This is a genomic window from Streptomyces sp. NPDC028298, from assembly GCF_055565895.1.
This window is the reverse complement of the sequence record NZ_JBVHTL010000001.1, coordinates 1,061,441-1,174,033: the sequence shown is the minus strand read 5'-3', so window position 1 is coordinate 1,174,033 and position 112,593 is coordinate 1,061,441. Positions and strand designations below refer to the sequence as shown.

The window sequence follows — 112,593 nt, the reverse complement described above, 5'->3', positions numbered from 1 at the left end:
TCACCTCGTACGCCGAGACGTACGGCATGGCCGTCACCGAGGCGCTGGCCCGCGGCATCCCCGTGCTCGCCACGGACGTCGGCGGAGTGCCCGAGGCCGTCGGACGCGCCCCCGACGGCGGAGTGCCCGGCATCCTCGTGCCCCCGGAGGACCCGGCGGCGCTCGCCGCCGAGCTGCGCGGCTGGTTCGGCGAGGCCGACGTGCGCCGCCGGCTCAAGGCCGCGGCGCGCGGACGGCGCGCCGCGCTCGACGGCTGGGCGACCACCGCGCGCAGCCTGGCCGGAGTGCTCGGCCGGCTGCCCCAGGAACCCCGGAGGGCGGCATGAGCACCGCCACGACGCCCGCGAGCGGGCCGGACTCCGGCATCCCCGAGCAGAAGGTGAGGACGGGCGTGCCCGGTCAGCGAGTCGGGGACCCTGACGCCGAAGAGGTGCGCTACGCACCGCAGTGGCTCCAGTTGCGCGAGCCCGCCGACGCGGCCGCGCGGGCGGTCGACCTGCTCGACCCGCTGCGCATCCGGCTGGCCAACCGGCCGGTCCGCGGCGGAGACCTGGCCATCCACGACCTCGGCTGCGGCACCGGCTCCATGGGCCGCTGGCTCGCGCCCCGGCTCGACGGCGCCCAGCACTGGATCCTGCACGACCGCGACCCGTACCTGCTGCACTTCGCCACGGTCGGGGCGCCCAAGGCGGCGGCCGACGGCAGCCACGTCGCCGTCACCACCCAGCGCGGCGACATCGGACGGCTGACGGCGGACGCCCTCGCCGGCGCCTCCCTGGTGACCGCGTCGGCGCTGCTCGACGTGCTCACCGCCGAGGAGATCGACCGGCTCGCCGCCGCCTGCGCCGGAGCGGGCGTGCCCGCCCTGCTGACGCTGTCCGTGGCCGGCCGGGTCGAGCTCACCCCCGCCGACCCGCTGGACGCCGAGATCACCGAGGCGTTCAACGCCCACCAGCGGCGCGGCGAACTGCTCGGCCCGGACGCCGTCACCGCCGCCTGCGACGCGTTCGCCCGCTACGGCGCGACCGTACGGGTGCACCCGAGCCCCTGGCGGCTCGGCCCCGACGAGGCCGCCCTCACCGCGGAGTGGCTGCGCGGCTGGGTCGGCGCGGCCGTCGAGGAACGCCCTGAGCTGGCCGAACGGGCCGAGGCCTATCTGGAGTCCCGGCTCGACGCCTGCGCCGCGGGCGAGCTGCGCGTGGTCGTGCACCACAGCGACGTGCTGGCGCTGCCCCACCCGGCCGGGGGTGCGGCGTGAGCGCGGGCCTGGAGACGCTGGGACCGGTCGCCGCCCGGGTGGCCGCGGCCCCGGAGCTCGACGGCCCGCACCTGAACCTCCCCGCGGAGTCCGGCGCCTCGCGGGCGCCCGGCCCGACGGACGCCGAGCCGGGACCCGTCCCGGCCGGCGGCTCCGGGAGCCCGGCGGCCGGCGCGGTCTCCCCCGCCCGGCGGGTGTGGGGCCGGGTGCGCGGGCACGTCGGCACCGCCGCCGGTGTCCTCATCCTCGGAGTGCTCCTGTGGCGGCTGGGTACCGGGGTGTTCGTGGACGGGCTGCGCAGGATCGACGCGACCACCCTGACGGTGGCCGTCGCCATCGGGCTGCTCACCACGGTGTTCAGCGCCTGGCGCTGGTGCCTCGTCGCACGCGAGCTGCGCATCGAACTCCCGCTGGGCGCGGCCGTCGCCGACTACTACCGCGCGCTGTTCCTGAACGCCGCGCTGCCCGGCGGGGTCCTCGGCGACGTGCACCGGGCCGTGCGGCACGGGCAGAGCGCCGGTGACATCGGCCGGGGGGTGCGCTCGGTGGTGCTCGAACGCACCGCGGGCCAGGCCGTGCTGGTGGCCGTCGGCGCGGTGGTGCTGCTCACCCAGCCCTCACCCGTCCTCGCGCAGGCCCGGGAGACCGCGCTGGTCCTCGTGATCGCCGCGGTGTGCGGCGCGGCGGCCTTCGCCGTCGTCCGCGGGCGGCGGACCACGTCCGGCACCGGACGGCGCTACGGAGCCGTCCGCGGCGCGCTCGTGGAGGCCCGGGGCGCCCTGCTGGCCCGGCGGAGCTGGCCCGGCGTGACGCTCTCGTCGGTCCTGGTGCTCGCCGGCCATCTGGCGATGTTCGTGCTCGCCGCCCGGGCCGCCGGATCCGGCGCGTCGGTCCTCCGGCTGATGCCGCTGGCGCTGCTGGCGCTGCTGGCCATGGGACTGCCGCTGAACGTCGGCGGCTGGGGCCCCCGCGAGGGAGCCACCGCCTGGGCGTTCGGCGCCGCCGGGCTCGGCGCCGGGACGGGCCTGACCGTCGCGGTGATCTACGGCGTCCTCAGCCTCGCGGCGAGCCTGCCCGGCGCCGTGGTCCTGGTCGTCCGCTGGGGTGCCTCGCTCCGGCGCTCCCGCGAGGAGAGCGCGGGAGGGCCCGGTCAGTGCAGCGTCTCGGACGTCACCAAGGAGAAGTACGCCCCGAAGGCCTCGGTCAGCCCGGCGAGGAGTTCCTTCCCCTTCTCGGCGCCGGCCATCGAGGGACGGCCGATGACCCCGGACTCGGTATAGCCCGCCATGCCGAGAGTGAGCAGATGCCGACGGTCGTCGGCCACGAAATCGGAGGTCTCATAACCGTCTTTGACGCATTCCGGATGGGCATGCAGGAGAATGGACGTCTCGATTTCTCCCGCGTGCATATCAGTGAGCAACGACGTCTGCACACCGGCCCGTTCACACGCGCCCTCCCAGTCCTCCATGGCAGGGAAAAGCGCCATGCGCGTACCGGTGCCCGCGGATTCCTGAACCACATTGCCCAGTACGTAATTTCCGCCGTGCCCGTTGACCACGACCAGCGTGTCGACGCCGGAGCGCCGCAACGAGGCGGCGATGTCCCGGACGACGGCGTACAGCGTGACGGCGGAAATGCTGACGGTGCCCGGCCAGGCCGCGTGCTCGTGCGAGCAGGAGATCGTCACCGGAGGAAGAAGATGCACCGGATAGGCGGCCGCGATCTCCCGCGCGATGGCGCACGCCACCAGTGTGTCGGTCGTCAGGGGAAGGTACGCGCCGTGCTGTTCGAGGCTGCCTACGGGAAGGACGGCGACCTGGCGGGCGACACCGGCCCCCCGCTCGCGGACATCCTCCGTGGTGTCCAGTGACAGCACACCGGACTCCATCACGCGTGTTCCCGAACTACTCATCTTTCACGGCCCTTTCGACTCTGCTTAGGAACCAGATCATGACAGATAACTTTGGCGTACTCGGCGGGAATGCCCACCTCACAGGTGTCGAACGAGTCGTGATTGCCCCGCTCCCCACCGAGTACGGCTTTTTCCACGCCGTCGGCTTCCTCGACCACGACCGCGGTGAGGAACAAGTCGTCCTCGTGCACGGCGACTTGGACACGCTCGGAAAGGGCGACGTCCTGACCCGGCTGCATTCCGAATGCCTGACGGGCGACTCCTTCGCGTCCCAGCACTGCGAGTGCGGCCCCCAGCTCACCGCCTCGCTGCGCGCCATCGTGGCCGAGGGCCGCGGCATCCTCGTCTACCTGCGCGGCCACGAGGGCCGGGGCATCGGCCTGCTCGCCAAGCTCAAGGCGATGAAGCTCCAGGCGGAAGGCCTCGACACCGTCGAGGCGAACGAGGCCCTCGGGCTGCCCGTGGACGCCCGCGACTACCGGGTGGCCGCGGAGATGCTGCACGACCTGGGCGTACGGTCCGTGCGGCTGCTGTCGAACAACCCGCGCAAGCGCGAGTCGCTGCTGCGCCACGGCATCAAGGTGGCCGAGCAGGTGCCGCTCCTCATACCGCCGTGCGAGGACAACCTCACCTACCTGCTGACCAAGCGGGAGCGCCTCGACCACTACCTGCCGCACCTGGACGGCGAGGAGTGGGCGAAGGCGATCTTCGCCGGAGAGGCCAAGACGGTCGTCACCGAGGAATGACGGACGCCGACGACCACAGCGGCACGACGGGGACGAAGGCGGCGGCGCGGGGGCCGAGGATCCGGACGGCACCCCTGCGCAGCGCCGGCTTCCGGCGGTTCGCGCTGGCGAGTCTGATCTCGGCCACGGGATCGGCGATGGCGCCGCTCGCACTGGCCTACGCGGTGATCGGCCAGGGCGGCGGAGCCGGATCGCTCGGCGTGGTGCTCGCCGTGAACACCGTTCCGACCGTCGCCTTCCTGCTGGTGGGCGGGGTGCTCGCGGACCGGATGTCCCGCAGCCGGATCCTGCTGGGCGGCAATCTGACCGCGGCCCTGGCCCAGGGGGCGCTCGCCGTCATCGTGCTGACCGGCGCGGCCTCGACGACGTCCATCGCCGCCTGCGGCTTCCTCTCGGGAGTCGCCGTGGCGTTCACCGTGCCCGCGGGCCAGGGCGTGGTGAACCAGTTGGTCGGACCCGAGCATCTCCAGCAGGCGAACGCGCTGGTCCGGCTGCCGACCAACGCCGTACGGGTGCTCGGGCCCGTGGCCGGCGGGCTGGTCGTCGCCCTCTGCGGACCGGGCTGGGCGCTGGCCTGGGACGCGCTCTCGTTCCTGATCGCGGCCCTGCTGCTGCACGGACTGCGGCTGGACGCGCCCGTCACCGCGGGCGGTGTCCTCGGTGATCTGCGGGCGGGCTGGTCCGGCTTCCGCTCCCGCACCTGGCTGTGGACGTACACGGTGGCCGGGACGGTCGTGGTCGCCGCCTGGCTGGCCGGATTCCAGATGCTCGGCCCGGTCCTCGCCGTGCGGCTCTACTCCGGAGCGGGCTCCTGGGGCCTGGTGCAGGGCGCGTTCGCGCTCGGGCTGCTGACGGGCGCGCTGGTGTGCCTGTGGTGGAGGCCGTACCGGCTGCTCGCCGTCGCCGTCTGCACCGCCTCCCTGCTCTTTCTGCCGCTGACGGCGATGGGGCTCGCGCTGCCGCTGCCCGCCGTCCTCGGCGCCGCGCTCCTCGCGGGCATCGGCCTCGACATCGCCATCGTCGCCTGGACCACCGCCTTCCAACTGCACGTTCCCGAGCACGAACTGGGCCGAGCAGCCGCGTTCAACAGCGTCGGGGAGCGCTGCGCGATCCCGCTGGGCTATCTGCTCGCCGGGTCGGCCACCGGTGCCTGGTCGGACCGGCAGGTGCTGCTGGTCTGCGCGGGAGTGATCGTGGCGACGACGCTGCTCAACCTGTGCGTACGGGACGTGTACCGCGTCAACCGGACCACTCCGCGGTGATCAGGACCGTACCGCCCGGTGCACCAGGCGCTTGAGATCCGGGAACACCGAGTGCGCGCCTTTCGGGCGCAGTTGGCTCAGGAACTGCACGGTCAGATCGCGCCGCGGGTCGACCCAGAAGGTCGTGGTGGCCACCCCGCTCCAGCCGAACGCGCCCTCGACGGACGGGGACCGGGTGATCGCCGGGTCCACCACGACGGACACGCCCAGGCCGAAACCGAGGCCGGCGTTGCCCGGTTCCTGGTGGACGGGGCTGCCGAAGGAACGCCGGTCCGCGTTGCCGGGCAGGTGGTTGGCCGCCATCAGGTCCACGGTCCCGGGGCGCAGCAGACGGGTTCCGTCGAGTTCGCCGCGCCGCCGGAGCATCTCCATGAAGCGGTGGTAGTCGTGGGCCGTGGCGACCATGCCCCCGCTGCCCGAGAGGAAGCGGGGCCTGCCGTGCAGCGGGAGACCGGCGATCGGGACGAGCCGTCCGTCGTCGTCCTGCCCGTACAACTCGGCCAGTCTGCCCGCCTGTTCGTCGCTCACCTGGAAGCCGGCGTCCGTCATCCCGAGCGGACCGAGGACGCGCCGCCGCAGGAAGACGTCGAGGTCCTCGCCGGACACCACCTCGATGACGCGGCCGAGGACGTTGGTGGCCACCGAGTAGTTCCACCGGGTGCCCGGCTCGAACTGGAGCGGCAGCCGCGCGTACACCTCGCAGGTCTCGGCCAGGTCGGCGCCCGGTGCCACGGACGACTCCACACCGGCGTCGCGGTAGAGCCCGTCGACGGGATGCGCGTGGTAGAAGCCGAAGGTCAGACCCGCCGTGTGGGTCAGCAAGTGGCGGATCAGGACGGGCTGTTCGGCCGGCCGGGTCGTCGTGTCCGGCCCCGCCCCCGCGACGTACACCCGTGGTTCGGCGAAGGCGGGAAGGAAGTCGGCCACCCGGTCGTCGAGTCCGAGGCGGCCCTCCTCGACCAGCATGAGCGCGGCGACCGAGGTGACCGGCTTGGTCATGGAGTAGATCCGCCACATCGTGTCGCTCTCCACCGGAAGCCCCGCCGCACGGTCGCGCCGCCCGTACGTGGTGAGGTGGGCGACCCGTCCGTGCCGGGCGACGGCGACCAGGAAGCCGGGGAGCCGGCCCTCGTCGACCAGGGCGGCGAAGTGCCGGTCGAGCCGGTCCAGTGCCCCGGGGTCGAGGCCGACGGATCCCGGCTCGACTTCCTGTCGCAGATCTCCCATGGTTCTCCTCCGGACCGCGGCTCGTGTCCCTCATCGTCCCAAACGGGCTGGTGACGCGTCGGCCGGGCGTCCCCCGGCGGTGCTCACGGACTGCTTGTGCCCCGGAAGCCTCAGGGCGAGCGGTGTTCCCGTCGCCGCGAACACCGCGAGCACGGCGAGCGGGGGACCGATGGCGGCGCCGGGTGTCAGCGACATCAGCGTGGCCGCCACCGCGATCCCCAGCGTGGGTCCGATGTTCATCGCCGTCTGCTGCAGGCCGCCCGCCACACCGGCCGAGGCCGCGGGGGCGTGCCGTACCGCGACCGCCGTCGTCGTCACCATCACCGTCACGAAACCGGCGCCCAACAACAGGAAACCGCAGGCGACGGGCACGGCCGTCGACGCCGGCCCCAGCCGGGCCAGGAGCAGGACACCGAGCGTGAGGACGAGCGTTCCGGCCACGGCGGTGCGGCGCGGGCCGAACCTGCGCATCAGGACGGCGGCGAGCGGAGCGCCGAGCACCATCGTCACCCCGGCGGGCAGCGCCCGCAGGCCGGTCTCCTGCGGGTCGAGGCCCAGGGTGCGCTGGAGGAAGTAGCTGGCGGCGAACAGGGTGCCGAGCATCGCGGCGGACACGGCCACCAGGATGCCGAGCGCGGCGCCGATGGTCGCCGAGCCGAGGATCTCGGCCGGCACCAGGGGGCTCGCGGCCCGGCGCTGGCGGCGGACGAACGCGGTGCCGGCGACGGCCACCACGGCAAGCCCGGCCGTGGTCCGCGCCGTCCAGCCGGTCCCGGGCACGGCGACCAGGGTGTGCACCAGGGCGACCAGGGCGAGAGTGAGCAGGCAGGCGCCCGGCACGTCCAGACGGTCGGCCGCCGCGCGACGGCCGGTCCGGGGCTCAGGGACGGTCGCGGGCCGCACGGCCAGGGCCGCCACGCCCATCGCCAGCGCGGGCGGCACGTTCAGGAGGAAGACCGACCGCCATCCGAAGTGGGCCACCAGCGCGCCGCCCAGCAGCGGACCCGCGGCCGCGGCGATCCCGATGGCGCTCGCCCGCAGCGCGATGGGCGTGCCGAGCCGGTCGGGCGGGTACGCGGCGCGCAGCATGCCGAGCGTGGCCGGCTGGAGCAGCGCGCCGAAGACGCCCTGCGCGACCCGCAGCGCGATCACCCAGCCGATGCCGGGCGCGAGGGCGATGCCCGCGGACGCCGCCCCGAAGCCCAGGATGCCGAGCGCGAAGATCCTTTGATGCCCGTGCCGGTCCCCGAGGCCTCCCGCGAACACCAGCAGGCCCGCCACCGCGATGAGATACCCGGTGCTGGTCCACTGCACCTGGGCGAACGAGGCGCCCAGGTCGTGCTGGAGGGTGGGCTGCGCGACGGTGAGGACCGTGCCGTCGAGGGCGACGATCACGGCGCCGACGACGCTGCTCGCGAGGGTGATCCGGCGGTGGGCGGTCATCCTTCCTCCGGTCCGAGGTGTGCGTCGAGCGCGGCCTTCAGCAGGGGGGTGACGTCCTCGGCGTCCGTGGCGAGCTGCAGGCTTCCCCAGCCCCACAGTTGGGCGATGCCGTGCAGGTTCGCCCAGAGGGCGCCGGCGAGGATCCGCGCGTCGGCCTCGGGACGCACCCGTCCGACGAGCTCCACCAGCGTCCCGAACAACGGCAGACTGGTCTCACGGAGGCCCAACCGGTTGCTCTCCAGCAGATCGTGACGGAACATCAGCTCGTACATGCCGCGCTGGGACAGCGCGAAGTCCAGGTACGCCGTCGCGAGGGCGCTGAGCCGGGCCCGGGGGTCGGCCCCCGTGCCGCCGACCGCCTTCGCCGCCCGGTCCTGGAGGTCGGTGAAGCCGCGGCGCGCGATGGCGGACAGCAGTTCCCCGTGCGTCGGGAACCAGCGGCGCGGAGCGCCGTGCGAGACCCCCGCCCGTCGGGCGATCTCCCGCAGCGTCAGCGCCTGAGCGCCCTCCGCCGTCACGAGTTCGACCCCGACGTCGATCAGCCGCGTCCGCAGGCCGGTGGCTTCCAGCTCGTTCATGGACACTGTCTACCAGCCGGGCGTAGACAGTGTCTACGGGATGACGTGACGCATCCGGAGCGTTGACGCGGATATGACCGATGAAGAGACCCAGGACGCACTGCTGAAGCTGCTCTCCGAGTACAAGGGCGGAGTGCTCGTCACCCTCAAGAAGGACGGCCGGCCCCAGCTCTCGAACGTCAGTCACGTGTACTACCCCGACGAGGGCGTCGTCCGCGTGTCGCTCACCGACGACCGCGCCAAGACCCGCAACCTGCGCCGGGACCCACGTGCCTCGTACCACGTGACCAGCGCGGACCGGTGGGCGTACACGGTCGTCGAGGGCACGGCCGAGCTGACGCCGGTCGCGGCGGACCCGCACGACGAGACCGTCGAGGAGCTCATCCGGCTCTACCGGGACGTCCTCGGCGAACATCCCGACTGGGACGACTACCGCGCGGCGATGGTCCGCGACCGCCGGCTGGTGCTCAGGCTCCACGTGGAGCGGGCGTACGGCATCCCGTCACGCTGAACCGCGGGGGGCCGCCGACTCGGCGGCGCGGTCCGCGGTCAGATAGGCGATGACCATGTCGCCGAGCATCGCGCGATAGTGCTCCCGCTGGTCCGGGGCGGTCAGATCGCGGCCGAACAGGGCGCCGAACGTATGCCGGTTGGAGACCCGGAAGAAGCAGAAGGCGCTGATCATCGCGTGCAGGTCCACCGGGTCGACGTCCGCGGTGAACAGCCCCGACGCGCGGCCGGCCGCCAGGATCCGGCCGATCACGTCGAGCGCGGGCGAGCCGATCCTGCCCAGCGCCGCGGAGTCCGTGATGTGTTCGGCCTCGTGGATGTTCTCGATGCTCACCAGACGGATGAAGTCGGGGTGCGCCTCGTGATGGTCGAAGGTCAGCTCGGCGAGCCGGCGGATCGCCGCGACCGGGTCCAGGCCCTCGACGTCCAGCTCCTGCTCGGCCTCCCGGATCGCCGAGTAGGCACGCTCCAGGACCGCCGTGAAGAGCCGCTCCTTGCCACCGAAGTAGTAGTAGATCATCCGTTTGGTGGTGCTGGTGCGGGCGGCGATCTCGTCGACCCGGGCACCCGCGAACCCGGCGCGGGAGAACTCCTGGGTCGCCACGTCGAGGATCTCGGCCCTGGTACGGGCGGCGTCGCGGATGCGCCCGCCAGGTCGTGCCGGTTCTTCGACGCTGGTCATCGGGTTCCTTCGGGCGAGACGGTCGGTGCCCGCGATTCTAGAAGCGCCGAACCGCGGGCTCGGCACGCTCCACCGTACGAACGCGCGACGCCCCGGTGCGTCCCGCCGCGCGGCGGGACGCACCGGGGCGCCGAACGACGGCGGCCCGGAGGGGGCGTCCTTACAGGTCGAACTCGTGCGGCGGCAGGTCGAGCGTGAAGCACGCCTCGCGCACGACGGCCTGCTCGGTCTTGTCGAAGTCGCCGTCGGCACCGCCGATGACGATGCCGATCTGGATGACGGCGCGCGCCTCGGCGGGCTTCTTCTTCGCCTTGGCGATCTCCTGGAGAACGCCGACCTTGCCGAGGGCGAAGTCGGCGGTCAGCTTGTTCAGGTTGTCGTCGAAACGGCGCTGGAGGTCCACGGCGTCGAAGTTCTGCAGGACCTCGTTCGTCGCGATGAGCTGCGCCACACGCTGCCGCTCGGACGGGTCGATCGAGCCGTCCGCCGCCGCGACCAGGGCGCACATGGCCATGCTCGCGTCGCGGAAGGCGCCGCTCTTGAGATCGTTCTTCTTCGCCACGAGCTGGGTCTGCATCGTCGACGCGGACTCCTTGATGCGGTCCCACAGGGCCATGAGAACTCCAGAGGTAGTCAAGAGCCCGGTCCGCCCGGGCGGGCGGACCGGAAAGCTCCTCGGTTGTACAGCGGCACGGTGGAAACTAGTGGACCGTGACGGAAGTTCCCGGTTGATTCCACGCGGCGATCACGGGCTCGCCGTGTTCGGTGGAGAGCCGGCTGACGGTCCCGGTCGAGAGCTGGAACAGCCGTCCCGACTCGGGCGGCAGCCCCAGCCGGCGGGCCGTGAGCACCCGCAGGAAGTGCGCGTGCGCCACCAGCACCACGTCACCGGGCCGGTCGCAGAGCGCGGCGTCCACCCGGGAGAGCACCCGGTCGGCGCGCACGCCCACCTCACGGGGTGATTCGCCGGGGTGGCCGTCCGGGCCGGGCGGCACCCCGTCGTCCCACAGCACCCAGCCGGGCCGGGCCCGGTGGATGGCGCGGGTGGTGACCCCCTCGTAGCCGCCGTAGTCCCACTCGTGCAGATCGGGGTCGATCCGCGGACCGGACAGCCCCGCGAGCTCGGCCGTGCGCACCGCGCGGCCGAGGGGACTGGTGAGGACCTGGGCGAAGGAGCGCCCGGCGAAGAACGGCGCGATGGACTTGGCCTGCTCCTCGCCGTGCCGGGTGAGCGGAAGATCGGTCCAGCTCGTGTGCTGTCCCGTCAGCGTCCACTCGGTCTCTCCGTGGCGGACCAGGATGAGATCGCCCATGGTCCTTCCCTACTTCGCCGACTCGACGGCGTGACCGCCGAACTGGTTGCGCAGCGCCGCGATCATCTTCATCTGCGGCGAGTCGTCCTGCCGCGAGGCGAAGCGGGCGAAGAGCGAGGCCGTGATGGCGGGCAGCGGAACCGCGTTGTCGATGGCCGCCTCGACGGTCCAGCGGCCCTCGCCGGAGTCCTCCGCGTAGCCGCGCAGCTTGTCCAGGTGCTCGTCGTCGTCCAGGGCGTTGACCGCGAGGTCGAGCAGCCAGGAACGGATGACCGTGCCCTCCTGCCAGGAGCGGAACACCTCACGCACGTCGGTGACCGAGTCGACCTTCTCCAGGAGCTCCCAGCCCTCGGCGTACGCCTGCATCATGGCGTACTCGATGCCGTTGTGGACCATCTTGGAGAAGTGGCCCGCGCCCACCTTGCCGGCGTGCACGAAGCCGAAGTCGCCCTCCGGCTTGAGCGCGTCGAACACCGGGCGCACCTTCTCGATGTTCTCGGCGTCTCCGCCGACCATCAGCGCGTAACCGTTCTCCAGGCCCCACACACCGCCCGAGACACCGGCGTCGACGAAGCCGATGCCCTTGGCCGCCAGCTCCGCGGCGTGCTTCTCGTCGTCCGTCCAGCGGGAGTTGCCGCCGTCCACGACCGTGTCGCCGGCCTCCAGCAGGTCACCGAGTTCGTCGATGACGGTCTGGGTGGGGGCACCGGCCGGCACCATCACCCAGACCACACGCGGGCCTTCGAGGCTGCTCACGAGTTCGGCGAGGCTGTGCACGTCGGCGAGGTCCGGATTACGGTCGTAGCCGACGACGGTGTGGCCGGCGCGGCGTATGCGCTCGCGCATGTTGCCGCCCATCTTGCCGAGACCGATGAGTCCGAGCTGCATTGTCAGTTCACTTCTTCCGGAGAGTGCGGTAAGCGGCCACGAGAGCGGCCGTGGAGGGATCGAGACCGGGGACGTCGGCGCCCTCGGTCAGGGCGGGTTCGACGCGCTTGGCGAGCACCTTGCCGAGCTCGACGCCCCACTGGTCGAAGGAGTCGATGTTCCAGACCGCGCCCTGGACGAACACCTTGTGCTCGTAGAGGGCGATCAACTGGCCCAGGACCGAGGGGGTCAGCTCGGCGGCGAGGATGGTGGTGGTGGGGTGGTTGCCCTGGAACGTCTTGTGCGGCACCAGCTCTTCCGGCACGCCCTCGGCGCGGACCTCGTCCGGGGTCGTGCCGAAGGCCAGCGCCTGCGTCTGCGCGAAGAAGTTCGCCATCAGCAGGTCGTGCTGCGCCGCGAGTTCGTCGCTCAGCTCACCGACCGGGTTGACGAAGCCGATGAAGTCGGCGGGGATCAGCTTGGTGCCCTGGTGGATCAACTGGTAGTAGGCGTGCTGGCCGTTGGTGCCGGGCGTGCCCCACACCACCGGTCCGGTCTGCCACTCCACCGGGTTGCCGTCACGGTCCACGGACTTGCCGTTGGACTCCATGTCGAGCTGCTGGAGATAGGCCGTGAACCTCGACAGGTAGTGCGAGTACGGCAGCACGGCGTGCGACTGGGCGTCGTGGAAGTTGCCGTACCAGATACCCAGCAGGCCCATCAGCAGCGGGGCGTTGGCCTCGGCGGGCGCGGTGCGGAAGTGCTCGTCGACGAGGTGGAACCCGTCCAGCATCTCGCGGAAGCGGTCCGGGCCGATCGCGATCATCAGCGACAGGCCGATGGCCGAGTCGAACGAGTAGCGGCCGCCGACCCAGTCCCAGAACTCGAACATGTTCGCCGTGTCGATGCCGAAGTCCGACACCTTCTCCGCGTTCGTCGACAGCGCCACGAAGTGCTTGGCGACCGCCTTCTCCTCACCGAGCCCGGCGAGCAGCCAGGAGCGCGCGGAGGTGGCGTTGGTGATCGTCTCGATCGTGGTGAAGGTCTTGGAGGCGATGATGAACAGCGTCTCGGCCGGGTCCAGGTCCCGCACGGCCTCGTGGAGGTCGGCGCCGTCCACGTTCGACACGAACCGCACCGTCAGCGAGCGGTCGGTGAACGGGCGCAGCACCTCGTAGGCCATCGCGGGGCCGAGGTCGGAGCCGCCGATGCCGACGTTCACGACGTTCTTGATGCGCTTGCCGGTGTGCCCGGTCCACTCGCCCGAGCGGACCCGGCCGGCGAAGTCCGCCATCTTGTCCAGGACCGCGTGTACGGCCGGCACGACGTTCTCCCCGTCGACCTCGACCACCGCGTCCCGCGGCGCCCGCAGCGCGGTGTGCAGCACCGCGCGGTCCTCGGTCGTGTTGATCCGATCGCCCCGGAACATCGCGTCCCGCAGCCCGGACACGTCCGTGGCGGCGGCGAGTTCCTGGAGCAGGGCCAGGGTCTCGTCGGTGATCAGGTGCTTGGAGTAGTCGATCCGCAGGTCGCCGACCTGGACGACGTAGCGCTCGGCGCGCGCCGGGTCGGCGGCGAACAGGTCACGCAGCCGGGGGTGCAGCAGCGTGGTCGCGCGGTGGTCCTCCAGGGCCACCCACTCCGGACGCCGGGTGGGCTTGGGGTAGTCAGACACGGGGGGTCTCCTTGGGGGCCTCGCCGCGCAGGGCGACGGCGTACATCTCGTCCGCGTCGAGGCGGCGCAGTTCCTCGGCGATGAGCTGGGAGGTGGAGCGCACCTTCAGCGCGAGCGTGCGGGAGGGCTGACCGGGCAGGGACAGCGTCGCCAGCGGGCCCTCGGGGCGGTCGATGACGATCTCGCCGTTCTCGGTGCCGAGCCGGACGGCGGTCACCACGGGGCCCGCCGTCTCGACCCGCTCGGTCCTGACCTGGAGGCGGGCCTCCAGCCAGCGGGCCAGCAGTTCGGCGCTCGGGTTCTGCGCCTCGCTCTCGACGGTCGCCGAGATCACCTTCGTACGGGCCTGGTCGAGGGCCGCCGCCAGCATGGAGCGCCAGGGGGTGAGCCGGGTCCAGGCCAGGTCGGTGTCGCCCGGCGCGTACGAGGCGGCGCGGGCGTCGAGCGCCCGGAGCGGTGCCTCGACGGCGTACATGTCGGTGATCCGGCGCTGGGCCAGGGCGCCCAGCGGGTCCTTGACCGGGTTCTCGGGCGCGTCCACCGGCCACCAGACGACGACGGGCGCGTCCGGAAGCAGCAGCGGCAGGACCACCGAGTCGGCGTGGTCCGAGACCTCGCCGTAGGTCCGCAGGACGACCGTCTCGCCGGTGCCCGCGTCCGAGCCGACGCGCACCTCGGCGTCGAGACGGGAGTTGGTGCGGTCGCGCGGGGTGCGGGCGACGCGCTTGATGACCACGAGGGTGCGCGAGGGGTGCTCCCGGGAGGCCTCCTCGGCCGCCTTGATGGAGTCGTACGCGTTCTCCTCGTCGGTGACGATGACCATCGTCAGGACCATGCCCACGGCCGGGGTGCCGATGGCACGGCGCCCCCGTACGAGCGCCTTGTTGATCTTGCTTGCCGTGGTGTCGGTCAGGTCGATCTTCATGGCCTGCGCCAGCTCCGTCCGTCTCGTGCGAGCATCTCGTCGGCTTCCTTCGGGCCCCAACTGCCCGAGGGGTACTGCGCGGGCGTGCCGTGGCTCTCCCAGTACCCCTCGATCGGGTCGAGGATCTTCCAGGACTCTTCCACCTCCTGGTGACGGGGGAAGAGATTGGCGTCGCCGAGCAGGACATCCAGGATCAGCCGTTCGTACGCCTCCGGGCTGGACTCGGTGAACGACTCGCCGTACGCGAAGTCCATGGTGACGTCCCGGATCTCCATGGAGGTACCCGGCACCTTGGATCCGAAGCGCACGGTCATGCCCTCGTCCGGCTGGACGCGGATGACGATGGCGTTCGCGCCGAGCTCCTCGGTGGCCGTGGAGTCGAACGGGGAGTGCGGGGCGCGCTGGAAGACCACCGCGATCTCGGTGACGCGGCGGCCGAGCCGCTTGCCGGTGCGCAGGTAGAACGGGACGCCCGCCCAACGGCGGTTGTCCACCTGGAGCTTGACGGCCGCGTAGGTGTCGGTCGTCGACGCGGGGTCGATGCCGTCCTCCTGGAGGTAGCCGCGCACCCTCGCGCCGCCCTGCCAGCTCGCCGCGTACTGGCCGCGCACGGTGTGCTCGCCCAGGTTCTCCGGCAGCTTCACGGCCCGGAGGACCTTGAGCTTCTCGGCGAGCAGCGACTCGGCGTCGAACGCGGCGGGTTCCTCCATGGCGGTCAGCGCCATGAGCTGGAGGAGGTGGTTCTGGATGACGTCCCGGGCGGAGCCGATGCCGTCGTAGTAGCCGGCCCGGCCGCCGATGCCGATGTCCTCGGCCATCGTGATCTGGACGTGGTCGACGTACGACCGGTTCCAGACGGGCTCGTACATCTGGTTGGCGAAGCGGAGCGCCAGGATGTTCTGGACGGTCTCCTTGCCGAGGTAGTGGTCGATCCGGAACACCTGGTCCGGGTCGAACACGTCGTGCACGATCCGGTTCAGCTCGCGGGCGCTCGCCAGGTCGTGACCGAACGGCTTCTCGATGACCGCGCGCCGCCAGGACCCCTCGGGGGCGTTCGCCAGCCCGTGCCTCTTGAGCTGTCGCACCACCTTCGGGAAGAACTTCGGCGGTACGGAGAGATAGAAGGCGTAGTTGCCGCTGGTACCCCGGGACGCGTCCAACTCGTCGACTGCGGAGCGCAGTTGCTTGAACGCCGTGTCGTCGTCGAAGTCGCCCGGGATGAACCGCATGCCCTCCGCGAGCTGCTGCCAGACCTCCTCGCGGAACTCGGTGCGGGAGTGCTCGCGCACCGAGTCGTGGACCACCTGCGCGAAGTCCTGGTCCTCCCACTCGCGGCGGGCGAACCCGAGGAGCGAGAAGCCCGGCGGCAGCAGACCCCGGTTGGCGAGGTCGTACACGGCCGGCATCAGCTTCTTGCGGGACAGGTCGCCCGTGACACCGAAGATGACCAGGCCGGAGGGGCCCGCGATCCGGGGGAGCCGGCGGTCGCGCGGGTCGCGCAGCGGGTTGTCCCAGTCCGCGGCCACGCCGAGCGCGGCGGCGAGTGCGCCGGAGGCGGGGTCGCCGAGGACTTCGGCGAGGCCGGCCGCCGGAGCGCCGGGGGCTTCGGTGAGATCCCCGGCCGCCGGGGCGCCGGGCGTCCCGGCCGGGCCCCCCGGCGTCAGGCCGTCCTGTTCCACGGCCGGGTCACCGGATCCCTGCGGCGCGGCGGCCGCATCCTTCGGGTCGCCGTCGGAAAGCGCCTCACCCTTGGTCATTCCCCTTCAACTCCCTTGCCCCGCAGCGATGTCGCCACGGCTTCGAGCAGGTCCTCCCAGGCCGCCTCGAACTTCGCGACGCCCTCGTCCTCCAGTTGCCCGACGACCTCGTCGTAGGAGATCCCGAGCGCCTCGATCGCGGCCAGGTCGGCCCGGGCGCGCTCGTAGCCGCCGGTCACCGTGTCGCCCTGGATGTCGCCGTGGTCGGCGGTGGCGTTCAGCGTCCCCTCCGGCATGGTGTTGACCGTGCCCGGCGCGACCAGCTCGTCGACGTAGAGGGTGTCCTTGTACGCGGGGTCCTTGACGCCGGTGGAGGCCCACAGGGGGCGCTGCGCGCGGGCGCCGTGCGCGGCGAGGGCGGTCCAGCGGGCGTCGCCCTCCGCCGTGCCGTCGGCGGTGCCGAACACGCTCTCGTACGCCTCGTAGGCCAGCCGGGCGTTGGCGAGCGCCGCCCTGCCCTTGAGCGCGAGGGCGTCCTCCGTGCCGTCCTTCGTCAGCCGCTTGTCGATCTCGCTGTCGACGCGGGAGACGAAGAAGGAGGCGACGGAGTGGATGCCGGCGAGGTCGATGCCCGCGGCCTTCGCCCGCTCCAGGCCGGCGAGGTAGGCGTCCACGACCTCGCGGTAGCGCTCCAGCGAGAAGATCAGCGTGACGTTGACGCTGATGCCGAGGCCGATGACCTCGGTGATCGCCGGGAGACCGGCCTTCGTCGCCGGGATCTTGATCATCACGTTCGGGCGGTCGACCAGCCAGGCGAGCTGGCGGGCCTCGGCCACGGTCGCGGCGGTGTCGTGCGCGAGGCGCGGGTCGACCTCGATGGAGACCCGGCCGTCACGGCCCTCGGTCGCCTCGAACACCGGGCGCAGGATGTCCGCGGCGGCGCGCACGTCCGCGGTCGTCATCATGCGGACGGCCTCGTCGACCGTCACCTTGCGCACGGCGAGGTCGGCGAGCTGCTGCTCGTAGCCCTCGCCGGAGCCGATGGCGGCCTGGAAGATGGACGGGTTGGTGGTCACGCCCACCACGTGTCGCGTCGCGACGAGTTCGGCCAGGTTGCCGGACTCGATGCGCTTGCGGGAGAGGTCGTCGAGCCAGATGGAGACGCCCTCGCCGGAGAGGCGCTCAAGGGGTACCGCGGTCGCGGTTGCTTCGGTCACAGTGATCATCTTCCTTCGTGCGAACGGATCAACCGCGCAGGGCGGCGACGGATTCCCGCGCGGCGGCGGCGACGTTGTCGGCGGTGAAGCCGAACTCGGCGAACAGCGTCCCGGCGTCGGCCGAGGCGCCGAAGTGCTCCAGCGAGACGACGCGTCCGGCGTCACCGACGTACCGGTACCAGGTCAGGGCGATCCCGGCCTCGACCGCCACGCGGGCCTTCACGGACGGCGGAAGGACCCGGGCCCGGTACTCGGGGCTCTGCTCCTCGAACCACTCGACGGACGGCATCGACACCACACGGGTGCCCACGCCCTCGGCCTCCAGCAGCTCACGCGCCGCGACGGCGAGCTGCACCTCGGATCCGGTCGCGATGAGGAGGACGTCCGGGGTCTCGGTGGAGGAGTCCCGCAGGACGTAACCGCCGCGCGCGGCGTCGGGGTTGACGGGGAGGGTCGGTACGCCCTGACGGGTGAGGGCCAGACCGTGCGGGGCCGGGTTCGTGGCGTGCCGCCGGAGGATCTCGGCCCACGCGACGGCCGTCTCGTTGGCGTCGGCCGGACGGACGACGTTCAGGCCGGGGATGGCGCGCAGCGAGGCCAGGTGCTCGACCGGCTGGTGGGTCGGGCCGTCCTCGCCGAGGCCGATGGAGTCGTGGGTCCACACGTACGTCACCGGGAGCTGCATCAGCGCGGAGAGGCGGAGGGCGTTGCGCATGTAGTCGGAGAACACCAGGAAGGTGCCTCCGTAGATGCGCGTGTTGCCGTGCAGCGCGATGCCGTTCATCTCCGCGGCCATGGAGTGCTCGCGGATGCCGAAGTGGATCGTGCGGCCGTACGGGTTCGCCTCGGGGAGCGGGTTGCCCTCGGGGAGGAAGGACGACGTCTTGTCGATCGTGGTGTTGTTCGAGCCGGCGAGGTCGGCGGAGCCGCCCCACAGCTCGGGCAGCACACCGCCGAGCGCCTTCAGGACCGTGCCGGACGCGGCGCGGGTGGCCACGGAGCCGCCCTCCTCGAACACCGGCAGCGCGCTCTCCCAGCCCTCGGGGAGCTGCCCGGCGACGATCCGGTCGAAGAGCTTCGCGTTCTCGGGCCGCTCGGTGCGCCAGGCGCCGATCCGCTTGTCCCAGTCGGCATGCGCCTCGGCGCCCCGGTCCAGGGCCTGGCGGGCGTGGGCCAGCACGTCGGTGTCGACCTGGAAGGTCTGCTCCGGGTCGAAGCCCAGGAGCCGCTTGGTGGCGGCGATCTCCTCGGCGCCCAGCGCCGAGCCGTGCGAGGCCTCGGTGTTCTGCGCGTTGGGGGCGGGCCAGGCGATGATCGTGCGCATCGCGATGATGGACGGGCGGCCGGTCTCGGCCTGCGCGGTCCTGAGCGCGGTGTACAGCGCGTGGACGTCGATGTCGCCGTCGGGCGAGGGCTCGACGCGCTGCACGTGCCAGCCGTAGGACTCGTAGCGCCCCAGCACGTCCTCGGAGAAGGCGGTCGCCGTGTCGCCCTCGATGGAGATGTGGTTGTCGTCGTAGACGAAGACGAGGTTGCCGAGCTTCTGGTGGCCGGCGAGCGAGGAGGCCTCCGCCGAGATGCCCTCCTCCAGGTCGCCGTCGGAGACGATCGCCCAGATGGTGTGGTCGAACGGGGACTCGCCCTCGGGGGCCTCGGGGTCGAAGAGGCCGCGCTCGTAGCGGGCGGCCATCGCCATGCCCACGGCGTTGGCGGCACCCTGGCCGAGCGGGCCGGTCGTGGTCTCCACGCCCGCGGTGTGCCCGTACTCGGGGTGGCCGGGCGTCTTGGATCCGTGGGTGCGGAACGCCTTCAGATCGTCGAGGCCGAGTTCATAACCTGACAGGAAGAGCTGGGTGTAGAGGGTCAGCGAGGTGTGGCCGGGGGAGAGGACGAAGCGGTCGCGGCCGGTCCACTCCGGATCGGCGGGGTCGTGCCGCATCACCTTCTGGAAGAGCGTGTACGCCGCCGGGGCCAGGCTCATCGCGGTCCCGGGGTGACCGTTGCCGACCTTCTGCACGGCGTCGGCGGCCAGGAGGCGGGCGGTGTCGACGGCGCGGCGGTCGAGCTCGGTCCAGGTGAAGCCGTCGGAGCTCTGCGTACTCATCTTCAAGAAGTCCTCACGGGGTGCGCTGAAACATGGTCTGTGCCTTCAAACCTAAAAGTCAGACTTTTGCTGGGGAAGGTGCCCGTGTGTCAGCCTTCGGTGAAAGTGGGACACATGGAGCCGTGGCGAGCCGACGCGAGAAGGACATGAACGACAGAACCACCCAAGGCGGCACCGGCGACGCGGACGGCGTGGAGGGGATCAGGACCTTTCCGTTTCCGGCCGATCTGAGCCTGTCCGGCGTGGGCATGCAGGTCGGCGCGATGGGAACCGGACGCACCTGGCACGCCGACGCCCCGCTGGAACGCGTGCACCGCATCGACTTCCACGTCGTGATGCTCTTCCACGAGGGGCCCGTACGGCACATGGTCGACTTCGCCGAGTACGAGGCCCACGCGGGCGACCTCCTGTGGATCCGGCCCGGGCAGGTGCACCGCTTCTCCAGCACCGACCCCTACCGCGGCACCGTCCTGACCATGCAGCCCGGCTTCCTGCCCCGCGCGACCGTCGAGGCGACCGGCCTCTACCGCTACGACCTGCCCCCGCTGCTGCGCCCGGACGCGGACCGGCTGGCCGCGCTGGAACACGCGCTGACCCAACTGGAGCGCGAGTACGTCGACACCACCACCCTGCCGCTCAGTCTGCACACGGCGGTGCTGCGGCACTCGCTCACCGCGTTCCTGCTGCGTCTGGCCCACCTCGCGGCGAGTTCCGCCGAGGCGACCCACCAGCACACGGACACCACGTTCACGCGGTTCCGGGACGCGGTCGAGAAGGACTTCGCCGTCAACCACAGCGTCAGCGCCTATGCCGACGCCCTCGGATACTCGCGCCGCACCCTGGTGCGCGCCGTGCGGGCCGCCACCGGCCAGACACCCAAGGGGTTCATCGACAAGCGGGTCGTCCTGGAGGCCAAACGGCTCCTCGCCCACACGGACATGCCGATCGGGCGCGTCGGGGCCGCCGTCGGCTTCCCCGACTCGGCCAACTTCTCCAAGTTCTTCCACCAGCACACGGGGGCGACCCCGGTGGCCTTCCGGACCGAACTGCGCTGAGCGGGACGGACCGCGTACGTCCGTCCCGCCCGGCCCTGCGACGGGGCGGCCCGTCGCCTCTCCTGCCGGTGACCGGCAGGGGAGCGAGTGACCGCCCCGTCACCTCACCCGTCAGTGACCGAAGTCGAACCAGTTGACGTTCACGAAGTCCGCGGGCTGGCCGCTGGTGAAGGTGAGATACACGTCATGGGTTCCGGTCACGGAGCTCATGTTCGCCGGCACGGTCCGCCAGGACTGCCAGCCACCGGTGTTGGCCAGCGCGAAGCTGGCGACCGGTGTGCTCGTACGGCTGTCGAGGCGCACCTCGACCAGGCCGCTGACCCCGCCGGCCGCGCCGCTCGCGACCCGGCCGTGGAACTGGGTCGCCGCCGAGGAGCCGAAGTTGACGCCCTTGTAGAGCGCGTAGTCGCCGTTCGCGATGGTGCCGATGTCCTGGCCGCCGCCGCTGTCCGTCGTGGTCTCGGTGACGACACCGCTCTGGCCGTCGTAGGACTCGGCCTGGATGGCGCTGTAGGCGTCACGGTTGCCGGTGGGCGGCGGAGTGGTGCCGCCGCCACCGCTGCCGGCCGCCTGGAGTACCTGGACGTAGTCGACGACGAGCGGGTGACCGGGTTCCGTGCCGCTGTCGGGGCCGCCGCCGAAGGCGCCCGGGAAGCCGCCGCCCATCGCGACGTTCAGGATGACGAAGTAGCCGTGGTTGGTGGCGTTCGCCCAGGTGGTCGCGTCGACCTGGTTCGCCTTCACCGTGTGGAAGTTGACGCCGTCCAGGTAGAAGCGGACCTCCTCGGGGCTCGTCGACCTGTCCCACTCCATCGCGTAGGTGTGGAAGCCCGCCTGGCAGGTCGTGCCGGCGCAGGGCGTGTTGTTGCCGATGCCGCTGGTCTCGTTGCACGGGCCGCCGGGGCTGGTGCCGCAGTGCATCGTGGCCCACTCGGTGTTGAGGCCCTGGACGTTCTCCATGATGTCCAGCTCGCCGACCCCGGGCCAGTTCTGGTAGTTGCCGCGATAGGGCGCGCCGAGCGCCCAGAAGGCGGGCCAGTAGCCCTTGGCCGCGGCGCCGGTCACGTTCGGCATCTGCAGCCGCGACTCGATGCGCAGCTTGCCCCCGGCGGGGGGCTCGAAGTCGGTGCGCTTGGTCTCGATGCGGCCCGAGGTCCAGTTGCCCGAGGCGTCACGGCGCGGGGTGATCAGCAGGTTGCCGTTGCCGTCCAGGGCCACGTTGTTGGTGCTGGAGGTCATCGTCTCGACCTCGCCGGTACCGAAGTTGGCCGGCCCGCCCGGGTAGCTCGTACCCGTCGTGTACTGCCAGTTGGCGGTGTTGACGCCGCTTCCGGCCGCCCCGGTGAAGTCGTCGACGAAGACCTGGGACCAGCCGGAGGGGGGTGTGGGCGCCGACGCGTCGGCCGGGAAGGTGGCCGCGGTCGCGGCGGCCGCCGCCAGGCTCACGGTACTGAGCACGGCGATGAGGACGCGCCGGACCGAGCCGCGTCCTGGTGTGCGGGAAGTTCCACTCATGGGTGCCTCTTCGCGTACGGAGTGTGGGGTGCGCGGGTGGGGAGGGAGCGCTCCCACGGATCCTTGAGAGCGCTCTCAAAAAAGGTGCGCGGCCAATGTGCTCTCTGTCACTCCGGTCGTCAAGAGGTGAAGCCGAGAAAGTCCTTACGGCGAAAGGGAGTTCACGCCGTGAAGGAAGGGAGAAGACCCGATGAGCGTGCCACGGAGGGTAGTTGAAGTCCGCTCATCGGGCTCGACCCTCAAAGGGCGCTGCCGGCCTTCCAGTCGGCCCACGACAGGTTCCAGCCGTTCAGGCCGTTCGACGCTTCGACGGTCCGCTCGCCGGAGTTCCGGACGACGACCACGTCACCGAGCATCGAACTCTCGTAGAACCGGTAGCCCGCCACGGAACCGTCGTCCGCGCCCTTCGTGTCGTGCAGGCCGACGCAGCCGTGGCTGGTGTTGCTGCTGCCGAACACCGAGGGCGCGGCCCAGTAGTTGCCGTGGATGAAGGTGCCCGAGGTGGTCAGGCGCTGGGCGTGCGGCACGTCCGCGATGTCGTATTCGTCGCCGAGCCCGACCGTGGAGGACTCCATCCGGGTCTCCTTGAACCGCTCGCTGATCACCATGATCCCGGACCACGTGGTGTGCCCCGGGGCGCCGCCGCTCACCGGGTAGCTCGCGAGCGTCGCCCCGTCCCGCTCGACGGTCATGGTCTTCGTCGCGAGGTCGACGGTGCTCACCTGGCGGCGGCCGATGTGGAAGACGACGTCCTTGGACTGGACGCCGTAGACGCCGTCCCCGCCCTCGACGTCCCTCAGCCGCAGGCTCAGCGTGATTCTCGTCCCGGCCGCCCAGTACTCGGCGGGACGGAAGTCGAGCCGGGTGTTCCCGAACCAGTGACCGACCACCTCCACCGCGGGCTCCGCCGTCACCGTGACGGCCTTTTCCACCGCCGCCCGGTCCGTCACGGCCCGGGTGAAGTTGATCGACACGGGCATACCGACGCCGGAGGTCGAATTCGCCTCGGGCGTGAAATAGCCCGCGAACGTCTCACCCGGGGACTTCGTGACGAACGTCGAGGTGTGTTCCGCGGCCCCCGTCACTTTCGCGGTGACCGTGTATTTGGTGCCCGAGTACGGATTGCGGGCCGAGGTCCAGCGCGTACGGTGCTCGTCGAAGGATCCGGCCAGAGTGGAACCGTCGTTGCCCGACACCTCGACCGCCGACAGCGTCCCGTCCGTCACGGAGACCACCACCGGAGCGGTGAAGCCGGCCTTCCTCGTGCCGTCGGCGGGGGAGACGGTGACCGTCGGCGTCCTCACCTGCGCCTTCGCCGTCGTCCCGGCCCCGGTCGCTTCCGTGTCCTTCCCCTCGGCGGCACCCGCCGGACCGCCGCACCCGCTCAGCGCGAGGGCCGGGACGGCGGACCCGAGGGCCGCGAGGACCCCGCGCCGTGACCAGGCCGGACGTCCCGGACGCCGTCGGGCCCGCTCCGGGTCTCCCGGTGCGGACTCGGGCCGATTCGCTATCTCAGGGACACCCACGGAACGCCTTTCCTCGCGTCTTTCGCTCACCAACACTGCGAGTGCATCCTGCGGGACTTCCCTGGGTTGATTCTTTGAATCCGCCTGCCCCAGCCTGAGATTCCGGTGAGGACGACCGGAGAGACGGCCTGAATCCACGGTTGCCGGGCCGCCACGAATTGTGAACAGAGTATGAAGCGCCCAGTCCGCACCCCGAGATGTACGTGAGACCCGCGTTCCCGGGGCCCATTCCGGCCTCTCCGGCCCACCAGGGCCAAGGAGAGGTTCGTTTGTCGGATCCGCGACAACCACGCCGGAGGTATCAGTGAGTCCAGCCCGTGAGAGGCACACCGTGGCCGTCGTCGGAGCGGGCGCCGCCGGCACGCTCACCGCCGTGCAGCTCTGCGAGACGGCGACCCGCCGCCGCACCCCGCTCGACCTCTTCCTGGTGGACCCCGCCCCCGAGGCCGGGCGCGGCACCGCGTACGCCACCACCGATCCCCGGCACCGGCTGAACGTGCCCGCGGGCGGCATGAGCTGCTATCCCGACGACCCCGGCCACTTCACCCGCTGGCTGTGCCGGCACGGCGAACCCACCGTCAGGGCCACCGACTTCGCCACCCGCCACCGCTACGGCGCCTATCTCGCCGACACGTTGGCCCAGGCGATCGTCCACGCCCACGGCACTGTGACCGTGCGCCGGCTGCGCACCAGGGCGCAGGCCTGCGCCCCCGCCCCGGACGGCGGACTGGAGCTGCGGCTGGCCGACGGACGCGGCCTCGTCGCCGACGGCGTCGTCCTCGCCACCGGACCGGCCGCCACGACCGGTGCCTGGGCCCCGCCCCGACTCCGTACCTCCGCACGGTTCATCGGCTCGCCCTGGACGCCCGGCGCGCTCGACGGACCGCTCGCCGAACCCGCCGACCGCGCGGGAGCGGATACGAGCGACGACGTCCTGCTCGTGGGTACGGGACTCACGGCCGTCGACCTCGCCCTCAGCCTCGACCGGCCCGGACGCACCGTCCACGCCCTCTCCCGCACCGGACTGCTGCCCCAGCCGCACGCCCTCGACCCGGCACCCGCGATGGCCCCGCCCGAGGGACTCGACGCGCCGACCCTGCCCACGCTGCGCCGGACCGTCTACCGCCACATCGGCCGCGCCCTGCGCGCCCACGGCGACTGGCGCCCCGCCCTCGACAGCCTGCGCCCGCACACCGCGCACCTGTGGCGCAGCCTCACCCCCGAGGAACGCGCCGCCTTCCTGCGCGCCGAGGGCGCGCTCTGGAACACCCACCGGCACCGGATGGCCCCGACGACCGCCGAGTCGCTGGACCGCGCCCGCACGGCCCGCCGCCTGCGCGTCCACACCGGCCGGATCACCGACGCCGTCCCCCGGGCGGACGGCTCCGAGCTGATCACGCTCTCCGGCGGGCGGCGCATCACGGCCGGCTGGGTGATCGACTGCACCGGACCGGGTCCGCGCCCCGAAGACCCCCTGTGGGCCTCGCTGTTCGACACGGGCGCCGCTGTGCCCGGCCCGCTCGGCCTCGGTGTCGCGACCCGCGACGGCCGGCTCCTCGACGCCGAAGGCGGCACCGGGCCCGCGCTGTTCACCCTCGGCGCGCCACGCCGCGGCGAACTCTGGGAGACCACGGCGATCCCCGAGATCCGCGTCCAGGCCGCCGAACTGGCCGAGCGGCTGCTCGCGCCCCTGGCCCCCCGGCGCCGCCCCGCACGTCGCCGGCCCCTCGACGCGCACGGGCTCCCGCTGTCCACCCACGCCGAGGCGGCGGCGGCCCACCGCACCGGCCTCGACCGTGTCCTCAAGGTCAGGGCCGGCGCCGAGGACGCCTTCGCGCGCGCCGTCGCCCTCGACCCCGGCTTCGCGCTCGGGCACGCCGCCCTCGCCCTGCTCGGCCACGAGTGCGGCGCCGACGTCGACGTACCGCGTGCCCTGGCCGACGCACGGCGCTGCGCGCGGGAACGGGCCGACGCGCGCGAACGCTCCTTCGTCGACGTGGTGAGCAGGCGTGTGCACGGCGACGGCCCGGACACCGGTACCCGCGCGCTGCTCGGGCATCTGGCGGCCCACCCCGCCGACGCGCTGGCGCTCGCCGTGGCCGTGCCCACCATCGCCTTCTCCGGCGTCAACGACCTCGACACCAGCTATGCGTCGGACCTGGTCGAGCGCTCCCTGCCCGCCTACGACGGCCACTGGTTCCCGGCCTCGCTGCTCGCCTTCCTGCGCCAGGGCCAGGGCCGCCACGACGAGGCGGCCGAACTGGCCGGGCGCGCCCTGGACGCCGAGCCCGCCTCCGGGCACGCCGTGCACGCCCTCGCCCACGTCCACTACGAGTCGGGAGCCCACGCGTTCGGCCGCGACTGGCTGGACTCCTGGGTGTCCGGGCACGGCCGGGGCGCCGTCCACCGCGCCCACTTCTCCTGGCACATCGCCCTGCACGAACTGGCCCTGGACGATCCCGCCGCCGTCCGCCGACGCTGGTTCGCCCAGCTCGCCCCCGGACGGGTGACCGGTGTCCGCGCCCTGGTCGACTCGGGGTCGCTGCTGTGGCGCGCCCGGATCAGCGACAGTTGGCGTGGCCGCGTGCCGGCGGCGGACGTGCTCGACAGCGTCGCCCGCGAGATCGTGGAACGGCCCGCGACCGCCTTCACCGCGCTGCACGCCGCCGTCGCGCTCACCGCCGCCGGCGACATGGCGGGACTGCGCCGGCTGCGCGACCACGCGGCCGGCGCCGATCCGGTGCAGCGGGAGGTCGTCGTCCCGCTGTGCGAGGCCCTCGCCGCGCTCGTCGAGGAGCGCTTCCAGGAGGCCGCCCGGGGGCTCGACGCGCTGCTGCCGGTGCTCGCCCGGGTCGGCGGCAGCGCGGCCCAGCGCGAGGTCGTCGAGGAGACACTGCTGTACGCCCTCGTCGCGGCGGGCCGCTGCGAGGCCGCCCGGCGCCTCCTGGACACCCGCCTCGACCGCGGCCACGCGCCACGCGACCGACGCATGCTGGCGGCCCTGCCCGACTGAGAGTCTGTCCAGGGGCGCGACTCCCCGGGCACGTCAGGTGCCGGCCCTCGGGTGCGCATCGGGCAAGCGGCCGCGCCCACGTCAGGCGTCCGGCTCCGCGGGGGGAGCCGGGAGCCAGCCGAGGGCGCGGGAGATTCCCCGGGCCGCCAGCCGCACGGCCGGGATCAGCGCCGGTACCCGGGCCTCGGCCCGGGGCACGACGAGCGACACGGCCGCGACGACCGAGCCGTCGGAGCCCCGCACCGGCGCGGCCACCGACAGGGCGTCCTCGGTCACCTGACGACTGCTCACCGCGACGCCCGTCCGGCGTACTTCGGCCAGCACGCGGCGCAGCCGGACCGGATCGGTGATCGTGTACGGGGTGTACGCGGCCATCGGCCCGGCGCAGTAGGCCTCCTGGAAGGCGGGCTCCGCGGTGGCGAGCAGCGCCAGCCCGACGCCCGTCGCGTGCAACGGCCAGCGGGCGCCCACCTGGATGCGGACGCCGACCGAGGAACGGCCCGAGATCCACTCCGTGTAGACGACCTCCGCGCCGTCCCGGACCGCCAACTGCACGTTCTCGTGGGTCGCTTCGTACAGGTCCTCCAGATACGGCAGGGCGCTCTGGCGCAGCGCGAGGCCGCGTGGAGCGAGCGCCCCGAGCTCCCACAGGCGCAGGCCCACGTGGTAGACGCCGTTCACGTCCCGCTCCAGCGCGCCCCACCCGGCGAGCGCGCCCACGAGCCGGTGGGCCGTGGTGAGGCTGAGGTCGGCCCGGCGGCTGATGTCCGTCAGGGACAGCGCCGTGTGCTCGTGGTCGAAGGCGCCGAGCACGGCGAGGAGGCGGCCGGAGGCGGACGGGGCGGTCATGATGCCTGGATCCAACAGGCCGCGGGGGCGCGAGGGCAACGGCCGGTGACGCGGAAAGCCGTCCGAGGGGCGGCCGGTCCCCGGGAACAGGTGCGCGCGATGGCAGGCTGCTGGTCGGAAGACAGGGGTGGAACGGGTGGCGGGTGTTCTCGGATGCCGCCAGGCCCGTGGCACCGTACGGACTGCGAAGGTGGTACTTGCGTGAGGCTGACCATTCTGGGCGGCGGCGGATTCCGTGTCCCGCTCGTGTACGGGGCACTCCTCGGGGACCGGGCCGAGGGCCGCGTCACCAGGGTCGTGCTGCACGACCTGGACGCGGGACGGCTCTCCGCCGTGGCCCGCGTGCTCGCCGAGCAGGCGGCCGGGCACCCGGACGCCCCGGAGGTGACCGTCACCACCGACCTCGACGAGGCCCTGCGCGGCGCGGACTTCGTGTTCTCCGCGATCCGCGTCGGCGGTCTGGAGGGCCGGGCGGCCGACGAGCGGGTCGCCCTCGACCAGGGAGTCCTCGGCCAGGAGACGGTCGGCGCCGGCGGCATCGCGTACGGGCTGCGCACCGTGCCCGTCGCCGTGGACATCGCACGGCGGGTGGCGCGTCTCGCGCCCGACGCCTGGGTCATCAACTTCACCAACCCGGCCGGACTGGTCACCGAGGCCATGTCCCGTCACCTCGGCGACCGGGTGATCGGCATCTGCGACTCGCCGGTCGGCCTCGGCCGCCGGATCGCCAAGGTCCTGGGCGCGAACCCGCGCGAGGCGTGGATCGACTACGTCGGGCTCAACCACCTCGGCTGGGTACGCGGCCTGCGCGTCGCCGGCCGGGACGAACTCCCGCGCCTGCTCGCCGATCCCGGACTGCTCGGCTCTTTCGAGGAGGGCCGGCTCTTCGGGCCCCAGTGGCTGCGGTCCCTGGGCGCCGTCCCCAACGAATACCTGCACTACTACTACTTCAACCGCGAGACCGTCAGCGCCTACCAGCGGGCCGACAAGACGCGCGGCGCGTTCCTGCGCGACCAACAGGCCGGATTCTACGAGGAGATGAAGCAGCCGAGCGCGGCGGCTCTGGCGGCCTGGGAACGCACCAGGGCCGAGCGTGAGGCCACGTACATGGCGGAGAACCGGGACGCCGCCGGTGCCGGGGAACGCGAGGAGGACGACCTCTCCGGCGGCTACGAGAAGGTGGCCCTCGCCCTGATGCGCGCGATCGCCCGGGACGAACGGACCACCCTGATCCTCAACGTCCGCAACCGCGGCACCCTGAGCGTCCTCGACGCGGAGGCCGTCATCGAGGTGCCGTGTCTGGTGGACGCCAACGGGGCGCATCCGGTCGCCGTCGACCCGCTGCCCGGGCACGCCACCGGACTGGTGTGCTCGGTCAAGGCGGTGGAACGCGAGGTGCTCTCCGCCGCCGAGTCGGGATCCCGTACGACCGCGGTCAAGGCCTTCGCCCTGCACCCGCTCGTCGATTCGGTCGGCGTGGCACGCGCGCTCGTCGACGGCTACACGTCCGTGCACCCGGGGCTCGCCTATCTGACCTAGGGCGGCCCGTGCACCGGAGGCGGCGCACACGGGGGGTGGCCGGGTCCCTCCCGATGACGCCCGCTTTGCGCACCGGACTTGCCGACGCCTTGACGATCCGTTCCCTGCGTGTTCAACCGGCTGTCCGTGCCCGCGTTGTGTAGCGTCCCTAAGGTCCCTGAGTGCTTCGAGTGCGTCGAGTGCTTCGAAGGAAGGGACCCATGGACAGACCCCTCGCCGTCCGGGCTCGCGGGATCACCAAGTGCTTCGGCGACGTCGTCGCACTCGACGGCGTCGATCTGGATGTGGCACGCGGCCGGATCCACGGCCTGGTCGGACCGAACGGCGCCGGCAAGACGACCCTGCTCGGTCTGCTGCTGGGCCTGGCCGTCGCCGACGAAGGCCGCCTGGAGATCCTCGGCACCCCCCTCGGACGGGCGCTCGCCGCGCCCGGCGGCGTCGCCGGCTTCGTCGACGGACCCGGCCTCTACCCCTCGCTCACCGCCCGGCAGAACCTCGCCGCCCTGGCCGCACTGCGCGGCCGGAGCGCACGGTCGGCCGGAGTGGACGACGTGCTCGGCCAGGTCGGACTCACGGACGTCGCCGACGACCCGGCCCGCGGCTACTCCCTGGGGATGCGTCAGCGGCTCGGCCTGGCTGCCGCCCTGCTCACCGAACCCCGGCTGCTGGTGCTCGACGAACCCTCCAACGGCCTCGACCCGGCGGGCAAACGCCATGTGCACGGCGTGCTCGACCGGCTCGCCGCGAACGGGACCGCGGTCGTCCTCTCCAGCCACCGCATGGACGACCTCCAGGCACTGTGCTCCGAGGTCACCATCCTCGCGGCCGGACGGGTCGTCTTCAGCGGACCGCTGGGCAAACTGGCCGCCGAGAACCGTGAACTCGACTACCGGCTGCTCACCTCCGACCCGGCCGCCGCCCGCTCGCTGGCCCTGGACACGGCCGGGATCCGGGTCGTCGACGAGGCGGCGCCACGGCACTCCGCCGACGTCCTCGTCGTACGCGCGCCGGTGCCAGCCGTCGACGCACTCGTGGTGCGGCTCGTGGGCGCGGGTGTCGCGCTGCGCGAGCTGGCCCCCGTGGTGTCGCCCCTCGAAGCCGCGTTCCTCGCCCTCACCGACCAGAAGGAGACCGGCGGATGACCGCGACCGTCGCCGAGGACGCGGACCTCGAGGCAGTGGGCCCGGACGACGACGACAGCGCCGCCGCCCCGCGTGTGCCGGTCGGCCGCGTCTACCGCTTCGAGGTGGTCAAACTCGTCTCCCAGTGGCGGATCCGGCTGCTGGTCCTCGCCTGCTGGATCGTGCCCGCGCTCTTCGTCGCCGCGGTCGGACAGCAGAGCACGCTCCCCGTCGACACCCTCTTCGGCCGCTGGATGCACGCCACCGGATGGGCCGGACCGCTCGTCATGCTCGGCTTCGCGGGCACCTGGGCGCTCCCGCTGCTGACCTCGGTCGTCGCCGGTGACGTGTTCGCCTCCGAGGACCGGCTCGGCACCTGGCGCCATCTGCTCGTCGCGATCCGGTCGCCGCGCCGCATCTTCGTCGCGAAGACCCTGGCCGGCCTCACGGTCGTCCTGCTGCTCGTGGCCGGACTGGTCGCCTCCAGCTCGGCCGGCGGAGCCGTGGCGATCGGAGTCCATCCGCTCGTCGGCCTCGACGGCCATCTGCTGACCCCCGCGGACGCCGCCGGCAAGGTCCTGCTCGCCTGGCTCTGCGTCCTCGCCCCAACCCTGGCCCTCGCCGCGGTGGGACTGCTCGGCTCGATCACGCTGGGGCGCTCCCCGATGGGGCTGCTGCTGCCGGCGCTCGTCGCGCTCGCGATGCAGCTCGCCCAGATGATGCCGCTCCCCGTCGCCGTGCGCCTCGCGCTGCCCAGCTACGCCTTCATCTCCTGGAGCGGTCTGTTCACCAGCCCCGCACAGCTCGGTCCGCTCCTGATCGGCATCGCCGTCAGCCTGTCGTGGGCGGTGGCCGCGACGGTGTCGGCCTATCTGCTCTTCATGCGGAGGGACTTCACCGACGCGGCCCACGACGGCTCGGGCCGCGGCGCGGTCACCGGAGGCGTTCTGCCGCTCGTCGGGCTGGCCGCCGTGACCGCCGTGGTCGTCGGGCTCACCACCGGGGCCACGGGCTCCGGGATCGAACAGGACAAGGTGCAGCGCTCGGCCGCCACGGCCTTCGCCCACCTCTACCGGCTCCAGACCGCCGAACTCAACCGCCCGGCCGTCACCGAGGCACAGCTCAAGGCCACGGCGGCCTGCGACAAGGGCAGCGTGAAGGTCGCCGCCGAGGGGCCGGGCAACGACTGGCGCTGCGTCATCACCTGGCACCTTCCCGGCGTCGACGCCGTGGGGACGGCCGTCTACCAGCTCGACATCACCCCGGACGGCCGCTTCATGGCCGACGGCGACGGGCCGAAAGAGGTGAACGGCTACTTCCTGGTCCGCACCCCGGCCGGGGACGCACCGAATCCGCTGTGGCAGTTCGACGGCGACGTCGACCTGCTCGCCACCACGAAGGGATGACCCCATGCAGGTGACGCGTCGCCGACGGAGTGCGGAGAAGGGGCGTTCGAGCCCTCTTCGCAGATACACGGGACGACGGATACCTCTGGTGACGGCGGGCATCACCGCGCTCGCCCTCGTCGCGGCAGGGGCCGCGTTCGCCCGGACGACGGACTTCGGCACCGACCAGGTCGGCCAGGTCACCGATCGCGGCCAGGTCGTCTCCAGCGACCAGTACATCGCCCCGTACGGCGACCGGCTGGTCGTCCAGAACGGGAAGATCATGTCGTCCTCGGTCAGCCCGGACGGCACCCACCTGGCGGCCTCGGTCACCGACGGCGGCAGCGCCCTCGCGATCGTCGACCTGAAGAGCTGGAAGGTGCAGCAGCTCGTTGGCAGCTCCGCGTCCTCCGTCCCGCGCATCAGCGGCAACAGCGTGGGCCAGGAAGGCCCGACGTACTCGCCCGACGGCTCGCAGCTCTGGCTCGGCCAGACCGACGGCTACACCCGGTTCACCGTGAACGCGGACGGCGGCGTCACGAACCCGGTGTCCGTCCCGATCGCGGCGGACGGGCCCAAGCACGCGCTGGTGGGCGCGGCGGTGTTCTCCTCCGACGGCACCACCGTGTACTCCGCGGTCAACGGACAGAACCGGGTGGTCGCCATCGACGCGGCCACCGGGACCGTCCGCCAGAGCTGGAACGTGGGCAACGCCCCGCGCGGCCTGGTCGAGGCGGGCGGCAAGCTCTACGTGAGCAACGAGGGCGGGCGCCCGGCCCGGGACGGCGACACCACCATCAACTCGTACAACACCCAGGTGCCCGCGGACCCGGTCACCGCCGCGACCACGACCGGCACCGTCAGCGTCATCGACCCCGCGGACCCGGCCGCCGCCGTCACGAGCATCCCGGTGGGCCTGCACCCGACCGCGCTGTACGCCAAGGGCCGGGCGCTGTTCGTCACCAACACCGCCACCAACGACGTGTCGGTCATCGACACCACCCGGAACAAGGTCGTCCAGACCATCGCGACCCAGCCGTGGCCCGAGGCCTCGGTGGGGTACGAGCCCGACGCGGTGACGCTCACCGACGACGGGCACCTGCTGGTGACGCTCGGCCGCGCCAACGCCGTGGCCGTCTACCGGTACCGGTCGCCGCAGGACCCGGTCCGGTACATCGGTCTGCTCCCCACGGACTACTTCCCCGCCGAGATCGCCGCCGTCGGCAAGGACATCGTGGTCTCCAACACCCGTGGCGTCGACGCCCGCCGGACCACCACGGCGGCCGGGCACGGGACGCACGACACCACGTCGAGCGTGCAGCGGTTCACCCTGCCCGACGACAGCGTGGTCCGGGCCCAGACGGCCAAGGTCTTCCGGCAGAACGGCTGGACGAGAGGCTCGGTCGCCCGGTCCGCGGGCAGGAACCACGCGAAGCCGGTGCCCGTCCCGCAACGGCTCGGCGAGCCCTCGACGATCAAGCACGTCTTCCTGATCGTCAAGGAGAACCGCACGTACGACCAGGTCTTCGGGGACGTGCCGGAGGGCGACGGCGATCCGTCGCTGGCGCAGTTCGGCGAGAACGTGACGCCCAACCAGCACGCTCTGGCCCGGCAGTTCGGCCTGTACGACAACACGTACGACATCGGCACGAACTCGGCCGAGGGCCACAACTGGCTGATGCAGGCGGACGATCCGGAGTACACCGAGTCCTCGGCCGGTGAGTACGCGCGCAGTTACGACACCGAGGACGACGCCCTCGGCCACCAGCGGACCGGCTTCCTGTGGACCGGCGCGCAGGCCGCGGGCAAGTCGGCCCGGGACTTCGGCGAGTTCCAGCAGTTCCTCACCAAGCCGGCCGACGCCACCTGGCAGAACCTGTACTGCGACGCCCGCGACATGACGTCGACGGGCCAGGACACCGCGTACACACTGAACTCGTCCTCGCCGATCCCGTCGCTCAACGACGTGTCCGTGCACGGCTTCGCGAAGTTCGACACCAGCGTCCCGGACATCTACCGGGAGGAGATCTGGAAGCGTGACTTCGAGAAGAACGGTCCGGCGAACCTGAACATGTTCTGGCTCTCCAGCGACCACACCGGCGGTCCCGCGAACGCGGCCGCCCAGGTCGCGGACAACGACCTCGCGACCGGCAGGATCGTCGACGAGATCTCGCACAGCCCGTACTGGAAGGACTCGGCGGTCTTCGTGGTCGAGGACGACTCCCAGGCCGGTCTCGACCACGTCGACGGCCACCGCGCGCCGATCCAGATCATCAGCCCCTGGGCCCGGCACGGCGTCGTCGACAGCCACTACTACTCGCAGATCACGCTGATCCGGACCATCGAGCAGATCCTCGGCGTCCACCCCATGAACCAGAAGGACAGCGCGGCCACTCCGATGCGCGCCGCCTTCACCGGGCGTCCCGACTACACGCCGTTCACGGCGCTGCCCAACCGGACCTCGCTGACCGACGGCCTCAAGACCGCGCCCTCCTGCGGTCTGGACACCCCGGCGCCGCAGAATCCCGCCGCGGCGCCCGTGCCGTCGGCGAAGGTCCCGGCGGACAAGCGGGCGCTCGCGGCGACGTGGGACACCTGGAAGTCGCGTCAGCGGCTGACCGGGCCGAACGCCGTTCCGGACTTCGCCAACCCCGCGCAGATGAACCACTTCACCTGGTACCAGACGCACGGGTGGACCAAGCCGTACCCCGGCGAGCACCGGATCTTCGCGCCGAAGGACGTGCCGGGCGCCTACCTGCCGTCGTCGGAGTCCGACGGCTGACGACCGTCGCCCGGCAACCGGCAGTCGGTGACTGCCGGCCCGCCGGCTGACGTACAGGCACAAAGAGATGGGCCGCCCGGATCACGTCCCGGGCGGCCCACCGCGTTGCGCTCGTTCCCGTCGGCGTCAGCCCGTGAAGCCGGCCGTGATCGACGTGAACTGCCAGGTGCTCTGGCTGATGCCGGAGCAGTTGCTCACCACGCCGCCGCCGGGGCAGGACCGGTCGCGGTTGACCGACCAGTAGGCGAGCCGGGCGATGTGGTGGCTGTTCGCCCAGTCACGGATCGAGGTCCAGATCGCCGGGGTCGTGTTCTCCTGCTGGTCGGACAGACCGTTCATGCCGGAGATGCCGATGTGCGAGTAGGCCGTGGCGTCGTCCCAGCCGAACGTCGACTTCAGCTTGGTCTTCAGCCCCTCGGTCGCGTTGACCGTGTTGCCGTACATGTCGGAGCCGCCGCCGAAGTCGAACGGCATGATGGTGAACACGTCGATGTTCGCGTTCAGCGACTGCGCCTGCTCGATGAGCCGGTTGCCGTAGTAGGTCGGGCCGGTCGTCGAGGTGCCGAAGGTGACGATCGTCTTCAGGCCGGGGTTGTTGGCCTTGACGGTCTTCAGCGCGGTCAGGATCCTGGCCTGCACGGCCTCGTTCTCGAACTCGTCGGTGTTCTCGATGTCCATGTCGATCGCCTTGAGGCCGTAGGCGTCGATCACCTTCTGCAGCGCACCGGCGAGCGCGCTCGCCGAGGAGCAGTTGGCGCCGAGCTTGCTGCCCTGCCAGCCACCGAACGACGGGACGATGTCACCGCCCGCGGAACGGATCTGGTTGATCGCCGTCTGGTCGACACCGCCGGTCAGCGCCCGGCTTCCGTCCCAGGCGGGGTTGCAGCCGCCGGAGTCGAGCACGAACGCCATCGTGAACCACTTGATCCCGGTCGCGTTCATCACCGTGGTCGGGTTCGGGGGGTCGCCCCAGCCCTCGTACAGATAGGGAGCGGCCTGCTTGAAGCCCGTCCCGCCTCCGCCGCCCGCGGACGTGGTGACACTGACCGCGTTGGACGCGCCCGAGGTGTTCCCGGCCGCGTCACGCGCCTTGACGGTGAACGTGTAGGCGGTGCTCGCCGACAGCCCGCTGACCGTGCCGCTCGTGCCCGACACGCTGAGCACCTTGTTGGAGCCGCTGTAGATGTCGTACGCCGTGACGCCGACGTTGTCGCTCGACGCGCCCCACGACAGGGACACGCTGGACGAAGTCTTGCCGGTGGAGGTCAGGTTGGTGGGCGTGGTCGGTGCCTGGGTGTCGGTCCCGCCGCCACCGCCGCCCGGGCCGTCGAGGCTGATGTCGTCGGCGTAGTAGGTGCCCTGCGCGTACCAGCCGTGGACGTAGATCTTGGCGCTGGTCTGCGAGGCCCCGGTGGTGAAGGAGACGGTGAGCTGGCTGTACGCCGACGGGGACGTCGTCCAGGTCGAGGCACCGCCGTCCACACCGAGGTAGACGTAGCTGCCGCGCACCCAGCCGGAGAGGCTGTACGTCGTGTTCGGCTGGACCGAGACGGTCTGGGTGCACTGGGCGTTGTCACTCGAACTCACCGCCCCCGCGAGGGCTTTGGAGCCCCCGTGCACGGGGCTGGAGACGATCGACCCCAGGTTGCCGGAGCAGGACCAGGGGGAGAGGCCGCCGGTCTCGAATCCCGGGTTGGACAGGATGTTGGCGGCCTCCGCGGTACCCGGCAGGGCGACCGCGCCGGCGAGGGCCAGCGCGGCCGTGCCCAGCAGGGCGAGGAAACGGTGTCTGGAACGTCTGAGCATGGTCATGCGCACGCGATCTCCCTGGAGATATGGGGGTGTTCGGGAGTGCAGAGAGGTGCGCAACCAAGTTGGTATGGACCAATCCCGCTGTCAAGACACTGCGCGGGAATTGGTCCAGACCGGTAAAGGAGGAGCGGCGCGACCCGGCCTCCGGCCGGATTCCGGGCCGGGGTCGCCAGGCCCTAGGCCAGACCCTAGGCCGGGGCGATCGCCGCGGTGGCGGCAGCGGCGGACTGGGCCGGAACGGCGGAGGCGGTCGCGTCGGCCGGCACGGGCTGCGGGGGCTGTGCGGACGGCGCCGACTGCACGGGCTGCGGGGACGCCGGTTCCACGGTCTGCGCCGGCATGGCGGACAGGGTGGGCGCGCCCGGCTCGGTCCGCTGCGTCGGCAGCGACACCGGACGCACCGGGCGCGGCCCCGCGACCACCGTGTAGTCCGGTCCGAGGAACGGCGGGACCACCTCGCCCGTCTCCTCGCCGAGCGCCAACTGCACGGCCGCCCATGGGGCGTTGACCCCGCACTGGGCGATCTGGTGCAGCCCGCCCGCAGGACGCGTGTTCACGTCCATCAGCACCGGCTCGTCGCCGAACATACGGAACTGGATGTTGGACAGATAGTGCAGCCCGAACGCCTCGGCGAGCAGCCGGGCGGGCTCGATCCACGCCGCGTCGAGGGTGAACCCGCGTCGACGGCCGTTCTTGGTGCGGCCGATGGCCATGCGGACGCGGCCGTCCGGCCCGGTGAGACAGTCCACCGACACCTCCGGCTGTCCGAGGTGCGGCATCACCAGCCAGTCGACCGGCTCCGTGGCCGTGCGCAGCGCCTCCACCACCAGCTCCAGAGGCACGTACGGGCTCGGGAAGCCGTTCAGGTGCAGGAGCGAGAAGGGCGTGCGGGTGATGACCCGGAAGCCCACGCCGCCCGCCCCGGCCGCCGGCTTGAAGCAGGCCCGGTGACCGCCCGCCTCCAACTCCTCGACCGCCACGACGAGTTCCTCCACCGTGCGTACCCGGTACCACGGAGGGACCGGGATGCCCACGGCCTCCACGGCCTGGTAGGCGACGGCCTTGTCGTGGAAGACCGCGACCGCCTCCGCCGGCGGCGCCAGCAGCGCCGTCCCGAGCGCCGCGAACTCGGCGCGCTGCGCCACGATCGCGTCCTGGTGCAGCACCGGCACGAACACGTCGACGGAACGGCGTGCGCACATGTCGAGCGCGTACTCGACGTAGGCGCGCGGCGACAGGCCCTCGGGCTCCGGCTCGGCGGTGTCGGCGGCGGCCAGGACGGGGGAGTCGGCGTCACCGTGGGTGGCGTGGATCTCGACGGCGCGGTGCTGCGGATTATGGCGAAGCTGGTCCATCAAGAAGACGTTCTCCGCGTACGTGCGGTTGAGCCAGACGCGTACGGGAGAGCCCATGCAAGCCACCATTCGGGGTTCGCGGGCACGGCGGAGCGGGCCGGGCCCGGCCAGGGTTGGGGGAGGTACACCGAGCCGTCGCACGCGAAAGCAGATTGGAGCGGTGGTGTTGGGGCGATCATAAGGGTCCCGGGACCCTCATGCTGCTACAGGGATGTTACGGATTCGCCCGCCTGCCCGCCCGGGCCTCCTTGTCCGGTGGCGGGAGCGTGTGCTGTGGTGTCGGTATTCGCTTTCTACGGGGGTGGCGCGTGCGGCCTACAGACGGCGGCGCCGGAAATCTGCTGGCCATCAGCGACCTGCACATCGGCTACGCGGAGAACCGCGCCCTGGTCGAGGACATGCGCCCCGAGACGGACCGGGACTGGCTCTTGGTGGCGGGTGACATCGGGGAGATCGTCGAGGACATCCGGTGGACGCTCACGACGCTCGGCGAACGGTTCGAGAAGGTCGTCTGGGTGCCCGGCAACCATGAGCTGTGGACCCATCCCAAGGATCCGGTCCAGCTCCGCGGTGTGGCCCGGTACGAGCATCTGGTGGCCCTGTGCCGGGAGTTGGGCGTCGTCACCCCCGAGGACCCCTACCCCGTCTGGAACGGCCCCGGCGGTCCCGCCGTCGTGGCGCCGCTCTTCCTTCTCTACGACTACTCCTTCCTGCCGCAGGGCTGCGCCACCAAGGCCGAGGGGCTGGCGTACGCCGAGGGGACCGGCATCGTGTGCACGGACGAGTACCTGCTCCACCCCGACCCGTATCCGAGCCGCGAGGACTGGTGCCGGGCCCGGGTGGCCCTGACCGAGCGCAGACTCGCCGAGATCCCCGACGGACTGCCGGTCGTCCCGGTGAACCACTACCCCCTGGACCGCCACCCGATGGACGTCCTGTGGCACCCCGAGTTCGCCATGTGGTGCGGTACGGAGGCCACCGCCGACTGGCACCGCAGGTTCCGCGTCGAGACCATGGTCTACGGACACCTGCACATCCCCCGGACCACCTGGCACGAGGGTGTCCGGTTCGAAGAGGTGTCGGTGGGCTATCCGCGAGAATGGCGCAAGCGACCGGGACCGCCGGCCGCGCTGCGCCGCATTCTGCCGATGGAGGTCAAAGCCGGTGATGGAGGAGCTGCTTCCGGAGTCGGTGGTGGCCGTGGAGAGCCACGGTGACGAACCGGCCGGGGACGCGAGTCTGTACCCCGAGGAACTGGCGGTCCTGACCCGCGCCGTGGGCAAGCGGCGCCGCGAGTTCGCCACCGTGCGCGTCTGCGCCCGGCGTGCCATGGAGAAGCTGGGTGTGGCGCCCGGGCCCGTGCTGCCGGGCGAGCGCGGCGCCCCGCGGTGGCCGGCGGGCGTCATCGGCAGCATGACGCACTGCGAGGGCTACGCCGCCGCCGCGCTCGCCCGTGCCGGCGATCTGGCCTCCCTCGGCATCGACGCCGAACCCCATCTGGCACTCCCCGACGACGTCCTGGAGGCCGTCGCCCTGCCCGGGGAGTCGGACCGTCTGGACCGGCTCGCCGCACAGGTCCCCGCCGTCCACTGGGACCGGCTGCTGTTCAGCGCCAAGGAGTCGGTCTACAAGGCGTGGTTCCCGCTCACCGGCAAATGGCTCGACTTCTCCGGGGCCGACATCACCATCTCCGTCGACCCGACGCCCCTCGACCCGACGCCCGCAGCGGACGGCCTCTCGGGCGGGCTGAGCGCTCAACTCCTCGTTCCGGGGCCCGTGGTGGACGGGGTTCCGGTCCAGGTCTTCACCGGCCGCTGGACGGTACGGGGCGGCCTGGTCGCGAGCGCGATCACGGTCCCGCACGCCGGACCGGGCCCGGCGCCGGGCCCGGCCACCGTCTGACCGTACGACGCACGGCCAGGGCATCCGACCCGAACCCGCGATCGCCGGCCCACCCCGGCCGTACGCTCCGACCGGCCGGGCGCCGGGCCCGTACGTCTCCAGCGCCGAGCCCCGCCCCCCGCCTGCGGGCGGTCAGCCCGGATCCGGGCACCAGGCGTGCAGCAGTTCGAAGAACGCGTCCTCGTTGCCCGCGAGGCCGGCCGCCTTCAGGGCCCGTTCCGTCTCGGCGAGCACGGCGGGCGGGACCATGGGGGGCCGGCCGCCGTCCGTCGGGCCGTCGAAAGCCGCTCGTACCGTCTGGAGGAGGCGGAGGTAGGCCTGCACGGCGGCGCGTTCGTGGTCGGTCAGTACGGCTGTCGGCATCGGACGGCTCCCCTGGTCGGCTTGTCGTGACACTGGTCCTGACCCCAGCTTGCCGTCCGCCACTGACAATGCGGTTTCCGACCGGGGAGGTTCGCCCGCTTAGCGGAGGCGAAACCTCACCGAAACCCCAGGTGGAACAGGGCCCCTACGCTGGAGGGAAGAGCTCGGGGCCGTCCGCGGGACGGCCTCGCAGGCCGCCGTGTTGGCGGCTCGGGTGCCGTCATCGCGGCGGCCTGGGAACGGGAGGTCGGCCCGTGGTCGACGTACAGCCCCGGCAGTCGCGGCGCACCGCGCGGCTGCGTTCCGTCGGTGACGGAGAACTGCGTCTGCATCACCGCCTCGTGCACGGCTACCGGCGCGCCTACCGGATGGCGGGACAGGGCCCCGCGCTCGTCCTGATCCACGGCATAGGCGACTCCTCGGCGACCTGGGCGGAGCTGATCCCCGACCTCGCCCGCACCCACACGGTCATCGCACCCGACCTGCTCGGCCACGGCGCGTCCGACAAGCCGCGCGCCGACTACTCGGTGGCCGCCTACGCCAACGGCGTGCGCGATCTGCTGGCCACGCTCGACATCGAGTCCGCCACCCTGGTCGGGCACTCGCTGGGCGGGGGAGTGGCGATGCAGTTCGCCTACCAGTTCCCCGAGCGCACCGAGCGGCTGATCCTGGTCAGCGCGGGCGGAGTGGGCGGCGAGGTCAACCCCGTCCTGCGTGCCGTGTCGCTGCCGGGCGCGCATCTGATGCTGTCCCTGCTGCGACTGCCCGGCATGCGGCACAACGTGGGCCTGTTCCTGCGCCTGATGCGGCTGCTCGACGCCGATCTGGCGCAGGACGCACCGGAGTTGGTGCACCTCGTGGACGCGCTTCCCGACGCCACCTCCCGCAGCGCGTTCGTCCGGACCCTGCGGGCCGTGGTCGACTGGCGCGGCCAGGCGGTCACCATGCTCGACCGCTGCTATCTCACCGAGGGCATGCCCACCATGCTGCTCTGGGGGGACCGGGACAGCGTGGTGCCGGTGCGGCACGCCCACGGGGCGCACGCGGCCATGCCGGGCAGCCGTCTGGAGATCTTCGAGGGAGCCGGTCACTTCCCCTTCCACAGCGATCCGGCGCGTTTCCTCGCCCTGGTCGAGGAGTTCACGACCACCACCAGTCCGGCCGACTGGAGCCGCGAACGCTGGCGCGAGCTGCTGCGCGCCGGACGCCCGGGTACGGCGGCGGGGCAGCCGGACACCGCGCGGAACCGTTCGCTGGAACGGGACCTGCGCGAGGCGAGCGAACGCAGCGCGACCTGAGGACCCGGCCGGGGGACGGCGGCGCGGGGTCAGCCGGTTCGTTCGCGGGTGTCGTGCCCCGGTCCGGTCGTGGCGTCCGCCCGGCCCCGGACGGCCGCGACGACCGGCGAGTGACGCAGCGCGTCGGACATGCGGACGAGGTCGCGGCGGCCGTCGGTGTGCGCGGGAGCGGTCCCGGTCACGGGCGGCGGGTCCGCCGTCTCCGCCGAGCGGATGACACGGCCCTCCGGGTCGGCGGCCCGTGCCCGCACCGCGACCGTCACCATCGCCGCGTCGGCCTCGGCGTGCGCCTCGGCGGCGGAGGAGCCCGCCGCGACCGCGGCCCCGTACGCCCGGGAGCGCACCTCGGAGTCGAAGTAGGGGTAGAGGCTCAGCATGCCGTCGTGGATGTCGGACTCCCGCTGGGTGACCTGGAGTTCGGCGGGCGTCCACCAGGACATCCGCACCGCGCGGTCCTCCGGCACGGCGACCGGCTTCAGTTCCCGCCACAACGGTCCGAGCCGCCGGTAGGCCGACCAGGTGTTCCAGACGTCCTCGACACGGCGCCAGGCGAGGGGGAGGCAGAAGCCGACCGCGGTGATCTGGGCCCCGGCCGAGGCCAGCATGGGGGCCACGTTGGTACTGAGGCCGTCCAGGTCCGCGCCGTTCCAGCGGGCGACCACGGCGGTGAACTTGGCGGCGGAGTAAGGGATGTTGCACAGGGACCCGAAGGCGATGATCACCAGCCCGGCGCGCAGCCGGCCCTGCACCTGGATCGCCCAGCGCCAGCACATGAAGTTCATCGCGACACCGGCGACGGTCAGCGACGCGAGGTACAGGACGATCATCTCGCGGATGAAGGGCGTGTTGGCGTAGTACGTGTCGAGGTCGCGCAGCCGTTCGACGGAGGCGTCCCCGAGGGCGAACAGGACGATCAGCGCCACGCCGACCACGGTGTATCCGAGGATCCAGCGGCGGGAGAGCCGCCGCGTCACCTCGGGCGGTCCGCCGCGCCAGTTGATGATCAGCACCAGACAGGAGGCGCTGTAGGCGCTCAGCAGGCAGTAGACGAGGGGGGCCGAGATGTTGGCTATCCCGGTGGCGTCGTTGACGGCGGCGATGGTCGGCGGGGCCGCGAAGAGGAACACCAGGCCGGCGAGGGCGAGGAGCGCGCCCACGGAGCGCAGCAGCGGATCGCGCCGGCCGCGCAGCAGCGAGGGGCCTTTGAACGCGATCGCCGCGCCCATGGCGACGGCCGGGATGTAGTAGCTGGATCCGTCCATGCCCCCGGGACCTTCAGCCTCGCGGCCCGCGACAGCCCAGGGAGGCCTCGATGCGGCCGGCCAGGCCGTGTCGCTGCACCGGGCCGCGGAGCGAGGAACCGGCCAGCCAGGTACGGCACTTGCTCGCGAGCAGGAGTCCGAAGCTCTCGGCCTCCTGCTCGTCGGCGCGGTCGAAGCGGGTGCGCGCCGCCACTTTCAGGACGGTGGCCTGAAGATCGGCACCGTCGTTCAATAAGCGCGCCGCGACGGCCGCGCCCTCGACGTGATGGCTGCAGTGCCCGGCCTTCATGTGCCACAGCTCGTGACCGAGGATGACCAACTGATGGTCGGGCGCGGTGCGTTCCTCGATGACGACCAGGTCCTGTTCGGCCATGTCGAGCCACAGCCCGCTGGCGGTGCCGGGCGGGAAGGCGGCCGTACGGAACTGGACGGGACGCCCGCGGCGCCTGCTCATCGCGCCGCACAGCTCGGTGTAGAGGTCGGCGGGTGCCGCCGGTGCCGGGAGCGAGAGCTCCGAGACGAGTTCGCCGCACAGGCGGCGCATTTCCCTTCCGATGCCCACTGGTCTCCCCCGGCTCACGACTCTGGCCGCTTGACGCTCTCCAGGAGCATGTCCAGCCATTCCGCGACCTTGTCCCGGTGCTGGTCGGTGGGCAACTGCGCGGCCCGCCAGGCGATCCCGCGGACGCCGTGGTCGAGGAGCAGCCGTTCGAGCGGATCGTGGGCGACGGTGGCGGCGGCGCGTTCGCGGTCCGCGAGGCGCTGCAGGAGTTCCTGCTCCGACCGCTGGAGCGCGCCCACGAGCGCTTCGGAGTCCTCGGCCGTGAGGAACCCGGCGTGCACCCGGAAGAAGCGCTGGATGGCGTCGCAGTGCTCCATGGTGGGGCGCCGGTCGCCGTTGATGAGGGCGCCCGCCTGCTGCCGGGACATGCCGGCACCGTCCGCTATCTCCTGCTGCGTGTAGCGGCGGCCGTTGGGCTTGAGCCGGGTGCGCCGCAGCAGGTCGAGGCGTTGCAGGAACCGTGCCTGCAGGTCGGGTTCACCGGCGGGCCGGCCGCCCAGCAGGGCCTTCGCGACGGGTTCGGGGACACCGGACTCGGCCGACAGCCGCCGGACGTCGAAGACTTCCGCCTGCGGCACGCCGAGCCGGTCGGCGAGTGCGGTGACCCTGGCCACGACGGCCTGCAGCAGAACCGTCGCCGTGGCGCACGGAACCTCGAAGCCATCCGTCACCGACAGATCTCCTACGTCTCTCTCAGGTGGCTCTCACGAAGTTCGGGAACCATGTGGACACGAGGGTCAGGAACCATCCCGGCGGCAAGACCGGGGACCATCCGGAGCCTAGCCGGTCGCTCGAACTCACATCCAGGTCTCGCCACAACTGTGGCGAGATTCAGCCGTCAACAAGCGCCAAATGCCACGATAGTTGACACGCCTGTCTCCGGGGCAGCAGGATCGGGGCGCCGCGTGAAGGCCGCAGAGGCAAGAGGGGTGACCTCCCGATGGCGTACCAGGCAGGAAGGCAGCGGTCCCAGCCGCGACCTGTCCCCGAGAGTCTCGAAGCGCAGGCGTACCTCCAGGACTACGCCACGCTCCTCGAGGCCGTGCCCTTCCCCTCCTTCGTCTTCGACCGCCGCTGGGACGTCGTGCTGTCCAACGACGCGTTCGAGACACTTTTCTCCGGCGTGGGCGCGCATCCGACCGCCATGCCGGGCGACAACTTCCTGCGTTTCGTGCTGTTCCACCCGGACGCGGGGTCGGTCCTCGGCGAGCACGAGTCGAGCTGGTGCCTGCCGATGCTCGCGCACTTCGCCGCGGCGGTGGAGCGCAACGGCCAGGACCGCGGACTCCAGGCGATCCGCCGGGACATCGCGCAGGACCCGATCATGGACGCCGCCTACCGGCACGGCCTGCCGCACTGGATCGAGGCCGTCGGACCGCGCGGGGTCGAGCACGACGGGGCCGTGCGCCCGCTGGTCCACCCCGATCCGCGCTGGGGCGGCACGGACTGCCGGATCGTCGACGAGACCCCCAAGGCCCTTCAGGACATGGGGTATTCGCGGATCACCCTGGTGCTGCGCGACGCGGCCCGGCCGGTCGCGGGCGGACCGGGCAGGGCACGCAAGACGCGCAACGGCGCGGCGGAGCTTCGTGCCGTGTGACGCGCGTTGACTCCCGGCGCGGAGGGGGCCGAGGGACGCGGTCCCAGGGGGCGGATCGGCGCGTTCAGCCGCCCGGCATGACGAGGACGAGGGGCACACTGTCGCAGGGGACGAGCCGCAGGTCCTCGTGGCGGGTGCCGCGGGCCGCCGCCAGCACGGCCGCGAAGTCGGGCCCCTTGACGAGTGATCCGGCCAGATGCGCGGGATCCGCCGACGCGGCCACCCGGCCGCGGGCGTTCACCAGGAAGGCGGCTCCGGGCAGCCGTTGCAGCAGCGGGACGACCGCCTGCTCGAAGTGCCGCAGATACACGTCGGCCGCGGCGACCCCCACGAACCGGCCCTCCACCTGGACCGGAGCGGACAACGTGAGGCTGTACTCGTCGGAGCAGAGGTAGTCGACGTAGGGCCCGGCGACCGCGCGCTGCCCGGTGTCGCGGGGGAGGGCGAACCAGTCCCAGTGCGTGTAGTCCGAGTACGCGGAGTGCGCCGGGTCGAGGTCGAGCAGCAGCGGTCGTACGCTGCCGTCGGAACCCTGCTGCCACCACTCCAGCCACGCCGGTACGTCGCCGAGCAGGCCCGGTGCCGCCACGAACCCGGCGCCCGACACCAACTCCTGCCGGGTCAGCCGCAGATGCAGTCCCGGTCGCAGTGCCGCCAGGTCCACCGTCGCGGGGCGGCGGCCCTCGGCGGCGACGCGGGTGAGCAGCGCGGCCGCGTCGGCCCGGGTGTCGGCGACCGCGTCGAAGACGGCCTCCAGCGTGCAGCGGACCTGCGTGGCGACGGCCGCCTCGGCGGAGACGTCAAGCGTCGCCGTCGCGCCGGCCGGCCCGGGGCTCCTGCGCATGGGTGCCCTCCAGTGGACGCGTACCTGACACGGCACGCGGCATCTGGAGGCGCAGGGTGATGAGCCGCGCCGTCGAGTCCACCACGCACCGCTCGGCCAGTGCTCTGGCCGAATCGTGGGCCCCATCTTGCACGGCCGAGATTACGGAGCGGTGACGGTCGGCGACTTCTTCACGATATTCGTCGTCCCCCAGCACGAGGCACATCAGCGCCCCCACCTCGGTCTGGAGCACGACCTGCTCACGCGTCAGCCGCGCGGACTGCGCCGCCGCGGCGAGCTCGACGTGGAAGCGGCCGTAGACGCGGCTGCGGGCGGCGGCGTCCTCGGCGGCCGACAGGTCGTCCAGGGTGCGCCGCAGGGCCTTGAGGTCGTCCGGCTCGGTCCGCTGCGCCGCGAGCCGGGCCGCCGCTCCGGACAGCGCGGCCCAGTGGTCGCCCAGGTCGCGCAGCTCCTCGGTGCTCCACCCGGCCAGCCGGGCCAACAGCCTTTCCTCGCCGGGGACTTCGGGAAGCGACACGAAGCTGCCGCCGCCGCGCCCGCGCCGTGTGGTGACCAGTCCCTGCTGCCGCAGGGCCATGAGGGCCTCGCGCAGGGTGACCGTGGACACGCCGAGCTGGCCGGCCAGCTCCATCTCTCCCGGCAGTTGCTCGCCGTCGGCGAGCAGCCCCAGCTCGATGGCGTCACCGATCCGGTGCACGACCGTCTCGACGCGGGCGCGGTTGTCCACGGGTGTGAAGACGGCTCTGCGGACGCCGTCGCCCCTGTGTTGCTTCACGGTCACCACCTTGTGCGTTGACTCAACCTTTACTCTAAGGGGGTCTTGAGCTTTGAACTATGGCTTCATATCTTTCCGGTCAGTGTTGCAACGCACCAACGCACCAGAAAGGTTCCCCGCCCATGGAGGCAAAGGCGATCCGGCTCCAGGGCCTGCGCAAGGCGTTCGGTGAGACGACCGCCGTGGCCGGAGTCGATCTGGAGATAGCCGACGGCGAGTTCTTCTCGATGCTCGGTCCCTCGGGCTCGGGCAAGACGACCGTGCTGCGGATGATCGCCGGATTCGAGAGCCCGACGGAGGGCCGGATCGAACTGGCGGGCCAGGAGGTCACCGGTCTCGCCCCCTTCGAACGGGACGTGCACACCGTCTTCCAGGACTATGCCCTGTTCCCGCACATGACCGTCGAGGAGAACGTCGCCTACGGACTCAAGGTCCGCAAGGTGCCCAAGGCCGAACGGCTGGTCCGGGCCCGCAAGGCGCTCGCCGACGTCCGCCTGGAAGGGTTCGGCCGCCGCCGTCCGGGCCAGCTCTCCGGAGGCCAGCGCCAGCGCGTGGCTCTCGCGAGGGCCCTGGTCGGCCGCCCCAGCGTCCTGCTCCTCGACGAACCCCTCGGCGCCCTCGACCTCAAGCTGCGCGAGCAGATGCAGGTCGAACTCAAGGCGATCCAGCGCGAGGTCGGCATCACCTTCGTGTTCGTCACCCACGACCAGGAGGAGGCCCTGACGATGAGCGACCGCATCGCCGTCTTCCACCAGGGCCGCATCGAACAGGTCGGCACCCCGGCCGAGATCTACGAACGCCCCGCCACCGCCTTCGTCGCGGGCTTCGTCGGTACGTCCAATCTGCTCGACGGGCAGTCGGCGCAGCAGATCGTCGGCGCCCCGGGCACGTACAGCATCCGGCCGGAGAAGATCCGGGTCCTCGCGGAGCCCACGGATCCCGCCGGGCCCACGGATCCCGCCGACGGCGCCGGGTCCGCCGACGCCGGCGCGGCCGGCGAGCCGGAGCACTCGACCGCCACCGGCACCGTCGCCGAGGTCGTCTATCTCGGCGACGCCACCCGCTTCCTGGTCGATCTCGACGCGGGCGGCCGCCTCACCGCGCTCCAGCAGAACCTGGACACCTCCTCCGAGGACGTCGCCGCCCTGCGCGGCACCCGGGTCCGGCTCCGGTGGCACCGCCGCCACGCCTTCCAGGTCCCCGACCCCCGCTGACCCCCCCCGCTCAGTCCACCGTCACGTATGGAGTACGCCGTGCGCCTCACCCCACCCCTCAAGGCCGCCGCCGCCGTCGCGGTGCTCCTCGCCGCCACCGCCTGCGGATCGTCCGGTACGGGCTCCTCCGCGTCCACCGGCCTCAACCCACCCGACCTCAAGGCGCAGTCGAAGCTCGGCAAGACCGAGGGCCAGGTCAACCTGATCGCCTGGGCCGGCTATGTCGAGGACGGTTCCAACGACCCCAAGGTCGACTGGGTCGGCGACTTCGAGAAGCAGACCGGCTGCCAGGTCAACTCCAAGGTCGCCGCCAGCTCCGACGAGATGGTCAAGCTGATGAAGACCGGCCAGTACGACGCCGTCTCCGCCTCCGGTGACGCCTCCCTGCGCCTCATCGCCTCGGGCGACGCGGCCCCGGTCAACACCGGCCTCGTACCGAACTACAAGAACGTCTTCAGCGGCCTGAAGAAGGGCGCCTGGAACTCCGTCAAGGGCCAGATGTACGGCATCCCGCACGGCCGGGGCGCCAACCTCCTGATGTACAACACCGAGAAGGTCAGCCCGGCCCCCACGTCCTGGTCGGCGGTCTTCGACGACGCCTCGGCGAACAAGGGCCACGTCACCGCGTACGACTCGCCGATCTACATCGCCGACGCGGCGCTGTATCTGAAGGCGACCAAGCCCGAGCTGAAGATCAAGGACCCTTACGCGCTCGACCAGAAGCAGTTCGACGCGGCCGTCGCCCTGCTGAAGAAGCAGAGCGCGAACGTGGGGGAGTACTGGAGCGACTACCTCAAGGAGATCTCCGCCTTCAAGAGCGGCGACTCCGTGGTCGGCGCCACCTGGCAGGTCATCGCCAACCTGACGGCCGACGAGGGCGCCAAGGTGAAGGCCTTCGTGCCCGAGGAGGGCTCCACCGGCTGGTCCGACACCTGGATGGTCGCCGCCAAGGCCAAGCACCCCAACTGCGCCTACAAGTGGATGGACTGGATCATCTCGCCGAAGGTGAACGCCCAGGTGGCCGAGTACTTCGGTGAGGCGCCTGCCAACTCCGAGGCCTGTCAGTACACCAGCGACAAGTCCTTCTGCGACACCTACCACGCCACCGACGAGAGCTACTGGAAGAACATCGCCTTCTGGAACACGCCCATCGAGCAGTGCCTCGACGGCCGCACCGACGTCAAGTGCGTCCCGTACGCCAAGTGGGTCCAGGCCTGGACCGAGATCAAGGGCTGACCGAACGATGACCTCCATCCCGCAGGCCGCCGGACGCTCCCCCGTCCGGCGGCTCGCGGGGACACTGCACCGGCACTCCCGGCTGCGGCTGTCCCTGCTGCTGACCGCACCGCTGCTCTGGCTGACGGTGCTCTATCTCGGCTCCCTGGCCGTGCTGTTCGTCTCGGCCTTCTGGACGACGGACTCCTTCACCTCCGAGGTGGTGAAGGTCTGGTCGACCGACAACTTCCACCAGCTCCTGACCACCCCCGTCTACCGCCAGGTGATCCTGCGCAGCGTCGGGGTCGCCCTCGCCGTCACCGCCCTGTGCGCCGTGATCGCGTTCCCCGTCGCCTTCTACACGGCCCGGATCGCCCGGCCGGAGCGGCGCCCGCTGCTGGTGGTCGCCATCCTCACCCCGCTGTGGGCGAGTTATCTCGTCAAGGTGTACGCCTGGCGGCTGATCCTCTCTCAGGACGGCCTCGCCGACTGGGTGCTGAAGCCCCTGGGACTGAGCGGGCCCGGGTACGGACTCACGGCCGCGATCATCGCGCTGACCTACCTCTGGCTGCCGTACATGATCCTGCCGATCCACACCGCGCTGGAGCAGTTGCCCGCCAACCTGCTGGACGCCTCGGCGGACCTGGGGGCCCGCGCGGGCCGCACCTTCCGGTCGGTGGTGCTGCCGATGGTCCTGCCGTCCGTGGCCGCCGGCTCGGTGTTCACCTTCTCGCTCAGCCTCGGCGACTACATCACCGTGCAGATCGTCGGCGGCAAGACCCAGCTCATCGGCAACGTCGTCTACTCCAACATCGAACTGAACCTGCCCATGGCCGCCGCGCTCGGCACAGTCCCCGTCGTGGTCATCGTGGTGTACCTCCTCGCGATGCGCCGCACGGGCGCCCTGAGCAGTCTCTGAGGAGCCCGCTGTGCAACTCTCCCGTCCCGCGCGTATCGCGCTGCGCGTCGCCGCCGGGCTCGGCTTCGCGTTCATCTACGTGCCCCTCGCCCTCGTCCTGGTCAACTCCTTCAACCGGGACCGCAGCGCGAGCTGGCCGCCGTCCGGGCTCACCTTCCACTGGTGGTCGGTCGCCTGGGAGAACGAGGGGGCCCGCGCCGCGCTGTGGGTCTCGGTCAAGGCCGGCCTCGGCGCCACGGCGATCGCGCTGGTGCTGGGCACGCTCGTCGCCTTCGCCGTCGCCCGCCACCGGTTCTTCGGCCGGGACACCGTCTCCTTCGTGGTCGTCCTGCCGATCGCGCTGCCCGGCATCGTCACGGGCATCGCGCTCAACTCGGCGTTCAGCACGGTGCTCGAACCGCTCGGCGTCGGCCTCGGCATGTTCACCGTGATCGTCGGCCACGCCACCTTCTGCATCGTCGTCGTCTTCAACAACGTGGTCGCGCGACTGCGCCGTACGTCGGGAACGTACGAGGAGGCGGCGATGGACCTGGGCGCGGACACCTTCCGGGCCTTCGTCGACGTCACCTTCCCGCTGGTGCGCTCGGCGCTCCTGGCCGGCGCGCTGCTCGCCTTCGCGCTGTCCTTCGACGAGATCGTCGTGACGACGTTCACCGCCGGGCCCGGCATCGAGACCCTGCCGATCTGGATCTTCGACAACATGACCCGGCCCCGCCAGGCGCCGGTCGTGAACGTCGTGGCGGCCGTGCTCGTCCTGCTCTCGGTGATCCCGATCTACGTGGCCCAGCGCCTGTCCGCGGACACGGCCACGGAAAGCCGGATCTGAGGGGCGCCGCGCGAACGGCCTTTCACGCGAACCCCGCTCCGCGCGATCCGCCCTTCCCGCGAACCGCCCGGCACGGGACCTGCCGCGCACCTGAAGTATGTGACATAGTACTGATGTGAGTAGGCCTGTCACCTGCGATGTCGTGATCGTCGGAGCCGGAATGGTCGGCGCCGCCTGTGCCTGGTACGCGGCTCGTGAGGGCCTCGACGTCGCCGTGGTGGACCGCGGCTCCGTGGCCGGCGGGACGACCGGCGCCGGAGAGGGCAATCTGCTCGTCTCCGACAAGGAGCCCGGACCCGAACTCGACCTCGCCCTGCTCTCCGGACGCCTGTGGGCCGACCTCGCCGAGGAGCACGGGAAGGCGATCGAGTACGAGGCCAAGGGCGGCGTCGTCGTGGCGTCCACCCCCGAGGGCCTGGCCGCGCTGGAGACGTTCGCGGCGGGCCAGCGGACCGCCGGTGTGCTGGCCGAACAGGTCGACGCCGGCCAACTGCACGATCTGGAGCCGTACTTGGCCCCGGGGCTCGCGGGCGGCGTCCGCTACCCCCAGGACACCCAGGTGATGCCCGCCCTCGCGGCCGCCCGTCTTCTCCGGGCCTCGGGGGCGCGGCTGCTGACCGGGCACACCGTGACCGGGATACTGCGCGCGAGGGACGGCTCGGTCCGCGGAGTGCGCACCGACCGGGGCGACCTGCACGCGCCCGCCGTCGTCAACGCGGCCGGCACCTGGGGCGCCGACGTGGCCTCGCTCGCGGGCGTCAGGCTCCCCGTCCTGCCCCGCCGGGGATTCGTCCTCGTCACCGAGCCCCTGCCGCGCCGGGTGCACCACAAGGTGTACGCCGCGGACTACGTCGCCGACGTCGCCAGCGACTCGGCCGCCCTCCAGACGTCACCGGTGGTGGAGGGGACCGCGGCCGGTCCGATCCTGATCGGCGCGAGCCGGGAACGGGTCGGCTTCGACCGCTCGTTCTCGCTGCCCGTCGTACGGGAACTGGCCGCGGGCGCCACCCGGCTCTTCCCGTTCCTCTCGCAGGTGCGCGCCCTGCGGACGTACCTCGGATTCCGCCCCTACCTGCCCGATCATCTCCCCGCCATCGGCCCCGACCCCCGGGCGCCCGGTCTGCTGCACGCCTGCGGGCACGAGGGAGCCGGCATCGGACTGTCCACCGGCACCGGACAGGTGATCGCGCAGGTCCTCGCCGGCCGGGCACCCGGCCTCGACCTCGCGCCGTTCCGGCCCGACCGCTTCCCCGAGGAGGCCGCGTGAACCCCCTGGACCTCGTACGGGCCGCACCCGGCCCCGCCTTCACCGTCACCCTCGACGGCCGGCCCGTCGAGGTGCTGCCCGGCCGGACCGTGGCCGCCGCGCTGTGGGCCGAGGGCATCACCTCGTGGCGCAGCACCCGTGACGGGGGCCGGCCCCGCGGGGTCTTCTGCGGCATCGGCGTCTGCTTCGACTGCCTCGTCACCGTCAACGACCGCCCCAACCAACGGGCTTGTCTGGTCACGCCGGCACCCGGCGACAGGATCCGCACACAGGAGGGCACCGGCCACGATGACTGACGGACCCCACCGCCTCGCGGTGATCGGCGCCGGCCCGGCCGGTCTCGCCGCCACCCTGGCCGCGGCGGCACGCGGCATCCACGTGACGCTGATCGACTCGGCCGCGGCGGCGGGCGGACAGATCCACCGCCGTCCCGCGAGCGGACTCGGCGCCCGCCGGACCGGCGCGCTGAACCACGGCCGGCGCACCTGGGAGCGGCTGGAGCGGGGGCTCGCCGGGCACCTGGAGGCGGGCACGGTACGGCACTTGACGGAACATCATGTCTGGCTGGCCGAACGGACCGGGGCGACGGGCGCACGGAGCGGATTCACCGTCCACGCCCTCCTCGGCCCACTCCAGGAGGAGTCCGTCGCCGTGCGCGCCGACGCCGTGCTCCTCGCCACCGGCGGATACGAGAAGGTGCTGCCCTTCCCCGGCTGGACCCTTCCCGGAGTCGTGACCGCGGGCGGGGCCCAGGCCATGCTGAAGGGCGGCCTCGTCGTGCCCGGCCGCAGAGCCGTCGTCGCGGGGAGCGGGCCGCTGCTGCTCCCCGTGGCCACCGCGCTGGCCGCCGCCGGGGTCGACGTCGCCGCCCTCGTGGAGTCCCTCGACCCAAGGCGCCTGCCACGCGCCGGCGGGGCGCTGGCGGCCGAACCGGGCAAGATCGCCGAGGCGGCCTCGTACGCGGCCCGGCTCCTGCGCCACCGCGTCCCGTTCGTCCCGCGGCACACCGTCGTGGAAGCCCACGGCGAGGGCCGGGTGGAAGCCGTCACCGTCGCCGCGCTCGGCCCCGACGGGCGGGTCCGGTCCGGGACCGGGCGCCGTATCGCGTGCGACGCGCTCGCCGTCGGGCACGGGATGGTCCCGCACACCGATCTCGCCGAGGCGCTCGGCTGCCACGTCGTCGAGGGGGCGGGGGTCGACGTGGACGACGAGCAGCGCACCGGCGTGCCCGGCGTCTGGGCCGCCGGTGAGGTCACGGGGATCGGTGGCGCAGCGCTCTCCCTGGCCGAAGGGCATCTCGCAGGCCGGTCGGTGGCGGCCCGGCTGCGCGGCACCGAACCCGATCCGCGGTCGGCCGCCCGAGCCGTCAGGGCCCGCGCGCGAGCGCGCGCGTTCGCCTCCGCGCTGGAAGCCGTGTACCGGTCGCCCGCCCACTGGACGGACCAGGTCACCGACGACACCGTCGTGTGCCGCTGCGAGGAGGTCACGGCCGGCCGCGTCCGCGAGGCCGTCACCGACCTCGGCGCGGGCGACGTCAGGACGGTCAAGCTGCTCACGCGCGCCGGAATGGGATGGTGCCAGGGCCGGATCTGCGAACCCGCCGTCGCCGGACTCGCCGGTTGCGAACAGACGGCCGTACGAAGGCTGTTGGCGCGCCCCGTACCGCTCGGCGTCCTCGCCCGCGCCGGTTCGGACGAGGACCGGGCCCCGGGGGCGGACACGACGTCTTGACCGACAGTGCAATGTCACACTCCATGGAGAGGGAGGGACGCCCGATGACCGTCACCCCCGAGAGCCGGCGCCCCTGGCGCGGAGTCCTCGTCGCCACCGCGCTCCCGCTGAACCGCAACCTGTCCGTCGACCACGGCCGGTACGCCGAACACTGCTCCTGGCTCGTCGAGAACGGCTGCGACGGCGTCGTGCCCAACGGCTCGCTCGGCGAGTACCAGGTGCTCACGCCCGAGGAGCGCGCGAAGGTCGTGGAGACCGCCGTCGCCGCGGTCGGCGGGTCCCGCGTGATGCCGGGCGTCGCCGCGTACGGCTCCGCCGAGGCCCGCCGCTGGGCCGAGCAGGCCAAGGACGCGGGCTGCGGCTCCGTGATGCTGCTCCCGCCCAACGCCTATCGCGCGGACGAGCGTTCGGTCCTCGCCCACTACGAGGAGGTCTCCAGGGCAGGAGTCCCGGTCGTCGCGTACAACAACCCGATCGACACCAAGGTCGACCTGGTGCCCGAACTCCTGGCGAAGCTGCACGCCGCCGGTCTCGTCCAGGCGGTCAAGGAGTTCTCCGGTGATGTGCGCCGCGCCTACCGCATCGCCGAACTCGCCCCGGAGCTCGACCTGTTGATCGGCGCCGACGACGTCCTCCTCGAACTCGCCGTGGCCGGTGCCAAGGGCTGGGTCGCCGGATACCCGAACGCGCTGCCCCGGGCGGGCGTCGAGCTCTACCGCGCGGCCGTCGCCGGCGACCTCGACACGGCGGGCAAGCTCTACCGGCTGCTGCACCCGCTGCTGCGCTGGGACTCCCAGGTCGAGTTCGTCCAGGCCATCAAGCTGTCCATGGACATCGTCGGCCGCCACGGCGGTCCGGTCCGCCCGCCGCGCGTCCCGCTGCTGCCCGGACAGGAGGCGGCCGTGCGCCTGGCCACGGAACGGGCCGTGGCCGCCGGCCTCGCCTGAGCCCCGACGGCCCCCGCCGTCCGCCGACACCACCGAGGAGTCCCATGCGCAGCAAACTCGTCCTGCACGCCGTCGACTCGCACACGGAGGGCATGCCGACCCGGGTGATCACCGGCGGGATCGGCACCGTCCCGGGCGCGACCATGAACGAGCGGCGGCTCCACTTCCGCGAGCACCGCGACGACATCAAGCAGCTCCTGATGAACGAGCCGCGCGGACACGCGGCGATGAGCGGGGCCGTCCTCCAGCCGCCCACCCGCCCCGACTGCGACTACGGCGTGATCTACATCGAGGTGTCCGGCTATCTGCCGATGTGCGGACACGGCACGATCGGGGTCGCGACCGTGCTGGTGGAGACCGGCATGGTCGAGGTCGTCGAGCCGGTCACGACGATCCGGCTCGACACCCCCGCGGGTCTCGTCGTCGCCGAGGTCGCCGTGCGGGACGGCGCGGCCGAGGAGGTCACGCTCAGGAACGTGCCGTCGTTCGCCGTCGGCCTCGACCGCAAGGCCACGCTCGCCGACGGGCGCACGGTGACGTACGACCTGGCCTACGGCGGCAACTTCTACGCGATCCTGCCGCTGGAGCAGTTCGGCCTGCCCTTCGACCGCTCCCGCAAGGACGACATCCTCGCGGCGGGACTCGCGCTCATGGACGCGATCGACGCCGAGGGCGAGCCCGTGCACCCCGAGGACCCCTCGATCCGCGGCTGCCACCACGTCCACCTGTACGCGCCCGGGTCGAGCGCCCGGTCCTCGCGGCACGCGATGGTGATCCACCCCGGCTGGTTCGACCGCTCGCCCTGCGGTACGGGCACCAGCGCGCGCATGGCCCAGCTCCACGCCCGGGGTGAACTCCCGCTGGACACCGAGTTCGTGAACGAGTCCTTCATCGGGACGCGGTTCACCGGACGGCTGCTCGGCACGACCGAGGTCGCCGGGATGCCCGCCGTGCTGCCCAGCTTCACGGGCCGCGCCTGGATCACCGGGACCGCCCAGTACCTGCTCGACCCCTCGGACCCGTTCCCGGCCGGGTTCGTCCTGTGAGCGGCTCCGCGCCGGGGCGTGGATACTGGTGGGTCAGTACGACGTGACATGGCACAGGGCCGTACCGCGCGACGACGCGCACCGGCCCGTACGAGGAGACCTTGATGGCCGCCCGGCGCAGCAGCGAACCCCCAGCAGCTCCCGACCTGCCCACGCTGGGCGGCAGGCGGAGCAGCTACCGCGAGCGCGTGGCCGACGCGCTGCGCGCCGCGCTGATCGCGGGCGAGCTGCGGCCCGGCGAGGTCTACTCGGCGCCGACGCTGGCGGCCCGTTTCGGCGTCTCGGCGACGCCGGTCCGTGAGGCCATGCTCGACCTGGCCAAGGAGGGTCTGGTCGACACGGTCCCCAACAAGGGATTCCGGGTCACGGAGGTCTCCGAGAAGCAGCTCGACGAGTACACCCACATCCGCTCGCTCATCGAGATCCCCACCGTCGTACGGCTGGCCACCGCGGCCGACCCCGTCTCGCTGGAGGCGCTGCGTCCGGCCGCCCGGGAGATCGTGACGGCGGCGGCCGCCGGCGACCTCATCGCGTACGTTGAGGCGGACATCCGCTTCCACCTCGGCCTGCTGGCCCTCGCCGGCAACTCCCATCTGGTCGAGGTCGTCGGCGACCTGCGCAAGCGGTCACGGCTGTACGGGCTCGACGCCCTGGTCCGGGCCGGCCGGCTGGAGGCCTCGGCCCGGGAGCACCTGGAACTCCTGGACGCCCTCCTGGACCGCGACGAGCGCGCCGTGCACGCGGTGATGACGCGCCACCTGGGCCACGTCCGCGGTCTGTGGGCGGCGCCCTGAGGGTCCGCCGGTACGGGCGGGGGACCGCCGGGCCACAGGACCCGGAACCGCCGGTCCACCGGACCCGGAACCGCCGGTTCGCTCGACCTGAAACCGCCGGTCCACCGGACCCGGAAGCGCCGGTCCGCCGGACCTGGGACCGCCGTCCACCGGGCCTGGGACCGTCGGTCCACCGCCCCCCGGACCCCATCCGAGCGGTCAGGAACCGGCCGAAGTTCTACGCAAGCGATTTACATTTCTTGCGCTATTCTTGCGCTCATGACGCGACGACTTGCTCAGGTGGCGAAGAAGGTCGGGGTCAGCGAGGCCACGGTCAGCCGGGTGCTCAACGGCAAGCCGGGTGTCTCCGACTCCACTCGGCAGGCGGTCCTGTCCGCCCTGGACGTCCTCGGCTACGAACGGCCGACCCAGCTCCGCGGTGAACGCGCCCGGCTCGTCGGTCTCGTGCTGCCCGAGCTGCAGAACCCGATCTTCCCGGCGTTCGCCGAGGTGATCGGCGGAGCGCTCGCCCAGCTCGGGCTCACCCCGGTGCTGTGCACCCAGACCAAGGGCGGCGTCTCCGAGGCCGACTACGTGGAGCTCCTGCTCCAGCAGCAGGTCTCCGGGGTGGTGTTCGCCGGCGGTCTGTACGCGCAGGCGGACGCGCCCCACGACCACTACCGCGAACTCGCCGACCGCAACATCCCGGTGGTGCTGGTCAACGCGGCCATCGAGCACCTCGGCTTCCCCTGCGTCTCCTGCGACGACGCCGTCGCCGTCGAGCAGGCGTGGCGCCATCTCGACTCGCTCGGCCACGAGCGGATCGGACTCGTCCTCGGCCCCGGCGACCACATGCCCTCCGGGCGCAAGCTCGCGGCCGCGCGCGCCCTGGCCCCGGACCTGCCGGACGCGCACGTGGCACGGGCGATGTTCTCGCTGGAGGGCGGGCAGGCCGCGGCCACCAGGCTGCTCGACCAGGGGGTCACCGGCATCATCTGCGCCAGCGACCCGCTCGCGCTCGGCGCCGTACGGGCCGCCCGCCGCAAGGGGCTCAGCGTCCCCGGCGAGATCTCCGTCGTCGGCTACGACGACTCGGCGTTCATGAACTGCACCGAACCCCCGCTGACGACGGTCCGCCAGCCCATCGAGGCCATGGGGCGCGCCGCCGTGGAACTGCTCAACGCGCAGATCGGCGGCAGCAGCGTGACCCCCGAGGAGCTGCTGTTCGAACCGGAGCTGGTGGTGCGCGGGTCGACCGCGCAGGCGCCCCGCGGCTGACCTGCGGGGCGGGGCCCGGCCGGTGACGGCGACCGGGCCGTCGAGGCGCGCGGTGACCCGGACGTCGTGGCACGCTCCGGCCGCGTCGCCGTAGCGGGGTCGATGACTCCGGTACGCAACCACCTGCCACGTGGACCCCCAACCTCTGTCAAATAATTACAGATTCTGCGCGACATCTTGCGGACGGATGTCGTCGGTGCTTGAGTGTGCGGCGCCAGAACACGGCGGCACGCCCGCCGTGGGCCTTCCTCGCTCCAGCCCGAAGGGGTCCACCAATGAGAAGTACCGGGTTCCGCCGTAGTCTCGTCATGCTCATGGCGTCCTCCGTCGCGCTCACCGCCGCCGCGTGCGGCTCCGGCGGCGACGACGATGCGGCCAACGGAAAGACCCGCATCACCGTCAACTGCGAGCCGCCGAAGAGCGCCAAGGTCGACCGCTCGTTCTTCGACGCCGACACCAAGGCGTTCGAGAAGGCCAACCCGGGCATCGACGTCGTCATGCACGACGCGTTCCCGTGTCAGGACCCCAAGACCTTCGACGCCAAGCTGGCCGGCGGCCAGATGGAGGACGTGTTCTACACGTACTTCACCGACGCCAAGCACGTCGTCGACGTCAACCAGGCCGCCGACATCACGGACTACGTCAAGGACCTCAAGAGCTACAGCACCATCCAGCAGCAACTGCGCGACATCTACACCGTCGACGGCAAGATCTACGGCATCCCGCGCACCGGCTACTCGATGGGCCTCATCTACAACAAGGCCCTCTTCAAGAAGGCCGGTCTCGACCCCGACAAGCCCCCGGCCACCTGGGAGGAGCTGCGCGCGGACGCCAAGAAGATCGCCGCGCTCGGCAACGGCACGGTCGGCTACGCCGACTACAGCGCCCAGAACCAGGGCGGCTGGCACTTCACCGCCGAGCTCTACTCGCAGGGCGGGAACGTCGTCTCCGAGGACGGCAAGCAGGCGACCGTCGACACCGCCGAGGGCAAGGCGGTCCTGCAGAACCTGAAGGACATGCGCTGGAGCGACAACTCCATGGGCAGCAAGCAGCTCCTCGTCATCAACGACGTGCAGCAGATGATGGGCTCCGGCAAGCTCGGCATGTACCTCTCCGCGCCCGACAACATCCCGATCCTCGTCAAGGAGAAGGGCGGCAACTACAACGACCTCGGTCTGGCGCCCATGCCCGGCGGCAAGGGAACGCTCATCGGCGGCGACGGCTACATGTTCAACAAGAAGGACACCCCGGCCCAGATCAAGGCCGGCCTCAAGTGGCTCGACTCCATGTTCCTGACGCCCGGCGACGGTTTCCTCGGTGACTACGCCCGCGCCAAGCAGAACAACGCGCCCGTCGGCCTGCCCGAGCCGCGCCTGTTCACCGGTGCCGCCGACGACAAGGACCAGCAGGTCAAGAAGGCCAACGCCAACGTGCCCGTGGAGAACTACCAGGCCTTCCTCGACGGCAACCAGAGCCTGCAGATGAAGATCGAGCCCCCGCAGGCCCAGCAGATCTACTCCGTCCTCGACGCCGCCGTGTCCGCGGTCCTCACCAAGAAGGACGCCGACATCGACCAGCTCCTCAAGGACGCCTCCGGCAAGATCGACTCCATCCTGGCCCGAGGCTGACACCGTTCATGAAGACCGCATCGAAGCCCCCCGCAGTGCTCCCTCCGGCCGCCGTCGGCGCGCCGGAGGCGCCGCGGTCGGCCGGGCGCCGGACCGGGGAACCCTGGCGCCGGCGCCTGGCCGACCAGCTCCGCGCCTACGCCTTCCTGGCGGGCGGCCTGCTCTGCTTCGCCCTGTTCTCCTGGTACCCGGCGATCCGCGCCGTCGTGATCGCCTTCCAGAAGTACACACCGGGCAGCGGCGGCGAGTGGGTCGGCACCGCCAACTTCACCCGGGTCTTCCACGACCCGGAGTTCACGGCCGCCTGGCGCAACACGCTCACCTTCACCCTTCTCGCCCTGCTCATCGGCTTCGCCGTCCCCTTCGTGATGGCGCTCGTCCTCAATGAACTGCGGCACGCGAAGGCGTTCTTCCGGGTCGTGGTCTACCTGCCGGTGATGATCCCGCCGGTGGTCAGCGCCCTGCTGTGGAAGTGGTTCTACGATCCCGGAGCCGGCCTCGCCAACGAGACGCTGCGCGCGCTGCACCTGCCGACCTCGAACTGGTCCAACGGCGCCGACACCGCGCTCGTCTCCCTGGTCATCGTCGCCACCTGGGCCAACCTCGGCGGCACCGTCCTCATCTACCTCGCCGCCCTCCAGAGCATCCCCGGCGAGCTGTACGAGGCGGCCGAGCTGGACGGCGCGAGTCTGCTCCAGCGCATCCGCCACGTGACGATCCCTCAGACGCGCTTCATCATCCTGATGCTGATGCTGCTTCAGGTCATCGCCACCATGCAGGTGTTCACCGAACCCTTCGTGATCACCGGCGGCGGTCCCGAGGACAAGACCGTCACGGTGCTCTACCTCATCTACAAGTACGCCTTCCTCTACAACGACTTCGGCGGAGCCTGCGCCCTGAGCGTCATGCTGCTCGTCCTGCTCGGCGCCTTCTCCGCCCTCTATCTGCGGCTGACCCGCTCCGAAGGGGAGGACGCGTGAGCACCCGCACCCTCGTCTCTCCGCTCGCCCTGGCCCGCCCCCGCGGCAGAGCCGTCTACTGGACCGTGTTCGGCGGGGTCGTCCTGCTCTTCGCGCTGGCCTTCCTCTTCCCCGTCTACTGGATGGTGACCGGCGCGATGAAGTCGCCGGACGAGGTCACGCGCACGCCGCCCACCCTGCTGCCGGAACACTGGCACGTGAGCGGCTACACCGACGCGTGGGACCTGATGGACCTGCCCACCCATCTGTGGAACACCGTCGTCCAGGCCGCGGGCGCCTGGCTGCTCCAGCTCGTCTTCTGCACGGCCGCCGCCTACGCCCTGTCCAAACTGAAGCCGGCCTTCGGCAAGGTGATCCTCGGCGGCATCCTCGCCACCCTCATGGTCCCTGTGCAGGCCCTGGTGGTCCCCAAGTACCTGACCGTCGCCGACCTGCCCGTCCTGCACACCAGCCTGCTCAACTCCCCGCTCGGCATCTGGCTGCCCGCCGTCGCCAACGCCTTCAACCTCTATCTCCTCAAGCGCTTCTTCGACCAGATACCGCGCGACGTCCTGGAGGCCGCCGAGATCGACGGCGCCGGGAAGCTGCGCACCCTGTGGTCGATCGTGCTGCCGATGTCCCGGCCCGTCCTCGGAGTCGTGTCGATCTTCGCCCTGGTCGCCGTCTGGCAGGACTTCCTCTGGCCGCTGATGGTCTTCTCCGACACCGACAAGCAGCCGATCAGCGTGGCGCTCGTGCAGCTCTCGCAGAACATCCAGCTCACCGTGCTCATCGCCGCGATGGTGATCGCCAGCATCCCCATGGTCGTGATGTTCCTGGTGTTCCAGCGCCACATCATCGCCGGGATCAGCGCGGGCAGCACCAAGGGCTGACGCCCGCACCCGACCCCCTCGAACGAAAGGCAACGCACCGTGGGACAGCCCCGCCCTGCCCGAAATCAGTCCGCGTGGTGGCGTTCCGCCGTCATCTACCAGGTGTACGTCCGCAGCTTCGCGGACGGCGACGGCGACGGCACCGGCGACCTCGCGGGCGTCCGCGCCAGACTCCCGTACCTCGCCGAACTCGGCGTGGACGCACTGTGGTTCAACCCCTGGTACCTGTCACCGCTGGCCGACGGCGGCTACGACGTCGCCGACTACCGCACCATCGACCCCGCCTTCGGCACACTCGCCGAAGCCGAGAAACTCATCGCCGAGGCCCGCGAACTGGGCATCCGCACCCTGGTCGACATCGTGCCCAACCACGTCTCCGACCAGCACCCCTGGTTCCGCGCGGCGCTGGCCGGCGGCCCGGAGCGCGAGCTCTTCCACTTCCGCCCCGGACGCGGCGAGCACGGCGAACTCCCGCCCAACGACTGGCCCTCCCAGTTCGCGGGCTCCACCGAACCGGTGTGGACCCGGCTGCCCGACGGCGACTGGTACCTCCACCTCTTCACCCCCCAGCAGCCCGACCTCAACTGGGCGCACCCGGCCGTCCGCCGGGAGCACGAGGAGATCCTGCGCTTCTGGTTCGAGCGCGGGGTCGCGGGCGTCCGCATCGACTCGGCCGCGCTGCTGGCCAAGGACCCGGAACTGCCCGACTACGTCGAGGGCCGCGACCCGAACCCGTACGTCGACCGCGACGAGCTCCATGACATCTACCGCTCCTGGCGGACCGTCGCCGACGCCTACGACGGCATCTTCGTCGGCGAGGTGTGGCTCCCCGACTCCGAGCGCTTCGCCCGCTATCTGCGCCCCGACGAACTGCACACCGCCTTCAACTTCTCCTTCCTGTCCTGCCCCTGGGACGCCGGACGGCTGCGGACCTCCATCGACGAGACCCTCGCCGAACACGCCCCCGTCGGCGCGCCCGCCACCTGGGTGCTGTGCAACCACGACGTGACCCGCACGGTCACCCGCTACGGCCGCGCCGAGACCGGCTTCGACTTCGCGGCCAAGGCCTTCGGCACTCCCACCGACCTGGCGCTCGGCACCCGCCGGGCCCGGGCGGCGGCCCTGCTCTCGCTCGCCCTGCCCGGCTCCGTCTACCTCTACCAGGGAGAGGAACTCGCCCTGCCCGAGGTGGAGTTGCCGCTCGACAGCATCCAGGACCCGATGCACTCGCGCTCCGGCGGCACGGACCCGGGCCGCGACGGCTGCCGGGTCCCGCTGCCCTGGACGGCCGAGGAGCCGTACGCGGGATTCGGCGGCGAACCCTGGCTCCCGCAGCCCGAGGGATGGCCCGCGTACGCCGCAGACCGCCAGGCGGACGATCCCGCGTCCATGCTGAGCCTCTACCGTGCGGCGCTGCGCGTCCGCCGCACCGAACCCGGCTTCGGGGACGGCGCGTTCACGTGGCTGCCCGCACCGGAGGGTGTCCTCGCCTTCACCCGCACGGACGGACTGCTCTGCGTGGTCAACCTGGCCGACGGCCCGGTCGAACTCCCGGAGCACTCCCGGCTCCTCCTCCACAGCGGCCCGCTGGACGCCGACGGGTTCCTCCCGCCGGACACGGCCGCCTGGCTGCGCGCCTGACCGGGCCCGCACCGCACGGCACCACTCCCGCGGGTTCTCACCGATCGGACGGAGGCGCGTCCTCGACGACCGGCTCCCCGCGTTTCGCCGCCTGGATCTGCTCGTACACATGGGTCCGCAGCTCGGCGAACCGCGGGGCGACCCGGGTGCGCAACTGGTCCCGCTCCTCCGGGAGATCGACCTTCAGTTGCTCCTGCACGACGGTGGGAGAGGCCGAGAGGACCAGAACCCGCTCACCGAGATAGACGGCCTCGTCGATGTCATGGGTCACGAACAGGATGGTGATACCGCGCTGCCGCCACAGCCGGCGCACCAGATCCTCCAGATCGGCGCGGGTCTGCGCGTCGACCGCCGCGAACGGCTCGTCCATGAGCAGCACTTCGGGCTCGTACGCCAGCGCCCGCGCGATGGCGACCCGTTGCTGCATGCCGCCTGAGAGCTGCCACGGATAGGCTCGCGCGGCGTCGGCCAGGCCCACGGACTCCAGCGCGTCGTCGACCAGGGCCCGGCGCTGCCACTTGCTCAGACTCTTCTGCCGCAAGGGGAGTTCGACGTTCTCGCCGACCCTCATCCAGGGGAACAGACTGCGCCCGTACTCCTGGAACACGAACGCCATGCCCGGTGGCGGGCCCGTCACCCGCCGGCCCCCGAGCAGGACCGTGCCCGAGGTCGGCGCCAGCAGACCGCCGACGCACTTCAGCAGGGTGGTCTTGCCGCAGCCCGACGGGCCGACCAGACAGACGAGTTCACCCGCGTCGACCGTGAAGGTGAGATCGCGGACCGCCTCCACCCGGCGCCCCGACCCCTCGTAGACCTTCCGCAGGCCGGATACGACCAAAGACGCGTGCATGGACCGCCCTTTCGGATGCGCCGTCACGGGGACCGCCTGGAGGAGTCGCGCAGACCGTGGTACCAGCCGAGGACCCGGCGCTCGACCACCTGGAAGACGGCCGAGAGGAGGAAGCCGAGCAGACCGAGGACGAGGATCCCGGTCCACATGTCGGGGATCGCGAAGCCGCGCTGGAACTGCACGATGGTGAAGCCGAGTCCGTTGCTCGCCGCGAACATCTCGCTGATGACCATCAGGATGATGCCGATGGACAGCGCCTGGCGCAGGCCCGCGAAGATCCGCGGGCTCGCGGACGGCAGGACGACGGACCGGATCCGCGCGGGGCCCGTGATGCCGTAGGAGCGGGCCGTCTCGGACATCACGGGATCCACGGCGCGCACGCCCTCGATCGTGTTGAGCAGGATCGGCCACACACAGCCGCTCGCGATCACGACGATCTTCATCGTGTCCCCGATGCCGGCGAACAGCATGATGACCGGGACGAGGACGGGCGGCGGCACCGCCCGCAGGAACTCCAGCACCGGTTCGCACACGGCCCGCACCGCGCGGTACGAGCCGATGAGCGCCCCGAGGCCGATGCCCACGACGGCGGCCGAGGCGTAGCCCGCGAGCAGCCGCAGCAGGCTGGGCACCAGATCGGCGCGGAGCCGCGCGCGGGTCCAGACGTCGGGGAACGTCCGGAGGATCGTGCGCAGCGGGGGCCAGTAGACGTCGGTGCTGCCGTCCGAGGCGAGCCACCAGAGACCCACCAGGAGTGCCGGGAGCGCGACGACGAACAGCGCCCGCAGCAGGAGCCCGCCCCACGGGCCCGGCCTGATCGGTCCGGGCCGGACGCCGGTCATACCGCCACCTCCCCGCGCACCGACTGGTGCCAGGCCAGCGCGTACCGCTCCACCGACCGGGCCCCCACGTTGATCAGCAGCCCGAGCAGACCGGTGACCACGATCAGCGCGTACATCTCGGGCACCGCCTGCGAGGTCTGGGCGACCGCGATGCGGGCGCCCAGCCCCGGGGCGCCGATGACGAGTTCGGCGGTCACCGTGAGGATGAGCGCGACGGCGGCGGCGAGCCGGACCCCGGTCATGACGTACGGGAGCGCGGTCGGCCACAGGACGTGACGGACCCGGGCCCAGGTGCCGAGCCCGTACGAGCGCGCCGTCTCCTCCGCCACCGGGTCCACGTCCCGTACGCCGTACATGACCTGGACCAGGACCTGCCAGAAGGAGGCGTACACGACCAGCAGGAGCACCGACCGCAGTTCGGTGCCGTAGAGGAGGACGGCGAGCGGGATCAGGGCCACGGAGGGGATGGGGCGCAGGAACTCGATCGTCGAGGCGGTCGCCTCGCGCAGATACGGCACGACCGAGACGACCAACCCGATCACGATGCCCGCGCCGACCGCGATCGCCAGCCCCAGCGACCAGCCCGTGAGGGTGTCGCCGAGGTCCCGCCAGAAGCCGGCGTCGTCGATCTCGTCACCGAGCGCCCCCATGATCCGGCTGGTCGGCGGGAAGTACCGCTCCTTGACGATGCCGAGCCGCGGCACCGCCTCGCCGAGGGCGAGGAAGGCCGCGAGTCCGGCGGCGCCCAGCCCGGCGTTCGCGAACCGTCCGGTGGTGCCGTCGCCACGCGCTCGCGTCCGTGTCACGGCAGCAGCTTGTCCAGATCGGGTGCCGTCTTGAACAGCCCGTCCTGCTCGCCCAGCTTCTCCAGTGCCTCGATCGAGGCCCGGTTCTCCTCGGCCGGCCACTTGGGCAGGGTCACCTTGGCCAGTACGTCCGCCGGGATCTTCGTGTACGTCGTGACGATCTGCCGGACCTCGTCCGGGTGCGCGTCGGCGTAGGCCAGGGACTCCGCGGTGGCCTCCTGGAAGTCCTTGACCACGTCGGGGTGTTGCTGCGCGTACTGGTTCGAGGTGAAGTACATGGCGACGGTGAGGTCCTTCGCCACGTCGACCAGGGAGGAGGCGATCTCGGATGCGCCCTGGTTCTTGACGGTGGCGAGCGCGGGCTCGACCACCATCGCGGCGTCGATCTGACCGCTGTCGAGGGCCGCGGGCATCTGGTCGAAGGCGAGCTCGACGAACTTCACCTTGGAGGGATCGCCGCCGGCCTTGCGCACCGACTCGCGTACGGCCGTCTCGTTGATGTTCTTCAGCGTGTTGACGGCGACCTTCTTGCCCTCCAGGTCCTTCGCCGACGCGATGGAGCTGCCCTTCTTGACCGTGATGGCGCCGAAGTCCGCGCCCGCGACGCCGGTCGAGGCGACGCCGTTCGCGATGGCCTTCACGGGAACGTTGTTGGACTGCGCGATCATCAGCGAGGTCATGTTGGAGAACCCGAACTGGAACTGGCCCGACACGACACCCGGGACGATCGCCGCGCCGCCCTGCGCGGTCGTCATCGACAGGGTCAGGCCGTGCTTCTTGTAGAAGCCCTTCTTCTGGCCCAGGTAGACCGGGGCGACATCGACGATGGGGATGACCCCCAGCTTGACCGTGGTGGTGCCGCCGGACGAAGCGTTCTTGTCCGAGGCGCCACCGCCGTCGGACGAGCCGCAGGCCGACGCGGCGGCCAGCAGGGTTGCGGCCGCGATCCCGGCGAGCAGACGACGCATGGCTCCTCCTGTGCAGACGAGAGTGTTCCGACAGGGCGTGCGCACACCGCACAATGGTGCTCAGCGCGAAGGTAGAACCCCGTCCGTGCCGGGTCAATGGCCTTGGCTGACAATATTGTTGACAGTTATCGAAGTGTGCTCCCGTCCCGGACGAGAGCACTCCGTGTGTCCCCCTGGAGGCGACGATGCCTGCAGCAGACCGAGCGCCGCATTTCGTCCGGTCCTTCGAACGCGGACTCGCCGTCATCCGCGTCTTCGGTGCCGAACGGCCGGAGCTGACACTCAGTGAGGTCGCACGCGGCTGCGACCTGACCCGCGCGGCGGCCCGCCGCTTCCTGCTCACCCTGGTCGACCTCGGATACGTGCACACGGACGGCCGCGTCTTCCGGCTCACCCCGCGTGTGCTCGAACTCGGCTACGCCTATCTCTCCGGCTTCACCCTCCCGGAGATCGCCGAACCCCATCTGAAGCAACTCGCCGAACAGGTGGGGGAGTCGAGCTCGCTCTGCGTCCTCGACGGCGACGACATCGTGTACGTGGCGCGGGTCCCCACCCGGCGCATCATGACGGCGGCGATCACCGTCGGCACCCGCTTCCCGGCCCACGCCACCTCCGTGGGCCGGGTGATCCTCGCGCACCTCACGGACGACGAGATCGGCACCCGGCTGGAGCGGGCCGATCTGCGCCCCCTGACCGGGCGGACGATCGTCGCGCCGGACCTGCTGAGGGCGGAACTGGCCCGCGTGCGGCGCCAGGGATACGCCATCGTCGACCAGGAGCTGGAGGAGGGACTGCGCTCGGTCGCCGCCCCGGTGCGCGACCGGGACGGCGCCGTCGTGGCGGCCGCGAACATCCCCGTGCACGCCAGCCGCAACAGCCTCGAATCCGTGCGCCGCGACCTGCTGCCGCCGCTGCTGGAGACGGTCGCGCGGATCGAGCGGGACCTGGCGGTCACAGATCCAGGACGAGCCGTCCCCCCAGGCAGCGGGACACGCAGATGAGCATGGTCCCGCCGGCCTCCCGCTCCTCGTCCGTGAGCACCGAGTCCCGGTGGTCCGGGGTCCCTTCGAGCACCTCCGTCTCGCACGTCCCGCACGTGCCCTCGGCGCAGGAGTAGAGGACCTCGACACCGGCGGCGCGCACGGTGTCGAGGACGGAGACACCAGGGGCGACGGTGACCGTTCGCCCCGACCGCTCCAGGACGACCTCGAACTCCGCACCTCCACCGGACTGCTGGTCCTTCGGCCGGAACCGTTCGGCGCGCAGGGAGGCCTCCGGGCAGCGCTCCTCCATCGCGTCGAGCAGCGGTCCGGGGCCGCAGCAGTAGACGAGGGTGTCCGCGCGGAGCCCGGCGAGCGCGGAGGGCAGGTCGAGCATGCCGGTCTCGTCCTGGGGGGCGAGGGTGACCCGGTCCCCGTACCGCCGCAACTCCCGGGTGAACGCCATCGAGCCGCGGGTCCGTCCGCCGTACAGCAGGGTCCACTCGGCGCCCGCCGCCTCGGCCGCGGCGAGCATCGGCAGGATCGGGGTGATGCCGACGCCGCCCGCGACGAAGCGGTAGCGCGGAGCGGGCACGAGCGGGAAGTGATTGCGCGGGCCCCGGACCCGGACCGTGTCGCCCTCGCCCAGCCGTTCGTGCACGTGGGCCGATCCGCCGCGCCCGTCCGGCTCGCGCAGCACCGCGATCCGCCAGGTCCCGCGGTCCGCCGGATCACCGCACAGCGAGTACTGCCGCTCGAGTCCCGGCCCGAGCAGGACGTCGATGTGGGCGCCCGGTTCCCAGGGCGGGAGGTCGGCACCGAGCGGATGCCGCAGGCTCAGGGCGACCACGCCGTCGGCGGCGAACTCCCTTCGCCCGACGATCAGTTCGGCCTCGTACGTCTCCTCGCCGGCCGAACCGGTCACCGCACCCTCTCCACCGGCTTGTCGCCCTCCTCGACCATCCGGGCCAGGATGCGCCGGGCCGCGAGGCCTCCGGCGTCGATGCCGATGCTCAGCTCCTGGTAGCCGGCGGGCTCGGCGGCGAGGGTCCGCTGGAGGATGCCGAGCGCGTCGACGTCCTGCATGACGACGGTGTGGTTCAGGTCCCGCATGAAGGCGCTGACGTCGTCGTCCGAGCGGGCGAAGTCGCGCGAGACGGCCCAGAAGTCGTACACCCGGCCGGCGCGGGAGGGGGTGATGGCGTACGTGATCTCGGTGTGGAAGGCGTCCGGGTCGCTGCCGTCCGCCTCGGGCAGGACACCGACCGGGGCGATCCTGCTGTGCAGCAGATAGAGGCACGGCGCGTGGTACTCGATGTCCTGCCAGCGGGTGATGCGGCCCTCGACGCCGGTCGAGCGCGCGTAGAAGGGCGGACACGCGGCGTCGTCCATGCGCCGGGAGACGCGCACGATCCCGGCGTCCTCGTCCACCTCGGTGACGATCGGCGTCTCGGCCACCTCGGGCGTGCCGATGTACCCGCCGTGCAGATAGGTCTCGTGCGAGAGGTCGAGGAGGTTGTCGACGAGGAGCCCGTAGTCCGCGTCGACGGGTTCCATGCCGCTGACCGTCGTCCAGCGGGGCGAGTCCATGTGCGGGGCGCGCGGGACGGAGTCCGGGTCGGCGAGCGCGGGGTCGCCGATCCAGACCCAGACGAACAGGTCCTGCTCGACGACCGGGTAGGAGGCGACGCGGGCGGTGCGCGGTATCCGCTTCTGCCCCGGCACGTACACGCACGCGCCGGTCGGGTCGTAGGTGAACCCGTGGTAGCCGCAGACGACTCGGTCGCCGTCGAGGCGGCTCTCCGAGAGCGGGAAACGCCGGTGCACGCACCGGTCGGACAACGCGACGGCCCTCCCGTCCCCCTCGGTCCGGTAGAGCACGAGCGGCTCACCGAGGACGGTCCGCCCGACGAGCTCACGCCCGATCTCGTAAGTGAAGGCGACGACGTACCACTGATTCCTGGCGAAGGCGGTGATGTGCGGCATGGCGTTCCCGTCCCTGAGAGCGGGGCACCGTCGCCCCGCGTGCCGTGGTCGTACCCAGCGTCGTGAGGTCCGCGGAGGGCGGGCAAGGCGGCTTCCGCCAGGCGGAAGCCGCGCCGGACGTGTTCGCCGCCGGGGGCCGGAGCGGCACGGGCCGAGCGGGTCCGCTCGGCTGTCCGGACCGGTCGGCTCTCCGGATCGGCCGTCCCGATCGGTCCGTTGGCCGGATCGGTTCGTTTGGCGTACCGCCGAGCTTCACGCAGGGGACAGAGGGCCCTTTCCTGACGTTCGGTGCGCTTGGAAAACTCCTTTCGCGCACGTTCCATCAACCTCCGGCCAACGGGCCCGTCAGGACAAGAGGTCACCCAGTCATGCCTCAAGTGAATCGGCGCCGTTTCTTCCAGATCGCGGGCGGGACGGCGGCGTTGACCGCGCTGGCCGGCAGCGTCCAGCGTGCCGCGGCCGTGCCGGCGCATCGCCGGTCGGGCTCGATCCAGGATGTGGAGCACATCGTCGTCCTGATGCAGGAAAACCGTTCGTTCGACCACTACTTCGGCTCGATGCGAGGCGTCCGCGGCTTCGGCGACCCCCGTCCGGCGTCGCCCGCCGGCACCAAGCCGGTCTGGTACCAGTCGGACGGCACCAAGGACGTGCTCCCCTTCCGTCCGGAGATGGACGACCTCGGGCTCGCGTTCATCAAGGACCTCCCGCACGGCTGGAGCGACGGGCACGCCGCGTTCAACAAGGGCAGGTACGACAAGTGGGTGCCCGCCAAGTCGGCCACGACCATGGCGTATCTGACGCGGGACGACATCCCGTTCCACTACGCGCTGGCCGACGCCTTCACCGTCTGCGACGCCTACCACTGCTCGTTCATCGGCTCGACGGACCCCAACCGCTACTACATGTGGACGGGTTACACCGGCAACGACGGCAAGGGCGGCGGCCCGGTCCTCGGCAACGACGAGGCCGGGTACGGCTGGACGACGTACCCGGAGCGGCTGGAGGCGGCCGGGATCTCCTGGAAGGTGTACCAGGACGTCGGCGACGGACTGGACGCGAACGGCTCCTGGGGCTGGATAGCCGACGCCTACCGGGGCAACTACGGCGACAACTCGCTGCTGTACTTCAACCAGTACCGCAACGCCCAGCCGGGCGACCCGCTGTACGAGAAGGCCCGTACCGGCACGGACGCCCGCAAGGGCGAGGGCTTCTTCGACCGGCTCCGGGCCGACGTGCAGGGCGGCACGCTGCCGCAGGTCTCCTGGATCGCGGCCCCCGAGGCGTTCACCGAACACCCCAACTGGCCCGCGAACTACGGCGCCTGGTACATCTCCCAGGTGCTGGACGCGCTCACCTCCGACCCCGAGGTGTGGAGCAGGACGGCGCTGTTCGTCACGTACGACGAGAACGACGGCTTCTTCGACCACCTGGTACCGCCCTTCCCGCCGCAGTCCGCGGCCCAGGGCAAGTCCACGGTCGACGTCGGCCCGGACCTGTACGCGGGCGACGTGAGCCACGCGGCCGGACCCTACGGACTGGGCCAGCGGGTGCCGATGCTGGTCGTCTCGCCCTGGAGCAAGGGCGGCTACGTCTGCTCCGAGACGCTCGACCACACCTCGATCATCCGGTTCATGGAAGCCCGGTTCGGGGTGCGCGAGCCCAACATCTCGCCGTGGCGGCGCGCGGTCTGCGGTGACCTGACGGCCGCCTTCGACTTCACCCACGAGGACACCGCCCCGGTCACCCTGCCCTCCACCGACGGCTACCGGCCGCCGGACGGCGACCGCCACCCCGACTACGTGCCGACCCCGCCCGCGAACCCCGCGCTGCCCCGGCAGGAGCGCGGCTCACGCCCGACCCGCCCGCTCAAGTACGCGCTGCTCGTGGACGGTTCGGCCGACACCGCGGCCGGAAAGTTCACGCTGACCTTCGGGGCGGGCGCCAAGGCCGGCGCGGCCTTCCTCGTCACCTCCGGCAACCGCACGGACGGCCCCTGGACCTACACCGCCGCCGCGGGCAAGACCGTCTCGGACACCTGGAACTCGGCCTACTCGGGCGGCTCGTACGACCTCACCGTGCACGGTCCGAACGGATTCCTGCGCACCTTCAAGGGGGCCAACAGGACCGCGGGGCCCGAGATCACGGCCCGGCACACGGGCTGCGACGTGGAGCTCACCTTCGTCAACAAGGGCTCCGCCACGGCGACGCTCAGGCTCACGAACGGCTACGGCGGAGCGGCGCGGGTCTTCCGGGTCGGGGCGGGCGCGACCGTCAAGCACACGGTGGATCTGGCAGCGAGCAAGTGCTGGTACGACCTCAGCGTCGTCGTCGACGGGCAGACGGGCTTCCTGAGGCGATTCGCCGGACATGTCGAGAATGGCCGTCCCGGCGTGAGCGACCCCGCTCTCATCACGGTCTGATGGGTCCACAACCGACCGTTGTCTTCCGGCCATGTCACGGTAGGGTGCCCCGGTGACGACGCATTCGAACACTCCTGCAGGCTGGTACCCGGACCCGAACGGGAAGCCCCAGACACAGCGTTACTGGGACGGCTCGCAGTGGACCGACCAGGAGGCCCCGGCCGGAACGCAGGTGCCGCACCAGGGCACCCCGCCCCAGCAGGCCTTCCCCCAGCAGGCCACCTCCGCCGATCCGCGGGTCCAGCGCCAGGTGCAGCAGCAGGCCGGCGTGGCCCCGAGCGGTGTCGGCGGCGGCACGCTGTTCACCGAGCCGGTCCTGGTGGTGAACCAGAAGGCCAAGCTGATCGAGCTGACCAACGAGTACAAGGTCATGGACCAGCAGGGCAACGCCCTCGGTTCGGTCACCGAGGTCGGCCAGGGCATCTTCCGGAAGATCCTGCGGTTCGTCTCCAGCCTCGACCAGTTCCTCACCCACCGGCTGGAGATCCGCGACGCCCACGGTCAGCCGCAGTTGCTGCTGACCCGCCCGGCGAAGATATTCAAGTCCCGCGTGATCGTGACCCGTCCGGACGGCTCGGCCGTGGGTGAGATCGTCCAGAAGAACATGATCGGCAAGATCAACTTCGCGATGAACGTGGACGGCCGGCAGGTCGGCGCGATCAAGGCGGAGAACTGGCGCGCCTGGAACTTCTCGATCGTCGACGAGTCGGAGAACGAGGTGGCCCGGATCACGAAGACCTGGGAAGGCCTCGCCAAGACGATGTTCACGACGGCGGACAACTACGTCCTGCAGATCCACTTCCAGCTCCCGGAGCCGCTGCTGAGCCTCGTCGTCGCGACGGCGCTGACCGTCGACACGGCGCTCAAGCAGGACTCCCGCGGACTGGGCTGACGGGCACGGAACGACGGAAGGGCGGCCGCGGATCTCTCCGCGGCCGCCCTTCCGTCATGTGCCGTCCGTCTCCTACAGGGGCGTGAGATGACCCCGGCCGGTCTGCCGGGGCATCAACGAGGGTTCGTACGCCGCCCCGTTCGGCCCCAGCGCCAGCACCGCGGCGACCGGGTGCTCGTCGTCCGCCATGCCCTCCAGGTGGGTGGGCGCCGCCGGTGCCGCCGCGGGCTCGGGCGTCGAACGGGACAGTGTCACCACGCCCCACGCGGCGACCGACGCTCCCGCGAGCGCGAGCAACAGGCCCGCCGCGCCGCCCTGGAGGCGTTCGCCGAGCAGGGACAGTCCGATCGCCGCCGCGGCCAGCGGGTTGGCGAGCGTCACGACGGCAAGCGGCGCGCCGAGCCCGCCCTGATAGGCGGTCTGCGACAACAGCAGCCCGCCCGCCGCGAAGGCCGCCACGAGCAGGGCCACCACGACGACCTGCGCGCTGAACGGCGAGTCCGAACGGTCCGTCGCGGCGACCGTCACGGTCTGGGTGAGGGCCGAGGCCACGCCCGAGGCGAATCCGGAGGCCGTCGCGTGCCGCAGTCCCGGCCGGGCACCGCGCGCCAGGACGCCGATCACCGCGGCGGTCGTGCCCGCGACGGCGAGCGCCTGCGGCAGGCTCAGCACCTCGTCCGGGGCGGTCCCGGACGCCGTGACGAGCAGCGCGGCCAGTCCGGTCAGCGTGAGCGCCGTACCGCGCCACTCGACCGCGCTCACCCGCCGCCCGGCGAGCCGCGCCCCCAGCGGCACGGCGGCCACGAGGGTGAGCGCCCCGAGCGGCTGGACCAGGGTCAGGGTGCCGTACTTGAGGGCGGCCACGTGCAGCAGGGCGGCCGAGGCGTTCAGTGTCACCGACCACCACCAGGCACCCTGGGCCAGCAGGCGCAGCGTGCCCGTGTCCGAGCCGGCCGACCGGGCGGCGAGCCGCTCCTGGGCGACGGCCGCGGAGGCGTAGGCGACGGAGGAGAACAGGGAAAGGACCACCGCGGCGAGCGTCGGGTTCATCGCCCCGCTCCCACGAGTTCGGGCAGATCGCGTACGGGCGTCCCGGCGGCCCCGTCGACCGCGTGCCGCCCCGCGGTCGTCGCCGTCCGCCGCGGCGGGGGGACCACGGCGAGGGCGACGCAGACCAGGGCGGTCGCGACGATCGCGTCCAGCCAGTAGTGGTTGGCGGTGCCGACGATCACCAGCAGGGTGAGCAGGGGGTGCAGCAGCCACAGCACGCGCAGCCGCGACCGGGTCGCGGTGATCAGGCCGATCGCGACCATCAGCGCCCAGCCGAAGTGCAGCGACGGCATCGCGGCGAACTGGTTCGCCAGGGCGTCGGCGGCCGGGTGGGCGCCGTACACGGTGGGCCCGTACACCTGGCCGGTGTCGACGAGGCCGGTCCCGGCGAGCAGGCGCGGCGGTGCGAGCGGGAACACCAGGTGCCCGACCAGGGCGGCGGCGGTGACCAGGGCGAGGATCCTGCGGGCCCACACGTAGTGCGCGGGGCGCCGCAGGTACATCCAGACCAGGAAGGCGACCGTGGCCGGAAAGTGGACGGTCGCGTAGTAGGTGTTCGCGAGGTGCACGAGCGAGTCGCTGTGCAGCAGCGCGCCCTGCACGGCGCCCTCGCCCGGCAGGTGCAGGGTCCGCTCCCAGCCCCAGACGCGGTGCGCGTCGGCGAAGGCCTCGTCCGTGCGTCCGGTGGCCAGCAGGCGGCCGGCCTTGTAGACGACGAAGAGCCCGACGACGAGCAGCAGTTCCCGCAGCAGCGGCGGGCGCGCCGCGGTGTCGTCCGGGCGTACGGCGGTGGCGTCCGGGCGCGCGGCGTCGGCGCGCGTGGCCGAGTGCGGGCGCGGACGCGCGGAGGCGGCCGCGTCGTGCGACGCGGCCGCGGGCGGTGCCGCTTCGGGCGGCTCCGTTCGTGAAGCGGATCCGGATGCCGGATCCGCAGGCTCGGTTCGGGAAAACATCCCCCGGCCCCCTTGCTGACGGTCTGAAGTCGTGCGTGCGCGGTGAGCCCAGGACAGGATCCACTCGGGCTTCCCGGTGGGGGAGAGGAGTGGATCCTGTCCGAGGCTCATCGATACGGCAGTGTACCGATACGACACGGTACCGATACGCGAGTGTACCGATACGGATGCGTACCGGTACCCTCGCGTATCGATTACACTGAACGCAAGACCGCACCGGTCTATGCCGGATCGAGCGAGGAGAAGCGCCATGACGTCGCAGGCCGCGGACGGACCGGAGACGGTCGTCGCCTCGCGCCGCTCCAAGATCACGCCCGAGCGTGAGCAGGAGTTCTTCGACGCCGTGCTCGAACAGATCCGGGAGTGCGGGTACGAGGCGCTCACGATGGAGGGCGTCGCCGCCAGCACGCGGTGCAGCAAGTCCACGCTCTACCGGCAGTGGAAGACGAAGCCCCAGTTCGTGGCCGCCGCTCTGCGCAACAACCGCTGCCCGCGGTTCACGGGGATCGACACCGGCTCGCTCGCCGGTGACCTGCGCGCGGCGGCCGCGGCCGCGGGCGAATGGTCGGCCCGGGACAGCACGCAGCTCCTGCAGGGCCTCGGCAACGCCGTCATGCAGGACAAGGAGCTTCAGCAGGCGTTGCGCGACGCGCTCGTCGAGCCCGAGGTGGCCGAGCTGCGGCAGATGATCAACCGCGGTGTCGAACGGGGCGAGGTCGACGCCGGGCACCCGGCGCTGGAGTTCATCCCGGCCCAGATGCTCGGGGTTCTGAGGGTGCGCCCCCTGCTGGACGGGCAGTACGCGGACGCGGCGTATCTCACACAATTCGTGGAGGCCGTCGTCCTGCCGACGCTCGGTCTCACCTGAGTCTCAGGCCGCTGTCCGTGGGATGACCGGACGTCGGCCTGTTCCGCGCCGCACCGTGGGGACGGGGGCGGCGCGCACCCCCCGGCCGGGTGGGGTTCCCCTTGAGCGGAGGGGCGCTCCACCCGGCCGATCCACGTCCACGGCGACACCCCGCCGGTCCGTGTCCACGGCGACACCCGGCCGGTCCGTGTCCACGGCGACACCCGGCCGGTCCGTGTCCACAGCGACACCCGGCCGATCCATGCCCACGGTGTCCCGGCGACGGGACCGAGGCGGGCCGTTATGGGTGGAATCAGACGTTCTGGCCGTTCCCGCCGGTTCCGGCCGCCACCTTGATGCCCTTCGTGATGGTGTCGATGATCGACTGCTGCGGCGCCTTGGAGCTGATGTCGACACCGAAGCGGACGACGACCAGCGAGCCGGGGTCGGCCGGGGACGGGAACACGAGCGACTCGACGTACCCGTCGTCACCCTTGCTCGTCACGACCTTCCAGCGCACCAGATAGCCCTTCTCTCCGGCCACCGTGACGGCCTTCGAGGCGAGCTCCGTGTGCGAGGTGATCGAGCCGTAGCCCTTGCCGTACGACTCGGTGGCGTTCTTGGAGATGTCCTCCTTGGCCGCCGCCTCCGCCGTCCTGGACTTCAGCTTCTGCGCCGTCGCCGGGGCCGAGTAGGCGCCACCGCGCTGGCAGTTCTGCGAGGTGTCGCCCGGGCACTTGTAGGTGTCCTTGGTGGAGACCGCGGCCGTGCCCGCACCGCTCTGGCCGGTCCAGCCGTCCGGCACCGGGATGCTGATGCCGTTGTAGACGTCCGTGGCGAAGCCGGGGTCGCTCTGCGGTCCGCCCGACCCGCCGGGCGCCGGGGTCTGCCCGCCGGAACCGCCCGAGCCGCCGGGGTCACCGGGGCCCCCTCGGCCGTCCGAGCCGCCGGAGCCGCCGGAGCCACCGGGCGCCCCGCTCGGACCGCCCTCCTGGCCGCCGCCCGGTCCCCACGGCCCGCCCTGGCCGTTCTGTCCGCCCGAGCCGGGCGAGGCGGCGCTGCCGCCGCGTCCGTCGCTGGTCAGCGCGTACACGCCGCCGCCGATACCGGCGAGGACGGCGACCGCCGCCGCGACGGCTATGCCCGTGCGCAGCCGGCGCCGCGGGCCGTCGGGGGCGTACGACGGATACGGCGCGGCCCCCGCCGGGTACGCCGGGGGACCCCATGCCGCCGCCGACCCGACGGGGCGGACCTGGTCCGTCCATGCCTTACCGTCCCACCAGCGCTCGGTGGCGGGAGCGTCATCTGTCTGCCCGGGGTCGGGATACCAGCCGGGGGGAGTCACCTGCGTCATGGGCCCACCGTATGAGTCCAGGGTGAAAGGCGGATGAGAGGGTTCCCCGAAGCCCCTCGGGAGCTGACGCGGCCATGCCGAAAGATCCTTCGGACGGATGAAGAACGCCTGTACCAGGAGCGCGCCCGGCCGGCACCGCGCCCGGGCCGGGCGCCGCCCTCGGGGGCGCGGGGCGCGAGAGCCCGGGGCGCCGGACGCGAAGGGCTCGGCCGGACGTCCGGGCGCACCCGCGGGCACGGCTCCGCGAGGCCGCGGAAGCGGAGGGCGTGCAGGTCACGGTCGCGCGCGGGGGCGCCTGTGCCGGTCCCTCCGCGAGGGCGCGGCGTCCTTCGGAACGCGCCCCCGCGGTGGTGTGCCGAGGAGGAAAATTACCTTCATTTTCCCGTTGATTGACTGTCCGTCACTTCCCTTCAGGACTAGGGCGGGTGCGGCGGCGTCGCTTCCGTGAGTCCGCCGTCACCCGTCTCGGCAACTGGTGCCGGGTCCCGCCTCCGTCACGGCTTCCAGGAGGCTAGGCTCGTTGCAGTTACGTCGTTTGGGCGACCTGGGGAGGTAGCGGGATGACGGAGGTACGGCCCGGAGCGGTCGCCTCGGCTTCCCTGTGGGAGCGCGAAGAGGAGGTCGCCACTCTCGAAGCGGCGATCACCGCGCTGCGGACGGAATCCGCGACCTCGGGCGCGCTGCTGGTGCTCAGCGGAGAGGCGGGTCTCGGCAAGACCGCCCTCCTCGCCGAGGTGCGCAGGATCGCGGAGGGCAGCGGCTGTGCCGTGTGGTCGGCGCGCGGAGGGGAGACCGTCACGTCCGTCCCCTTCAATGTCGTACGGCAGTTGCTCCAGCCGGCCCTCGTCTCGCTGCTCCCCGAGGAGGCACGCGAATACCTCGGGGACTGGTACGACATCGCGGGACCCGCCCTCGGCATAGCCGAACCGGGAGACCGGCAGCCGGACCCGCAGGGCGTCTGCGACGGTCTGGTGGCCGCGGTCCGGCGTCTCGCGAAGCGGGACTGGCCGCTCGTCCTGCTCATCGACGACGCGCACTGGGCCGACCAGGAGACCCTGCGCTGGCTCGCCGCGTTCGCCGAGCGCCTGGACGACCTGTCCGTCCTCGTCGTGGTGGCCCGCAGGCCCGGCGGGGTCAGCGGCGAGAGCGCCCGGCTGCTCGACGCGGTGGCCGCCGCGGGCCGTCCGCTCGCCACCCTGACCGCGCTGACCCCGGCCGCCACCGAGGGGCTGACCCGCGCCACCCTCGGCGAGCACGCCGACGCGCCCTTCTGCCGCGAGGTGTGGGCGGTCACCGGCGGCAACCCGTACGAGACCGTCGAACTGCTCGCCAAGGTCCAGGACAGCGAACTGGAGCCGGCCGAGGGCTCGGCCGCCGAACTGCGCGACCTGAACCGCTCCGCCCGCGGCCGCGGGCTCGTCGCCCGCCTCGAAGGACTGGGGATCGACGCCACCCGGTTCGCCTGGGCGGCCGCCATCCTCGGCACCGGCATCTCCCTCGACCTCGCCGCCCAACTCGCCGGAATGCCGGACGAGGAGGCCTCCCGCTGCGCCGAACTGCTGGGCGCGGCCCGCATCCTGACGTCCGTGGGGCCCACGAACGGCCACCGGCCGGACGGCGAGCTGGAGTTCGTGCACCCGCTCATCGCCACGGCGGTCTACCGCTCGATCCCGGACGCCCTGCGCACCGCGATGCACGGCCAGGCGGCCTGGGCGGTCACCGAGTCCGGACGCGGCGCGGCCGCGGCCTCCCGCCATCTCCTCGAAGTGCATCCGGACGACGATCCCGAACTCGTCGAGCAGATGCGCGAAGCGGCCCGCGAACACCTCGCCGTCGGCGCGCCGGACGCGGCCCGGCGCTGCCTGGAACGGGCGCTGAAGGAACCGCCGCTGCCCGAGGTGCACGCACGGGTGCTCTACGAACTGGGCTGCGCCACGCTCCTGACCGCGCCGGCCACGACCATCGGCCATCTGCGGGCCGCGCTCGAACGGCCCGGACTCGAGGACACCGTGCGGGTCGACGCCGTCTTCCGGCTCTCCCAGGCGCTGCTCCACAACAACCAGTTGGACGAAGCCGTCCGCACGGTCGACGCCGAGGTCGAACGGCTGGAGCCGGGACCAGCCCGGATGCGGCTCCAGGCCGTCCACTACATGTGGGAGGGCATCCACGCGGGCGAGGAGCGCGCCGGACACTCCAGCGGTCTCGCCGAACTCGTCACGACCTGCACGGGACGCGACAACTCCGAGCGTGCGCTGCTCATACTGCGCGGCTTCGACGCGATGACCCGCGGCGAGAACGCCGAGGAGGTCGTGGAACTGTGCGACCGGGCCCTCGTCAACGGCCGCCTCGCACCCGGACTCGCCTGGACCGACACCGAGTGGGGCGTCGAACTGCTGCTCATGCTGGGCAGCGCGTACGCCTACACGGACCGGCTGGACCGGGCCGAGAGCCTGTTCAGCGAGGCCCTGCACGCCTACGTGAAGGCGGGCTGGAGCGGCGGTCACCTCTCCCTGGCCAACGCCTACCTCGGACTCGCCCACCGCAGGCGGGGCCGCCTCGTCGACGCCGAGCACTACCAGCGTGAATCGCTGCGCCTCGCGGAGCGGGTCGGACGCGGACTGCCCCTCTACTGGTCGGCGACCTGCGGCCTCATCGACACCCTGCTGGCCCGCGGACACGTCCAGGAGGCGGCGGAGATCGCCGAGCGCTACGGCTTCGCGCCTCCGTACCCCTCCACGATCGTCCTCCCCGACACCCGCTCGGTGCGCGGCCGTCTGCTGCTCGCCGTCGGCCGCACCAAGGAGGGCATCAACGAACTGGAGGCGGCGGAGAAGGCCGCCGCGGCCCGGGGCCACCACAACACGGTGCTCGCGCCGTGGGCCGTCGACCTCGCGAGGGCACTCGCCAACGAGGACCCCGCACGCGCCGCCTCGCTGGCCGGTGACGCCCGCCGCCAGGCCGAGCGGTTCGGCACCGACACGGCCATCGGCGAGGCCCTGCGGTGCGCCGCGGCCCTCGAAACCGGTCAGCGCGCGGTCCGGCTGGCGGCCCAGGCGGTCACCTACCTGGAGGCCTCGCCCTGCCAGTACGAACACGCGGCGGCCCGCATCGAGTACGGCATCGCCTCCCGCTCGGTGATGGAACTGAACAAGGGCCTGACCCTGGCCCGCGCGTGCGGAGCGGACGGCCTCGCGGCCAAGGCGGAAGCGGCACTGACGGGCCTGTAGCGAGCCCCGGCCACCATCTGGCCACGCCGTGTACCGCCGACGTGGCCAGGGCCGGCGCGCCGGCACCCGCCGTCAGAGCCGGCAGCCCGCCCGCGCCCAGCCCGAGGCGGCAGCCCGTGGTGTCCGCCGGCCCGGGGACGGCTGACGCTTGCGTCCGGCCAAGGCGGCGGCCGGCCGACGTGGCAGCTCGGCAGCCCGCGACATCCCCTGGCCAGGGTTGCGGCCTCCCGGGGCCCCGCCCGGAAGCCGGCCCCCGGCGCCCGGGGCGGGGTCAGTCCGAGGAGCCCGTCGAGCGGCCGTTCTCCCCGGCGTCGTCCTCCGCCAGTACCCGCTGGGCCACCGCGAAGGCCGCGTTGGCCGCCGGGACACCGCAGTAGACCGCCGTCTGCAGCAGCAGCGCGCCGATCTCCTCGGGCGTGAGTCCGTTGCGCCGGGCCGCGCGGACGTGCATCGCCAGCTCGTCGTGGTGGCCGTGGGCCACCAGCGCGGTCAGCGTGATCATGCTGCGCTCGCGCCGGCTCAGTGTCGTGTCGGTCCAGATCTCACCCCAGGCGTAGCGCGAGATGAAGTCCTGGAACCGGGCCGTGAACGGGGTCTGGCGGACCTGCGCACGGTCCACGTGCTCGTCGCCGAGGACCTGACGCCGTACCTCCATGCCGCGCCGGGCACCCCCCGCCGAGAAGTGCGCGCGCAGCGCCGTCAGCACGGCCTCCGGGCACTGGGCGGGCGCCAGATGGGAGGCGCCCGGGATCTCCACGAGCGCCGCGCCCGGTACCGCGTCCGCGATCTCCCGCAGATGCGCGGGCGGCGTCGCCGGGTCCTCGCGCCCCGCGATCAGCAGCGTCGGTACGGTGATCGACGCCAGCTCCTCGCGGATGTCGAACGCGGCGAGGGCGTCGCAACAGGCGGCGTACGCCTCGGGGTCGGCGTCGCGGTGGTCCTGGACCAGTTCCGGGACGGTGAAGCCCGCGGTGAACCAGCGGGCGTCGGCGGTCGCCGCGACGGGTCCGAGGCCCTCGCGGCGCACCAGCTCGGCCCGTTCCTCCCACGGCTTCGATCCGTTGAAGTGGGTCGAGGAACAGATGACGGCGAGCGACGAGAGCCGGTCGGGGTGGTGGACCGCCAGGTGCAGGCCCACGGCACCGCCCAGCGACACACCGGCGTACGCGAAACGCCCGATGCCCAGGGAGTCGGCCAGCTCCAGCACGAGCCCGGCCAGGTCGGCGACCGTGGCACCCGGGCCGATCGGACCGGAGGGCGCGCCGCCGTGTCCGGGCAGGTTCCAGCGCACCACCCGGTGGGCCGAGGACAGTTCGGGCGCGACCGCGTCCCACAGGGCGTACGACGTCCCGAGCGAGGGCCCGAGGATCAGCGGGGGAGCGGCGGGCGAGCCCTCGGTGCGATGGGTGAGCAGGTTCGCGGTCAACGTCGCTCCAGAGCACGGTCGGTGAGGACTCCGGCGGAGCCCGTGTAGCGGGTCGGGTCGGTCAGGTCGGCGAGGTCGACACCCGGGAGGTCCTTCAGGGCGGGCTCCTCGCCGAGCACGTCCGCGAGGGGACGCCGCTCACCGGCGGCCCGCTCGGCGGCGCGGGTCAGCAGGTCCTTGGCGCGCGCCCGGCCGAGAACCGGGGCGAGTTCGGCGGCCAGCCGCTCGGAGACGATCAACCCGTGCGTCAGGTCCAGGTGTTCACGCATGGCCTCGGTGTCGACCTGCAGGTTCTCGGTCAGTTCGGCCGTGTCGCGGGCCGCTCCTCCGGTCAGCCGGAGCAGATCGCGCAGGGGTTCCCACTCGGAGTGCCAGGCCCCGGCCGGCCGTTCGTCCTCGGCCGCCAGCGCGCCGTACAGGGTGGCCGCGAGCAGCGGGGCACGCCGGGCGGCGGAGGCCACCAGCGTGGCCCGCACCGGGTTCCGCTTGTGCGGCATCGCGGACGAGCCGCCGCCGGACCCCTCGGCCAGCTCGGCGATCTCCGTGCGCGAGAGGGTGAGCACGTCGACGGCCGTCCTGCCGAGCGCGCCGGCCGTGAACGCCAGGGCTCCGGCCAGGTCGGCGACGGGTGTGCGCAGGGTGTGCCAGGGCAACAGGGGCTCGGCGAGGCCGAGTTCGCGCGCGTACGCGGCGGTCAGGGCGCGGGTGTCGTCCGCGCCGAAGGCGGTGAAGGCGGCCAGGGTGCCCGCCGCGCCGCCCAGTTGGGCGGGCAGTGAGGCCCGTACGGCGCGCAGCCGGTCCCGGGCGTCGAGCACCAGGGACCGCCAGCCGGCCGCCTTCAGCCCGAACGTCGTCGGCACCGCGTGCTGGGTGAGCGTGCGACCCGGCAGGACGGTGTCCCGGTGCCGTGCCGCGAGCCGGGCGAGGTGGTGCCCGGTCCGTTCCAGGTCGTCAAGGACCACGTCGAGGGTGCGGGCCGCGACGAGCATGGTGGCCGAGTCCAGGATGTCCTGGCTCGTCGCGCCCCGGTGGACGTACGGGCCGAACTCGGCGGCGACGGCGGCCGTCAGGTCCGTGACCAGCGGGATCACCGGGTTGCCGCCGCCCCGGGCACGCAGCGCGATCGAGGCGAGGTCGAAGTCCGCGGTGGCGGCCGCCCGGGTCACCGCCGTCGCGGCCTCGGCGGGGGCCAGTCCGAGGGACGCCTGCGCCCGGGTCAGCGCGGCCTCCGCGTCGAGCAGGGCCCGCAGATAGGCGCTGTCGCTCGTCGCGGCCGACGCCGGGGAACCCACCCGGCCCGGAGCGAGGAGGCCGATGTCGGACGCGAGGGGGTCGGCGGCCGTCACCGGAACTCCAGGAAGACCGTCTCGCCCTCGCCCTGAAGGCGGATGTCGAAGCGGTACGTCCGCGTCGCGCCCTCGGCCGCGATCAGTGTGGCGCGCCGCTCGTCCGGCAGCGCGTCGAGCAGCGGATCCGTGCCGTCGGTCAGATAGGCGCGGGTGAACAGGTGGTGGGTCAGACCGCGCGCGAAGACGCACACGCCGATGTACGGCAGTCCGGTGTTCCCCGGTGGCAGCGTGCGCAGCGCGTAGCGGCCGTCGGCGTCGGTGGCGACCCGGCCGAAGCCGGTGAAGTCGAGGCCGTTGCGGCCGAGGAACCCGCCCGTGGACGGGTCGCGGCGCAGGGAGCCGGGGGCGCCGGTGAGTGAACCGTCGGGCGCGGCCTGCCAGAAGTCGAGCAGGGCGTCGGGGACCGGCGCGCCCGCGCCGTCGAGCACGTGGCCGTGCAGGGTGATGGTGTCGGGGTGGCCCGGGGGCGCGATGTCGCCGCCGCCCGGGAACGGCAGCGCGTGGCCGTAGAAGGGCCCGATGGTGTGGGCGGGGGTGGGGAGCGGTCGTCCGGCCATGCTCATCGGCCTTCCTCGATCCAGGTGGCGGAGGGACCGTCGAGGACGATGTCCCACTGGTAGCCCATGGAGAACTCGGGCCGCGAGAGATCGTGGTCGTACGCCGCGATCAGCCGTTCGCGGGCCGCCCGGTCCGTCACGGACCGCAGGATCGGGTCGTACGGGAAGAGCGGGTCGCCCGGGAAGTACATCTGTGTCACCAGCCGCTGGGTGAACGCGGTGCCGAAGACGGAGAAGTGGATGTGCGCGGGCCGCCATGCGTTGGTGTGATTGCCCCAGGGGTAGGGTCCCGGCTTGATCGTGGTGAACGAGTACCGTCCCTGATCATCCGTCAGGGTCCGCCCCACGCCGGTGAAGTTGGGGTCGAGCGGGGCGGGGTGCTGCTCGCGCAGATGGGCGTAGCGTCCGGCGGCGTTGGCCTGCCAGACCTCGATGAGCTGACCGCGCACCGGCCGCCCCTCGCGGTCGAGCAGCCGGCCCGCGACGGTGATCCGCTCGCCGATCGGTTCGCCCCGGTGCTGGAGGGTGAGGTCGTTGTCGATCCCGGTGATGTCGGTGACGCCGAAGACCGGGCCCGACAGCTCGACGGTCTCCGGGTCGCCGCTCACCGCGACCAGCGGCTGCTTCGGGTGGCGGAGCCGTGAGCTGCGGTACGGGGGATAGTCGCGCGCGGGGTGGTGCCGCACGGGCGCTCCGCCGGCCACCGCCTTGTCGTAGCCGTCCTGGAGATCCTTGATCTCGACGTCGATGTCCGACTGGGTGAGAGCCATGGTCGAGTTCCTAGCGTTCGAGGACGAGGGCGAGGCCCTGGCCCACGCCGATACAGAGGGTGGCGACTCCGACTCCGCTTCCCTCGCGGGCGAGTTGGTGGGCGACGGTTCCGGCGAGCCGGGCACCGGAGGCACCCAGGGGGTGGCCGAGGGCGATGGCGCCGCCGCGCGGGTTGAGGATCGCGGGGTCGAACGCGGGCCATTCGGCGAGGCAGCCGAGCACCTGGGCGGCGAAGGCCTCGTTCAGCTCCAGTGTCGACAGGTCGTCAAATCCCTTTCCCGCCTTGGCCAGAGCGCGGTTCACGGCCTCGACGGGGGCGAGTCCGAAGTACTGGGGGTCGATCGCGGACACGCCGGTCGCGGAGACCCGGGCGAGGGGTTCGCGTCCGGTGGCCCGCAGCCCCTCGGCGTCGGTCAGCAGGAGGGCGGCGGCGCCGTCGTTGAGCGGCGAGGCGTTGCCCGCGGTGACCGTGCCCCCCTCGGGGCGGAAGGACGGCTTCAGCCGGGCCATGGCGTCGAGGGAGGCGTCGGCGCGTACGCATTCGTCGGCGGCGAACACCACCGGGTCGCCCTTGCGCCGGGGCAGGGTCAGCGGGACGGTCTCGGCGGCGAACAGGCCCTCCGCCTGGGCCCGGGCCGCCTTTCGGTGGCTGCCGAGGGCGAACTCGTCCTGCTGCTCACGGGTGATCGCGTGCTTGTCGGCGATGAGTTCGGCGGACTCGCCGAGCGGGATGGTCCACTGCGGGTCCATCCGCGGATTGACCAGGCGCCAGCCGAGCGTCGTGGAGTACAGCTCGGTGTGCCCGGCGGGGAAGGGCTTCTCGCTCTTGGGCAGGACGTAGGGCGCGCGCGTCATCGACTCGACACCGCCGGCCAGGACGATCGAGGCGTCGCCGAGCGCGATGGCGCGGGCCGCCTGGATGACGGCTTCGAGGCCGGAGGCGCACAGCCGGTTGACGGTCACGCCCGGCACCGAGGTGGGCAGCCCGGACAGGAGGGCGGCCATCCGGCCCACGTTGCGGTTCTCCTCGCCCGCGCCGTTGGCGTTGCCGAGGTACACGTCCTCGATCAGCGCCGGGTCCAGGTCCGGGGTGCGGGCGAGGAGTTCGCGGATGGCGTGGGCGGCGAGATCGTCCGGGCGGACGGCGGCCAGCGAACCGCCGTACCTGCCGATCGGCGTCCGGACGGCATCGACGACGTAGACGTCCTTCACGGCCGGATCCCTTCCGCGACACGGACCTCGGCCGCGGTCCTCGCCGCGACCTCCGCGGCCGTGACGCCCGGCGCGGTCTCCACCAGGAGCAGGCCCTCGTCGGTGACGTCGAGGACGCCCAGGTCGGTGATGATCCGGTTCACACAGGCCTTCCCGGTGAGCGGCAGTTCGCACTCCCGCAGGATCTTGGGCGAGCCGTCCTTCGCGGTGTGCGTCATCACCACGATGACCGTACGGGCTCCGTGGACGAGGTCCATCGCCCCGCCGATGCCGGTGATCATCTTGCCGGGGACGGCCCAGTTGGCGAGATCGCCGCCGGCCGACACCTGCATCGCGCCCAGGACCGCGACGTCGATGTGCCCGCCGCGGATCATCCCGAAGGACAGTGCGGAGTCGAAGTAGGAGGCACCCGGCAGGACCGTGACGGTCTCCTTGCCGGCGTTGATGAGATCGGGGTCGACCTCGTCCTCGGCCGGGTACGGGCCGGTGCCGAGAATGCCGTTCTCCGACTCCAGGATCACCTCGACGCCCGGGGGGAGGTGATTGGGGATCAGGGTCGGCAGGCCGATGCCGAGGTTCACGTACTGGCCGTCCGTCAGCTCACGCGCGGCGCGCGCGGCCATCTCCTGCCTGTTCCAGGCCATCACTCGCCCACCGTTCCGTCGGCCGCGGGGGCCGAGACCGTCCGCTTCTCGATCATCTTGGCGCTCGCCTGCTCGGGGGTCAGGGCCACGACGCGCTGGACGAAGATGCCGGGCAGATGCACGGCGTCCGGGTCGATGCCGCCCGGTTCCACGAGCTGCTCCACCTCGGCGATCGTCACCCGGCCGGCCATCGCGGCGAGCGGGTTGAAGTTCCGGGAGGACTTGTTGAAGACGAGGTTGCCGTGCCGGTCGCCCTTCGCGGCCCGTACCAGCGCGAAGTCGGTGCGGATGCCGTGCTCCAGCACGTATGAGGTGCCGTCGAACTCGCGCACCTCCTTCGGCGGGGAGGCCAGCGTGACGCCGCCGTGGCCGTCGTACCGCCACGGCAGCCCGCCCTCGGCGACCTGGGTGCCGACCCCGGCGGGTGTGTAGAACGCGGGGATCCCGGCACCGCCCGCGCGGAGCCGTTCGGCCAGGGTGCCCTGCGGGATCATCTCGACCTCCAGCTCACCGGCGAGGTACTGCCGGGCGAACTCCTTGTTCGCGCCGATGTACGAGCCGGTGACGCGGGCGACGCGTCCGGCGGCGAGCAGGGTCGCGAGCCCGGAGTCCATGGCCCCGCAGTTGTTGGAGACGATGCCGAGTTCCTGGACGCCGCGCTCGTGGAGCGCCGCGATCAGCACGTTCGGTACGCCACTGAGGCCGAATCCGCCGACCGCCAGGGTCGCGCCGTCCGGTACATCGGCCACCGCCTCCAGTGCCGTGGCGACCACCTTGTCCATCCGTGAAGCCTCATCTCTGCCGACTGTCCTGCCGCTCGAATTAATCAGGGCACTGATTAATTCGCCGAGGTGCTCAGCACGCTGCCACCCGGACTTCGGTCCGTCAAGACCCCAACGTGTCGAGGGCCTGCGAAGGAGCGACCCGGTCGACGGAGGTGAGACAGCCGTCGAAGCGGGCAGGTATCGTTCAGTGCACCAACGAATTCGGGCATCGACGACGTCAGGAGCGCACATGGCCGCGGTGGACCTCTCCACCCATCCGGGGCACCTGGCCCGGCGACTCCAGCAGGCGCACTACCTGCTGTGGAACACGATGGTCTCCGAGGAGATCACCTCGCCCCAGTTCGCGGTCCTGAACGCGCTCGTCGCCGAGCCCGGCCTCGACCAGCGCACGGTGGGGGAGCGGGTGGGGCTCGACCGGTCCACGATCGCCGAGGTCATCAGCCGGCTCGGGCGCCGCGCGCTGCTGGACAAGGTGCGCGATCCCGCGGACGGTCGGCGGTTCCTGCTCCGCCTCACGGACGAGGGGGTCCGCGTCCACCGCAAGCTGACCGTGCGCACCGCGCGGATGAACCAGGTGTTCCTGGCCCCGCTCTCCACCGAGGAGCAGGGCCTCTTCTTCGACCTCATCCAGCGCGTCGCGGACGCGGCCGAGGGGCTCCGCAACCCCCCGGAGCCCCTTCCCGCGCGGCACTGAGCGGCCTCTCACGCCTTGGCCAGGACCACCCACACCTGGCCGGGCGCGAAGTTCATCGGCGCGCCGTCCGGGGTGGTGAACCGCGTGCCGTCGGTCGCCTCGGGGCGCGTCCAGTTCGCGTCGTAGGCACGGCCGTCGCGCAGCACCTGGGCTTTGCCCGAGCCCACCGACTCCGTGAACGGCGTGTTGTTGCCGAGGAAGTCGTGGTACTTCGACGTACGCACCTTCACGTACTGGATGACCACCGTCGCCGGAGCCACCGTCTTGCCGTCCGTCGTCACCGTCGGGGTGCCGTCCATCGCCACCAGCCAGCGCCCCCGCTCGGCGGACCAGGTGAAGGTGAAGCGGGCCGAGGGGAAGCGGACCGTGCGCGAGGCCTGCGGGGTGCCGCCCGAGGGTGCCGCGCCGAAGTGGAAGCCCGTGGTCAGCGCCGTGTCGCCGGGCGCGGAGTCCATCAGCCGCCGCGGACGCAGATACAGGTTGTGCGGGGCGGCCTTGCCCGAGCCCCGGTACCAGGCGCCGGGCACCTTCCCGGCCGGCTCGGGATCCAGCGGGGCGTCGTCGATCAGCGGCAGCAGCTTGTGCTGGGCCCCGGAGAAGGCGAGCGTCGGCTCGTGGAACTGTCTCAGCAGTTCCAGATCCGACTCGCGGGCGCTGCGTACGGGCCCGACGGCGTCGGGCAGCGTGCTCGCGAAGACCGCCATGAGCCGGCTCAGACCGCCCTCGACCTGCTCCGTGTAGACCACGTCCGCCGCGTCGAGCCCCGTCTGGGGGCGGGCGTCGGGCGCGTTGTCGATCTTCACCGCGAGCACCGGGCCCGCGTTCACCGTGCCGGTCCCGCTCTCGCTCGGGCTCTGGCTCTGCGTCGGCGACCGGCCGTCGTCGGTGGCTCCGCCTCCCGAAGTGCAGCCCGACATCAGGGAACCCGTCACCGTGACGGCCAGCAGTGCCGCCGTCCACGCGCCCCGCCGCGTCCGCACCATCTCTCGCATGCCCACCGTGCCACCTGTCCCGTGCCATCGATTAATGCGTTCATCAGTTCATCGGTGGCCGAACCCGATCGTTTCTGATTGCGCGCGGCGACTGAGCTGATCGGCTCAGCGGGACGATCCGTGCAGGGTCGAAGGGGGTCGCGGAGGCGACGGTTCCGTGCCGGTGTTCCGGTGTTCCGGCGCCGCCCGGTGTCTGTCTGCCTCGGTGTCTCAGCTCCGCGGCCCCAGGATCTCCGCCAGGTCGTAGCCGACCGGCTCCTCCAGTTGTCCGTACGTGCAGCTCTCGGCCGTGCGGTCGGGACGCCATCGGCGGAAGCGGGCCGTGTGGCGGAACCGTACGCCGTTCTCCATGTGGTCGTACGCCACCTCGGCCACCCGCTCGGGCCGGACCGGAATCCACGACAGGTCCTTCTTCGCCGACCATCTGCTGGGCGCCCCCGGCAGCCGGGCGCTCTCGTGCGCCGACTCCTGGGCCCAGGCCGCCCACGGATGCCCGGCCGCGTCCTCGAGCCGCAAGGGCTCCAGTTCCTCCACCAGTTCCGCCCGCCGCTTCATCGTGAACGCGGCGCTCACGCCCACGTGCTGGAGCGTCCCGCCGGTGTCGTACAGCCCCAGCAGCAGCGACCCGACGACCGGTCCGCTCTTGTGGAAGCGGTAGCCGGCCACGACGACATCGGCCGTCCGCTCGTGCTTGATCTTGAACATGGCCCGCTCGTCCCGCAGATACGGCAGAGCGAGGGGCTTCGCGACGACCCCGTCGAGTCCGGCCCCCTCGTACTGTTCGAACCACCGCTGCGCCACCTCCCGGTCCGTGGTCGCGGGCGCCAGGTGCACCGGAGCCGTCACCTCGGACAGCGCCTTCACCAGCAGCGCGCGCCGGTCCGTCAGCGGTACGTCGAGCAGCGAGGCGTCGGCCAGGGCCAGCAGGTCGAAGGCCACGAAGGAGGCGGGCGTCTTCTCCGCCAGCATCCGCACCCGGGAGTCCGCCGGGTGGATCCGCTCCGTGAGCGCGTCGAAGTCGAGCCGCCCGTCCCTGGCGATCACGATCTCCCCGTCCATCACACAGCGCTCCGGCAACCGCTCCCGCAACGCCTCGACAAGCTCCGGAAAATACCTGGTCAGCGGCTTCCCGGTGCGACTGCCGATCTCGATCTCGTCCCCGTCACGGAACACGATGGCCCGGAAACCGTCCCACTTCGCCTCGTAGTGCATGTCCGGCGGGATCTTCGCCACGGCCTTGGCGAGCATCGGCTTGACGGGGGGCATCACCGGCAGATCCATACTTCGACTCTAAGAGCCGTCCATGGTGCGCGCCTGTTGCGTGTTCGGCCGCGAGGGTCGTGCTGCGCCGGGGTTCTACCGCTGATCCGGCACTCGGATCGGTCGGAGTGCCGTGTGCCGCTCCGTCGCCGCGACGGACGGCTCCGCCGTCACCGTCGCCGCCCCGGGCCTCGGGGCAGGGCCCTTCCGGGTCACAGGATCGCCACAGACCCACCACGTCATCCTCGGTGACGCCATGATGCCCTTCGGTGACCAGAACCACGGGGGGATCATGAACACTCGCACAGCCGCGTGCGGCGCGCTACTCGTACTCGCGGCAGCCCTGACCGCGTGCGGCGGCAGCGGCGCCGCCAACGCCGATCCGACGGCCTGCAAGGCCGCGCTGACCGCGGAGTTCAAGAAGGGCGCGGCCGCCGGAGACCAGGCCACCCCGGCCGACCGGCCGACCGCCTGCGACGGACTCGACGACAAGACGGTCCAGCGCCTCGCCACCGAGGTCCTCAACGAACAGATCAGCGACACGCTGAAGAACCTGCAGACACCCCAGCAGTAGCCGGGCGGCGCCCACGGCCCACACCGGCCGCGGGCGCCCCTCCGCACCCGTCCCACCCAGCCGTCGCGGACTCCTTCCCCGGCCCCGTGTCACAACACGGATACCGCGGACACGCGCCCCGCCCACCTCTGCGCATGATGACCGTTCAGAACGGAAGTCCTGGGGGGACCATGCGCATCCGCACCACCGTCGTCGCCATCGCCATCACGCTCGCCGCCGCGCTCGCCGGCTGCAGCGGCAGCGGCGACGACACCGACACCGACGCCAAGGCCACGCCCAAGCCCACGTCCACGCGCGCCCCGGGCAGCGAGCCCAGTGCCGACGTGAGCGCCGCCGAGAAAGCGGCCGGCATCCCGCCCGTGCCCACCGGGGTCAAGCGCGCCCAACTGCTCCGCGCCCTCGGCGCCGCCAACCCGGGCATCGTGAAGTACGAGGACAAGGCGATCGACGCCGCACGCAACCAGTGCATGGCGATCAACGGCGGTGGCCGCAAGCTCGACCGGACGGCCTCCCAGCGCTTCACCTACAAGGACGTCACCACCACCGAGACCCAGGGCAAGCAGATCAACGACGCGCTCAAGGGCCTCGGCTTCTGCAAGGCCTGACACCGGTTCCTGCGCCCGGAGTTCCTGCTCTCCTGTCCGTGCGGGCAGGTGTCCGTACCGGGGCGGATCCACCGGGCAGGGGCGGGGCCGGCGCAGTGCCGTCGGTGTCCGCCCGGTGTGCGGGGGCCGCGGGCTGCGCCTACCGTGGCTCGCATGGGCGATGCGGTGGAACTCGAAGCGGCCGGCAGGAGCGTGCGTCTGTCCAGCCCGGGCAAGATCTTCTTCCCTGAGCGCGGATTCACGAAGCTGGACCTCGCCCAGTACTACCTCGCCGTCGGCGACGGCATCCTGCGTGCCCTGCGCAACCGCCCCACCACCCTGGAGCGCTACCCGGACGGGGTCACGGGCGAGTCCTTCTTCCAGAAGCGGGCGCCCAAGAACATGCCCGACTGGATCCCGACCGCCCACATCACCTTCCCCAGCGGCCGCAGCGCCGACGAGATGTGCCCCACCGAGCCCGCCGCGGTGCTGTGGGCCGCGCAGTTCGGCACGCTCACCTTCCATCCCTGGCCGGTCCGCCGCGACGACGTCGACAGCCCCGACGAACTGCGCATCGACCTCGACCCGCAGCCCGGCACGGACTACACCGACGCGGTGCGCGCCGCCCACGAACTGCGCGAGGTCCTCCACGAGTACGGCGGTCTGCGGGGCTGGCCCAAGACCTCCGGGGGCCGCGGGCTGCACGTCTTCGTGCCCATCCAGCCGCGCTGGACCTTCACCCAGGTGCGCCGGGCCGCCATCGCCGTCGGGCGCGAGCTCGAACGCCGTATGCCCGACCAGGTCACCACCGCGTGGTGGAAGGAGGAGCGGGGCGAGAAGATCTTCGTGGACTACAACCAGACGGCCCGGGACCGCACCATCGCCTCGGCCTATTCCGTACGTCCCCGCCCGCACGCCCCGGTCTCCGCTCCGCTGCGCTGGGACGAGGTGCAGGAGGCCCGGCCCCGGGACTTCGACCTGGCGACCATGCCGAAGCGCTTCGCCGAACTCGGCGACGTGCACGCCGACATGGACGAGCACGCCTTCTCGCTGGAGGCCCTGCTGGAACTCGCCAGCCGCGACGAGCACGACCACGGCCTCGGCGACCTCCCGTACCCGCCCGAGTACCCGAAGATGCCGGGCGAGCCCAAGCGGGTCCAGCCCAGCCGCGCGAAGCACGAGGACGCCTAGAACGGCCCGCTGGCCTTTCGCCAAGTCACCCCGTGGCGGGACTGGTTCGAGCCGTTCTCGAAGATCGGGGAGCACCCCCGCGGAGCGAGCGGTCGCGCGGCTATCCTGATCGGCATCCGCCGAGGAGGTGCCCTGAGGTGACCGAGACAGCGTCGCGCCCCACGCTGGAGGCCGTGGCCGCGCGGGCCGGGGTCTCCCGGGCCACCGTGTCACGGGTCGTGAACGGTGGGGACGGAGTCCGTGAACCGCTCGTCGAGCGGGTACGCCGGGCCGTCGAGGAACTGGGCTACGTTCCGAACCAGGCCGCCCGCAGCCTCGTCACCCGGCGCCACGACGCGGTCGCCGTCGTGATCGCCGAACCGGAGACCAGGGTCTTCGCCGACCCGTTCTTCGCCCTCCAGCTCCGGGGCATCAGCAAGGAACTGACGGCCAACGACTCACAACTGGTCCTGCTGCTCACGGAGGGCCGCGACGACCACGCGCGCGTCGCCCGCTATCTCGCCGGCGGCCATGTCGACGGCGCGCTCGTCTTCTCCCTGCACCTCGACGACCCGCTGCCGGGCCTCATCCACGGCGCGGGGGTGCCGACCGTGTTCGGCGGTCGGCCCGGCTGGGGCGACGGCGTCCGCGAAGCGGTGTACGTCGACTGCGACAACCGCGGCGGGGCGCGTCAGGCCGTCCGTCATCTCCTCGGTCTCGGGCGGACGCGCATCGCCCACATCACCGGTGCCCTCGACCAGACGTCCGCGGTCGACCGGCTCGACGGCTTCCGGGACGTCATGGCCGACGCCGGTCCGGAGCTCGTCGCGCAGGGGGACTTCACCCCCGCCGGCGGTGAACGCGCCATGCGGGAACTGCTGGAGCGCTGCCCCGACGTCGACGCGGTGTTCGTGGGGAACGACCTGTCGGCCCTCGGCGTGCTGCGCGTGCTGCGTGAGCACGGGCGACGGGTCCCCGACGACGTGGCCGTGATCGGCTTCGACGACATGCTGCCGATCGCCGAACAGACCGATCCTCCGCTCACGACGGTGCGTCAGGAGATAGAGGAGATGGGCCGGCTGATGGCCCGGATGCTGATCCGCGGACTCGAAGGCGGCCCGGCGGCACAGGTCCCGGACCCCGATCCCGCCGGAGTGGTCCTGCCGACGACGATCGTCCGACGGGCTTCGGCGTAGGGCTGAAGGGCTGTAGGGCTCAAGAGAGCTTGGGCTCATGGCCGACCCCCGGCACGGGGCCCATGAGCCTTGCCCCGCGCCGAGAATGGGCGACCGAGGGAGCGTCAGCTCTGCTGCGGGGCGCTCTTGATCACCGCGAAGCGTGCCCCGTACGGATCGGCGAGTTTGGCCATGCGGCCGACGCCCTCCATGTCCGTGGCGGGCATACGGACCGCACCACCGAGTTCCTCGGCCTTGGCCACCACGGCGTCCGTGTCGGGGACCTCGATGTACGGCAGCCAGTACGCGCCGGTCCTCGCCTCGACCGGGTCGTCCGCGAGCGGCACCAGACCGCCGAACATGGCCTCCTCCTCCGTGTCCGCCGGGTTGACGCAGGTGTAGGTCCCGCCCGGGAACTGGGCCGCCGTCGTCTGCCACCCGAAGACGGAGTTGTAGAACCCGGCGGCCGCCGCGACGTCCGGTGTGCAGAGCTCGACCCAGCACAGGGAACCCGGGTCGCCGGCCATGCCCAGCCCCTTGGTCCGGCCGGGCTGCCACACGCCGAAGACCACGCCCGCCTGATCGGCGAGCATCGCCATGTGTCCCTCGCCCATCACGTCCATGGGCGGCATGAGCACCGTGCCCTTGTGCTGTTCGACCACCTTGGCGGTGGCCTCGGCGTCGGCGGTCTGGAAGTAGACGTTCCAGGACGGCGGGCCCTGCTCGGCGGTGATCTGCATACCCCCGGCCACGGTCTTGCCGTCCACCTGGAAGAAGCCGTAGCCACCCGCCTCCGGCCCCGCCGACTGGAACCGCCAGCCGAAGAGGCCTCCGTAGAAGGCGATGGCGCCCTCGATGTCGGCCGTGCCGACATCCAGCCAGTTCGGGGAGCCGTTGACGAACCTGGTGGTGAGCATGATTGCCCTCCTTTGAGGGGTCCCGTTGCCTTTGGTGCCGAGTCTTCCACCGCCCACTGACAATCGCCCCGGAGACGCGCAAACCGCCCGCGGCGGCGGCACCCGTCACTCCGAGTGGCCGCCGGGATTCGTATCGTCGCCGGTTCGTCGCCGGTTTCTCCGCGCGCCGCCGTGCCCGCGGCCCGCCCCCGGGGCCATCATCGAGGCCGCCGGAAGCCTTGGTACGCCGCGTTGATCCCGCGTTGATCGAACGTTTTTCGCCGCCGGGCACGCTCTGAGCATGTACTCGGTAACCATCACCCCGTCCGACCTCGCCTGGCAGGAGCAGGCGCTGTGCGCGCAGACGGGGGCGGACTTCTTCTTTCCCGAGCCGGGCAGCTCGGTGCGCGAGGCCAAGCGCATCTGCGGGATGTGCGCGATGCGTCCCGCGTGCCTCGAATACGCGCTGAGCAACGACGAACGCTTCGGCGTCTGGGGCGGACTCTCCGAGAAGGAACGTCTCGGCCTGCGGCGCGCCCTGGAGTGACACGCACCCCCTCACCTCCGTCCGGCTGCCGTCGTGGTTCATCGGAGTGAGCTGTCTGGCATATGCGCTTGGACATTGCCAAATCTGCGTATGACGTCCTCTGATCGTTGTCACCGACACCGAAAGGGACGTCATGGCCGACAGCAAGGCCGACAAAGCCAGGAAAGCCGCGGGATCGATCGGGCTCGTCGCCCCGATGGGGAAGGCCGCACTCGCGCAGGCTCCCCGGGCCGACGAGGAATGGCAGCTACCGGGCGGCAGTGCCCGGGTGTACTACGGGGAGGGCCGCCAGGGAGTGGTCCGGCCCGTCGTCCTGGCCGACGGCTTCAACCTCGGGCCGACCGACTTCGACTGGCTGTGGGACGGGCTGGAGAACGGCAGGTTCCCGTTCATCGGCGAACTGCGACGGCGGGGACGCACGCTGATCCTCGTCGGGTTCGACGAGCGGAGCGAGTCGATCCTGCGCAACGCCGAGACGATGACCGCCGCGATCATGCGGACCATCGCCGAACAGCTCGACGACACCCGGCTGCTCGTCGGCGGGTTCAGCATGGGCGGCATCGTCGCCCGCTACGCGCTGGCCAAGATGGAGACGCAGCGCATGGACCACCGGGTCGGGGTCTACGCGTCGTTCGACAGCCCGCACCGGGGAGCGTGGGTGCCGATCGGACTCCAGGCGTTCGCGCACTACCTCGCCGACGCCGGCGACGACACCTACCTGCGGCAGATCGGCAGCCCGGCCTCGCAGCAGATGCTCTGGCGCCACCTGGACGCCCTGGACGGTACGCCGAGGGAGAGTCCGCTGCGCCGCGCGTTCAAGGAGCAGTTGGAGCGGGTGGGCGGCTGGCCGCGCATCCCGCGCCTGATCGGGGTGTCCAGCGGGCGCGGCGACGGTGTGGGCAACGGCGTGCGCGCCGGGGCGAAGGCGCTGACCTGCGCCGGACCGCTCTTCGACGGTACGTACTTCCTCGCCCAGCCCAAGGGTGAGGACGTGGAGGTGGCCGTGCTCGACGGCGTCCTCGGCGGACCGCACACGGTCACCACGAGCGGGTTCCCCGAGCTCGACGGCGCGCCCGGCGGGACGCTGGAGTCGTTCGGCCTCGTCGGGGACACGCTCAGGGCGTTCGGCGAGAACGTCGACATGGTCCACCGGTCGGTGTGCTTCGTCCCGTCCGTCAGCGCGGTCGCCATCCGTGACCTGGACCGGCAGGAGAACCTGTACGCCGTCATCGACGAGCTGCCGCCGGAGGAGTCGGATCTCGACGACTTCCTGCTCTCGGCGGACAACGACCCGCACGCCGTCATGACGCAGGAGATCGGGGAGTGGGTCCTGGACCGGCTTCCCGACTAGACCCCGGCCCGGGACCAGACCCCGGCCCGAGGCCGGATCGGTCGGGGACCGTTCGGCCCGGGAACCGGGTGCGGGCCCGCAGGGCCCCGGCATGCGCGGGCGCCCCGGCAGGACCTGAACCCTGCCGGGGCGCCCGGGCGCTCGTCGGTCCGCCCGCTCCCGCGTACGCGGGAGGGGGTGTCACGCGGTGGCGCGGGCCGCCATCCGGGCCTTGCGGGCGGCGAGCTTCTCGTCGAACTTCGAGGCCTCGGAGTCCAGGCCGCCCATGAAGTAGCCGAGCTCCTCCTGGGCCTTGAGGCCCTCGGGGCCGAGACCGTCGATCTCCAGGACCCTGAGGTGCCGCAGCACCGGCTGGAGCACGTCGTCGTGGTGGATGCGCAGGTTGTAGACCTCGCCGATGGCCATCTGCGCGGCCATGCGCTCGAAGCCGGGCATGCCGTGACCGGGCATCCGGAAGTTGACGACGACGTCACGGACGGCCTGCATGGTCAGGTCGGGAGCCAGCTCGAACGCGGCCTTCAGGAGGTTGCGGTAGAACACCATGTGCAGGTTCTCGTCGGTCGCGATGCGCGCCAGCATGCGGTCGCAGACCGGGTCGCCCGACTGGTGTCCGGTGTTGCGGTGCGAGATGCGGGTGGCCAGTTCCTGGAACGCGACGTACGCGACCGAGTGCAGCATCGAGTGGCGGTTGTCCGACTCGAAGCCCTCGCTCATGTGCTGCATGCGGAACGCCTCGAGCTTGTCCGGGTCCACCGCGCGCGAGGCGAGCAGGTAGTCGCGCATCACGATGCCGTGCCGGCCCTCCTCCGCCGTCCAGCGGTGCACCCAGGTGCCCCAGGCGCCGTCGCGGCCGAACAGGGACGCGATCTCGTGGTGGTAGCTCGGCAGGTTGTCCTCGGTGAGCAGGTTGACGACCAACGCGATCCGGCCGATCTCGGTGACCTTGGACTGCTCCTTCTCCCAGGCCTCGCCGTCCTCGAAGAGCCCCGGGAAGTTGCGGGCGTCGCTGAAGGGCACGTACTCGTGCGGCATCCAGTCCTTCGCCACCTTCAGGTGGCGATTGAGCTCCGTCTCGACGACTTCCTCCAGCGCGTACAGCAGGCGAGCGTCGGTCCAGGAGGTTGCCGGGCTGCCGAGGTCGGGGGAAGTGATCGTCACTGGTGCTCCAGGGGGGACGGGACAACGAGCGGAACTTCTAACCTACGGCATCGTAGGCTACGTCTCCGTAGGTTACGTCTCCGTAGGTTAAGAACCCCGTAAAGACCGCTGATCAGCGGTGTTACGGGCGCGGGCAGGCCGCCTCCCGGCCCACGCCGACGAGACCCTGGGCGTCGAGACGCCTGGGCCGTACGGGTGGCTCGCTCACTCGTTCAGACGTACAGCTCCCGCATCCTCACCGAGAGGCACGTGACACAGCCCTCCAGCTTCTCGAACTCGCCGATGTCCACCACGACCGGTTCGTGGCCGAGGTCGGCGAGCAGTTCCGCGGTCTTCGGGGCGGACGCGGCCATCAGCAGCTTCCCGCCGCCCAGGAGCACCACGTGCGCCCCGGACTCCTCCGGGACGGCCAGGAAGCGCGGGAACAGCGAGGGCGTGTCCACGAGCGGCTCGTACCCGATCACCGTCCCGTCGGGCAGAGCGGTGACCGCCGACTTCAGGTGCAGCACCTTGCTGACGGGAACCGCGACGACCCGGGCCCCGAGCGGTTCGAAGACGGCGCGCACCTGCTGGACCCCGGCCGCGTTCGTCCGGCCGCCGCGGCCCACGTAGATCGTGTCGCCCACCTTCAGGATGTCGCCGCCGTCGAGGGTGCCCGGATCCCAGATCCAGTTCACCGAGCAGCCGAGGCGTGCCACGGCCTCCTCGACCCCCGGCGTCTCGGCCCGGCGTGACTCCGCGCCGGGCCGGGCGATGAGCGCGACATTGCGGAAGACGACGACGGCGTCCTCGACGAACACCGCGTCCGGGCAGTCCTCGGCCGGGTCCACCTCGATCGTCTCCCAGCCGTGCGTCCGCAGTGCCTCGGTGTACGCCTCCCACTGCTCGACCGCCAGATCGACGTCCACCTCCGTGCGTTCCACATGGGTCACCAGCCCCTCGGCGAGGCGGGGGCCGGGCCTGCGGACGAGCGCTTTCTGACTGGGCACGGGCGGGTCTCCGAATCGGACGGGGGCATCGAACGCACCATCATGCAGTGCGGTCCGCGCACGCAGAAGACCCTCGGCCCGACGCCGGGCACCGCCCACCCCCGACGCTAGGCCGCCCGTGCTCCCCGCACTATGAGGAATACCCGACAGTTTCCGGAGCGATTTCTTTCAGTTCTCCTCCTTCCAGCAGCAGCCGTCGCGTGATGCCGATCGACTCCAGGAACGGCATGTCGTGGCTCGCGACGATCAGCGCCCCTTCGTACGACTCCAGGGCCGAGGTGAGCTGCCGGACGCTCGCCATGTCGAGGTTGTTCGTCGGCTCGTCGAGCATCAGGAGCTGCGGGGCGGGCTCGGCCAGCATCAGGGCAGCGAGCGCCGCGCGGAAGCGTTCGCCACCGGAGAGCGTCGCCGCCCGCTGGTCGGCCCTCGCCCCCTTGAACAGGAAGCGGGCGAGCCGGGCCCGGATCCGGTTACGGGTGGCGGCGGGGGCGTACCGGGCCACGTTCTCGGCGACCGTCAGCTCCTCGTCGAGGACGTCGAGCCGCTGCGGCAGGAAGCGCAGGGGCACATGGGCGAGTGCCTCGCCGGACACGGCGTCCAGCTCCCCGGCGATCGTGCGCAGGAGTGTCGTCTTGCCCGATCCGTTGCGCCCGACGATCGCGACGCGTTCGGGGCCGCGAAGATCGAACACGCCGTTCACCCGTGCGCCGTGCTGGAGCTCCAGCCGGTCCAGGGTGAGGACGTCGCGACCCGGCGGCACCGCCGTGTACGGCAGGTCGATCCGGATCACGTCCTCGTCCCGTACGGCCTCCACCGCCTCGTCGAGACGCTCCTTCGCCTCGCTCAGCCTGCCCTCGTGCAGGAGCCGGTGCTTGCCGGCGGACTCCTGGGCCGACCGTTTGCGCGCCCCCATGACGATCTTCGGTTCGCGCTTCTGCTCGTTCATCTTCTGCCCGTACCGTCTGCGCCGCGCCAACTTGACCTGGGCGTCCACCAGTTCGCGCTTCTGCTTCTTCAGGTCGGACTCGGCGACCCGCACCATGCGCTCGGCCGCCTCCTGTTCGGCGGCGAGCGCCTCCTCGTACGCGGAGAAGTTCCCGCCGTACCAGGTGACCTCGCCGGAGTGCAGATCGGCGATCTGGTCGGCCAGGTCGAGGAGTTCACGGTCGTGACTGACCACGATCATGACCCCGGACCAGGCCTCCACGGCCGCGTACAGCCGCTGCCGCGCGTACAGGTCGAGGTTGTTGGTCGGTTCGTCGAGCAGCAGGACGTCCGGCCGGCGCAGCAGGAGCGCGGCCAGCCGCAGCAGCACCGACTCGCCGCCGGACACCTCGCCGATCGTGCGGTCCAGGTCGATGTGCCCGAGACCGAGTTCGCCGAGGGTGGCGCGGGCCCGTTCCTCGACGTCCCAGTCGTCGCCGACGACGTCGAAGTGCTCCTCGGACGCGTCGCCCGCCTCGATCGCGTGCAGGGCGGCGCGCACCGCGCGGATGCCGAGCGCCTCGTCGACCCGCAGCGCGGTGTCGAGGGTGACGTTCTGCGGCAGACGGCCGACCTCGCCCGCGACCCGGACGGTGCCGTCGGCCGGGGTGAGCTCTCCGGCGATCAGCTTCAACAGGGTCGACTTGCCGGAGCCGTTGACGCCGACGAGTCCGGTGACGCCGGGTCCGAAGGCGGCCTGGAGACCGTCGAAGACCTCGGTGCCGTCCGGCCAGGCGAAGGACAGGGAGGTACAGGTGACGGAGGTGGGGAACGTTGACATGAGGGCCTCGCGGTTGCTGGATGCGGTCGGGGGTACGCGTACGGGACACCGCGAGGCGACGACGATCCGGTTCGGAGGAGAGCGGGAAGAACGGGCTCCGCACCCTGGGACGGCTCGAACGCCGAGGTCGCACGCTGCGCACACGCGGGTCCGACGGGACCGGCTGTGTGACGCGGTGTCTCCGACCTCAGACGAGCAACGTCCTTCTCCATTCGACGGCAACAGAAGCGCTTCACACCGTAGGGACGGTCCCGAGGGCTGTCAAAGGATTAACGCGCCCCACCGACGAACCGAGGAGAACCTGTGCCGAACGGCCCACTCTCGTTGCCCGCCCGGCTCTACCTCCTGGCGTGGGACACCACCAAGGGGAGGATCACCGGGTCCACCCACCTCCACCACCTGGTGCGCGCCGGCGCCCTCACCGAGCTCGCCCAGCGCGGGCTGCTCGTCGACGACGACGGCATCGTCACCCCGGTCGACGCCGACACCCGGACCGGGGACGTCGTTCTCGACGGGCTCCTCGAACTCGTGGCGGAGTCCCGGCCCCGGCGGTGGAAGCCGTGGGTCACCTCACGGGCCCGGGTCACCCTGGACGCGGTCCGCGCCCAGCTCGCGGCCGAGGGATACCTGCGGGCGGAGCGCAAGCGGGTCTTCGGGATCTTCCCGTCCGTCGAGTACGAGCTGGACCGGATCCCCGTGGTGGAGGCCCTGCGCCAGGACGCGCGGGAGGTGCTGGAGGGCCCGGTGCCCGTCGCCGACGTCGGTGACCGCGACGCGGCCCTCGTCGCCCTGGCCACCGCCGCCGAGCTGCGCACCTTCGCGTCGCCCAAGGAACGCAGGCTCCACCGCGACCGCATCGACCGGCTCACCGAGCGCGGGGGCGCGGCGGCTCCCGCCCTGAGGAAGGTCATCCAGGACGTCCGCACGGCGGTGGTCGTGGCGGCCACGACGGCCTCCTCCACGACCGCGGCCACCACGACCTCGAGCTGACGCCCCGGCCACGAACACGTCGGATTCCTGCCAGCTCCCCTCGCGCCGGCCGTGCTTGGCTTGCCCCATGACCGACACCGAGAGCCTCCGCGACTCCGCCCTCGCCCTCCGCGCCCTGCACGTGCCCGGCCGGCCCCTCGTCCTGGCGAACGCCTGGGACGCGGTGAGCGCCCGGATCGTCGAGGACGCGGGCGGCGCGGCGGTGGCGACGACCAGCGCGGGCCTCGCCTGGTCGCTGGGCGTGGCGGACGGGGACCGGCTGGACAGGGACGTCGCGCTCGCGGCCGTGGCGCGGATCACCGCCGTGGTCCGGGTGCCGGTCAGCGCGGACATCGAGAGCGGGTACGCGTCCGGCGCCGAGGGCGTGGGGGACACGGTCCGGGCGGTGCTCGCGGCGGGCGCGGTGGGCGTGAACATCGAGGACGCCCTGTACGAGGAGGGGGCCGGGCCGCTGCGTCCCGTGGCGGAGCAGGCGGAGCGCATCGCCGCGGTCCGCGCCGCCGCGGACGCCGCGGGGGTTCCCCTGTTCGTCAACGCCCGCATCGACACGTTCCTGCGCGGCGCGGGCGGGGTGGAGGAGACCCTGGAGCGGGCCGCGGCCTTCCTGGCCGCGGGAGCCGACGGCGTCTTCGTCCCCGGAACCGTCGATCCGGCGATCGTGAAGACGCTCGTCGAGGGCATCGACGGCCCGCTGAACATCCTGGTGGGCCCGGGGGCGCCGTCCGTGGACGAGCTCGCCGCACTCGGGGTGGCCCGGATCAGCGCGGGGTCGAGCATCGCGGCGGCGGCGCACGCCCTGGTCCGGCGTGCCGCGCGGGAGCTGCTGGGCACGGGGACCTGCGAGAGCCTGACCGGCGGGTTCGACTACGCCGGCCTCAACGCCCTGATGGGGCGCGCCGGTTGACGGTACCCGCGAGGGTTCAGCAGGTGCCCCGCATGAGTTCCTCCAGATCGTGGTCCAGGTCCACCTGGAGGTGTTCGAGGCCGACCGGCACCAGCTCGGTGGTCTGCTGGAGGAAGGTTCTCACCTCGCCCGAACGCACATGGATCACCGCGGTGCCCTCGGGGGCGTGGAACTCCAGGACGGTGCGGTCGAACCCGTACGGCCGTACCCGTACGTCGCCGTACCCCACCGCGTCCTCCAGACCCGACACGAGCAGGTCCCGGGCGAAGGTCCAGCAGACCTCGACGCCTTCGAGCGTGGCCGGGGCCGGGAAGGTCATGCGGACGGCGAACGGGTCGGTCCGGTCGTAGTGCAGCGTGGCCGGAATGCTCGGCATCCGCGGCGCGGCGGCGACGAGTCGGGCCTCTACGGGCTGCTCGATTGCGGTGGACAACGCCTTGCTCCCTTGTGACGGCTGGACGAACTCCGGGCGGATGAAGCCGGTCAATTGAAGAGACGGAAGAATGACCCGGCGCGTGCACCTCTGACCCGAGTGACCTCTGTCACCGAGGCCATGCGCCGGGAGATCCACTTTCCCCGATCGTGATGATCCTTGTCGGAGATCGTGGTGATCCCTTTCCCTTCCGCGCTCACCCGACACCGAAGAGGACACCCGGGCGGCCCCCGAGGTTCCCTCCGGAGGCCATCTGGACGCGATCGGGGGAGTGGACTAGCTTCGCCCGCCATGAGGGGCTTGGGGAAGACGAGACGCACGGGCCGTACGGTCGGCGTGGGTTCGGCGGCCGCCGCACTCGCCGCGGCGCTGGTCGTGGCGCTACCCGCGGCGGCGGCGCCCGCGCGGGCGCACGACACGGCGCGGACCCCGCAGTGGGCGCTCAAGGACACCGGCACGGACGCGCGTTTTCGCGGACTGTCGGCCGTCGGCAGGGACACCGCGTGGGTGGCCGGCTCGAAGGGGACCGTGCTGCGCACCACCGACGGCGGCGCGGTCTGGCGGAACGTGTCGCCGCCCGGCGCGGCGGACCTGGAGTTCCGCGACATCGAGGCGTTCGACGCCCGGCGTGCCGTGGTCCTGGCCATCGGCGAGGGCGAGGCGTCCCGCGTCTACCGGACCGAGGACGGCGGCGCCACCTGGACCGAGTCCTTCCGCAACACCGACGCGCACGCCTTCTACGACTGCCTCACGTTTCTGGACCGGCGGCACGGCCTGGCGATGAGCGACCCGGTGGACGGCAGGTTCCGCATCCTGTCGACCGGCGACGGCGGCCGTACCTGGAAGGTGCTGCCCGGCGACGGCATGCCGGCCGCCGAGGACGGCGAGGCGGGCTTCGCCGCGAGCGGTCAGTGCCTGGTCGGCTCGGGGCCCCGCGACGTGTGGCTGGCCACGGGCGGCGGGGCGCACGCGCGCGTGCTGCACTCCGCGGACCGCGGACTGACCTGGACCGCCACCGACACCCCGGTCCCCGCGGGCGACCCGGCGCGCGGCGTCTTCGCCCTCGCCTTCCGCGACCGCGTCCACGGCATAGCGGTGGGCGGCGACTACCGCGCCGACCAGCCCTCACCCCGGGCCGCGGCGATCACCCCCGACGGCGCCCGCACCTGGACCACCGCGGACCGGCCCCCGCCCGCCTACCGCTCCGGCGTCACCTGGCTTCCGCACAGCCGCACCGCCGCCCTCGCGGTCGGCCCCACCGGCACCGACCTGACCACCGACGGCGGCCGCACCTGGCGCACCCTCGACACCGGTTCGTACGACACCGTGGACTGCACCCCGGACCTCGGCTGCTGGGCCTCCGGCGAGAAGGGACGCGTCGCCCGGCTGGAGCGTTGAGACGAGGGGAGGGCGCCCGGGGCGGTCCTCAGCCGAGGGTCTCCCGGTAGCGCTCCAGGCCCGGTGCCGTCTTCGTCGCCACGAACTCGGTGACGCGGTACGCGCACACGCCCGCGGTGACGAACGGGTCGCCCGCGGCGATCTCCTCGATCCGCGCCCGGTCCTCCGCGACGGCGAGGATCACCCCGCCGTCGCGGGGGTTCTTGCGCCCCGAGGCGAGGAAGGTCCCGGCCGCGTACTGCTCGTCGAGCCAGGCGACATGCGCCTCCAGAACGGCATCGACGGCGTCGAGCGGCGCGGTGTAGGACAACTCCAGTACGAACATGATCGCGACCCTACGCCCACCGTCCGCCCGCCCCGGCCCACCCTCATGAGGACCGGCCCGTAGGCTCGTTCGCATCATGACGATCGTGAGCATTCCCGCGGGCTGGCCCGTCACCGAGGAACAAGCCCGTGCCGTACAGGACGAGTTGCGCGAGCGGGTGGTGCTCGACGAGCCGGGTCCGCCGCCCGGCACCGGCCACGTGACCGGCGTCGACGTCGCCTACGACGACGAGCGGGACGTCGTGGTCGCGGCCGCCGTCGTCCTCGACGCGGCCACCCGCGAGGTCGTGGCGGAGGCCACCGCCGTCGGCAGGGTCTCCTTCCCGTACGTCCCCGGGCTGCTCGCCTTCCGCGAGATCCCGACCGTCATGGCCGCCCTGGACGCCCTGCCCTGCCCGCCCGGCCTCGTCGTCTGCGACGGCTACGGCCTCGCCCACCCGCGCCGCTTCGGCCTCGCCAGCCATCTGGGCGTCCTCACCGGCCTTCCCACGATCGGGGTCGCCAAGAACCCGTTCACCTTCTCCTACGAGGAGCCGGGCACCCGGCGCGGCAGCGCCTCACCGCTGCTCGCGGGCACCGCCGAGGTGGGCCGCGCGCTGCGCACCCGGGACGGGGTCAAGCCGGTGTTCGTGTCCGTCGGCCACCGCGTGGACCTCGACAACGCCTGCGCCCACACCCTCGCGCTGACCCCGAAGTACCGTCTGCCGGAATCCACCCGCCGGGCGGACTCCCTGTGCCGCCTGGCGCTCCGGCAGGCGACGTCCTGACAGCGAGGCGTCCTCGGCCCGGCCCGCACGGGTGAGTAGGCCTCCTGAGTACCCGTACGGATGTACGGCCGGGCCGCGACCGGCAGGCTGACGGCATGACGACGAACCGGGCATCGAACCCCTCCGCCGAACCCGCGCGGCCCGACGGGCGCGCGGTGACGGCCGCGCTGGTCCTCGCCGTCCCGGCCGGCCTCGCCTGGATCGGCGGGATGATCTACACGGTGATCGCCTGGACATCGTGAGCACCGCCCGGCCCGCACCGTCACGCGAGGCCCCGCGGACGGGCCCCGGAGCGTGTCCGCGAAGTCCCGCCCGCCCGACGAGAGCGCGTGCAGGGCGTCGCCGGGCAGAGGGCAGTCGCCGGACAGGCCCTAGCGCACCGCCGCCACACGGAAGGTGATCCCCGCCGCGCTCAGCCGTTCCAGGAGCGCGTCGCCCATCGCCACCACCGGGGTGACCTGCCCGGACGTCTTCGGCAGCTCGTCCAGGGCCAGCGACAGGGCCGACTCCGCGAGCATCTTCGCGGTCTCGCCGTAGCCGGGGTCGCCGCCCGAGACCTCGGTGAACACACGACGGCCGCCGCCCTCGCCCACGAAACGCACCGAGAACCAGCTCTTCGCGCGCCGCTCGGCGCTGGGCCCCTCACCCGGCTTGATCCGGTCGGAGAGCCAGCGGCGGGCGGGCGGGACCTGGGCGGCGGCGAAGAGCGCGCTCACCCCGGCGACGCCGCCCAGGGCGATGGGCAGCCGCTCGACGGCCGCGTAGTGGCGGTAGCGGAAGTCCGGCCCGTAGCGGGCCAGGGCGCGCGCCGAGCGCTGCACCACCTGGGCGTCGATCGTGGGCAGCGGCAGCGCCCACGCCCCGACCTCCTTGGCGAACCGCGGTGCCCCCAGCGGGGCCTCGACCCGCCGCCCCATCAGGCGCGGTTCGTGGTGCCTGCGTTCCCGCGCCGCGGCCAGCATGTGCCGGCCCCGCGCGAACTGGTTGAGGGCGGAGGCGAACGTGCCGCCCGAGAACATCGCCTGCGAGCGGACGAATCCCTCCACCCTCAGCGGCACGTCCTCGGGGAGCTGCCGAACGGTGAACCAGGCGCCCAGGTCGTGCGGGATCGAGTCGAAGCCGCAGGCGTGCACGAGCCGAGCGCCCGTCTCCCGCGCGCGTGCGTCGTGTCGCACGTACATCAGGTCCACGAACTCGGGCTCGCCGGTCAGGTCCAGATAGTCGGTGCCGGCGTCCGCGCAGGCGGCCACCAGCTCCTCCCCGTAGGTGATGTACGGCCCCACGGTCGAGGCCACCACGCGCGCCTGCCGGGCGAGTTCGCCCAGCGAGTCCGGGTCGGTCACGTCAGCGCGCAGCACACCGGGGGCGCCGCCGAGCCGTTCCCGCAGCCGTTCCAGCTTCTCGGTGCTGCGTCCGGCGATCGCCCACCGCAGTCCCTCGGGCGCGTGGGCGGCCAGATACTCCGCGGTGAGCTCCCCGACGAAACCCGTGGCTCCGAAGAGCACGATGTCGTACGCGCGGTCCGGCTCGTTCACCCTGCTCATGACACCCTCCACCACACTGTGGGCTGCGCTCGAACGCGCGACCCGCGCCACGTCGTGCGCGAAGCGCCGTTGTCGGTGGCTGAGGCTAGCGTGAGGTACGAACAGCCGGACGACGAGGTGGTACGAACAGGCCGGAGGCAGCCGTGGCCGTGTCGGAAAACGCGCTGAAAAAGTGGCAGAAAGTGCGTGCGTTCGCACTCGGCCTGCCCGGCGCCGCGGAGGAGTTCCCCTGGGGCGAGACCGTCGTGAAGGTCAACAAGAAGGTCTTCGTCTTCCTCGGTCTCGACGACGGCAGTCACCCGCTCGGCGTCACGGTGAAGCTCAAGGACGAGGCGGCGCACGCCCACGCGCTCACCGCGCCCGGGGCGGAGCCCGCCGGGTACGGCCTGGGCAGGGCCGGCTGGGTGCGTGTACCCCTGGAGGAGCAGGGGGCGCCGGCGGCGGAGCTGCTGTGCGACTGGGTCGAGGAGAGCTATCGCGTGATAGCACCCAAAAGGCTGATAGCCGAGCTGGACCAGCGCTGATCGCGACGGCGACCCGGTGGCGATCGAGGCCGGCCCCGACCGGAAGCCGGTCCTGAAACCGGTCTTGAATCCGGCCCCGGATCCGGCTCCGTATCCGGCCCCGGATCCGGCTCCGTATCCGGCCCCGGATCCGGCTCCGTATCCGGCCCCGGATCCGGCTCCGTATCCGGCCCCGAGGCCGGAATTTAACTAAGCGCTTGCTCGCCGGGGGCTTGCCCGGAGTGGAACACGTTCTTAACATCACTGATGTCACATCAGTGGTGTCACAGTGCTGGGGGCTTGATGACAGCGGCAGGAACGCCGGGACACGGTCCCCTCGCCGGGGTGCGCGTGGTCGAGCTGGCGGGCATCGGTCCGGGCCCGTTCGCCGCCATGCTGCTGGCCGACCTCGGAGCGGACGTCGTCCGGGTGGACCGGCCCGGCGGCGCCGGGATCGGCGTCGACCCGGCCCACGACGTCACCAACCGCAACAAGCGGTCCGTGCTCGTCGACCTCAAGGCCGAGGACGGCCCGTCGCGCGTCCTGGACCTGGCCGAACGGGCCGACATCCTGATCGAGGGCTACCGCCCGGGCGTCGCCGAGCGGCTCGGCGTGGGCCCCGAGGACTGCCGGGCCCGCAACCCGCGGCTCGTCTACGGCCGGATGACGGGGTGGGGCCAGGAAGGCCCGCTCGCCCAGCGCGCCGGGCACGACATCGCCTACATCGCGCTCACCGGCACCCTCGGGATGATCGGCGCCCCGGACGGGCCGCCGGCGGTCCCGGCGAACCTCCTCGGCGACTACGCGGGCGGCTCGCTCTACCTCGTCGTCGGTCTCCTCGCCGCCCTGCACCACGCGCGGGCCACCGGCACCGGCCAGGTCGTGGACGCGGCCATCGTCGACGGCACCGCGCACCTCTCGACGATGATCCACGGCATGATCGCGGCGGGCGGCTGGCAGGACCGGCGCGCCGCCAACCTCCTCGACGGCGGCTGCCCGTACTACGGGACCTACGAGACCGCCGACGGCCTGCACATGGCCGTCGGCCCCCTGGAGCAGCGGTTCTACGACCGGTTCGTCGACCTGCTCGGCATCCCCGAACTCGGTTCCGCCCACAAGGACTTGGCGCGCTGGGAGGAACTGCGCGCGGCGGTCGCCGACCGCTTCAGGACCCGTACGAGAGACGAGTGGACCGCAGTCTTCGAAGGCAGCGACGCGTGTGTGGCGCCGGTCCTGTCCCTGCGCGAGGCACCCGGTCATCCGCATCTCGCCGCCCGGGGCACCTTCGTGGAGCACGGCGGCATCACCCAGCCCGCCCCCGCGCCGCGCTTCTCGGTCACCGCCACCTCCGTCCGCGGCGGGCCCGCCCTGCCCGGCGCCGACACCGAGGACGTGGCCCGCGACTGGGACGTACCCGGACTGACGAAGGACGGCGGATGACGAGATTGCGCACGCCGCCCGTACCCGGCCGGGGCCCGGCGCCCGCCCGCGCCTGCGCGAGCCCCGGTACCGCCCGCCCCGAACGTTTCCGTACGCACTCCAGGAAGGCGCTTCCCGCATGAAGCGGCAGATCTTCACCGCCGAGCACGACGCGTTCCGCGAGACCGTGCGCACCTTCCTCGCCAAGGAGGTGCTGCCCCACTACGAGCAGTGGGAGAAGGACGGCATCGTCTCCCGCGAGGCCTGGCGCGCGGCCGGGAAGCAGGGCCTGCTCGGACTCGCCGTGCCCGAGGAGTACGGAGGCGGCGGCACCACCGACTTCCGCTACAGCGCCGTCCTGGCCGAGGAGTTCACGCGCGCGGGAGCGGCCGGCCTGGCCCTCGGGCTGCACAACGACATCATCGGCCCGTATCTGACCGGCCTCGCCACCGAGGAGCAGAAGCGGCGCTGGCTGCCCGGTTTCTGCGACGGCTCGATCATCACCGCGATCGCGATGACCGAACCCGGCGCCGGCTCCGACCTCCAGGGCATCACGACGCACGCCGAGGACAAGGGCGACCACTTCCTGCTCAACGGCTCCAAGACGTTCATCTCCAACGGCATCCTCGCCGACCTGGTGATCGTGGTCGCCAGGACCACCCCCGAGGGCGGCGCGCACGGACTGTCGCTGCTCGTCGTCGAGCGGGGCGCGGAGGGCTTCGAACGGGGCCGCAACCTCGACAAGATCGGCCAGAAGTCGCAGGACACCGCGGAGTTGTTCTTCAACGACGTCCGCGTGCCCAAGGAGAACCTGCTCGGCGAACCGAACGGCGCGTTCGTCCACCTGATGACCAACCTCGCGCAGGAGCGCATGGGCATCGCCGTCGCCGCCATCGCCGGCGCCGAACACCTCCTGGAGATCACCACCCAGTACGTGAAGGAGCGCGAGGCGTTCGGACGGCCGCTCGCCAAGCTCCAGCACATCCGCTTCGAGATAGCCGAGATGGCCACCGAGTGCGCCGTCACCCGCACCTTCCTCGACCGCTGCATCGTCGACCACTCGGACGGCGAACTCGACGCGGTGCACGCCTCCATGGCGAAGTGGTGGGCCACCGAACTGCAGAAGCGGGTCGCCGACCGGTGTCTTCAACTGCACGGCGGCTACGGCTACATGACGGAGTACCGGGTCGCACGGGCCTTCACCGACGGACGCATCCAGACCATCTACGGCGGGACGACCGAGATCATGAAGGAGATCATCGGCCGCTCCCTGCTCGGCTAAACCCTCCTCGAAAGGCTTACCAGTGAGCACCGAAGCGTACGTGTACGACGCGATCCGCACCCCGCGCGGTCGCGGCAAGCAGAACGGCTCCCTGCACGGAACGAAGCCCATCGACCTCGTCGTCGGGCTCATCCACGAGGTGCAGCGCCGCTTCCCCGGCCTCGACCCGGCCGCCGTCGACGACATCGTGCTCGGTGTCGTCGGCCCGGTCGGCGACCAGGGCTCCGACATCGCCCGGATCGCGGCCATCGCCGCCGGACTGCCCGACACGGTGGCCGGTGTCCAGGAGAACCGCTTCTGCGCCTCGGGCCTCGAAGCCGTCAACATGGCCGCGATGAAGGTCCGTTCGGGCTGGGAGGACCTCGTCCTCGCGGGCGGCGTCGAGTCGATGTCGCGCGTGCCGATGGCCTCGGACGGCGGCGCCTGGTTCGCCGACCCGATGACCAACCTGGCCACCAACTTCGTGCCGCAGGGCATCGGCGCCGACCTCATCGCCACCATCGAGGGCTTCTCCCGCCGCGACGTCGACGAGTACGCGGCCCTCTCCCAGGAGCGCGCGGCCACCGCAGTGAAGGACGGCCGCTTCGACCGGTCCGTCGTCCCGGTCAGGGACCGCGCCGGTCTCACGGTCCTCGACCACGACGAGTTCCTGCGCCCCGGCACCACCGCCGACTCGCTGGCCAAGCTGAAGCCGTCGTTCGCGGACATCGGCGAACTGGGCGGATTCGACGCGGTGGCGCTGCAGAAGTACCACTGGGTCGAGAAGATCGACCACGTCCACCACGCGGGCAACTCCTCCGGCATCGTCGACGGCGCCTCGCTCGTCGCCATCGGCTCCAAGGAGGTCGGCGAGCGCTACGGCCTGACCCCGCGCGCGCGGATCGTCGCCGCCGCCGTGTCCGGCTCCGAGCCGACCATCATGCTCACCGGCCCCGCGCCCGCCGCCCGCAAGGCGCTCGCCAAGGCCGGTCTGACCATCGACGACATCGACCTCGTCGAGATCAACGAGGCCTTCGCGGCCGTCGTCCTGCGCTTCGTGAAGGACATGGGCCTGTCGCTGGACAAGGTCAACGTCAACGGCGGCGCCATCGCGCTCGGCCACCCCCTCGGCGCCACCGGCGCGATGATCCTCGGCACCCTCGTCGACGAGCTGGAGCGCCAGGACAAGCGCTACGGCCTCGCCACCCTGTGCGTGGGCGGCGGCATGGGCATCGCCACGATCGTCGAACGCGTCTGACCTTCCCAACGGATCAAGGATCTACGGAGCATCCCCTGATGAGCACTGAGCCCACCACCATCCGCTGGGAACAGGACGAGACCGGCGTCGTCACCCTCGTCCTCGACGACCCCAACCAGTCCGCCAACACCATGAACGCGGCCTTCCGCGCCTCCCTCGCCGCGGTCACCGACCGGCTGGAGGCCGAGAAGGACTCGATCCGGGGCGTCATCTTCACCTCCGCCAAGAAGACCTTCTTCGCGGGCGGCGACCTGCGCGACCTCATCCGGGTCACGCCCGAGACCGCCCAGGACCTCTTCGACGGCGGCCTCGCGATCAAGCGCAACCTGCGCCGCATCGAGACCCTGGGCAAGCCGGTCGTCGCCGCGATCAACGGCGCGGCCCTCGGCGGCGGCTTCGAGCTCGCCCTCGCCTGCCACCACCGGGTCGCCCTCGACACCTCCGGCACCAAGATCGGCTGCCCCGAGGTCACGCTCGGCCTGCTCCCCGGAGGCGGCGGAGTCGTCCGCACCGTGCGGCTGCTGGGCATCGCCGACGCCCTGCTGAAGGTCCTCCTCCAGGGCACGCAGTACAACGCCACGCGCGCCCGGGACAACGGCCTGGTGCACGAGGTGGCCGCCACTCCCGAGGAACTGCTCGCCAAGGCCCGCGCGTTCATCGACGCCAACCCCGAGTCGCAGCAGCCCTGGGACAAGCCCGGCTACCGCATCCCCGGCGGCACCCCGGCGAACCCGAAGTTCGCGGCCAACCTGCCCGCCTTCCCGGCCAACCTGCGCAAGCAGACCAACGGCGCGCCCTACCCGGCCCCGCGCAACATCCTCGCGGCCGCCGTCGAGGGCTCCCAGGTCGACTTCGAGACGGCCCAGGTCATCGAGGCCCGCTACTTCGTCGAGCTGGCCGCCGGCCAGACCTCGAAGAACATGATCCAGGCCTTCTTCTTCGACCTCCAGGCCGTCAACTCCGGCGCCAACCGCCCCAAGGGCGTCGAGCCGCGCCCGGTCCGCAGGGTCGCCGTCCTCGGCGCCGGGATGATGGGCGCGGGCATCGCCTACTCGTGCGCGCTCGCGGGCATGGACGTCGTCCTCAAGGACGTCTCGGCCGACGCGGCCGCCAAGGGCAAGGCGTACTCCGAGAAGCTGTGCGCCAAGGCCGTCTCGCGGGGTCGTACGACCCAGGAGAAGGCCGACGCGCTGCTCGCCCGCATCACGCCCACCGCCGACCCGAACGACCTCGCGGGCTGCGACGCGGTCATCGAGGCGGTCTTCGAGGACACCGCGCTCAAGCACAAGGTGTTCCAGGAGATCCAGAACATCGTCGAGCCCGACGCCCTGCTCTGCTCCAACACCTCCACCCTGCCGATCACCGCCCTCGCCGAAGGCGTCGAGCGGCAGGAGGACTTCATCGGGCTGCACTTCTTCTCGCCCGTCGACAAGATGCCGCTGGTGGAGATCATCAAGGGCGAGCGCACCGGCGACGAGGCCCTGGCCCGCGCCTTCGACCTGGTCCGCCAGATCAAGAAGACCCCGATCGTCGTCAACGACTCGCGGGGCTTCTTCACCTCCCGGGTCATCGGGCACTTCATCAACGAGGGTGTCGCGATGGTCGGCGAGGGCATCGAGCCCGCCTCCGTCGAGCAGGCCGCCGCCCAGGCCGGCTACCCGGCGAAGGTCCTCTCCCTCATGGACGAGCTGACCCTCACCCTGCCGCGCAAGATCCGCAAGGAGTCGAAGCAGGCCGTCGAGGAGGCCGGCGGCACGTGGGAGACCCACCCGGCCGAGGCCGTCATCGACCGCATGGTGGACGAGTTCGAGCGTCCCGGCCGCAGCGGGGGAGCGGGCTTCTACGAGTACGGCGAGGACGGCGCGCGCGGTCCGCTCTGGCCCGGTCTGCGCGAGCACTTCACCAAGCCGGGGTACGAGATCCCGTTCGAGGACATGAAGGAGCGCATGCTCTTCTCCGAGGCGCTGGACACCGTCCGGCTCCTCGAGGAGGGCGTCCTGACCTCCGTCGCCGACGCCAACATCGGTTCCGTCTTCGGGATCGGCTTCCCGGGCTGGACCGGTGGTGTCCTCCAGTACATCAACGGCTACGAGGGTGCGACCGGTACGGGACCGGCCGCGTTCGTGGCCCGCGCGCGGGAGCTCGCCGAGCGCTACGGCGACCGTTTCCTCCCGCCGGCGCTGCTCGTCGAGAAGGCGGAGAACGGCGAGCGGTTCGCCGACGCGTCCTGATCCGGGCCGCCGCCCGATCCGGTCCCGGATCGGGCGGCGGGCGCGGGACTTGCTCCACGGGGGCGGGGGGGGGGGGGGGGGGAGGGGGGGGGGGGGAGGAAACACCACTATCCACTAACAACCCCCATACCCCCCTACCCCCCCCCCCCCCCCCCCCTCCCCCCCCCCACGACCCC

General features: G+C 71.9%; 101 protein-coding genes and 1 pseudogene (1 of these 102 running past the window's edge). 53 read left to right on the top strand and 49 right to left on the bottom strand.

Features of this window, described 5'->3' with window-relative positions; all coding sequences use genetic code 11:
• The 3 genes and pseudogenes from ACZ4TO_RS05265 to ACZ4TO_RS05255 form a co-directional block, all read left to right on the top strand.
• On the top strand, window positions 1–326 hold the final stretch of the coding sequence (locus tag ACZ4TO_RS05265; RefSeq protein ID WP_468023470.1) for a glycosyltransferase family 4 protein. Its footprint begins 898 nt before the window's first position; the window shows 326 of its 1,224 coding nt (coding positions 899–1,224); its start codon lies off the left edge, out of view; its stop codon occupies window positions 324–326.
• Window positions 323–1,258, top strand: a complete 936-nt coding sequence (locus ACZ4TO_RS05260) for a class I SAM-dependent methyltransferase (RefSeq protein ID WP_382796026.1) — start codon at window positions 323–325, stop codon at window positions 1,256–1,258. The genes ACZ4TO_RS05265 and ACZ4TO_RS05260 overlap by 4 nt, the downstream gene beginning before the upstream one ends.
• A pseudogene (locus tag ACZ4TO_RS05255) lies at window positions 1,255–2,265 on the top strand (lysylphosphatidylglycerol synthase transmembrane domain-containing protein); the annotation flags it as partial. The gene ACZ4TO_RS05260 and the pseudogene ACZ4TO_RS05255, both read left to right, overlap by 4 nt.
• Before the next feature lie 143 nt (window positions 2,266–2,408).
• Here the strand turns inward: ACZ4TO_RS05255 and ACZ4TO_RS05250 are convergent.
• Window positions 2,409–3,170, bottom strand: coding sequence for a creatininase family protein (locus tag ACZ4TO_RS05250; RefSeq protein ID WP_382796029.1), 762 nt, complete (start codon window positions 3,168–3,170; stop codon window positions 2,409–2,411).
• Window positions 3,171–3,208: 38 nt separating this feature from the next.
• Here ACZ4TO_RS05250 and ribA point away from each other — a divergent pair, with 38 nt between their 5' ends.
• Window positions 3,209–3,916, top strand: coding sequence for a GTP cyclohydrolase II (ribA, locus tag ACZ4TO_RS05245; protein ID WP_382796031.1), 708 nt, complete (start codon window positions 3,209–3,211; stop codon window positions 3,914–3,916).
• Window positions 3,913–5,178, top strand: coding sequence for an MFS transporter (locus tag ACZ4TO_RS05240; RefSeq protein ID WP_468023469.1), 1,266 nt, complete (start codon window positions 3,913–3,915; stop codon window positions 5,176–5,178). Before ribA ends, ACZ4TO_RS05240 begins: the two co-directional genes overlap by 4 nt.
• On the opposite strand, the gene ACZ4TO_RS05235 is transcribed toward ACZ4TO_RS05240, so the two are convergent.
• From ACZ4TO_RS05235 to ACZ4TO_RS05225, 3 genes are read right to left on the bottom strand one after another with little or no spacing between them, the layout of a single operon-like run.
• Window positions 5,179–6,405 carry a serine hydrolase domain-containing protein gene (locus tag ACZ4TO_RS05235; protein ID WP_468023468.1) on the bottom strand — a complete coding sequence of 409 codons (1,227 nt, stop codon included), beginning with the start codon at window positions 6,403–6,405 and terminating at the stop codon, window positions 5,179–5,181.
• Between the two features lie 30 nt (window positions 6,406–6,435).
• The gene (locus tag ACZ4TO_RS05230) at window positions 6,436–7,848 is read right to left on the bottom strand and encodes an MFS transporter (protein ID WP_468023467.1); all 1,413 of its coding nucleotides are present in this window, start codon (window positions 7,846–7,848) and stop codon (window positions 6,436–6,438) included.
• Window positions 7,845–8,426, bottom strand: coding sequence for a TetR/AcrR family transcriptional regulator (locus ACZ4TO_RS05225; protein ID WP_468023466.1), 582 nt, complete (start codon window positions 8,424–8,426; stop codon window positions 7,845–7,847). Before ACZ4TO_RS05225 ends, ACZ4TO_RS05230 begins: the two co-directional genes overlap by 4 nt.
• A 73-nt stretch (window positions 8,427–8,499) precedes the next feature.
• Here ACZ4TO_RS05225 and ACZ4TO_RS05220 point away from each other — a divergent pair, with 73 nt between their 5' ends.
• Window positions 8,500–8,937: a PPOX class F420-dependent oxidoreductase gene (locus ACZ4TO_RS05220; RefSeq protein ID WP_382796041.1), complete on the top strand. Its 438-nt coding sequence runs from the start codon at window positions 8,500–8,502 to the stop codon at window positions 8,935–8,937.
• Here ACZ4TO_RS05220 and ACZ4TO_RS05215 read toward each other — a convergent pair.
• The 9 genes from ACZ4TO_RS05215 to tkt form a co-directional block, all read right to left on the bottom strand.
• Window positions 8,929–9,618 (bottom strand): TetR/AcrR family transcriptional regulator, encoded by a 690-nt coding sequence (locus ACZ4TO_RS05215; RefSeq protein WP_382796043.1) that lies wholly within the window; start codon window positions 9,616–9,618, stop codon window positions 8,929–8,931. The genes ACZ4TO_RS05220 and ACZ4TO_RS05215 overlap by 9 nt on opposite strands.
• A 160-nt stretch (window positions 9,619–9,778) precedes the next feature.
• Window positions 9,779–10,234, bottom strand: a complete 456-nt coding sequence (locus ACZ4TO_RS05210; protein WP_382796045.1) for a tellurite resistance TerB family protein — start codon at window positions 10,232–10,234, stop codon at window positions 9,779–9,781.
• A gap of 85 nt (window positions 10,235–10,319) precedes the next feature.
• Window positions 10,320–10,931 carry a histidine phosphatase family protein gene (locus tag ACZ4TO_RS05205; RefSeq protein WP_382796047.1) on the bottom strand — a complete coding sequence of 204 codons (612 nt, stop codon included), beginning with the start codon at window positions 10,929–10,931 and terminating at the stop codon, window positions 10,320–10,322.
• A gap of 9 nt (window positions 10,932–10,940) precedes the next feature.
• Window positions 10,941–11,819, bottom strand: a complete 879-nt coding sequence (gene gnd / locus ACZ4TO_RS05200; protein WP_382796049.1) for a phosphogluconate dehydrogenase (NAD(+)-dependent, decarboxylating) — start codon at window positions 11,817–11,819, stop codon at window positions 10,941–10,943.
• A 7-nt stretch (window positions 11,820–11,826) separates the two neighbouring features.
• The gene (gene pgi, locus ACZ4TO_RS05195; protein ID WP_468023465.1) at window positions 11,827–13,473 is read right to left on the bottom strand and encodes a glucose-6-phosphate isomerase; all 1,647 of its coding nucleotides are present in this window, start codon (window positions 13,471–13,473) and stop codon (window positions 11,827–11,829) included.
• On the bottom strand, window positions 13,466–14,398 hold the full coding sequence (opcA, locus tag ACZ4TO_RS05190) for a glucose-6-phosphate dehydrogenase assembly protein OpcA (RefSeq protein WP_382796053.1): 933 nt from the start codon (window positions 14,396–14,398) through the stop codon (window positions 13,466–13,468). Before opcA ends, pgi begins: the two co-directional genes overlap by 8 nt.
• Window positions 14,395–15,924 (bottom strand): glucose-6-phosphate dehydrogenase, encoded by a 1,530-nt coding sequence (gene zwf / locus ACZ4TO_RS05185; protein ID WP_382796193.1) that lies wholly within the window; start codon window positions 15,922–15,924, stop codon window positions 14,395–14,397. The genes opcA and zwf overlap by 4 nt, the downstream gene beginning before the upstream one ends.
• Window positions 15,925–16,151: 227 nt before the next feature.
• Complete coding sequence (gene tal, locus ACZ4TO_RS05180; protein WP_385045806.1) at window positions 16,152–17,321, bottom strand: transaldolase; 1,170 nt, start codon at window positions 17,319–17,321, stop codon at window positions 16,152–16,154.
• Between the two features lie 19 nt (window positions 17,322–17,340).
• A complete protein-coding gene (gene tkt, locus ACZ4TO_RS05175) occupies window positions 17,341–19,416 on the bottom strand; it encodes a transketolase (RefSeq protein ID WP_468023464.1) in 2,076 nt (691 codons plus the stop codon).
• 146 nt (window positions 19,417–19,562) lie between these two features.
• Here tkt and ACZ4TO_RS05170 point away from each other — a divergent pair, with 146 nt between their 5' ends.
• Window positions 19,563–20,471, top strand: coding sequence for a helix-turn-helix domain-containing protein (locus ACZ4TO_RS05170; protein WP_468023463.1), 909 nt, complete (start codon window positions 19,563–19,565; stop codon window positions 20,469–20,471).
• A 111-nt stretch (window positions 20,472–20,582) separates the two neighbouring features.
• Here the strand turns inward: ACZ4TO_RS05170 and ACZ4TO_RS05165 are convergent, their stop codons facing one another.
• Together ACZ4TO_RS05165 and ACZ4TO_RS05160 are read right to left on the bottom strand one after the other, a co-directional pair.
• Window positions 20,583–21,986, bottom strand: a complete 1,404-nt coding sequence (locus ACZ4TO_RS05165) for a glycoside hydrolase family 16 protein (RefSeq protein ID WP_382796061.1) — start codon at window positions 21,984–21,986, stop codon at window positions 20,583–20,585.
• 239 nt (window positions 21,987–22,225) lie between these two features.
• Entirely contained in the window at window positions 22,226–23,512 is a 1,287-nt protein-coding gene (locus ACZ4TO_RS05160; protein WP_468023462.1) for a L,D-transpeptidase, read from the bottom strand.
• A 304-nt stretch (window positions 23,513–23,816) separates the two neighbouring features.
• On the opposite strand from ACZ4TO_RS05160, the gene ACZ4TO_RS05155 reads away from it, so the two are divergent.
• Window positions 23,817–26,525, top strand: a complete 2,709-nt coding sequence (locus tag ACZ4TO_RS05155; RefSeq protein WP_468023461.1) for an FAD/NAD(P)-binding protein — start codon at window positions 23,817–23,819, stop codon at window positions 26,523–26,525.
• A gap of 81 nt (window positions 26,526–26,606) precedes the next feature.
• On the opposite strand, the gene ACZ4TO_RS05150 is transcribed toward ACZ4TO_RS05155, so the two are convergent.
• Window positions 26,607–27,374 carry an IclR family transcriptional regulator gene (locus ACZ4TO_RS05150; RefSeq protein ID WP_468023460.1) on the bottom strand — a complete coding sequence of 256 codons (768 nt, stop codon included), beginning with the start codon at window positions 27,372–27,374 and terminating at the stop codon, window positions 26,607–26,609.
• A 201-nt stretch (window positions 27,375–27,575) separates the two neighbouring features.
• Between ACZ4TO_RS05150 and ACZ4TO_RS05145 the strand changes: the two genes are divergently transcribed.
• The 4 genes from ACZ4TO_RS05145 (at window position 27,576) to ACZ4TO_RS05130 (ending at window position 34,201) form a co-directional block, all read left to right on the top strand.
• On the top strand, window positions 27,576–28,913 hold the full coding sequence (locus ACZ4TO_RS05145; protein ID WP_382796069.1) for a 6-phospho-beta-glucosidase: 1,338 nt from the start codon (window positions 27,576–27,578) through the stop codon (window positions 28,911–28,913).
• A 200-nt stretch (window positions 28,914–29,113) separates the two neighbouring features.
• Window positions 29,114–30,055 carry an ABC transporter ATP-binding protein gene (locus tag ACZ4TO_RS05140; protein ID WP_468023459.1) on the top strand — a complete coding sequence of 314 codons (942 nt, stop codon included), beginning with the start codon at window positions 29,114–29,116 and terminating at the stop codon, window positions 30,053–30,055.
• A complete protein-coding gene (locus ACZ4TO_RS05135; protein ID WP_468023458.1) occupies window positions 30,052–31,440 on the top strand; it encodes an ABC transporter permease in 1,389 nt (462 codons plus the stop codon). The genes ACZ4TO_RS05140 and ACZ4TO_RS05135 overlap by 4 nt, the downstream gene beginning before the upstream one ends.
• A gap of 4 nt (window positions 31,441–31,444) precedes the next feature.
• A complete protein-coding gene (locus ACZ4TO_RS05130) occupies window positions 31,445–34,201 on the top strand; it encodes a bifunctional YncE family protein/alkaline phosphatase family protein (protein WP_468023457.1) in 2,757 nt (918 codons plus the stop codon).
• Window positions 34,202–34,327: 126 nt separating this feature from the next.
• Here ACZ4TO_RS05130 and ACZ4TO_RS05125 read toward each other — a convergent pair whose 3' ends face one another.
• Both ACZ4TO_RS05125 and ACZ4TO_RS05120 read right to left on the bottom strand, forming a co-directional pair.
• Window positions 34,328–36,013: a carbohydrate binding domain-containing protein gene (locus ACZ4TO_RS05125; RefSeq protein ID WP_382796075.1), complete on the bottom strand. Its 1,686-nt coding sequence runs from the start codon at window positions 36,011–36,013 to the stop codon at window positions 34,328–34,330.
• A 188-nt stretch (window positions 36,014–36,201) separates the two neighbouring features.
• Window positions 36,202–37,425: an ATP-grasp domain-containing protein gene (locus ACZ4TO_RS05120; RefSeq protein WP_468023456.1), complete on the bottom strand. Its 1,224-nt coding sequence runs from the start codon at window positions 37,423–37,425 to the stop codon at window positions 36,202–36,204.
• Window positions 37,426–37,676: 251 nt separating this feature from the next.
• On the opposite strand from ACZ4TO_RS05120, the gene ACZ4TO_RS05115 reads away from it, so the two are divergent.
• Complete coding sequence (locus ACZ4TO_RS05115) at window positions 37,677–38,585, top strand: metallophosphoesterase family protein (protein WP_468023455.1); 909 nt, start codon at window positions 37,677–37,679, stop codon at window positions 38,583–38,585.
• Window positions 38,533–39,270, top strand: coding sequence for a 4'-phosphopantetheinyl transferase family protein (locus ACZ4TO_RS05110; RefSeq protein WP_468023454.1), 738 nt, complete (start codon window positions 38,533–38,535; stop codon window positions 39,268–39,270). Before ACZ4TO_RS05115 ends, ACZ4TO_RS05110 begins: the two co-directional genes overlap by 53 nt.
• A 132-nt stretch (window positions 39,271–39,402) precedes the next feature.
• On the opposite strand, the gene ACZ4TO_RS05105 is transcribed toward ACZ4TO_RS05110, so the two are convergent.
• Window positions 39,403–39,633 (bottom strand): hypothetical protein, encoded by a 231-nt coding sequence (locus tag ACZ4TO_RS05105; RefSeq protein ID WP_382796082.1) that lies wholly within the window; start codon window positions 39,631–39,633, stop codon window positions 39,403–39,405.
• Window positions 39,634–39,887: 254 nt separating this feature from the next.
• Between ACZ4TO_RS05105 and ACZ4TO_RS05100 the strand changes: the two genes are divergently transcribed.
• A complete protein-coding gene (locus ACZ4TO_RS05100; RefSeq protein WP_468023453.1) occupies window positions 39,888–40,931 on the top strand; it encodes an alpha/beta fold hydrolase in 1,044 nt (347 codons plus the stop codon).
• Window positions 40,932–40,960: 29 nt separating this feature from the next.
• Here ACZ4TO_RS05100 and ACZ4TO_RS05095 read toward each other — a convergent pair whose 3' ends face one another.
• Genes ACZ4TO_RS05095 through ACZ4TO_RS05085 form a run of 3 tightly spaced genes read right to left on the bottom strand, consistent with a single transcriptional unit; the run spans window position 40,961 to window position 43,426 of the window.
• Complete coding sequence (locus ACZ4TO_RS05095; protein ID WP_468023452.1) at window positions 40,961–42,193, bottom strand: MAB_1171c family putative transporter; 1,233 nt, start codon at window positions 42,191–42,193, stop codon at window positions 40,961–40,963.
• 13 nt (window positions 42,194–42,206) lie between these two features.
• Complete coding sequence (locus ACZ4TO_RS05090) at window positions 42,207–42,737, bottom strand: toxin-antitoxin system, toxin component (protein WP_382796194.1); 531 nt, start codon at window positions 42,735–42,737, stop codon at window positions 42,207–42,209.
• 32 nt (window positions 42,738–42,769) lie between these two features.
• Complete coding sequence (locus ACZ4TO_RS05085; protein ID WP_382796085.1) at window positions 42,770–43,426, bottom strand: helix-turn-helix domain-containing protein; 657 nt, start codon at window positions 43,424–43,426, stop codon at window positions 42,770–42,772.
• A 269-nt stretch (window positions 43,427–43,695) separates the two neighbouring features.
• Between ACZ4TO_RS05085 and ACZ4TO_RS05080 the strand changes: the two genes are divergently transcribed.
• Window positions 43,696–44,355, top strand: a complete 660-nt coding sequence (locus tag ACZ4TO_RS05080) for an MmyB family transcriptional regulator (RefSeq protein ID WP_382796087.1) — start codon at window positions 43,696–43,698, stop codon at window positions 44,353–44,355.
• 64 nt (window positions 44,356–44,419) lie between these two features.
• On the opposite strand, the gene ACZ4TO_RS05075 is transcribed toward ACZ4TO_RS05080, so the two are convergent.
• Window positions 44,420–45,199, bottom strand: a complete 780-nt coding sequence (locus ACZ4TO_RS05075; RefSeq protein WP_468023451.1) for a cache domain-containing protein — start codon at window positions 45,197–45,199, stop codon at window positions 44,420–44,422.
• Window positions 45,156–45,974: a FadR/GntR family transcriptional regulator gene (locus tag ACZ4TO_RS05070; RefSeq protein WP_382796091.1), complete on the bottom strand. Its 819-nt coding sequence runs from the start codon at window positions 45,972–45,974 to the stop codon at window positions 45,156–45,158. Before ACZ4TO_RS05070 ends, ACZ4TO_RS05075 begins: the two co-directional genes overlap by 44 nt.
• Before the next feature lie 122 nt (window positions 45,975–46,096).
• Between ACZ4TO_RS05070 and ACZ4TO_RS05065 the strand changes: the two genes are divergently transcribed.
• The 15 genes from ACZ4TO_RS05065 to ACZ4TO_RS04995 all read left to right on the top strand — a co-directional run bounded on the left by ACZ4TO_RS05065 (window position 46,097) and on the right by ACZ4TO_RS04995 (window position 62,311).
• A complete protein-coding gene (locus ACZ4TO_RS05065) occupies window positions 46,097–47,188 on the top strand; it encodes an ABC transporter ATP-binding protein (protein ID WP_382796093.1) in 1,092 nt (363 codons plus the stop codon).
• Between the two features lie 27 nt (window positions 47,189–47,215).
• Window positions 47,216–48,424, top strand: coding sequence for an ABC transporter substrate-binding protein (locus ACZ4TO_RS05060; protein ID WP_468023450.1), 1,209 nt, complete (start codon window positions 47,216–47,218; stop codon window positions 48,422–48,424).
• 7 nt (window positions 48,425–48,431) lie between these two features.
• Window positions 48,432–49,322, top strand: a complete 891-nt coding sequence (locus ACZ4TO_RS05055) for an ABC transporter permease (protein WP_468023449.1) — start codon at window positions 48,432–48,434, stop codon at window positions 49,320–49,322.
• A gap of 10 nt (window positions 49,323–49,332) precedes the next feature.
• Window positions 49,333–50,148 (top strand): ABC transporter permease, encoded by an 816-nt coding sequence (locus tag ACZ4TO_RS05050; RefSeq protein ID WP_467840219.1) that lies wholly within the window; start codon window positions 49,333–49,335, stop codon window positions 50,146–50,148.
• A 115-nt stretch (window positions 50,149–50,263) separates the two neighbouring features.
• Entirely contained in the window at window positions 50,264–51,415 is a 1,152-nt protein-coding gene (locus ACZ4TO_RS05045; protein ID WP_468023448.1) for an NAD(P)/FAD-dependent oxidoreductase, read from the top strand.
• A complete protein-coding gene (locus ACZ4TO_RS05040; protein ID WP_382796103.1) occupies window positions 51,412–51,711 on the top strand; it encodes a (2Fe-2S)-binding protein in 300 nt (99 codons plus the stop codon). Before ACZ4TO_RS05045 ends, ACZ4TO_RS05040 begins: the two co-directional genes overlap by 4 nt.
• On the top strand, window positions 51,704–53,146 hold the full coding sequence (locus tag ACZ4TO_RS05035) for an FAD-dependent oxidoreductase (protein ID WP_468023447.1): 1,443 nt from the start codon (window positions 51,704–51,706) through the stop codon (window positions 53,144–53,146). Before ACZ4TO_RS05040 ends, ACZ4TO_RS05035 begins: the two co-directional genes overlap by 8 nt.
• Window positions 53,147–53,190: 44 nt before the next feature.
• Window positions 53,191–54,093, top strand: a complete 903-nt coding sequence (locus ACZ4TO_RS05030; RefSeq protein ID WP_382796106.1) for a dihydrodipicolinate synthase family protein — start codon at window positions 53,191–53,193, stop codon at window positions 54,091–54,093.
• A gap of 44 nt (window positions 54,094–54,137) precedes the next feature.
• Entirely contained in the window at window positions 54,138–55,139 is a 1,002-nt protein-coding gene (locus tag ACZ4TO_RS05025) for a proline racemase family protein (RefSeq protein WP_382796108.1), read from the top strand.
• Between the two features lie 104 nt (window positions 55,140–55,243).
• Complete coding sequence (locus tag ACZ4TO_RS05020; RefSeq protein WP_468023446.1) at window positions 55,244–55,933, top strand: GntR family transcriptional regulator; 690 nt, start codon at window positions 55,244–55,246, stop codon at window positions 55,931–55,933.
• Between the two features lie 258 nt (window positions 55,934–56,191).
• Window positions 56,192–57,190, top strand: coding sequence for a LacI family DNA-binding transcriptional regulator (locus tag ACZ4TO_RS05015; protein WP_382796111.1), 999 nt, complete (start codon window positions 56,192–56,194; stop codon window positions 57,188–57,190).
• A 275-nt stretch (window positions 57,191–57,465) separates the two neighbouring features.
• Entirely contained in the window at window positions 57,466–58,818 is a 1,353-nt protein-coding gene (locus ACZ4TO_RS05010; protein ID WP_468023445.1) for an ABC transporter substrate-binding protein, read from the top strand.
• A gap of 8 nt (window positions 58,819–58,826) precedes the next feature.
• Window positions 58,827–59,798: a carbohydrate ABC transporter permease gene (locus ACZ4TO_RS05005; RefSeq protein WP_468023444.1), complete on the top strand. Its 972-nt coding sequence runs from the start codon at window positions 58,827–58,829 to the stop codon at window positions 59,796–59,798.
• Window positions 59,795–60,670 carry a carbohydrate ABC transporter permease gene (locus tag ACZ4TO_RS05000; RefSeq protein ID WP_382796116.1) on the top strand — a complete coding sequence of 292 codons (876 nt, stop codon included), beginning with the start codon at window positions 59,795–59,797 and terminating at the stop codon, window positions 60,668–60,670. The genes ACZ4TO_RS05005 and ACZ4TO_RS05000 overlap by 4 nt, the downstream gene beginning before the upstream one ends.
• 39 nt (window positions 60,671–60,709) lie before the next feature.
• Window positions 60,710–62,311: a glycoside hydrolase family 13 protein gene (locus ACZ4TO_RS04995; RefSeq protein ID WP_382796117.1), complete on the top strand. Its 1,602-nt coding sequence runs from the start codon at window positions 60,710–60,712 to the stop codon at window positions 62,309–62,311.
• Window positions 62,312–62,348: 37 nt separating this feature from the next.
• Here ACZ4TO_RS04995 and ACZ4TO_RS04990 read toward each other — a convergent pair whose 3' ends face one another.
• Genes ACZ4TO_RS04990 through ACZ4TO_RS04975 form a run of 4 tightly spaced genes read right to left on the bottom strand, consistent with a single transcriptional unit; the run spans window position 62,349 to window position 65,777 of the window.
• The gene (locus ACZ4TO_RS04990) at window positions 62,349–63,161 is read right to left on the bottom strand and encodes an ABC transporter ATP-binding protein (RefSeq protein WP_385045738.1); all 813 of its coding nucleotides are present in this window, start codon (window positions 63,159–63,161) and stop codon (window positions 62,349–62,351) included.
• Between the two features lie 23 nt (window positions 63,162–63,184).
• On the bottom strand, window positions 63,185–64,003 hold the full coding sequence (locus tag ACZ4TO_RS04985) for an ABC transporter permease (protein ID WP_468023443.1): 819 nt from the start codon (window positions 64,001–64,003) through the stop codon (window positions 63,185–63,187).
• Entirely contained in the window at window positions 64,000–64,809 is an 810-nt protein-coding gene (locus ACZ4TO_RS04980) for an ABC transporter permease (protein ID WP_468023442.1), read from the bottom strand. The genes ACZ4TO_RS04985 and ACZ4TO_RS04980 overlap by 4 nt, the downstream gene beginning before the upstream one ends.
• Window positions 64,806–65,777, bottom strand: a complete 972-nt coding sequence (locus ACZ4TO_RS04975) for an ABC transporter substrate-binding protein (RefSeq protein ID WP_468023441.1) — start codon at window positions 65,775–65,777, stop codon at window positions 64,806–64,808. Before ACZ4TO_RS04975 ends, ACZ4TO_RS04980 begins: the two co-directional genes overlap by 4 nt.
• Before the next feature lie 185 nt (window positions 65,778–65,962).
• Here ACZ4TO_RS04975 and ACZ4TO_RS04970 point away from each other — a divergent pair, with 185 nt between their 5' ends.
• Window positions 65,963–66,778, top strand: a complete 816-nt coding sequence (locus ACZ4TO_RS04970) for an IclR family transcriptional regulator domain-containing protein (RefSeq protein ID WP_468023440.1) — start codon at window positions 65,963–65,965, stop codon at window positions 66,776–66,778.
• Here the strand turns inward: ACZ4TO_RS04970 and ACZ4TO_RS04965 are convergent.
• Window positions 66,729–67,682, bottom strand: coding sequence for a PDR/VanB family oxidoreductase (locus ACZ4TO_RS04965; protein WP_468023439.1), 954 nt, complete (start codon window positions 67,680–67,682; stop codon window positions 66,729–66,731). The genes ACZ4TO_RS04970 and ACZ4TO_RS04965 overlap by 50 nt on opposite strands.
• Window positions 67,679–68,743: an aromatic ring-hydroxylating dioxygenase subunit alpha gene (locus ACZ4TO_RS04960; protein ID WP_468023438.1), complete on the bottom strand. Its 1,065-nt coding sequence runs from the start codon at window positions 68,741–68,743 to the stop codon at window positions 67,679–67,681. The genes ACZ4TO_RS04965 and ACZ4TO_RS04960 overlap by 4 nt, the downstream gene beginning before the upstream one ends.
• Before the next feature lie 368 nt (window positions 68,744–69,111).
• Here ACZ4TO_RS04960 and ACZ4TO_RS04955 point away from each other — a divergent pair, with 368 nt between their 5' ends.
• Window positions 69,112–71,163, top strand: coding sequence for a phosphocholine-specific phospholipase C (locus ACZ4TO_RS04955; protein WP_382796129.1), 2,052 nt, complete (start codon window positions 69,112–69,114; stop codon window positions 71,161–71,163).
• Window positions 71,164–71,215: 52 nt separating this feature from the next.
• A complete protein-coding gene (locus ACZ4TO_RS04950) occupies window positions 71,216–72,055 on the top strand; it encodes an LURP-one-related family protein (protein ID WP_382796131.1) in 840 nt (279 codons plus the stop codon).
• 72 nt (window positions 72,056–72,127) lie between these two features.
• Here the strand turns inward: ACZ4TO_RS04950 and ACZ4TO_RS04945 are convergent, their stop codons facing one another.
• Entirely contained in the window at window positions 72,128–73,105 is a 978-nt protein-coding gene (locus ACZ4TO_RS04945; protein ID WP_468023437.1) for a DMT family transporter, read from the bottom strand.
• Window positions 73,102–74,058, bottom strand: a complete 957-nt coding sequence (locus tag ACZ4TO_RS04940; RefSeq protein ID WP_468023436.1) for a phosphatase PAP2 family protein — start codon at window positions 74,056–74,058, stop codon at window positions 73,102–73,104. The genes ACZ4TO_RS04945 and ACZ4TO_RS04940 overlap by 4 nt, the downstream gene beginning before the upstream one ends.
• A 250-nt stretch (window positions 74,059–74,308) precedes the next feature.
• Between ACZ4TO_RS04940 and ACZ4TO_RS04935 the strand changes: the two genes are divergently transcribed.
• Entirely contained in the window at window positions 74,309–74,926 is a 618-nt protein-coding gene (locus ACZ4TO_RS04935) for a TetR/AcrR family transcriptional regulator (protein WP_382796137.1), read from the top strand.
• Window positions 74,927–75,218: 292 nt separating this feature from the next.
• Here ACZ4TO_RS04935 and ACZ4TO_RS04930 read toward each other — a convergent pair whose 3' ends face one another.
• Entirely contained in the window at window positions 75,219–76,259 is a 1,041-nt protein-coding gene (locus ACZ4TO_RS04930) for a DUF2510 domain-containing protein (RefSeq protein WP_468023435.1), read from the bottom strand.
• A 560-nt stretch (window positions 76,260–76,819) separates the two neighbouring features.
• Between ACZ4TO_RS04930 and ACZ4TO_RS04925 the strand changes: the two genes are divergently transcribed.
• Window positions 76,820–79,486, top strand: coding sequence for an ATP-binding protein (locus ACZ4TO_RS04925; protein WP_468023434.1), 2,667 nt, complete (start codon window positions 76,820–76,822; stop codon window positions 79,484–79,486).
• 271 nt (window positions 79,487–79,757) lie between these two features.
• Here the strand turns inward: ACZ4TO_RS04925 and pcaDC are convergent, their stop codons facing one another.
• Genes pcaDC through ACZ4TO_RS04890 form a run of 7 tightly spaced genes read right to left on the bottom strand, consistent with a single transcriptional unit; the run spans window position 79,758 to window position 86,227 of the window.
• Window positions 79,758–80,912 (bottom strand): bifunctional 3-oxoadipate enol-lactonase/4-carboxymuconolactone decarboxylase PcaDC, encoded by a 1,155-nt coding sequence (gene pcaDC / locus ACZ4TO_RS04920; RefSeq protein WP_468023433.1) that lies wholly within the window; start codon window positions 80,910–80,912, stop codon window positions 79,758–79,760.
• Complete coding sequence (pcaB, locus tag ACZ4TO_RS04915) at window positions 80,909–82,258, bottom strand: 3-carboxy-cis,cis-muconate cycloisomerase (protein WP_468023432.1); 1,350 nt, start codon at window positions 82,256–82,258, stop codon at window positions 80,909–80,911. Before pcaB ends, pcaDC begins: the two co-directional genes overlap by 4 nt.
• Entirely contained in the window at window positions 82,255–82,818 is a 564-nt protein-coding gene (gene pcaG / locus ACZ4TO_RS04910; protein ID WP_468023431.1) for a protocatechuate 3,4-dioxygenase subunit alpha, read from the bottom strand. Before pcaG ends, pcaB begins: the two co-directional genes overlap by 4 nt.
• Window positions 82,819–82,820: 2 nt before the next feature.
• Complete coding sequence (pcaH, locus tag ACZ4TO_RS04905; RefSeq protein ID WP_382796146.1) at window positions 82,821–83,588, bottom strand: protocatechuate 3,4-dioxygenase subunit beta; 768 nt, start codon at window positions 83,586–83,588, stop codon at window positions 82,821–82,823.
• 10 nt (window positions 83,589–83,598) lie between these two features.
• Window positions 83,599–84,801 (bottom strand): thiolase family protein, encoded by a 1,203-nt coding sequence (locus ACZ4TO_RS04900; protein ID WP_468023430.1) that lies wholly within the window; start codon window positions 84,799–84,801, stop codon window positions 83,599–83,601.
• The gene (locus tag ACZ4TO_RS04895) at window positions 84,798–85,445 is read right to left on the bottom strand and encodes a 3-oxoacid CoA-transferase subunit B (RefSeq protein WP_468023429.1); all 648 of its coding nucleotides are present in this window, start codon (window positions 85,443–85,445) and stop codon (window positions 84,798–84,800) included. Before ACZ4TO_RS04895 ends, ACZ4TO_RS04900 begins: the two co-directional genes overlap by 4 nt.
• The gene (locus tag ACZ4TO_RS04890) at window positions 85,445–86,227 is read right to left on the bottom strand and encodes a CoA transferase subunit A (RefSeq protein ID WP_468023428.1); all 783 of its coding nucleotides are present in this window, start codon (window positions 86,225–86,227) and stop codon (window positions 85,445–85,447) included. Before ACZ4TO_RS04890 ends, ACZ4TO_RS04895 begins: the two co-directional genes overlap by 1 nt.
• Window positions 86,228–86,459: 232 nt before the next feature.
• On the opposite strand from ACZ4TO_RS04890, the gene ACZ4TO_RS04885 reads away from it, so the two are divergent.
• A complete protein-coding gene (locus ACZ4TO_RS04885) occupies window positions 86,460–86,924 on the top strand; it encodes a MarR family winged helix-turn-helix transcriptional regulator (RefSeq protein WP_385045693.1) in 465 nt (154 codons plus the stop codon).
• Between the two features lie 8 nt (window positions 86,925–86,932).
• Here the strand turns inward: ACZ4TO_RS04885 and ACZ4TO_RS04880 are convergent, their stop codons facing one another.
• On the bottom strand, window positions 86,933–87,916 hold the full coding sequence (locus ACZ4TO_RS04880) for a DUF3048 domain-containing protein (protein WP_468023427.1): 984 nt from the start codon (window positions 87,914–87,916) through the stop codon (window positions 86,933–86,935).
• A gap of 210 nt (window positions 87,917–88,126) precedes the next feature.
• Window positions 88,127–89,197, bottom strand: a complete 1,071-nt coding sequence (locus ACZ4TO_RS04875) for an ATP-dependent DNA ligase (protein WP_382796154.1) — start codon at window positions 89,195–89,197, stop codon at window positions 88,127–88,129.
• 271 nt (window positions 89,198–89,468) lie between these two features.
• Between ACZ4TO_RS04875 and ACZ4TO_RS04870 the strand changes: the two genes are divergently transcribed.
• The 4 genes from ACZ4TO_RS04870 (at window position 89,469) to ACZ4TO_RS04855 (ending at window position 92,700) form a co-directional block, all read left to right on the top strand.
• Window positions 89,469–89,750: a hypothetical protein gene (locus ACZ4TO_RS04870; RefSeq protein ID WP_385045689.1), complete on the top strand. Its 282-nt coding sequence runs from the start codon at window positions 89,469–89,471 to the stop codon at window positions 89,748–89,750.
• Between the two features lie 170 nt (window positions 89,751–89,920).
• Window positions 89,921–90,355, top strand: a complete 435-nt coding sequence (locus ACZ4TO_RS04865) for a hypothetical protein (RefSeq protein WP_468023426.1) — start codon at window positions 89,921–89,923, stop codon at window positions 90,353–90,355.
• Between the two features lie 153 nt (window positions 90,356–90,508).
• Window positions 90,509–91,525: a non-homologous end-joining DNA ligase gene (gene ligD, locus ACZ4TO_RS04860; RefSeq protein ID WP_382796160.1), complete on the top strand. Its 1,017-nt coding sequence runs from the start codon at window positions 90,509–90,511 to the stop codon at window positions 91,523–91,525.
• Between the two features lie 137 nt (window positions 91,526–91,662).
• Complete coding sequence (locus ACZ4TO_RS04855; RefSeq protein ID WP_468023425.1) at window positions 91,663–92,700, top strand: LacI family DNA-binding transcriptional regulator; 1,038 nt, start codon at window positions 91,663–91,665, stop codon at window positions 92,698–92,700.
• 104 nt (window positions 92,701–92,804) lie between these two features.
• On the opposite strand, the gene ACZ4TO_RS04850 is transcribed toward ACZ4TO_RS04855, so the two are convergent.
• Complete coding sequence (locus ACZ4TO_RS04850) at window positions 92,805–93,596, bottom strand: VOC family protein (RefSeq protein WP_468023424.1); 792 nt, start codon at window positions 93,594–93,596, stop codon at window positions 92,805–92,807.
• Between the two features lie 280 nt (window positions 93,597–93,876).
• On the opposite strand from ACZ4TO_RS04850, the gene ACZ4TO_RS04845 reads away from it, so the two are divergent.
• A complete protein-coding gene (locus ACZ4TO_RS04845; protein ID WP_355768218.1) occupies window positions 93,877–94,122 on the top strand; it encodes a WhiB family transcriptional regulator in 246 nt (81 codons plus the stop codon).
• Between the two features lie 133 nt (window positions 94,123–94,255).
• Entirely contained in the window at window positions 94,256–95,473 is a 1,218-nt protein-coding gene (locus tag ACZ4TO_RS04840) for an esterase/lipase family protein (protein ID WP_468023423.1), read from the top strand.
• A gap of 180 nt (window positions 95,474–95,653) precedes the next feature.
• On the opposite strand, the gene ACZ4TO_RS04835 is transcribed toward ACZ4TO_RS04840, so the two are convergent.
• From ACZ4TO_RS04835 to ACZ4TO_RS04825, 3 genes are all read right to left on the bottom strand, one after another.
• Window positions 95,654–96,631 carry an acyl-ACP desaturase gene (locus ACZ4TO_RS04835; protein ID WP_382796167.1) on the bottom strand — a complete coding sequence of 326 codons (978 nt, stop codon included), beginning with the start codon at window positions 96,629–96,631 and terminating at the stop codon, window positions 95,654–95,656.
• 212 nt (window positions 96,632–96,843) lie between these two features.
• Window positions 96,844–97,620 carry a dimethylargininase gene (ddaH, locus tag ACZ4TO_RS04830; RefSeq protein ID WP_382796169.1) on the bottom strand — a complete coding sequence of 259 codons (777 nt, stop codon included), beginning with the start codon at window positions 97,618–97,620 and terminating at the stop codon, window positions 96,844–96,846.
• 130 nt (window positions 97,621–97,750) lie between these two features.
• The gene (locus ACZ4TO_RS04825) at window positions 97,751–99,385 is read right to left on the bottom strand and encodes an ABC-F family ATP-binding cassette domain-containing protein (RefSeq protein ID WP_385045675.1); all 1,635 of its coding nucleotides are present in this window, start codon (window positions 99,383–99,385) and stop codon (window positions 97,751–97,753) included.
• Window positions 99,386–99,688: 303 nt separating this feature from the next.
• Here ACZ4TO_RS04825 and ACZ4TO_RS04820 point away from each other — a divergent pair, with 303 nt between their 5' ends.
• Window positions 99,689–100,375, top strand: a complete 687-nt coding sequence (locus tag ACZ4TO_RS04820) for a GOLPH3/VPS74 family protein (RefSeq protein WP_385045672.1) — start codon at window positions 99,689–99,691, stop codon at window positions 100,373–100,375.
• 67 nt (window positions 100,376–100,442) lie between these two features.
• Complete coding sequence (locus ACZ4TO_RS04815) at window positions 100,443–101,279, top strand: isocitrate lyase/PEP mutase family protein (RefSeq protein WP_468023422.1); 837 nt, start codon at window positions 100,443–100,445, stop codon at window positions 101,277–101,279.
• A 16-nt stretch (window positions 101,280–101,295) separates the two neighbouring features.
• Here the strand turns inward: ACZ4TO_RS04815 and ssgD are convergent, their stop codons facing one another.
• On the bottom strand, window positions 101,296–101,712 hold the full coding sequence (gene ssgD / locus ACZ4TO_RS04810; RefSeq protein WP_382796176.1) for a spore wall synthesis regulator SsgD: 417 nt from the start codon (window positions 101,710–101,712) through the stop codon (window positions 101,296–101,298).
• A 291-nt stretch (window positions 101,713–102,003) separates the two neighbouring features.
• On the opposite strand from ssgD, the gene ACZ4TO_RS04805 reads away from it, so the two are divergent.
• Window positions 102,004–103,110, top strand: a complete 1,107-nt coding sequence (locus tag ACZ4TO_RS04805; protein WP_468023421.1) for an oxidoreductase — start codon at window positions 102,004–102,006, stop codon at window positions 103,108–103,110.
• Window positions 103,111–103,138: 28 nt separating this feature from the next.
• On the opposite strand, the gene ACZ4TO_RS04800 is transcribed toward ACZ4TO_RS04805, so the two are convergent.
• Complete coding sequence (locus ACZ4TO_RS04800; protein ID WP_382796179.1) at window positions 103,139–103,435, bottom strand: YciI family protein; 297 nt, start codon at window positions 103,433–103,435, stop codon at window positions 103,139–103,141.
• A gap of 76 nt (window positions 103,436–103,511) precedes the next feature.
• Here ACZ4TO_RS04800 and ACZ4TO_RS04795 point away from each other — a divergent pair, with 76 nt between their 5' ends.
• Both ACZ4TO_RS04795 and mmpA read left to right on the top strand, forming a co-directional pair.
• Window positions 103,512–104,201, top strand: a complete 690-nt coding sequence (locus tag ACZ4TO_RS04795; RefSeq protein ID WP_468023420.1) for an endonuclease V — start codon at window positions 103,512–103,514, stop codon at window positions 104,199–104,201.
• 95 nt (window positions 104,202–104,296) lie between these two features.
• The gene (mmpA, locus tag ACZ4TO_RS04790) at window positions 104,297–104,443 is read left to right on the top strand and encodes a morphogenic membrane protein MmpA (protein ID WP_385045659.1); all 147 of its coding nucleotides are present in this window, start codon (window positions 104,297–104,299) and stop codon (window positions 104,441–104,443) included.
• Window positions 104,444–104,572: 129 nt separating this feature from the next.
• Here the strand turns inward: mmpA and ACZ4TO_RS04785 are convergent, their stop codons facing one another.
• Complete coding sequence (locus tag ACZ4TO_RS04785) at window positions 104,573–105,745, bottom strand: saccharopine dehydrogenase family protein (protein ID WP_467840343.1); 1,173 nt, start codon at window positions 105,743–105,745, stop codon at window positions 104,573–104,575.
• Window positions 105,746–105,888: 143 nt separating this feature from the next.
• On the opposite strand from ACZ4TO_RS04785, the gene ACZ4TO_RS04780 reads away from it, so the two are divergent.
• From ACZ4TO_RS04780 to ACZ4TO_RS04760, 5 genes are all read left to right on the top strand, one after another.
• A complete protein-coding gene (locus tag ACZ4TO_RS04780) occupies window positions 105,889–106,269 on the top strand; it encodes an MmcQ/YjbR family DNA-binding protein (RefSeq protein ID WP_385045653.1) in 381 nt (126 codons plus the stop codon).
• Between the two features lie 282 nt (window positions 106,270–106,551).
• Window positions 106,552–107,688 (top strand): CaiB/BaiF CoA transferase family protein, encoded by a 1,137-nt coding sequence (locus ACZ4TO_RS04775; RefSeq protein WP_468023419.1) that lies wholly within the window; start codon window positions 106,552–106,554, stop codon window positions 107,686–107,688.
• Window positions 107,689–107,806: 118 nt separating this feature from the next.
• Window positions 107,807–108,949 carry an acyl-CoA dehydrogenase family protein gene (locus ACZ4TO_RS04770; protein ID WP_468023418.1) on the top strand — a complete coding sequence of 381 codons (1,143 nt, stop codon included), beginning with the start codon at window positions 107,807–107,809 and terminating at the stop codon, window positions 108,947–108,949.
• A 22-nt stretch (window positions 108,950–108,971) separates the two neighbouring features.
• Window positions 108,972–110,186, top strand: coding sequence for an acetyl-CoA C-acetyltransferase (locus ACZ4TO_RS04765; RefSeq protein ID WP_382796190.1), 1,215 nt, complete (start codon window positions 108,972–108,974; stop codon window positions 110,184–110,186).
• 38 nt (window positions 110,187–110,224) lie between these two features.
• Window positions 110,225–112,417, top strand: a complete 2,193-nt coding sequence (locus tag ACZ4TO_RS04760) for a 3-hydroxyacyl-CoA dehydrogenase NAD-binding domain-containing protein (RefSeq protein WP_385045645.1) — start codon at window positions 110,225–110,227, stop codon at window positions 112,415–112,417.
• The last annotated feature ends 176 nt before the right edge of the window (window positions 112,418–112,593 follow it).

What these genes read in the sequence shown, in the direction of transcription:
- ACZ4TO_RS05260 (WP_382796026.1), top strand. Translation starts at nt 323, where the DNA reads ATGAGCACCGCCACGACGCCCGCGAGCGGGCCGGACTCCGGCATCCCC.
- ACZ4TO_RS05250 (WP_382796029.1), bottom strand. Translation starts at nt 3,170, where the DNA reads ATGAGTAGTTCGGGAACACGCGTGATGGAGTCCGGTGTGCTGTCACTG.
- ribA (WP_382796031.1), top strand. Translation starts at nt 3,209, where the DNA reads ATGACAGATAACTTTGGCGTACTCGGCGGGAATGCCCACCTCACAGGT.
- ACZ4TO_RS05240 (WP_468023469.1), top strand. Translation starts at nt 3,913, where the DNA reads ATGACGGACGCCGACGACCACAGCGGCACGACGGGGACGAAGGCGGCG.
- ACZ4TO_RS05235 (WP_468023468.1), bottom strand. Translation starts at nt 6,405, where the DNA reads ATGGGAGATCTGCGACAGGAAGTCGAGCCGGGATCCGTCGGCCTCGAC.
- ACZ4TO_RS05230 (WP_468023467.1), bottom strand. Translation starts at nt 7,848, where the DNA reads ATGACCGCCCACCGCCGGATCACCCTCGCGAGCAGCGTCGTCGGCGCC.
- ACZ4TO_RS05225 (WP_468023466.1), bottom strand. Translation starts at nt 8,426, where the DNA reads ATGAACGAGCTGGAAGCCACCGGCCTGCGGACGCGGCTGATCGACGTC.
- ACZ4TO_RS05220 (WP_382796041.1), top strand. Translation starts at nt 8,500, where the DNA reads ATGACCGATGAAGAGACCCAGGACGCACTGCTGAAGCTGCTCTCCGAG.
- ACZ4TO_RS05215 (WP_382796043.1), bottom strand. Translation starts at nt 9,618, where the DNA reads ATGACCAGCGTCGAAGAACCGGCACGACCTGGCGGGCGCATCCGCGAC.
- ACZ4TO_RS05210 (WP_382796045.1), bottom strand. Translation starts at nt 10,234, where the DNA reads ATGGCCCTGTGGGACCGCATCAAGGAGTCCGCGTCGACGATGCAGACC.
- ACZ4TO_RS05205 (WP_382796047.1), bottom strand. Translation starts at nt 10,931, where the DNA reads ATGGGCGATCTCATCCTGGTCCGCCACGGAGAGACCGAGTGGACGCTG.
- gnd (WP_382796049.1), bottom strand. Translation starts at nt 11,819, where the DNA reads ATGCAGCTCGGACTCATCGGTCTCGGCAAGATGGGCGGCAACATGCGC.
- opcA (WP_382796053.1), bottom strand. Translation starts at nt 14,398, where the DNA reads ATGAAGATCGACCTGACCGACACCACGGCAAGCAAGATCAACAAGGCG.
- tal (WP_385045806.1), bottom strand. Translation starts at nt 17,321, where the DNA reads ATGATCACTGTGACCGAAGCAACCGCGACCGCGGTACCCCTTGAGCGC.
- tkt (WP_468023464.1), bottom strand. Translation starts at nt 19,416, where the DNA reads ATGAGTACGCAGAGCTCCGACGGCTTCACCTGGACCGAGCTCGACCGC.
- ACZ4TO_RS05170 (WP_468023463.1), top strand. Translation starts at nt 19,563, where the DNA reads ATGAACGACAGAACCACCCAAGGCGGCACCGGCGACGCGGACGGCGTG.
- ACZ4TO_RS05165 (WP_382796061.1), bottom strand. Translation starts at nt 21,986, where the DNA reads ATGAGTGGAACTTCCCGCACACCAGGACGCGGCTCGGTCCGGCGCGTC.
- ACZ4TO_RS05150 (WP_468023460.1), bottom strand. Translation starts at nt 27,374, where the DNA reads ATGACCGCCCCGTCCGCCTCCGGCCGCCTCCTCGCCGTGCTCGGCGCC.
- ACZ4TO_RS05140 (WP_468023459.1), top strand. Translation starts at nt 29,114, where the DNA reads ATGGACAGACCCCTCGCCGTCCGGGCTCGCGGGATCACCAAGTGCTTC.
- ACZ4TO_RS05135 (WP_468023458.1), top strand. Translation starts at nt 30,052, where the DNA reads ATGACCGCGACCGTCGCCGAGGACGCGGACCTCGAGGCAGTGGGCCCG.
- ACZ4TO_RS05130 (WP_468023457.1), top strand. Translation starts at nt 31,445, where the DNA reads ATGCAGGTGACGCGTCGCCGACGGAGTGCGGAGAAGGGGCGTTCGAGC.
- ACZ4TO_RS05125 (WP_382796075.1), bottom strand. Translation starts at nt 36,013, where the DNA reads ATGACCATGCTCAGACGTTCCAGACACCGTTTCCTCGCCCTGCTGGGC.
- ACZ4TO_RS05120 (WP_468023456.1), bottom strand. Translation starts at nt 37,425, where the DNA reads ATGGGCTCTCCCGTACGCGTCTGGCTCAACCGCACGTACGCGGAGAAC.
- ACZ4TO_RS05105 (WP_382796082.1), bottom strand. Translation starts at nt 39,633, where the DNA reads ATGCCGACAGCCGTACTGACCGACCACGAACGCGCCGCCGTGCAGGCC.
- ACZ4TO_RS05095 (WP_468023452.1), bottom strand. Translation starts at nt 42,193, where the DNA reads ATGGACGGATCCAGCTACTACATCCCGGCCGTCGCCATGGGCGCGGCG.
- ACZ4TO_RS05090 (WP_382796194.1), bottom strand. Translation starts at nt 42,737, where the DNA reads ATGCGCCGCCTGTGCGGCGAACTCGTCTCGGAGCTCTCGCTCCCGGCA.
- ACZ4TO_RS05080 (WP_382796087.1), top strand. Translation starts at nt 43,696, where the DNA reads ATGGCGTACCAGGCAGGAAGGCAGCGGTCCCAGCCGCGACCTGTCCCC.
- ACZ4TO_RS05075 (WP_468023451.1), bottom strand. Translation starts at nt 45,199, where the DNA reads ATGCGCAGGAGCCCCGGGCCGGCCGGCGCGACGGCGACGCTTGACGTC.
- ACZ4TO_RS05065 (WP_382796093.1), top strand. Translation starts at nt 46,097, where the DNA reads ATGGAGGCAAAGGCGATCCGGCTCCAGGGCCTGCGCAAGGCGTTCGGT.
- ACZ4TO_RS05060 (WP_468023450.1), top strand. Translation starts at nt 47,216, where the DNA reads ATGGAGTACGCCGTGCGCCTCACCCCACCCCTCAAGGCCGCCGCCGCC.
- ACZ4TO_RS05055 (WP_468023449.1), top strand. Translation starts at nt 48,432, where the DNA reads ATGACCTCCATCCCGCAGGCCGCCGGACGCTCCCCCGTCCGGCGGCTC.
- ACZ4TO_RS05035 (WP_468023447.1), top strand. Translation starts at nt 51,704, where the DNA reads ATGACTGACGGACCCCACCGCCTCGCGGTGATCGGCGCCGGCCCGGCC.
- ACZ4TO_RS05030 (WP_382796106.1), top strand. Translation starts at nt 53,191, where the DNA reads ATGACCGTCACCCCCGAGAGCCGGCGCCCCTGGCGCGGAGTCCTCGTC.
- ACZ4TO_RS05025 (WP_382796108.1), top strand. Translation starts at nt 54,138, where the DNA reads ATGCGCAGCAAACTCGTCCTGCACGCCGTCGACTCGCACACGGAGGGC.
- ACZ4TO_RS05020 (WP_468023446.1), top strand. Translation starts at nt 55,244, where the DNA reads ATGGCCGCCCGGCGCAGCAGCGAACCCCCAGCAGCTCCCGACCTGCCC.
- ACZ4TO_RS05015 (WP_382796111.1), top strand. Translation starts at nt 56,192, where the DNA reads ATGACGCGACGACTTGCTCAGGTGGCGAAGAAGGTCGGGGTCAGCGAG.
- ACZ4TO_RS05010 (WP_468023445.1), top strand. Translation starts at nt 57,466, where the DNA reads ATGAGAAGTACCGGGTTCCGCCGTAGTCTCGTCATGCTCATGGCGTCC.
- ACZ4TO_RS05005 (WP_468023444.1), top strand. Translation starts at nt 58,827, where the DNA reads ATGAAGACCGCATCGAAGCCCCCCGCAGTGCTCCCTCCGGCCGCCGTC.
- ACZ4TO_RS04990 (WP_385045738.1), bottom strand. Translation starts at nt 63,161, where the DNA reads ATGCACGCGTCTTTGGTCGTATCCGGCCTGCGGAAGGTCTACGAGGGG.
- ACZ4TO_RS04985 (WP_468023443.1), bottom strand. Translation starts at nt 64,003, where the DNA reads ATGACCGGCGTCCGGCCCGGACCGATCAGGCCGGGCCCGTGGGGCGGG.
- ACZ4TO_RS04975 (WP_468023441.1), bottom strand. Translation starts at nt 65,777, where the DNA reads ATGCGTCGTCTGCTCGCCGGGATCGCGGCCGCAACCCTGCTGGCCGCC.
- ACZ4TO_RS04970 (WP_468023440.1), top strand. Translation starts at nt 65,963, where the DNA reads ATGCCTGCAGCAGACCGAGCGCCGCATTTCGTCCGGTCCTTCGAACGC.
- ACZ4TO_RS04960 (WP_468023438.1), bottom strand. Translation starts at nt 68,743, where the DNA reads ATGCCGCACATCACCGCCTTCGCCAGGAATCAGTGGTACGTCGTCGCC.
- ACZ4TO_RS04955 (WP_382796129.1), top strand. Translation starts at nt 69,112, where the DNA reads ATGCCTCAAGTGAATCGGCGCCGTTTCTTCCAGATCGCGGGCGGGACG.
- ACZ4TO_RS04945 (WP_468023437.1), bottom strand. Translation starts at nt 73,105, where the DNA reads ATGAACCCGACGCTCGCCGCGGTGGTCCTTTCCCTGTTCTCCTCCGTC.
- ACZ4TO_RS04940 (WP_468023436.1), bottom strand. Translation starts at nt 74,058, where the DNA reads ATGTTTTCCCGAACCGAGCCTGCGGATCCGGCATCCGGATCCGCTTCA.
- ACZ4TO_RS04935 (WP_382796137.1), top strand. Translation starts at nt 74,309, where the DNA reads ATGACGTCGCAGGCCGCGGACGGACCGGAGACGGTCGTCGCCTCGCGC.
- ACZ4TO_RS04930 (WP_468023435.1), bottom strand. Translation starts at nt 76,259, where the DNA reads ATGACGCAGGTGACTCCCCCCGGCTGGTATCCCGACCCCGGGCAGACA.
- ACZ4TO_RS04925 (WP_468023434.1), top strand. Translation starts at nt 76,820, where the DNA reads ATGACGGAGGTACGGCCCGGAGCGGTCGCCTCGGCTTCCCTGTGGGAG.
- pcaG (WP_468023431.1), bottom strand. Translation starts at nt 82,818, where the DNA reads ATGGCCGGACGACCGCTCCCCACCCCCGCCCACACCATCGGGCCCTTC.
- pcaH (WP_382796146.1), bottom strand. Translation starts at nt 83,588, where the DNA reads ATGGCTCTCACCCAGTCGGACATCGACGTCGAGATCAAGGATCTCCAG.
- ACZ4TO_RS04895 (WP_468023429.1), bottom strand. Translation starts at nt 85,445, where the DNA reads ATGGCCTGGAACAGGCAGGAGATGGCCGCGCGCGCCGCGCGTGAGCTG.
- ACZ4TO_RS04890 (WP_468023428.1), bottom strand. Translation starts at nt 86,227, where the DNA reads ATGGACAAGGTGGTCGCCACGGCACTGGAGGCGGTGGCCGATGTACCG.
- ACZ4TO_RS04885 (WP_385045693.1), top strand. Translation starts at nt 86,460, where the DNA reads ATGGCCGCGGTGGACCTCTCCACCCATCCGGGGCACCTGGCCCGGCGA.
- ACZ4TO_RS04880 (WP_468023427.1), bottom strand. Translation starts at nt 87,916, where the DNA reads ATGCGAGAGATGGTGCGGACGCGGCGGGGCGCGTGGACGGCGGCACTG.
- ACZ4TO_RS04875 (WP_382796154.1), bottom strand. Translation starts at nt 89,197, where the DNA reads ATGGATCTGCCGGTGATGCCCCCCGTCAAGCCGATGCTCGCCAAGGCC.
- ACZ4TO_RS04870 (WP_385045689.1), top strand. Translation starts at nt 89,469, where the DNA reads ATGAACACTCGCACAGCCGCGTGCGGCGCGCTACTCGTACTCGCGGCA.
- ACZ4TO_RS04865 (WP_468023426.1), top strand. Translation starts at nt 89,921, where the DNA reads ATGCGCATCCGCACCACCGTCGTCGCCATCGCCATCACGCTCGCCGCC.
- ligD (WP_382796160.1), top strand. Translation starts at nt 90,509, where the DNA reads ATGGGCGATGCGGTGGAACTCGAAGCGGCCGGCAGGAGCGTGCGTCTG.
- ACZ4TO_RS04850 (WP_468023424.1), bottom strand. Translation starts at nt 93,596, where the DNA reads ATGCTCACCACCAGGTTCGTCAACGGCTCCCCGAACTGGCTGGATGTC.
- ACZ4TO_RS04845 (WP_355768218.1), top strand. Translation starts at nt 93,877, where the DNA reads ATGTACTCGGTAACCATCACCCCGTCCGACCTCGCCTGGCAGGAGCAG.
- ACZ4TO_RS04840 (WP_468023423.1), top strand. Translation starts at nt 94,256, where the DNA reads ATGGCCGACAGCAAGGCCGACAAAGCCAGGAAAGCCGCGGGATCGATC.
- ACZ4TO_RS04825 (WP_385045675.1), bottom strand. Translation starts at nt 99,385, where the DNA reads ATGTCAACGTTCCCCACCTCCGTCACCTGTACCTCCCTGTCCTTCGCC.
- ACZ4TO_RS04815 (WP_468023422.1), top strand. Translation starts at nt 100,443, where the DNA reads ATGACCGACACCGAGAGCCTCCGCGACTCCGCCCTCGCCCTCCGCGCC.
- ACZ4TO_RS04805 (WP_468023421.1), top strand. Translation starts at nt 102,004, where the DNA reads ATGAGGGGCTTGGGGAAGACGAGACGCACGGGCCGTACGGTCGGCGTG.
- ACZ4TO_RS04800 (WP_382796179.1), bottom strand. Translation starts at nt 103,435, where the DNA reads ATGTTCGTACTGGAGTTGTCCTACACCGCGCCGCTCGACGCCGTCGAT.
- ACZ4TO_RS04795 (WP_468023420.1), top strand. Translation starts at nt 103,512, where the DNA reads ATGACGATCGTGAGCATTCCCGCGGGCTGGCCCGTCACCGAGGAACAA.
- mmpA (WP_385045659.1), top strand. Translation starts at nt 104,297, where the DNA reads ATGACGACGAACCGGGCATCGAACCCCTCCGCCGAACCCGCGCGGCCC.
- ACZ4TO_RS04785 (WP_467840343.1), bottom strand. Translation starts at nt 105,745, where the DNA reads ATGAGCAGGGTGAACGAGCCGGACCGCGCGTACGACATCGTGCTCTTC.
- ACZ4TO_RS04775 (WP_468023419.1), top strand. Translation starts at nt 106,552, where the DNA reads ATGACAGCGGCAGGAACGCCGGGACACGGTCCCCTCGCCGGGGTGCGC.
- ACZ4TO_RS04770 (WP_468023418.1), top strand. Translation starts at nt 107,807, where the DNA reads ATGAAGCGGCAGATCTTCACCGCCGAGCACGACGCGTTCCGCGAGACC.
- ACZ4TO_RS04760 (WP_385045645.1), top strand. Translation starts at nt 110,225, where the DNA reads ATGAGCACTGAGCCCACCACCATCCGCTGGGAACAGGACGAGACCGGC.